Here is a 115,343-nt window from a genome sequence, read left to right on the forward strand (position 1 = left end):
TTGGACAAGTAAAGGGGGTGAATATTCCGTTCCGATTGACACCGAGGTCCGCCACCGCAGCGTTGAACGAGGCATGCGCGTGCTCAGCGCGAGCAATATCGCCTGCCACGGTGAATATCTCCGTACCCTTGCCGGACAATTCTTCTTTGGCGGCATCCAGGCTTTCCTGATTTATATCGATGATGGCGATCTTGGCCGCACCATCCCGGATCATCAATTTGACTGTTTCCAGACCGAAGCCGCTGGCGCCGCCAACAACGGCGATGTTCATGCCCTTCATTTAGATCCCCTTATTTTTTCTGTTAACGAGAGAGTTTGGATATCTGTGCGCCCCCAACTGCCTGTCCTGTTGGCATGACTTCCAGACGGGTTACGTCGATGTAATCGGGTAAATCCAATGCCGCCCGGAGCAATCGGGCCATGTGTTCCGGCTGGATCGCCTCAAAGTCGTCGTAGAGCTTCTTTTGCGCTGCTTCGTCGCCAAGAGCGGTCCGATAGAGATTGGTCTGGACACGGCCCGGCACCAGTTCTGTCACCCGGATGGGTAAACCAAGAAGATCGCAGCGCAGTGCTGATGAAAACAGGCTAACGGCTGCTTTCGTGGCGCCATAGACGGACGAATTGGGGTGCGGCGCAAGACCACCGCTGGAGCCAGTAAAAAATATATGTCCCCGACGGCGCTCAACCATCGACTTGAGAACATGTCGGGTCAGTTTGAAGACCGAGCGCACATTGATATCAATCATTGCATCAATATCATCCTCAGAGAGGTCGACCAGACTCGCGGACGTAGTCAAAAGCCCCGCATTGTTCACAAGGACGTCAATAGTTTCACCTTCGATCTTCCGGTAAACATCCGAGATGTCGGCGAGATCACTGACAACAGGTACGATACCTGGTGCCGCAGAACAAAGGCTTTCAAGAGCTATTTGGTCCCGACCCAGAGCCAGGACCTTCAGGCCGGCTGAAGCAAGCTCCAAAGCAATCGCCCTGCCGATGCCGCTGGATGCACCGGTAACGAGGGCAGTTTCATATTGACCCATCGACCAAACCTCCGCATTCATTTGTTCAGCGAGGCGACCATTCTGGCAAGACGGTCGCAGGCGCTTTGAAGTTCGTCATCCGAGGCTGCGATAGACAGGCGGATAAAGGCTGGCGAGCCGAAAGCGATACCCGGTACGCTCGAAAGGCCGAACTCATTAAGGAGATAGGCTGCAACAGCCGTGTCATCCGCAAGAACGGTCTCGTCCGGCGTCTTTCGACCGATGAGATTACCGACACCGATGAACGCGTAGAATGCGCCGGGAGGTGGCGTGAACTCCAGTTCGGGGATCTTCGCAAGCTCTCTGGTCATCAGTGCCGACCGGCGAGCAAAGGTTTTCGCGCCTTCGCTCACGAAGGCCTGGTCGCCGGTCAGTGCGGCAAGTGCAGCGGCCTGTGCAACGCTGCAGACCGACGTGACGCTTTGTGATTGCATCTTGTTCAGACTGGTAATCAGCTCCTTCGGACCGGCGGCATAGCCGACACGCCAACCCGTCATCGCATAAGCCTTCGAAACACCGTTAACGAGGAGGGTGCGATGGCGTAATTGCGGGCAGACGGTCCCAAAAGAAACAAATGGCTGCGATCCGAGCAGAATATGCTCATAGATTTCATCAGAAATGATCAGAATGCGTGGATTTGCAGTCAGAACGTCTTCAAGCATTCGATATTCGTCTGCTGTATAGATTGCTCCCGTCGGGTTTGACGGCGAGTTCAGCATCAGCCAACGCGTTCGTGGCGTTATGGCCTTCTCCAGCATCTCAGCGGTGATTTTGAAGCCGGTTTGGGGTCCGCAATCGACATAGACGGGCGTGCCGCCGTGCAGCGAGACTATATCGCCGTAGGACACCCAGCAGGGCGTCGGGATGATCACTTCATCACCACTTTCGAGAGTAGCAAGGAAAGCATCGAAGAGAAGCTGTTTGGCACCGTTACCGATGGTGATTTCGTCCAGCGTGAAGTCGAGATCGTTGTCGCGCTTGAATTTTGCAATTATCGCCTTGCGAAGCGGCTCATTGCCAGATGCAGCGCCGTAACGGATACCGCCAGCGCGTACAGCGTCGCATGCTGCTTCGCCGACATGTGCAGGCGGCTCAAAATCAGGTTCACCCAATGAAAGATCGACAATGTCCCGGCCTTCCGCACGCAATTTCTTTGCCGCCATGGCAATCGCCATGCTGGGTGACGCCTTAATGCTGGCGGCGTGCTGATTTTCGTATGTCATAAATATCTCCCTCCATGAGCCTCACAAGCAATCTCGAACGCAGTTCCTCCACGAACGGTCAGGTAAGACCTGCGCTGGCAAAGATTGGGCCGGTGCAGCCTTGTCCGCACCGGTCGCATTAATTGGTCAGGTCTTCTGTCCGACGTAATTGAATTCAATGTCCTGCTTCGCCAATTCCGGCGAACGTTTGGAGGGCTCCCCATATCCGCCGCCACCCGGCAACTCCAGGATCAAACGGCGACCGGCCGGAACGTGCTGACGCCCCTTGGCGGCAAGAATGGTCCCATCATCGAGCCTGACCGAGCCGGGCGCACCATCTTCGCCGCCTTCGCGGCCCCGTGGAGCATTCTCCACACGGTCGAACATGGCGTTGAAATAGATCTCGTGACCATTCGTTGGCGAAATCTCCACCACCTGCCCAAGACCGCCGCGAAACTGCCCCGCCCCACCCGAGCCATCGCGCAGCTCTTTGCGCCAGAAGACGACAGGGCCAACATGCTCTGTTGCCTCTATCGACATAGACTGGACACCACTCGGGAAAGCGGTCGCACTCGGACCGTCGAGCTCCGGGCGCGCACCCATGCCGCCGCTGTTGAAAAGCAGCACTTCCGCGCGCTGGCCGCCATCGGTCGGGCCATGATCACCCTGAAGCGGCCGGGCGCTGATGTGGAGATTCCAGAGAGCGCCCGATCCTTCTGCAGGGATGCGGCCGGGCAACATCTTATGAATAGCACCAAGAACCGCGTCGGGAACCAGATGGCCCAGAACATGGCGAACGGAAACCGGTGCCGGACGCTGGGCATTCAGGATGCAGTTCTTCGGTGCAACAATTGTGAACGGCTTCAGCGAGGCGTAGTTATTTGGAATATCAGGTGCGACCGCACACTTGATTGCATAACACGCATAGGCAGCCGAATAGATCAGTGGACAGTTGATGCCCTTAGGACTCGGTGGCGACGTGCCCTCGAAATCGGCGACAATCTGATCTTTCCCAACCTCAAGCCGAACCGCAATATCGATCGGCGCATCATAGCCATCAACGCGCATCGTGTTCGTATAGGAGCCGCCCGGAAGCTCGGCCAGGCGTTCGATCGTTGCATCGTAGCTGCGCTTGAAGATAAATTCGGCAAGCTCTTCCAGATCCTCCATGCGGAACTCGTCCATCATGTCCATGAGGCGCCGCTGGCCAATCTCGTTGCAAGCCGCAAGCGAATAGATGTCGCCGACGACCTGATCGCTTTCGCGGACATTATTGCGAATGATATTGATCAGGTCGCGATTGACCTCACCACGGGTCGCGAACTTCATGATCGGAATGAAGATGCCTTCCTCATAAACTTCGTTGGCATCGGGACCAAAACCGCGACCGCCAACATCCACGACGTGCGCGGTGCAGGCGAAATACCCGATGAGCTTGCCACAGCGGAAACTTGGCGAAACGACAGTGAAGTCGTGAAGGTGGCCGGTCCCTTTCCAAGGGTCGTTCGTGATATAGACATCGCCTTCGAAAATATTGTTGCTACCAATATCACGGATGAAGTGCCCCACGGCCTCTGCCATCGCGTTCACATGACCAGGCGTGCCGGTAACCGCCTGCGCGATCATTTCGCCTGCCTGATTAAATACACCCGCTGACAGATCGCCGGATTCACGGACACTTGTGCTGAACGCTGTTCGGATCAGCGTCAGAGCCTGTTCCTCAACTACGGAGATCAGGCGGTTCCACATGATCTGCATGTGCACATCGGAAAGAAGGTTCGTTGTCATTGTCTCTCTCCATCAGCCCCCGTGGCGCGCAACAGCAAGCAGCCATCAGCCTGCATGATCACCTCGCGACTGGCGGTAACGATCGTGGACGTTTCTCGTTCGGTAATAATGGCAGGGCCAGAAACCCAATCACCGGGCTTCATATCGGCGCGCGCGACGATAACAGCCTGTTGGAACTTGCCCTCCTGTGCATCGAACATCTGGCGCACGCCGCTCACCTTTGCGGGTGCAGTTTTAGGCGTGCCATCAACCGATTCCGGAGGCACTACTCTTGAGGACGCACGCAACGACCAACTGACGATTTCGACGTCCAGACCATCAATGATGCGCCCGAAGAAGCGTTGGTAGCTCTCATCGAAAGCCCGTCGAAAATGTCCTTCGTCAGCGTTGGAATAAGAACGCACCTCAATTGTTACAGGAACTTCCCACCCCTGCCCCACATATCGCATATAGGCTGTGCACTCGAGATCCGGGACGGCTTCCGGAGCACCGGAACGGACGAAGGAAGTGGCCTCATCGGCAAGTTCCCCGATCACCTCGTTAATTCTTCTGGCATCAAAACGGCTGAGGCGGCTGTAAGCACTTCGGACGCTTTCAAATCCAAAGGGTGCCCGCAGAAAGCCGATGGCGGAGCCAACACCTGCGCCGGGAGGGATAATCAGCTGATCGATGCCGAGCTTCTCACAAAGGCGGGCCGCATGCAGCGGGGCTGCGCCACCAAATGCGATCATTGTGAAATCAGCAAGTTCCTTACCGTTCTCCACCGCATGCATTCGGGCCGCGTTGCTCATATTCTCATCAACAACTTCGCTGATTCCGTAGGCTGCGGTGACGTCATCGATATTAAGCTTTGACGTGATTTCCTGTGCCATTGCTCCCTCAGAAGCATCGCGTGACAGCTTGATCGCACCACCAGCGAAAGAATCGGGATCGAGACGACCGAGCAACACGTCGGCATCCGTGACGGTTGGCTTCTCGCCACCCCGACCATAACAAGCCGGTCCCGGCTCGGAACCAGCACTGTGAGGCCCTATGCGGATCTGGCGCATCGAATCGACACTGGCGATTGATCCACCACCGGCACCAATCTCCACCATCTCGATAACAGGAATCGAGATCGGCATGCCGCTGCCCTTCTTGAAACGATAAGTCCGCGCCACCTCGAACGACTTCGAAGTCTTCGGCACCTGTCCTTCGATCAGACAGATTTTCGCCGTCGTGCCACCCATATCATAAGAAACAACCCGATCGAGACCATAGCGAGTGGCGACATGCGCCGCAAAGATCGCGCCTCCGGCGGGACCGGATTCGAGAAGGCGTACAGGGAACTTGATCGCGCTGTCGATACTGATGATGCCGCCGCCGGAGTGGATCATAAAGACCGGGCAATTGGTACCTTCCGACCTCAGCCGGCCGACAAGGCGATTGAGGTAGGACGCCATAAGCGGCTTGACGAAAGCGTTTGCGCAGACCGTGTTAAACCGTTGAAACTCGCGCATCTGCGGAGAGACTTCCGAAGAAATCGAAACCGAGAGCTCAGGCTTTTTAGCGAGAAGGCAATCGCGCACATGCTTTTCGTGTGCGCCGTTTAGATAGGAATGGATGAAACCGATAGCGACGCTCTCATAGCCGGCTGAAATGATCTGATCACAAAGTAGATCCACTTCGGCAAAATCAAGCGGCTTCAGAATCTTGCCGTCGGCACCAATGCGCTCATCCAGAACGAAGCGTTCGTTTCGGGGCACCAGCGGCGCGGGAAGCGTGATATTAAGGTCATATTGCTCGAAACGGCTTTCCGTACGCATCTCAATAACGTCCCGGAACCCCTTGGTCGTGATGAATGCAGTCTTTGCGCCTTTACGCTCAATGAGTGCATTGGTAGCCAGCGTCGTACCGTGGATAATGGTATCGATATTGCCAAGCTGGATGCCAGCCGTATCGCAGACCTGCTTGACTCCCTTGACGATCGCCGCCTCAGGGAACGAATAGTCCGTCAACACCTTGATGGAATAAAGGGCTTCCTCCCCCACTTCCAATGCTACGTCGGTGAACGTGCCGCCAATATCGACCCCGACCCTAATGAGTTTCCCGTCTTCCGTCATTGTCAAACCTGCCTCGAAGGATAACTTTCCTGGCACAGAGTTCGCGGTTCACCCGTTACCGTCCCAGTGATTGAGATAATATCACTAAAACACCACATACTGTCAATAGCACCTAGAGATATTACTCCATAATATCAAAATGGACTTTAATCACATTATTTCAATACGTTATATGATATTATCACTAGGATTCTTAGGATCGCCACATGAGAATATGAAGCTTCTCTACCTACACAAGAATGTTTCTTGCCGGGCATCGCTTCAAAAATTACTCATCCTCATCAGATCATTGCAATCTATGCGATCCTCGGCGAACATGACTTGCCAAGACGCCCCCGACATACTATTTCTAAGGGTGTGATATTATCTTGGTTCACTTTCATTCCTCAAAGGGTCAGGTCAGTGAAAAAGCCATCAGGAGTAGTTTGAATTTGAACACCATAATGGCGCGAGCAATAGAGCAGATCAAAGACAAGATCGCTCGCGAATCGCTTAAACCGGGCGACAAACTGCCAACACTTAACCAGTTGGCTATCGAAATTGGTGTAAGCCGCACTGTCATCCGCGAAGCTGTGATCTCCTTGAGTTCTGACGGCCTTCTAGAATCTCGTCACGGCGTGGGAGTTTTTGTACGCGATAGGAGTGCTTCGCCACCACTGCCTAATTTTTCAGATGCTGTTCTCGAGCCACTTTCGAAATTCAAGGCGTCATTCATGGACCTGCTCGAACTTCGATTAGCGTTCGAGGTCCATGCAGCGGGGTTGGCGGCATCGCGACATTCTTGGGGACAAGAGTCGAGCATATGGGACGCAGCCAATAGATTTGAGAAGGCTCTGGACAATGACGAGGAGCTCGACGAATGGGACGTGGCTTTCCATCGGGCAATTGCTGAGGCCACGAACAATTCTGCCTTTATTGAGTTCTTTAATTTGATGAGCACGCATATGATGCCGCGCCCGGCATTCTCGCGCGCTCTCAACCCCACTTTGATTACGCCTGAATATATCCAGCAAACAGTTCATGAGCACCGCGCAATTTGCGAGGCAATCAGCGCAGGAGACGCCTCTCAAGCACAAGAGGCTATGCGGGCTCACCTCCAGCGTAGTCATCAACGCTATCGCAGTGTTCAGGAAAACAAGAACCCCTACAATACGGCTCCAGTTCGCGACTGAGCGAGCAATATATGGATACTTCGGTTTAGGCTGAAAGTTTGAGAAGTCCGCAGACCATTCCTACAAGATTTAAAGCGCGTCGCGTGATCCTGCTTCGCCAGGACGGAAAGCCTTCTGGCGATAATCGTATTTATCGGCTCTATCGCGAGGAAGGTCTCTTTCCGTGCGCAAGCGGAAAGACCAGCGGCGAAGCTTCGCGTTTCCGCCGGATTACTCCTACCGCGCCAAATGACATATCAATAACCCCCGAAACTCTCGTCGCTGCTGGATGAAAGTTCAATGGCAGATCATGATCAATCAACGAAGTGGCCCCGAAGATTTCGAGGCCACTTTCTTCAATTAATCACGCTGAGCTTCCCAACCTTGGTATTCCTCAACATTATCGCGGGTAACCAACTTTGAATCCAACAGAACGACGGGGTTCTCAGGCTTCTCGCCGTTCAGTGCTTTGTATCCAAGTTCAACAGCTGTTCGAGCCATCATATACGGGTCTTGGCTAGCTGTTGCCTGAATTGATGGACTTTTTGGATTCTTTAACTCAGATTCAATATCTGGTGCGCCATCAACTGAAGCGATTACAATCCCTTCACGATTTAGCTGTTTCATTGCCAAGCTGCTACCAATGGCTTGCGGATCTGCAACAGCGAAAACCGCATCAATTTTTGGGAAGCGGGTAAGCTGAGACTGCATTATCTCAAGCCCGCCGTCCCGCGAACTCTTACCATTCTGATCATCCGAGAGAATTTTGATACCAGGATTCGCCTCAAATACCGATTTACAGCCTTCTACTCTATCAATAATAGCAGAATTTTGTGGGCCATTCTGGATGATTACGTCACCTTCACCGTTCAGCTTATCGACAATGTACTGACAAGAAATCTCTCCTGCTTGACGGTTATTTGTCGTTACAGTTAGATCTGCACCTTTAGCCGCTGTATCTACTGATACAACAACTATACCAGCATCCTTCGCTTTCTGTATTGCTGGGGCAAGTGCGTTAGGATCTCCTGGATTGAGCATTATCATCTGCACACCCGCAGCAATAAAATTATCAATCTGATCAACTTGCTTATTGAGATCCTGCTCGAAGCCCACGGTAATTACTTTTACGCTGGGATTAATTTTTTTCGCCTCAGCTTCAGCTCCGCTTGCCAAGGCAACAAAAAAAGGGTTTCCCAGGGATGCCAGAGAAATTCCTATGGATTTCAATTCTGCTGCTGAGGACATCGACGTGCACAAAAGCAAAATTGATGCTGCTGTCGACAGTATTCTTTTCATTTTATGTTCCCTTCCAGATCGGCACGATGATTGGTTCAAAGCGGTTGCCGACGTCCGCTTAAACTTGCTCTCTTAGGTCCGAGCGGAACCTTTGAGGCGATATCGGTCAAGCGCAACAGCTCCGACGATGACGCCACCCTTGATAATAAATTGCCAAACGTCCGAGACCCCTGTGAGAATAAGTCCGTTAGACAAGACGGCGATAATCAACGCTCCAATGAGAGTGCCCCATATCGTACCCACACCACCGACGAAGCTGGTTCCACCAAGGATTACAGCCGCAATGGCATCCAGCTCGTAGGCTTGCCCCAGCTGTAGTCCATTTGCTGCAAGTAGACGGGTTGATGACATCACGCCGCCAAGTCCAGCCAGGAAGCCTGAAACCACGTAAACGAAAAGGAGCACGCTCCAGACTTTGATGCCGGAAAGGCGTGCGGCGATTTCGTTACCACCAACCGCATAAATTCGCACACCCAGCGCGGTGAATCTTAGAATAAACCAGGAGACAAGGATGACAGCGAGAGCTATTAACGTGAGCCATGAGATCCCAAAAAACGCGGTGCCATTTATAAATGCGAATGGTAGATCGGGATTGAAAACAGTCTTATCATCTCCAAGAAGGCGAGCCAGTCCCCGAACCGCAGTTAACGTTCCCAACGTAACGATAAAAGGAGGAAGTTTTCCGAACGCAATCAAGGAGCCATTGACCAAGCCGAGCAATGTGCCCAGAAGAATCCCGGCCGGAATTCCCAGATAGCCATAGCCGTCTGGTAATAGTGAAGCAATTACCGCCACCATCGCAGAAGCAGCCAGAATTGAGCCAACCGATAGATCAATGCCACCGGTTAAGATAACAAAGGTCATACCAGCAGCCAGAACTGTATTAATTGAGGCCTGCTGAGCAACAATTGATAGATTTTGAGCAGTCAGAAACCGTCCTGTCGACCATGCTTCTGCAAAATTGCCCACTTCGGCATAGCCGCTTAAAAACTGGAACATAATGCCGATCAGGATCAACACAGGTAGCATGCCCAGAGCATAAAATGACGCTTTTAGATTGCGCTTGTGACGTGTCACCGAGTCCTGGCCCTTTGCAGTCATAGTCATAAGACTGTTCCCCTTTAGTGTGTTATCTGCTGCCTTGAGGCACCGGTAGCTTTTGCAATAATAATCTCTGGATCAATGGCAACACCGGTAGCCCCACCGACCTCTCCTGCAATCATGCCTTCACGCATAACGAGAACCCGGTCGCAAATACCCACAAGTTCAGGCAACTCACTTGAAATCACTATGACCCCAGTACCCGAAGCGGCTAAGGTTTCGATGATCCGATAAATTTCTGATTTTGCACCAATATCCACGCCTCGTGTGGGCTCGTCCAAGATTAGAATCTTGGGATTGGTTTGTAGTAGACGCGCAAGAAGGACTTTCTGTTGGTTTCCGCCTGATAAAGACCCAACATTGACTAGCGCGTTGGATACAGCAATTTTCATATCGTCAATTGCTGAAGCCGTTCTGGCTTTCCCTTTGCGAGAATCGAGAACGCCGAGCGGATAACTATCAATATCCATACTTGCAATATTGATATTCTGATCGACACTCATATCGAGAAACAGCCCTTCCTGCTTCCGATCTTCCGTCAAGTACACAATCCCTGCCGCTATCGCATCTTGGGGGCTAGCAACTTCGACAAGCTCTCTGCATAGCTTCAGAGATCCAGTGGATTTGCGATCAGCTCCGTAGATCAATCGCGCTAATTCGGTTCTTCCCGCACCAACAATACCTGCTACACCTAATATTTCGCCTTCAAACAAATCGAACGACACGCCTTTGACTTTTCTGCCATCAGATACATTTGAAACAGTCAAAAGTTTTTGACCGGGTTCATATGGTGCACTGCGATCTTTTTGATAGAAACTGGAGACATCCCGACCCACCATCATCTGGACTAGACGCTCTTCAGACAGCTCATCGCGTAAAATGCAGCCGATATAGCGCCCGTCACGTAAAACAGTAACTCGGTCGCTTAGCTCATATATTTCGCTCATCCGATGGCTGATGTAGATGATTGCCAAACCTTGCTTGCGTAATCTCTTTATTAGATGAAACAAGCTTTCACACTCTTTCGAAGAAAGGGACGTGGTCGGCTCATCCATCACAAGAATTCGACAGTCTGCAAGAAGCGCCCGGGCTATTTCCACCTGCTGCTGCTGGGCAAGAGACAAGCCACTAACTTTATCATCAGCTTGAAAATCTACATTAAGCTCTTGCAAGATTCGGCTACAAGCAACCCGCATCGCTTTCCGGTCGAGAACCCCGGCGCGAGTTAATTCGCGGCCAAGAAGCATATTCTCCGCAACACTCAAATTTGGAGCCAGAGAAAGCTCTTGATATATAATGGAAACTCCAAGTGACTTAGCGTCTTTTGGGCCATTAATTCTCTTGTTTGCTCCGTCGACCATAATGGAGCCTGAAGTGGCTTTATGTGCTCCGGAGAGCACTTTCATAAGCGTAGACTTGCCTGCCCCATTCTCACCCATGAGGGCATGAATCTCGCCAGAGTAGATGTCTAAGTCGACACCATCCAACGCTTTAATATATCCGAACCGCTTTGTAATATCTCTCATTTGTAAAAGCGGCTGCTTCTGGATGAGACGACTTATTGTTACCGCTTCTGCCATGACAAACCTCTACACATTAACGAGTTATTGCTGGCGGCCTGCGACCAAGCCCGATTGCTCCTGGGATAGGAACATCCGATTCCAGGTTGGGCTAATCAGTATTTCATTAAGACAAACTCTGTCAGGCAGATTGCAGATCATTGATATAATTTCAGCAAGGTCCTGGGGTTGCAGCATCCGGTCACGCTCTTCTTGCGGCACCGGAACAGGTCGGTTATCCAAAACTGGCGTAGCGACTTCGCCAGGGCAAATAACACAAGAACGTATATTGTTCGAAAACTCTTCCATGTTGACGGCATGGCTCATGGCGACTACCGCATGCTTTGCTGCGCTATAGGCTGCCCCTGCAAGTTTGTGATTGTAGCGTCCCAGCCATGACGCAGTGTGTATCATCAACCCACCGCCTTGCCTCCGAAAAATGGGAAGCGTGCTAGTTACACAGTAAAATGCTGCGGATAAATTAGTAGAAACTAGAGTATCAACCCCTTCAGGTGTTAACTTAGCCGTGCTTCTGTCACGAATATTTATACCGGCATTATTGATCAGAATATCAAGCTTCCCAAAACGAGAAGTTATTTCATCAACAGTAGCTTGAACCTTAGGAGCATCAGTCAAATCGGCAGGAGCTACGACTGCATCTCCACCCGCTGCATGGATTTTATCTGCTACTGTTTTGAGAAGCTCTAAACGTCGACCGGTCAGCACTACGGTGGCCCCGGAAGCTGCCAATTCAATGGATGTGGCCTCTCCAATCCCACTACCAGCGCCCGTAACCCATATAATTTTATTATCCAATTTTCCCATTTAGGTATCTTCCAAATCATGACAGCATGGCTAATTGTTGACGACAGTTTCATATAAGAAACTTAGTGTCAATATAGGAACGTCGGAAATTTGATTTGACCTGCCCCAATGCGCTGCTTAAATACTGTAAAGGTAGGCTTTTCGCTGTCGCAAACTATTTGGAATATTAAGAATGGCATTTGACAAGAACGCACCATCAATTGGAGAAGCTTTGCGCGAGCGGCGCAGCTATCACGGCTGGACGCTGGCTGATGTTGCAGCAAAAACGGGTATTTCCAAATCTACTTTATCAAAAATTGAAAACGATCTGATCTCACCTTCTTATCAATCAATATTGCAACTGTGTGCCGGACTCGGCATTGAAATTGGTGATCTCATTTCAAACTCCACTGAAAAAAATGGAGGTTTGCGCCCTCTTACGGGCCGCCGAAGTGTTTCTCATGGGACCTCGGGCCTCACCATGAGTGATGAGCATTATACATATACTTACTTATGCACTGACATTGCTCACAAGCGCATCATTCCGATGATTATTGAAGTTCGCGCGCATTCACTTAACGAGATTAATGGGCTCTGGACGCATGTTGGCGAAGAATACCTCTACGTATTAGAAGGCAGTATAGAGCTTCGAACAGAGCTCTATGAACCTACAATTCTGGAGGCGGGAGACTCCGCTTATTTTGACAGCACAATGGGTCATGCCTACCTCGCTACCGGCGATAAACCAGCAAAATTACTTGTCATGTGCTCAAGCGCAACACCCAACCTTGCGCAGATACTCAGAGAAGTTTTAAGTGAGCGCCTCAACAAAAGAGGTAGCGCCAAGAACGTGCAGTGAGTTTCTTTCATAATACTTTTTTTCTGATCATAAACCATTGACAACTTCAGCGCCTAGATATCCTAATGGGCAATCAACCACTCATATAAGGTGCACTCTATGCCTGATGCTGAAACCCTTTTAGCCTTAATCAAAGGCGCAAAGCTCGTGGATTTATCGGTTCTTACCGGTGAAAACCAACCCTCATCGCCGCCTGAAGGTCAGCGTTTTGGGCAATTCATGATGAACCATTACACTTGGCCACGCGGCCAATTTCTTGAATATGTACAAATACATGACGACCATACGGGGACCCATTGCGATGCCCCTTGTCATATGATTCCGTCAATCGAAAGCGGATTGCCTCACGCCACCGAGTTTGGAACTGTTACGATCGATCAACTCGACTTGAATGATATGATCGGTGCAGCTGTCGTGGTAGACGTACGACCTCTTATTGATACAGTTCCGAAAGGGAAAACAACCCACCTCGAACGGAGTCCTGTAATCGATCGGGTGTTTTTAGAAAATTGGGAAAAGGAAAACGGAAAGTTTTCCCCAGGTGAAATAGTGCTTTTCCGTACGGATTGGTCGGATAATTATTTCCGGCCTTACCCGGAAGGTTTCAAATACGACCGCTCACATCCGGCGCCAGGTGCCGATGCTATCGAATTGTTACATGAACGCGGCATCAAGCATATTGGAATTGATGGCAGAGGTATCGGGCTTATGCAGGACGACTACACTCCTCACTGGGCAGCGCTCGGTAGAGGAATGATAGCAACAGAAAACCTAACAAACCTGGGTAAGCTGCCCACTCGGGGCGCAATTTTCATCTTTCTTCCGCACAAATTTGAAGGTGCCACTGGTGGACTGGGCCGTGCTATTGGCCTAATCGCTTCCTGATATCAATTGAACAGACCCGGCTTTTGTGTAAATGCATGGGACCCTAATTACATTTAGTGTGCCATGCATTATTCAAAGCTTATTTTTGGGCCTGCCCTTGCCTCCATCCCAAGGGCATCGTTTTCCAGCTGAGATCATTGCCACCCACAAGACGGTACGTGAGTAGGCTGAAGAGTTTGGCAGGGAATACGCTAATTCAATTCGCCGTCGCACACCACGACTTGGCGATAAAGGGCATTTAGATGAATGCGTGATATCGATCGAAGGCGAGCACCATATCCTCTGGTAAACGGTTGATCGGGACGGCTTTGTTTATGAATATCCTCGTCCAAAAGGCTGTTCAGCCAGTCGGGACCGGTCTCGGAAACCAAGGACAGCAGCCACTCGGTATAGGCTGCGTAGAGCGGCTCCAGGGCCTGCGATTTCAGCCCCTCCTCCACGACGATCTGCCCCATGTGCATGACGACACCTGATCCAGCGCGAGATCACCTCGTCACAAATGATCAGCTTGGGTCCATCCGCCAGCGCGCGCATCATGAAAGGTGACTCCCCGGCAAAGGTTGAACTTCCAGTGGAGCACGTCGTCGCTTTCCCAGCTCTCGGCAAGTGCCGCCCCAACAGAGCCGTCGTGCAGCATATCGGTCAGGGTCAAGAAGAATGGAAGGCAACATACCACTGCATCGCATTGGTCAGAAGGGCGGGTTCTGTCGCGTCGGTCGTCGAACCATACCCGACTGGCCAGGATCATGCGGCATTCAAAACCGGTCGTGATCTCTCCGCCTGGATTGGTATTACCACCTCAGTATCCCGACGAGGTTGTCCCATTTTTTCGCTACGCCCTGCGGGGTAGGTTCTTACAATAAAATGACAGTATGACTAACGCCAATCCTACCCACAGAAATACCTGTGATACACCTTGAAACATTAGAACAATCGTGAAGATCGCTGCCGGAATGATTTGGGATATCTCGCGATATGTATTGTAGATTGGCACCATGCGCAGGCGGTCACGCTTTCTGACGGAACGCAGGAAAGGCGCGTTACCGGCGCTATCAATTCCGCTTGCTGCAAGCGCAGCAAACATGAGAGCGATGATTGCCCATGTAAATGACCATTCAGCAGTAAGTCCGATAATAGCAGTCGCAATGCCACATGCCGCATATGTGGCAGTTAAATAGCGGCGCAATCCGATGTACCGCATGAACATCCCCCAAATTGGGCTGAGTAGCAGCAGTCCAGATGCGATCCCCGCGATGGCTCCCGTGTATGACGTGTCGTATCCTGCTGCAACTACAAGTATTGGTGTATAAACGAAGAATACTTGCCACCATGCTGCACGTCCAATCGCCAGGACCCAGGCGATGCGTAAGCGCGGTTGGCGCAGGAATTGTTTGATCGCAAATTCTTGCTTTGTCGAAGCAACGGGCAGGATCATAGGGCTTCGGACATCATCGACCAAGAAAACCAGCACAAGTGGGGCCAGAAGCGCGCAAGCGGCGCTTATTGCAAAAGGTGACCACTCCGGACCATGCCGCAGTAGGAGCGTGCCAATCATTGGCCCTATGCCATAAGCGACACCTGCCAGCATTATGCGACGTGGTTCAAAACGGGCCAAAGAACGTCGCGGTATCATGTTTAGGGCGTATATATTTGAGACGGTTTCAAAAAGCTGCACCATCAGAAAATAGCTCGCTAGCCCGAGGGTAAGAGGAACACTACCAGGCACTGTAAACAGTATTCCAGACAAGGCACCCATTAAGCTGGCCCCAATCGTTAACCACCAAGGACCTATTGCCTTCAAAACCGCCGGAAGTACCGTGCTGGCAAGTAATCCGCCTATGCTGGCGATGAAATAGATCGCGCTGACCAGACTCGCATTCTCGAGATGACGAAAGGCTAAAGTAGGGATAACCACAATGACAGATGTACGCGCCAACACCGCCACTGCATAGAAAATCGGAATTCCCCATGCTGCGGAGGCGTTGGCGGGCAATGGCCTATCAACAGGCGGTAACGTCATTGGGATGAGGTACCCGGTCAAGAGACACACAAAGTTCCGCAGCGACTAGATCTCCGAGCGAACACCCAAACGATTTGATCAGGGCGGACCAGTCAAGGCACGCTGTAACATCCGCATCAGTAAAGCTGCGAATGCCTTTATGCATTGATTTGTTCCTGAAGGCGGAAAGTTGGAAGTGGATAGCGGGCCGCCTGATCGCGCGGCAGGGTTTCAATGGCAAGGCCGCTGGCTACTTTCGCCGCATCGTCGCAAATGATGCGCGCGAGCATGGTCGCGCCTTCCTCCAATTCAACTTCGGCCATGATGATCGGTACTTCATCGTTGAAGGCGGGGTGGTTCGGGCGCAGCACCAGCGAATAAGACACGATGCGTCCCTTGCCGCTGGAGGTAAGAGAAACCAGATCCGCAGAACCCGTATAAGGACAGATCGGTCGCGGATAGAAAAACGGCTTGCCACCAACAGCCGCTTTCTGCAATAGGATTTCACCTTTTTCGCGCCATGCAGCTAGAAATGCGCGATTGTCTTCGTCTTCGTATGGAATAGGATAATCGTATGTCTGGCTCATCGCGTAGCCTCCAGAATGATACTGCTTGCTGAAAGACCATGGCCGTAACCGACCATACCGTAACCAGCGACAAGCCCGCGAGTGGCATTTGCGACCTGACGGCCACCACCTTCCCCACGCAACTGCCGAACCGCTTCCGTCACGCTCAGCAAACCACCGGCAATGCCTGCCTGTCCGCAAGAAAGCTGTCCTCCGCCGGTATTCAGTGGCATGGAGCCTTCCCAATCGAACGTGTTGTCAGCGAGGAATTTACTGACTTCTCCCTTGGCGCAGAATCCGAGGTCTTCAAACTGGATAGCTGCCATGATCGGATAATCGTCATAAAGCTGCACGAAATCCATATCCTCCGGGCCATATCCGGCGTCGGCATAAAGCTTACTGGCAAAGGTTTCCCAACCGCCTTTAAGAGGCGCGATTTCCATCTGCGGATAATTATGGCGTTCATAGCCCGTCACCACACGAACGCCCTTTCCGGCAGGAGCTCGATCGAGCGTAGTCACGATAACAGCTTCAGCACCTGCACAAGGCAACACGCAATCATAAAGGCGGATAGGATCGGCGATCATGCGCGAGTTGATGTAGTCTTCAATCGTCATGGGACCGCGTAGCAGAGCAGCTTCATTCTGCTGTGCGCTCTTGCGCTGCCCGACCGAGATACGGCCCAGATCTTCAATGCGAGTACCATATGTTTCCATATGTTTGCGCTGGATGATTGCAAATAGGCCGTTTGCACCGCCAAAACCGAGCGGCGTACCGTAATTGCGTAAGCCGCGGCTGAAATTATCCATCAGCTTGAAATGACCACCGACGTCATAATTGTCGCCAGCAATGCAAAGAACGGTCGTTGCTTGTCCGCTTTCGATAGCATGGATGGCATTAATGATGCTGGCCACCGGGCCAGCACTTCCGGCAGTTCCCAGATACGCCCAGGAAATGGACATGCCGAATTGTTCGGCAGTGGTGACGGTGTTATCTGGCGGAAGCTCGAACGAGCTGATTGCGAGACCGTCGACGTCCGCAAAGGCCAGACCTGCACAGTCGAGAGCCTTACGGCCCGCTTCGGATAAGAAGGAGAACAGCGAACGGCTGGTCTTCTTCTCATATGCGGTGGCACCATAGCCTATGATGCCGATTTGGCTGTCACGCTTCATATGTTCCTCAAATGATTTTCTGTGCGCGAAGTGCGTCGATTTCGTCACTGCTCATGCCAAGCAATTTGCCGAAAATTTCTTCGTTTGCATCGCCGGGCATCTGGCCGGCCCAGCGAATATTTCCTGGTGTGTCCGATAATCTAGGTGTCGGGGCTGGCATACGGATAGGACCAAGCTGGCTGTCAACGATGGTTTCGATAGCTTTGCGCGCGGCTATATGCGGTTCAGCAAAAACATCCTCGATTGTATTGACCTTGCCAGCAACCACGCGGAATTCGTGCAGTTTTTGCAGAGCACCCTGCGTAGTTTGTGCTTTCATCCAAGCCGCCACTTCCGCATCAACGACATCGCGGTGTTCGACCCGCAACGCCATGGTCAGGAAACACGGGTCGCTGATAAGATCAGGGCGCTCCATTGCATTGGCGAGACCTTCATAGATGCTTTGCGACCCACAACTGATGGCAATCGCGCCGCCATCTGCCGTAGCATAAACGTTGCGTGGAACGTCTTCTTCCATCTGATTGCCGAGAAGTGGTTTGCCGCGACCAGTCTGATCGTAACGCACGACAAGTGACTCGATGATGCGCAGGATCGGTTCATAAAGCGCAACGTCGATAATCTGACCCTGACCGGACTTTGTGCGGTTATGCAGTGCTGCCAGAGCACCAAAAGCGCCAAAAACACCTGCCAGATAATCGCCCATCGGAAAGGCTGAAACCATCGGGCCCTTATCCGGGTAACCGGTGAATGACGAGAGGCCAGAGAAAGCTTCAGCGATGGTGGCATAGCCGCCTTCTTGAGATTTGGGGCCGGTCTGGCCCCAGCCGCTGACGCGCACCCAGATGATATGTGGAAACTGTTCACGCAGTTCATGTGGGGAAAGCCCCCAGCGTTCCATCGTGCCCGGACGGAAGTTTTCGATCACGATATCGCTTCCGCTGATCAGCTTCAGCGCAACATCGCGTGCTTGCGGACGAGAAATATCCAGCGTCACAGCATGCTTGTTGCGGGCCATGGATTTCCACCACAGCGGCACTTCGTCCTTGTGCGGTGGCCATTCACGCAGGGCGTCCGGCTTGCCGGGCTTTTCAACCTTGATTACCTGAGCGCCAAAGTCGCCCAGAAGAGAGCCGACAAAGGGTCCGGCCAACATGGAGCCGAGCTCAAGCACACGGATGTCGCCCAGCGCTGACGCACCTTCAGCGTTTTCCGAAACGGATAACATTTTTTGAGTTTCCCTTTATTTCATTACTTCTGTGACGCCGCCACTCGGTCAATGCCGACAAAAACATCGAGGACAATGACCGCGATGATCGCGACATAGATCGTTGTGGCAGAGACAGCGGCCAGCATTGGATCGACCGCATATTGGACGTAGTTGAAGAGTTTAACCGGGATCGGCATCAAGTCTGCGGTCGCGTTGAAGATTGACAGCTCGACGTTGATCCACGAGATGATGAAGGCAAAAAGCGCGCCTGCAACAAGACCGGGCTTGATGATTGGAAGGGTGATCAGAAAGAAGGTCGAAACTGCTGTTCCGCCGAGATCCTGGCTGGCTTCTTCAAGCGATTGGTCAAAGCGCTCGAGTGAAGCGAGCACCGTGCGCAATACATAAGGTACAACGATAACCGTGTGTCCGACGACGAGCGCAAAGAAACTGCGCGCAAATCCCAGGGCATTGGCATATTGCAGGAGTGCCGCACCAATGACGATTGTGGGGAGGATGAGCGGCGCGATGAAGACCGTGCTGACGATCCGTTTTCCCTTCATGTCACTGCGTGAGACAACCAAAGCCGCCAGAATGCCGATGATGATTGCGAGAACGGTGGCGACTGCAGCAATGGCGACGCTCGTCCAGATCGATTCCAGATAGGACGTATCCTTGAGGAATTCGCCATACCATTTGAAGGTAAAACCAACAGGCGGGAAGGCAAGAAACTGGGTCTCTGTGAACGAAGTTGCAACGATTATCACGAGAGGAAGAGTCAGGAAAACAAGACCCGCCCAAGCCAGAAGGATGACGCCCAATCGTGCGATACGATCAATTATGCTCATGGCCGCCTCGCAGTTTTTGCGCCACCGCGTTCAATAAACAGCAGATACAACGTGATGAGGATAAGGGTTACAATGAGGAGCGATACGGCCAGCGCGGCGCCAAAGTTGAAGTTGAACAGCGTGGAATAGTTGTCGAATATCGGCATCGCAGCCACAGTGACGCGTCCGCCACTCATGATCGCAGGAACAACATAGGCACTGACGGCAAGTGTGAAGACAATCAGCGAACCTGCGATCACACCCGGCAGGCTCAACGGCAAGGTGATGTTGAAGAATGTCGCGAGGCGGCTGCTGCCGAGATCAAGTGATGCTTCCACCAGTGAACGGTCAATGGTTTGCAGAACAGCCGCAATTGTCAGCACCATGAACGGCACCAGAATATAGGCCAGACCAATGATGATCGCAGTTTCTGTAAACAAGATTGCGATTGGCCTGTCCGCCAAACCCAAGGCGATCAAGGCCTGATTCACAAGTCCTTGTCGTCCAAGAAGGATCAGCCAACCGAAAGATCGAACGATGTTACTCGTGAACAGCGGCATAATGACGAGAACATAGCAGAACCGGCGTAAATTACGTGATTTCACCATGTTCACGACGTAATAGGCGATTGGGTAGGCAATGAAAAAGGATACAACAGTGGCGATCAAGGATAGTTTGAACGTCGTATAGAAAATTCCGGGATAATAGCCATCCGCGACTATTTTCTGGTAGTTGCTCAGCGTCCATTCGCCTTCGGGGGTCTGAAGGCTGGCCACGACGCTGAACAGAAACGGCACTAGAAAAAATGCCGCCATAAAAGCCAGTGGCATAGCTATGAGGATTACGGCCCAGAGGTTCTTTATTCTCATTGAGATAACACCTGTCCGTTGTCACGGTGCCAGCTGATATAAACCGGCTGGCCGCTATTCAGGCTGGTTGTCTGTAGAGAGGATGGGAACTGGCATGTAAAAATTTGCCTCTTCACTTCCGCATAGACGCGTGTCGCATTTCCAACGAATACAATGTCCTTGATCACAGCCTGCAAACTTACCCTGTCCGCTGACGATATTGACGCTTCAGTGCTGACCGTAATCGCTTCTGGACGAACCAGATAAGTAACGGTAACGTCATTCTTGGCATCGTGGCTTATAGGGAATGCAATGTTTCCATCGACGGTTTCCAAAATACCGTCTGTATTTACGCGGCAATCAATAAGGTTGGCATCGCCAATGAAACCGGCGACATAACGCGTCGCTGGCTTGTGGTAGATTCCTTCGCCGGAACCGATTTGAACAATGCGGCCGGCCTCCATGACTGCGATACGGTCGGCCATGACCAATGCTTCTTCCTGATCGTGGGTAACGAAGATGAACGTCATGCCGAGCTGATTTTGCAGCGCCTTCAGTTCGATCTGCATCTGCTTGCGTAGTTTCAGATCGAGCGCACCGAGTGGCTCGTCAAGCAGCAAGACTTTTGGACGGTTCGCGATTGCCCGCGCAAGCGCCACACGCTGCTGCTGTCCCCCGGAAAGCTGCGTAGGGTAGCGCTTCTTGAAGTCCAGCATGCCAACGGTCGCCAGGCTTTCTTCGGCAAGAGCCGCTGCGGCACTGCGGCTTGCACCATTGCGGCGCGGACCATATGCAACATTGTCGGCAACCGTCATATGCGGGAAGAGCGCATAGTTCTGGAACACGGTGTTTACCGGCCGTCGATTAGGAGGCAGATTACGCATCGATTTGCCGTCAATGGAAATTTCCCCCGACACGTTCTCGACGAAACCGGCAATCGATCGCAAGAGCGTGGTCTTCCCGCAGCCACTTGGTCCAAGAAGCGCCAGAAACTCGCCCTCTGCGATTCCGATGGACACGTCGTTCAATGCGACATAGTCGGCGTAGCGCTTGGTAAGATTTCTGACGTCTATATAATTAGCCATTGTCACACTTGATGTTGGTTACTGGTACCGGAATGTTCATCAGAGGGACGTGATGTTGGCAACCATACATGTCGCCATCACCGGCAGCGCCCTGCGCAATTGGGCGTTTAATCGTCATCTTCATCGCCATAGCCTGATCGATCTTGAAGAAAGACGATATTTGCGAAATATCCAGGCCATAGGCGGCAGCAACAGCTTCAGGCGTGATTGCCCCGCTATCGCGGACGGCTTCGTAACGCTTTTTATCCGTAAAAATAATATCAAATGTAATGCGATAAGGCCCAGCATTCTTGCTGCGGACAATATCGGCGACTTCGTAAAGAGGGCGATTCATCATCTCAGAGATCCTCGAAATGAACGGGGAAGAGTTCGGTCGGCGACGCCACCTTCATCAGGTGATATGCACTGAACTCATAATGCGGGCCGGTGTCGAGATCGGACGGAGAATAAGGGAAGGCCAGATTGCCGGACGGATTGACCACTTCTGGATAGTGGTAATGCAGCAGACCGCCGCTGATATAGTGGCAGACAGCATGTGCCATTTCCTGATTATCTGCAACAACATCAATCAGAAGGCCCAACTCGTGACCCGAAGGGGCAGATTGTTCCAGGTGCTTCATAACTGCATTGCGGCCATAAAGATGGAAGGTGATATTCAGCGTTTCAGGAGCAAAATAATCGAGCGCCTTTACGCGCATTTCTTCCAGAAGGCGCTCAATGGAACCTGCCAGTGTCGGGCAGCGCAGACCTGCGATGCAGATCGAGCGATAACCAGCCAGACGGGCGCCTTCGAGCTTGATATAATAATCCTCAGTATCAGAAACTTTCGCGCCAGTAACTTTGACCTGACGCTCATTGATCTGCTCAAACGCGCAGTCGGAAAGATCCATAATATGGCCGGGGCCACCTTGGGAGAATGGATTCTCGCGTTCATAAAGAGAGTGGGCGGCGACCGACTTCACGGACGCACGGCGATTAATACTACCGGGCTCAAGAACAAAGTGTTCGTCATGGATTGTACCCAGCATGACATCCATGGCAAATGGCTCAGCCGAGAAAGCACCGCATTCAAGGATCTTGCCCATATGAATGGCGAGCGCCGGATCAGCCCCACGCCAGATCGGATATGAAGCGATGACTGAGTCATCACAGGCACGGCCGGCGATAATTACATTTGCACCAGCTTCAAGTGCTTGGCAGATAGGCTCATGCCCCATCTGTGCAACCAGATTGCAGGTTTCATCGAGCATTTCTTCTGTCAAAGGTGAGCCGACTTCGAAGTCGACTACTTCGCCAGCGCGAATAGCAGCTTTCGCCCGCTCGATCGGAATATCGGAATAGATCCATGCCAATTTGATGTGGATCCCAAGCTCGGCAACAATGTCGCGTACGAGGGCCACCGTGCGATCAACTTGTGCACCGGTTCCCGCGCCACCGGCGCTACCGACGATAACCGGAATGCCAGCTTTGTGACCTGCGGAAATCAACTGCTTCAGTTCACGGCGGATTCCGAAGTCTGACACCAGAGGTTCGTTTGAACCGAGATAAGAAGGGCCCGGATCAGTCGAGCCCGCATCAACAGCGATGACCTGAGGCCCCAGCTCCATTCCCCGTGAAAGTGCTTCAGTACCAAACCCATAGCCCAACGTACCCGTTGGGGTTAGAACTGTAATAGTTCCATTCATTCCCATGACATACTTCCATTCAATCAAACTATTATTGGAAGTACTTCCACACAGCATAAGAAGTATTTCCAAGTTCGATGAAGGATGCGCAGCGCAGCAAAGGAAATCAAATTTCTAATATAAAGTCACGCATAACTTTTCGTTATGTCTGGTCTAGCTAAGGCTCAGAAACAGGCGTCATGGCCTCCATAAGCTCGGTTATTTTGGCTGGAAGCGCTGTTCTGACATGCTTTATGAGCGCCTGGGTTCCCAGCGACACCTCGCGAAAACTCGGTGTTATTACCCAAATATCCTGTTTGATAGCAGGGAGGAACGGTTTGACTACGAGTTCAACTCGGGTGAAGCCGACAGCGCTGATAGGGTCGACAATCGCAACACCAAGGCCTGCTGAAACGAACGAACAGATACTTTCTGAGAGCTGTGATTTGAGCACGATATTACGTGTTACACCGTATTCACCGAAGGTGCGGTCAATCGCGACCTGTACGCCGTCTTCTTCGACCAGGGATATGAATTTTTCATTCTCCAGATCGCGTACGAAGATCATGTCTTTTTCCGCTAGATGATGCCATGGAGGCAGAATACACACCGCTTGCATCGAACAAAGATGGGAAAACTGTACGCCGGGACGCTCGGTTCTGGCCATGCCGAAACCAACATCAATACCTTGCGTGGCGACACGATCCACTAATAGCCATGAATTACGGCTCGACATATTGAGCTTGATCTGTTTCTTTTCGAGAAAACTGGCAAGGATCGGCGGCAGTACACGGGTGCCCAGCGACGGAAATACGACAAGGTCGATTTCGCCGAAATCGAAATGCTTGATCGCTCGTGCCCGGGCAGAGATTGATTCCAATCCCAAAAAGACGCGCTCAACCTCGGAATAAAGCATCTCCCCTTCGGCTGTGGGAATCACACCGTTCTTCTGACGGTGGAATAATTGAAACCCGCATTTGTGCTCGAGAAGCATGATCAGTTTACTGACCGCTGGCTGGGTGAGGTGAAGCTTCTCGGCCGCACGCGTGAAACTTCCAAGCTCCATTATGGCCTTGAAGGCCTCAAGCTGTCTGACATTCATAACTCGAGGTTATCCCAGATAAATCAATTGTAATTTGCTGTTCCCGTTTTCACGATACCTAATATTCCAACCGAATGATACAACATCAAAAGGGGAGTTTCGGAATGACGCAATGCAAATTCGCAACAATTGTTATGGCCACGATTGCAACTGGCTGTCTGAGCGCGCCAGCAATGGCACAGTCTTCCATTACCGTTGCCACTTATGGCGGCGAATGGGGTGCTGCCCTGCAGGAATGCATTATTGACCCGTTCACCAAAGCTACAGACATTAAGGTAACACCTGAACCGGGTGTCTCGGGCGTTACATTGAGCAAATTGCTGCAACAGAAGGATGCCCCTGTTCTGGATGCGGTGTGGCTGGATGGCGGTGTTTCTGAGCAGGCCGCCGCACAGGGCGTACTTGACAACATCGAAGTAGAAAAAATCCCCGGCGTAGACGGATTGGTCGAGGAAGGCATCTATAAGGATGCTGATGGCAAAATTTTCGCTCTCAGCACTGGCTTCTATTCGCTTGGTCTAGCCTACAACAAGGATCAGGTTAAGACGCCTCCTAAATCCTGGAAAGATCTGTGGAACGCGGAATATGAAGGTGCTGTGACCTTCCCAAGTCCGACCAATGCCATGGGCGTACCTTTCTTGGCGGAACTCGCCANGTGGAACGCGGAATATGAAGGTGCTGTGACCTTCCCAAGTCCGACCAATGCCATGGGCGTACCTTTCTTGGCGGAACTCGCCAAGCACAAAGGCACTCCACTTAGCGAAATCGACCCAGTTCTGGAAGATATTAAGAAACTACGCGTAGCTGCTTATTTTGACACGGCCGGTGCCGGGACCAACTTGTTCCAGAGCGGGGAAGTCATTGCTGGCGCACATTATGCAAGCTCTGTATTTGCGATGCGCGACCAAAACCTGCCGATCGAATTCGTCGTGCCTCAAGAGGGCGCAATTGGCGGCGACATCCGCTTGCATCTTGTTGCCAACACGCCACGCAAAGAAGCAGCAGAGAAATTCATCGATTTTGCTGTGGGCAAGGAAGCCGCAAAATGCATGTCTGAACGCATTTTTGTCGGCCCCGCTACTAAGGGCATCGAGTTGTCCGACAATGCGAAGCAAAAAATGCCGTGGGGTGCAGATGGTAGTGTAAAGAGCCTTTCTTTGCCAAACTGGAACGAAATCAACACCAATCGTTCCAAGGTGATTGAAGGGTTTAATCGCGCCATAGCGGCAAAAGACTGATCCTGTAACGGGCTAAATTAACTGGATCCGCAACGATGATCTAATCATCATGCGGATTCGGTTTAAGGCGCGCTCCGCCCAACCCAAATTCTTGCAACAGATCCGTAAATTCTGCTGCTGCCTCCCCTCAAAAACGGGGGAGATGACCCCAGCATATGAGTTGTTCGTCCGATTCGACTCTCAGCCATAGGCCGCTCGGCTGCAAGCGGAGGACGGCAAACGCAGGGCCGAAATCAAGTAGATAGCTTAGATCCTCACGGCGGAACCGCCATGCAATGTTCTGCGAGGCTACCCTGTCAAGTTACAACGCCCATCAATCATCTCAAATGAATACGAAAAAACCGTCAAAAGAGGAGCCCCAAAGCTAATCTGTCCAATCAGTAATTTATCGACGCTTCCTAAGGCTCTTTTATAAGCTAAGATTGCGCTGTCCTTTTTCAGCAACTATCCGATCCCATAAAAGCGCATTCCGTTCGTTTGCATAATCGCCTGTATTTCCTCGGGACCATAGAGTTCGCTGAGGAGGTTGCGGGCGAGATCGATGACCTGTGCATGGCTGGCAACCAGCGTGCAGACAGGCCAGTCGGAGCCAAAGACCAGCCGTTCGGGGCCGAAGGCACGGGCAACATGCGCAATGAAGGGGCGGATTTGGTCGGCCGACCAATCCGCGCCCGCCTCGGTCACCAGCCCGGAGATCTTGCAATGCAGACCGGGAACGGCGGCGAGCCCCGAAATCCCCTCGGCCCAGCCGCTATCAATCGGCTGCGTCATGTCTGGCTTGGAAATGTGGTCTAGGATGGCGTGCAGACCGGGCGTGGCATGCAGGGCATCGATCATGGCAGGCAGATGCCGGGGAAAGGTCAGGATATCGAAGGGGATGCCGCGCCGCGCCACTTCCGCCAGCGCTGCCCGGAAGCGCGGATCGGCGATCAACGCTGGATCGTGCTCCTGTAGCACCGGCCGAAGCCCGAGCCATTTCGGCTGCGCCGCATAATAATCGATCCGCTCGGGAAAATTATCGGCAAGCATATCGAGCCAGCCAACCACACCGGCGACGAAATCCGTCCGCGCCGCGATCTCAAGCAGATAATCGGTCTCCGCCTCCGTTTCGGCGGCCTGCACCAAAACGGTCTGGGTGATACCGGCCTGCTGCATCAGCGGCCATAGGTTTTCTGGACCGAAATCACGCAGCAACGGCTTCAGGTCTTGCGTCATCCAGCCGTAATCGCCACGGGCGACGGTCCAGAAATGGTGATGTGCGTCGAGCATGCAGTCTCCTCCGCTCCCGCGTTATGCGCGCAGAACGCCCTTCTTGAGAATAATGTTGGCATAAAGCCGCCGCTCGCCGGTGGCGATGACGGCGTAAGCCTCCTTCGTGCGGTCGTAGAAGGCGAAACGATCAACGGGATCGAGCGCGATGACGCGCCCTTCCGCCTTTTCCAGAAGCGCTTCGAATTCGGGGTAAATCTGCGGGCGCTCGCCCGGCGCATCCATGGCGGCTGCGGGAAAGTCGACGAAATCGTCGACCGGCAGCACGGACAGCACCGCTTCCAGCGCATCGGTGACGCTGATACCCGGCAGGCGCACGAGGCGCTCGGCGATTGCATCCGCCGGGAAATTGGCGTCGACGATCACGACTTCATCGCCATGGCCCATGTCACACAGGATGGCCAGAAGCTCACCTGTCAGCAGCGGATTGATGAATTTCAGCATGGTATCCTCTTCATCTTCTGTGGTCAGCCGGCTTTTTCCAGCGCGGTATCGAGATCGTCCCAGATCGCTTCTGGCAGGTCGGTGTCGAACCATTCGACATTCTGCCGGAGATGCGTCGCCGTCTTGGCGCCGATCACGATACAGGTCGCGGCAGGATGGCGCACCGGAAAACGGATGGCAGCGGCGGCAAGCGGCACGCCGTAGTCCTCGCACACGCCGCGCAACGCCTCAACACGGGCAACGATCTTCGGATCGGCGTCGGCATAGTTGAACTTCTTGTGTCCGCTCTTCGGGGCTGCGAGAATGCCGGAATTGTAGACGCCCGCCAGCACCAGTGACACGTCGCGCCTTTCAGCAAGCGACAGGAAAGTTTCGCCAGCATCGCGGTCAAGCAGCGAATAGCGCCCGGCCAGCATGCAGACATCGAGATCCGTCTCTTCCAGCGCATCGCGAATGGCCTCCCATTCGTTGACGCCGAGGCCGAAGCCCTTGATGTCCCCTGCCTCCTTCAGTTCCTGTAGTGCCCGGAAGCCACCCCCTTTGGTCAGCGCGCTCCAGTGATATTCATGCAGGTCAGCATGGGTGACACGGCCGACATCGTGGACATAGAGAATATCCAGACGGGTCATGCCGAGCCGCTGCTGGCTATCGTCGAAGCTGCGCATCACGCCGTCATAGCTGTAATCGAAGACTTCGCGGAACGGCAGACCGTTCCACCAGCCGGGGTCGAGCGGATTTTTCGGAGGCTCGGGCGGCAGCTTGCGCCCTGCCCGCTCAGTGGTCATCAGCCGCCCGACCTTGGTGGACAACACATGGCTCCCGTCACGCTCGCGCAGCACCTGCCCGACCAGATGCTCCGAACGTGTCAGGCCATACATCGGCGCGGTGTCGAAATAGCGGATGCCGAGATCCCAGGCTGCGTCCAACATCTCCAAAGCCTGCGCGCTTGGTACATCTGCATAGAGGCCGCCGAGCGGGGCGGAGCCTATGCCCAGTGCAGTGACTTCAAGACCAGTTGAAGCGATCTTGCGGCGAGTAGTTGCGGTCAACGCCATAGCCGCCCCTTTTCTGTTGTTTTGTCACGTTGTTTGACGTTGAGAGAGGTGTCCTGGTGAACCGACTGATACTACAGTACTCTAGCAGACCATATCAACACGGAGGCACTGAGAACCAATCCATGACACTGCCCTATAGACGCAACGATTTAGCTTGGAATGCCGAAACTTGATGAATTGGCCCGCCGATCCCATAGTTCATCAATTACTTGTTAGACTGGTCCGGTTGCCCCTAGGGGCCAAATGCTCTGAAGCTTCTCACCAGACAGTATACGTTGTCGGCATTGGTTCTCCGCATTGGCATTGGCATCAGCATCATCCGCAATGATGGCCACTAATTCTTCGGGGATAACCACAACACCGGAAATATCAGCGAAAATCACATCGCCTGGACGCACACGAACATCATTGATGTTCAGATCAATCTGCGACTTAGCGGGTTCCATTCGTCCCGAAACACCAACAGGGCTTACACCCCGGCCAAACAACGGGTAATCGAGCTTTTTGACTTCAGCTATATCGCGCACAGTGCCATTTACGATGGTAGCTGCCGCACCAGCGGTCTTTGCACCCGTCGACATCAGCTCGCCGGTGCCTGATCCCTCGGCACAGGATGAATCTACAAGTAGGATTCCGCCCTTGACGACGCTGTCGATCGTGCCGTGATAAACATCCTGCGGCTGGCCGGTTCTTGTGCTCTTTTCATAAAGAACAGTGTGAACGGGACCGCAAATAACCTGACCCGGCTTTAACGCGCTTTGCAGGCTTATGCCCTGCAGAAAACCATAGAAGCCGTGCTTATCCATTACGTCCTGGATGTCACCGGAATACCAGCGTGAAAGGCGTTCGATGGCAGCCCAGTTCACACGCGCATAATCATAGTTAGTCATCGTTTAGTTCTTCTTCTCGTTTTTGGACCGGCTTTTGGATTGCTTGATCGCCTGCTCAAGATAAGCAGTGCTGTTGGTGATGTGTTCGCGCATGGCTGCGCGAGCATCCTCAGCCTTGCCTGCTGCGATCAGGCCGTGAATATTCTCATGTTCGGCAAGCCCCGCGCTCAGCTTCTTGCGCGGGACGCGGCTTGAAACCTTGATCACTTCTGAAATCAGCGAGTGCAGGTTTGCATGTAGGGACGACAGAATCTCGTTGCCAAGAGACTGAACCAATGCCCGGTGAAAGGCTGCATCGCCTTCCGCAAAACGCGTGAAGTTGCTGTCTTTCGCTGACTGACGCATGACATCAAGTGCGGCAGCGACCGGCGTTCCCAGCTCCCCCTCACCCGATGCGAGGCGCCCCGCCACATCCACTTCGATCAAGCGACGTACATCCATTGCCTGAACGAGATAGGACGCATCACGAGCAAAGAGTGACCCGACAGATGAGACGAGGGAATCCATAAATTCGCCTACGTCATCCCGTACCACCTCGGCTCGCTCACCATGTTTGCGGCGCACAAGGCCCTTGGTCTCAAGAACCTGCATGGCTTCGCGAACGGATCGTGTGCTGACACCGAAATTCCTGCCGATTTCCGCTTCGGACGGAAGGCGTTCACCGACCTGAAGTTCCCCTGACAGAATGCGCGCCTCAATCTCCGCAACAATATGCATATGCAGCTTGCCGCGATCGATATGTGAGGAGACTGAACCTATCACCATTTTACAGCTCCGAAGCCCGAAAGAAGGCACTTCTTTTTAAATTAGAGTTATGACATATGTCATATGTAAAATCGCAGCATATGTCAAGTTTTAGACATATTCGCAAGCACATCCAGCCCCCACTCAATCAGGGAAAACCTCAGCAATTACCACGCGGTAAAGCCGCCATCCACCACAACGTTCGAGCCTGTCATGTAAGACGAGGCATCCGAGGCGAGGAAACGGATGATGCCGTTATATTCATCAATCTCGGCCTGACGGCGCATTGGTACGCGGTCGAGGAATGCTTCGATAAATTCCTTATCGAAGCTTGCCGTTTTCACACCGCCAAATGAAATCAAGTTTACGCGAACGTTCTTTTCACCCCAATAGGTGCCAAGATAGCGCGTAAGATTGATCAGTCCCGACTTGGAAGCGGCATAGGAAATCGCCTTGATAAACGGCTTGCCATCACGCACTTCCCGATAGGAATAAAGCGCCTGATTGGGCGAAACCAGACCGTAGATCGAACCGACATTGATGATCGAACCACGACCTTCAGAAGCCATGTGCCTGCCAATAACCTGGCTGGTCAGCATAACGCCCGTAAGGTTGGTATCTATGATTTCATCCCAGAATTTCTGCGGATAGTCCTCGAACGGTGCGTTCTGTTCAGCCGACCCATCAGGCTTTGAATCGATGCCTGCGTTGTTGACGAGCACATGCGGTACGCCCCAATCGGCGATCAACTGCTTGGTCGCAGCTTCCAGTGCCGCCTTGTCGGTGACGCTGGCTTCATAGACACGGATGCGATCTTCAAGTCCAGGAAACTTTTCGGCAATCTGCTCACGAGTGAACGGGCGGCGGCTGAAGATCGCTACCTTTGCCCCTGCTTCGGCCAGCGATTTGGAAAACTGTGTTCCCAACTGCCCAAGCCCGCCTGTCACAACCGCTACACGGTCTTTAACGCTAAAAATATCAGACATTGTAGTGCTCTCCTCGCAGATTTATGCCTTGGCGGACGTATCGATGGCTTCACGGGCGCGACGGTTTCCTTCATTGAGGAACATCACATCATTGCCCATGATGATCATATCCACGCCCTTCTTCTTGAGCGCGGTCACGCTTTCAGCAACCGGCGGAATGCATGGCGCCATCACCTTGATGTCACGCGCATGGCACTTCTCGATCAACTCGCTCAGCTTCTCGTCTACTTCCGGATGCGACATGGAATAGTCGATGGAAATGCGGCGCGAGATAGAATAATCGGCCGGTCCGAAGTTGATGACATCAATGCCTTCGACGTCGAGAATTTCATCGATATTGTCGAAGAATTCAAAGCTCTCAGCCATTGGAATTACGAGCTTATTGGCGTTCTCGCGTTCCATATAGGACGACCACTGAAAGCCCGGTCCGGCAAATCCTGCGGCACGGCAGGACGCATCACCACCACGACGACCATAAGGCGGGAATTTTGCGGCGCGCACAATAGCGCGGGCCTGTTCGGCCGTATTAACCTGCGGAACGATAATACCGGTCGCGCCGATTTCGAGCGATTTGCGGATATCCCATTCATTGGTGCCGCGAACACGGATCAGCGGCGCAATCCCCGACAGAAGCGCTGACATCACCAGCTTTTCCATATGGGTATCGACATTGACCGGCGTGTGTTCAGCATCGATGAATGCGAAATCCAGCCCCCAATTGCCAGCAACCTCGATTGCTGTCGTCGAACCAGTATAGAATGTCGTACCGAATGTCGCTTCGCCATTGCGCAGCTTTTCGGCCAGTTTCAGATTTTCAACTACAGGCACTGCTCTCTCCTTGAGTCAGTTGTTACGGGGGAATTGAGATTTGCCGGATCACTTCACATCGGAGGCAATAAAAGCCTGCAACTCCGGCGTTTGAGGATTTGAAAATAGTTCTTCAGAAAGCCCGGCTTCCCAGACCTTGCCCTGATGCATGAAAACGGTGTGGGTCGCGACACGGCGGGCAAAACCCATCTCATGCGTGACCAAAAGCATGGTCATGCCGGTTTTGGCGAGTTCGGCGATGGTCTTCAGAACCTCACCGGTCAGTTCCGGATCAAGCGCCGAGGTCACTTCATCAAACAGCATAACTTTGGGTTTCATCGCCAAAGATCTGGCAATCGCAGCTCGCTGTTGTTGCCCACCTGACAGTGCGTCCGGATAGGCGTTTTTCTTTTCAAGAAGGCCTACCTTGGATAACACCTCGTTGACGAGTGCATCCTGCTCCGCCATGGGCACATCTTTGACGATGCGTGGAGCCAGCTTGATATTTTCAGCGACCGTCAGGTGCGGAAACAGATTATAGCTCTGGAACACCATTCCAACTTCCTTGCGTAAATCACGCAAGCGTTTGTTGGTGCCATCAAGCTTGTGTCCAACCACCTCAATCGACCCGGCGTTAAATAGCTCAAGCCCATTAATGCAACGGAGCATGGTGCTCTTGCCCGAACCCGACCGCCCGATCACCGCGACTGTTTCGCCAGCCTCGACTGAAAGGCTCACCCCTTTGAGAACGTGAATTGATCCGAAAGACTTCTGCAGGTTATCAATGCGCAGCGCTGGCATTTTTCTGCTCCTTTAATTTCTCGCTCCACCACGACAACGGATAGCAAAGGGCGAAATACATTACCGCAACCGTCAGGAAAACGTGGAAAGGCTGAAAGGTCATATTGTTGAGAAGCTGCCCGGCACGAGTGAGTTCGACAAAACCGATCAAGGCCGTCACCGAGGTATTCTTGACCACCTGCACCATGAAACCGACAGTTGGCCCGAGCGCGATCCGGAAAGCTTGTGGCAAGATCACATAACGCAGTTTTTGTAGTCCGCTCAGCGCGAGTGAATCCGAGGCTTCCCACTGGGCACGCGGTATGGATTCAATACAACCACGCCAGATATCCGCAAGAAAGGCCGTCGTATAAATCGTCAGCGAGATCGCTGCCGCAGTCAATGGCGGGAAGTAGAGCCCAAGGAAGCTCAAGCCGTAGAACGACAGGAACAACAGGATCAGAAGCGGCGTTGCCTGCACAAGCTGGATATAGCCCATGATGATCCAACGCAGCCAGCTTGGCCCCAGCGAGCGACCCAGCGCAAAGAGCAATCCGAGAAAACCGCCACAGACAAAGGTGATAAGCGAAAGACCTACCGTCCACCAAAGGCCTTGGATCAGGAACTGAATGCTTGTCCATCCGAATGACTGGATCATGGCTTTTGCTCCTGTACATCAAGCATCAGTGCCGCTGTTTCATTGCTGACATCCACGCGACGACGGAACAACCACAGACCGAACAGCATGTAGATGAAGCGAAAGAAGAAAGTGATGCAGATGTAGATAACAGCCACAGTCAGAAACGTTTCCAGGCTTCGGAATGTCTGGGACTCGATTGTCCCTGCCGCCATGGTCAGCTCATTTGCCGAAATGGCAGACACTATTGAAGTGCCAAGTAAAGTAAGAGTGAGCTGCCCGGTCAGCGCAGGGTAAACCACCTGCAAGGCAGGGACCAAAACGACATAGCGCATAACCTGTAACTGAGACATACCCAGCGCCAGCCCAGCCTGAATCTGGGTCTTTGGAATGGCAACCAAACCAGCACGGAATATCTCCGCTGAGTACGCACCCAAATTGAGAGATACGGCAAAAATAGCGGCCTGATTGGCATCCATTTTTATCCCAGTATAGGGCAAACCGAAATAAATCAGGAAAAGCTGAACCAGAAGCGGTGTATTGCGGAATGCTTCAACATAGACCGCGCCGATTTTCCTGCCCCAGCGTGGGCCATCGAAGCGTAGCAGAGCCACAGCAAGACCGATCGTAAGACCGATTGCGATTGCCTGCGCAGACAGAATTATCGTGTTGATTGTTCCGGTTACAAGCTCGGGAGACCGGGCTAAGACCGGAGCAAAGTCCATCTCATAGGCCATTGTGTTGATCTTTCAGAGTTAGCAGCGGCGCAGGATCGAGATTGCGAGATGCCGTAACGCTTTAACTTTTATGCTATTCTTTCGTCAGGCAGAGCCTTGCACAAAGAACACAGCATGAAGGAACAGGCAGTCGCATACATCGTGGCATGCGACGCCGTTCAAAGAGAAAAGACTTAGAAAGTCGGCAGTTTTCCACCCGGAATAGGTCCGCCAATCCACTTCTCGTGGAGTTCATTCAGACGACCCGTCACTTCCTGATAATAGATGAAGTTGTTCAACCACTGATGAAGCTCGGTAGAGCCCTTGCGGGTTGCCATCGACCAATAGAGCGTGAAGATCGGCAGGTCTATTTTGATCTCCAGATTGGTGAGGTTGCGTTTTTTGATGATATCTTCAGCAACGGTTGCAACCGCTGCAGTCGCATCGACCTGTCCTGAAATGAGAGCCTGCATCGCAAGGGCATCGTCATCAAAGCGTACAACTTCTAGCCCTTCAATACCGTAGCCGCTAACCGCTACATCCTGAGTGCTTCCCTTCGGCACTGAGATGCGCTTTCCAGCCAAATCCGGCAGAGTTTCAATTTTCATATCCTTGGCAGCAATGAAACGCATTTCATAAGCGCCATAAGGATTGGTCATCAGGAATGTCTTTGCGCGTTCAGGCGTCGCCGTCATCTGCGCAATCAGAAGATCTACGCGACCCGACTCCAGCGCTGCCGAGCGGGAGGCATTATTGACAGGCACAACTTCAAGATTAACGCCAAGCGCCTTTGCTGCATCGCGTGCCACATCGACGAGAAAGCCATCGGTCTTACCGCTAACATCGACGGTATCGTAGGGCGGAATACCCGTGAGAACACCGATCGTGACGGTACCTTTTGCAGTAATATCCGACAGAGATTGCGCAATCGCCGATGACGCACCCATGCAAATGGCAGACGCGAAAGATGCCGCGAGTGCAAACCGCCTGAACAGTTTCGTAATCATGATTTCCTCCAGCTTTATTTGTCCAAGCACGTTCCCTATGGCGCTTCGACTTTCCTTCTGCAGCGTCCTTCAAGTGCGCTGAACCGCATTAAGTAAACACAGCATCTGTCATATGACTTATGTCATAAGTTTAGTCAAGCCAAATTTCTAATTTTAGCTTCCCAATACAGGGGCGATAATAAGAACCACACGGCATGAGCTGGTGCCGGAATCTTGGCTTTGGAGGGTATCGCCAGATCTGGATGGTGCCCCTTTGGCAAGTGGCTAAAGAGAGATGAATACAGAGCGGTCGAGTGCAGTCATATCTCCGGCCTTTTGTGCGGCCTTTTACGATGCCGCTGGCCCTGATGTTATCCGCCTGATCAGATATCTATCAAGCTGGCACGCTTTCATGCGCAAGACAGCACCACGGATTCTTCTGATTATGCGGTCCGTTCAGCTATGTCTTTTCATCAAGTCATAGTCACACACCAAAGAGTACTTCGGTGCAGAGGTTTGTAAAATATTTCAGGTTATGCGGTTAGCTGATAAAGCGGTGATCTTGTTCAAGGATATTATTGAGATACTTGATCTGAAGGATTTCAGGATCGTATTGGCGACCTGTAGGCCAGCAAGATTTGCTCTACTTTTGTCAATGACTACTTTTTGCGGAACGCCGTTAGTTGCCATAGCCTTTTTAAAAAGCCGGCGCGCTGCAGCCAGCTACAAACACAAGTCACAGCTCATCATATACATCGCCTGCCTGCACTTTCGTGCTCCTGGCGCCTCTGTCCCGCATGGTCGCACCATACGCCACAATCAGAAAAATCACAGCCAAACGGCGGCACCAAGGATCTTATACCAGTTACAATTACAATTAAAATTCAGCGACCTTGCCCCATGCACTATGGTTTAACCGTTCAGGCTGATAAGGAATTGGATCAACAATTGGCTCACGTCCTAAAATTACATCGGCAATCATGTGCCCCGCACCGGGACCAATCCCAAATCCGTGCCCGCTAAAACCTGCCGCCAGAATGAACCCAGGAACGGTTTCGATCTCGCCAATTGCCGGCACGCCATCCGGCGTACTGTCGATGTAACCCGCCCAACGATTTGCAATCGGTGTTTTTGACAGTTCGGGCAATAGATCACGCGCTCTCTGATAAGTAAGCCTGATCTGTCCCTCATCAGGCCTAGGATCAAGAATGCGATTTCTTTCCATAGGCGTAATCTTATCCAAGGACCATTTGCTCAACGTTTCGTGCCCAGAACACCAGCCTTGAATGCCGCCGGGGGCAAGACTACGCCAGCGACGCGTGAACATCGGTATGAATTCACGGCTGAAACGCAATTGTTGTGGTGTAATATCCACACGCGCCCGTCCGCTGATTGCAAGCGTATATCCGCCGTCAAAACGTCGGGTGAGTGACACTTGTGATGTGTGCAAAGCATCTGGCAAACCAACTGCACCAGGTGCAACCGAAAGGATCGATGCGCGAACGGCGGCTTGTGGAAAACGGATACCAAGCTGATGGCAAAAGGAAGACGCCCATGCACCACCCGCCATCACCACAGTTTTCGTGCGAATAGTGCCTGCCTCGGTTACAACGCCACTCACACGACCACCACTCAGTTCAAGACCCCGCGCTGCGCAATTCTGATGCACCGTTCCGCCAGCGGCCATGATGCCACGAGCCACAACCGGAACAGCACGCGACGGATCCGCAATACCATCCGTCGGCGAGAAAACGCCGCCTTTCCAGGTGCGTCCTGCCGCTTTGCCACGTTGGGTAGCCTCGGAAGCGCTTAGCATATGGGTCGTAACACCCACAGACTTTGCAAAATCACGCCACCGTGCCCAGCCTGCAATTTCGCCTCCATCCTGAGAGAGATAAAGAAGACCGCAACGACGAAATCCGGCATCTTCGCCTGTTTCCTCTGCGATTTTGTCCCAAAGTTCCAGACTTTTGGTCGCTATAGGGAGTTCACGTGCATCGCGGTTCTGCTGCCGGCACCAGCCCCAGTTACGGCTCGACTGTTCCGCTGCAATCCGCCCCTTTTCGAGCAGAGCGACTTTCACACCACTCCGCGCAAGGTAATAGGCTGTAAACACGCCCACAACGCCACCACCAATGACAACTACATCAGCCTCTTCGGGCAAAGTCGGGTTTGTTTCGATGTGCAATAGGGGTGCGGACATGTGCAGGGCTCCAGTGTTTGGAATATCCTAATGCCCCAAGCGCCAAGGCGTGTGTCGGAGTTTGCATTTACACAGAATTTCATATGGTTTGCTGCGGTTCCAACAGGCGATTATTGCGTTAAAACTCTGTCTGGTTCCATGCTGCACTGAATATGGAGGACCGCAAATGCTACGATTGCAGCTTGCGGCGAAAATGATAATAATCCTAATTCAGAGTACCGAATGAGTGGTTTTACTATGAAACTAGACAAGATCGACATCAAGATTCTATCTGAAATGCAGAAGAATGGGCGGATAACCAATGTCGAACTTGCCGAACTCGTCAATCTGTCACCTAGCCCATGTCTGATGAGGGTGAAAAAACTTCAGTCTGAAGGCTATATCACCGGATATTCGGCACAGATTAACGTCTCAAAACTGGGCCAGACGCTGACTGTATTCACCGAAGTCACGCTCAAAAACCACCGGCAGATCGATTTCGCACGTTTCTTGGCAACGGTGGAGAAGATCGATTCCGTTATCGAATGCCATCTCGTCTCAGGCGGTTACGATTATCTTGTGAAATTCGTCACCGCGGGAATCGTCGAATATCAGACGATCATGGAACGCCTGATCGATATGGATGTAGGCATTGATAAGTATTTCAGCTTCGTCGTGCTCAAATCACCGATTGTAAAAGCACATCTCCCGCTCGACGTGATGTTCACCGAATAGAGCTAAAAACTCAGCTTCTGGTGAACTCACGTACCAACTCGGGGTCTTGCTCAAGACCATCGAGCCATGCCGTATCAAGCTTTGGCACTGACGAGAACAACAGCCGTGAATAAGGATGGCTGGCTGTGCTGCCCATCATATCAGGGCTCAGCTGCTCAACCTTTTTACCTGCGTACATCACAACAACTTTATCACAGATCGCACGGACCGTGGAAAGATCATGGCTGATGAAGAGATACGACAACGACAATTCGCGTTGCAGTTCTTTCAGCAGATCGATAATGGCCGCAGCAACAACCGTATCGAGCGCCGATGTGATTTCATCGCAGATGATCATCTTGGGATCAGCTGCCAGCGCTCTTGCGAGATTAATGCGTTGTTTTTGTCCGCCGGAAAGCTCGCCGGGCCTGCGGTAGCGCATATTGCGAGGCAAACGCACCATATCGAGCAACTGATCGATTCTGGCTTCCCGACTTTTGCTGTCCATCCCGTGATAGAAAGTCAGTGGACGCGCCAAAATATCGGCAATCGATTTGGCTGGATTGAGTGCGGTATCGGCAAACTGGAAAACAATCTGCAATTCACGCAACTGCTCGCGGCTGCGATGGCGCAAGTCGCTCTGCATTTCCTTGCCTTCAAACAGTATCTTTCCACGCGTAGCGGGTAAGATACCAGCAATGACACGGGCGAGTGTGGACTTACCACAACCCGACTCACCAATAATGCCGAGGTTCTGTCCGCGCGACAATTCGAGGCTGACATTATTGACAGCAATCATGGCTGGTTCGCCAGACGTTCCGACCATGCCATAACCGGCGAGCACGTTATCAACCACCAGTAACGGTAATGGCGCTTGCGTCTCTGCAACCTCGGGCCGTGCATAGACGACAGGCTCAAATGCTGCGAGGAGTTCCTTGGTATATGGGTGCTGCGGGCTGTGCAGTATCTCTTGCGTGGAACCCACTTCCTGTATCTCCCCGCCTTTCAGCACAACGATGCGGTCTGCGATTTGAGCCACCACTGCCAGATCGTGCGAAACATACACGCCCGCGATATGCTTCTCTTTCATCACTGATTTGAAAGCACGCAGGACTTCGATCTGAGTCGTCACATCAAGCGCCGTCGTTGGCTCATCGAAGATCACCAGCTTGGGATCGCCAATAAGCGCCATTGCCGCTGAAAGCCGCTGCAACTGCCCGCCCGACACCTGATGCGGATAGCGGTCGCCAATTGTTTCTGGATTTGGCAAGGCAAGCGCCTTGAACAGTTCAATCGCCTTCTTGCGCGCCTTTTCCTTTGACATCAGCTTATGAATCTTCGTCACCTCGATGACCTGATCCAGAATACGATGCGCGGGATTAAAAGAAGCTGCCGCACTCTGCGGCACATAGGAAATTTCCGTTCCACGTTTGCGCGCTCGTTTGCGCTCGGAAAGAGTGACAATATCCTGTCCGCCAACAGAGATATTGCCACTTACGATACCGCAACCCGGACGGGTGTACCCCATCAACGTCAACGCAATCGTAGTCTTTCCCGAACCGCTCTCACCGATAAGAGCGACGATTTCACCTTCAGCAATTTCAAAACTGACATCACGAATGATCTCAACTTTGCGCCCTGAATCAGTTTTGGCGTCGACACGAAGGTTTTTGATCTCAACAAGATTGCTCATTCATTCGCTCCTGTCGCGGATCTTCTGCGGAAGATTGTCGATCAGCAAATTGACGCTGATTGTGAGGCTCGCAATGGCAATGGACGGAAACACAACTGCAGGTGCTGCAAAAGACAGCCCGCCGATGTTTTCTTTAACCAGTGCCCCCCAATCGGCAAATGGCGGCTGCACACCCAGACCAAGAAAGGACATGCTCGACAAAAGCAGAACGATAAAGACAAAACGTAAACCAAAATCGGCAAGAACCGGCCCGATAATGCCCGGCAGTATCTCGGAACGAATGAGGTAGCCGATCTTTTCTCCTCGCGCACGAGCCACGGTCACATAATCCATGGTGTTGATGTTGATCGCAAGCGCGCGTGCAAAGCGATAACTGCCGGGCGTGTAGATCGCTGCCATCGTGATAATCAGGATGGGGATCGACGAGCCTACGCCAGCAACGATAACGAGCGCCAAAATTTTGCTTGGGATGGATGTCAGCGCATCAAGAAAACGACTTAAAGCTGAATCAAACCACCCGCCAATAACAGCCGCTGTCATGCCCAGCGTCACACCAAAGAAACAGGCGAGGAAAACGGCGGCGAGTGAAATTCCGACAGTAAAGCGTGCGCCGTAGATAATGCGCGAAAGCATATCACGGCCCAGATAATCCGTACCAAGTGGAAACTGAGCACTTATGGGGCCGAAGAAATCGAAATCAACGATTTCGCCAATCGGATGCGGTGCGATCCAGGGCGCAAAAATAGCGACCAGTGCCCAGCACAGAATAACCAGAAAGGAGAAAGCACCGACCAGATTGATTTTGTAACCGAAGCGCGGGGACTTTGCCTTTCCCTGATTTGAAACGGAAGCAGTCATAGTTATCGCAACCTCGGGTTTGAAACGATGGCAATGAGGTCCGCTATCGTGATGAGCAGAAGATAGCCAAAGCAGAAGATCATCGCGCAGGTTTGGATTAGCGGCAGATCACGCGTCGCGACAGCATCAAGCATCAGCTTGGCTATGCCGGGATAATTAAAGATGGTTTCAACGATAATTACGCCGCCAAGCAGGTAGGATAACGACAGCGCAACCGCATTGACAATTGGTCCAAGCGCATTGGGGAGCGCATGAACCATCACTATCCGGCTGCGTGATGCTCCCTTGAGAAGCGCCATTTCAACATAGGGGGTGTTGAGTGTCTCAAGCACGGCTGCGCGCGTCATACGGATCATCTGCGCAGAAATCACAAAACTAAGCGTGATAACCGGCATGGCAAAGACTTTCAGAAGACCTATAAAAGATGTAACCTCATTGGCCATCGACAGCGCGGGCAGCCAGCCAAGATAAACGGCAAACACAATCACGGCGATGGTCGCGACCATAAATTCGGGAACCGAAATTACCGAGATTGTGATGATGGAAACCACGCGATCATAAACGGTGCCGCGCATGATGGCCGCAGTGATACCGAGAAACAGCGCAACCGGCACCGAAATCGCAGCAGTGACGCCTGCAAGTTTGAGCGAATTCATAAGTCTGTTGCCGATCAGATCGGCAATCGGCATATTATTGGCATAGGATACGCCAAGATCGCCTGTGAGCAGATTTCCCAGCCAATAGATGAAGCGCAGGAAGGCTGGCTGGTCGAGATTCATGGCGTGACGAAGCCCGGCAACAGCCTCTGGCGTTGCCGCCTGCCCGAGAAGAATTTCAGCCACATCACCCGGCAGCATCGCCGTCGCAAAGAAAATCGTAAAGGCAACGATAAGAAGCGTGACGAATGCAACGACGAGGCGTTTGGCGATGAGATTCAGCAATGGCGACTTAATGGTCATGCGCGGCCCCATTCTCGGGTAAGATAGTCAGTTCAGGCAAAATCAATGTTTTGCCTGAACTGAATAAGCGAAATAACCTGACGAACGATCAGGCTTCCAGCCAGGCATGTTCGGCAAAGGCATAGCCCATCATGCCGCCAAGCGGATTTGGCTCAAGGCCATTCAGCTTCGGCGAAATCGCATCGACGTTCGACATGAAGACCGGAATAACCGTTCCAGCTTCATTGGAAATCATAGCCTGCATCTCGCCATAGATTTCCTTACGCTTGTCTTCATGAAGAAGACCGCGTGCTTCGAGCAGCATGGCGTCGAATTTTTCCGATTTGTACTGGCTTTCGTTCCAAGGCGCATCCGACTTATAGAGCATCGAGAACAGGATATCTGGCGTAGGGCGCGCATTGATATTGCCGTAATGGACAGGATCCTTCAACCAATGGTTCGACCAGTAGCCGTCTGAAGGCACGCGGTCGATAGTAATTTTCTGTCCAATAGTCGAAGCAGCCTGTTGCAGGACCATCGCATAGTCAAGTGACGACGAAGCGGCTTCTGCGGCGGTGATATGGATTTCCTGACCGAGCACGCCAGCCTTCTCAAGCAATGACTTTGCGCGCTCAGGATCAAACTCGCGCTGCTTGAGCGCAGCATTGTAGTATTTGCTGGTATCCGGCACCGGATGATCGTTTGCAATTTCTGCCAGTCCACGCAGAACGGACTTCTGAATGACTTCGCGATTGGTGAGATACTTTAAGGCTTCCGCCACGCCAGCCTTGTCACCCGGCGCCATATCAAGGCGAACATTCAAATTGGTATAGGTGCCTAGCTTCGAGATGAAGAGCTTCGCGGCGGGGTTATTTTCAAGCACACGCAGCGAACGTGGATTGAGGTTTGCACCAAGATGAATATCGCCGGACAAAACCGCATTTATGCGAGCACTTTCATCAGATATTGCAAAGAATTCAAACGAGTCGAGATGCGGTGCGTTGTTCTTCCAGTAGTTCTCGTTGCGCGCGGCGATCGACCGCACGCCGGGCTGGAACTCTTTACAGACGAAAGGACCTGTACCATTGCCTTTGGAGAAGTCCGACGTGCCATCGGCCACAATCATGAAATGATGCATTGCCAGAATCGTGGGTAGATCGGCATTCGCACTTTCCAGTGTGATTTCCGCGGTTGTGTCATCGACTTTTTTGACGCCGGTGATCTGCTTGGCCAGCGCGTTAACCTTCGATCCGACAGCTGGATCAAGGTGACGCTGAAGCGAGAATACGACATCATCCGCCGTAAAGGACTTGCCATCGTGGAACGTGACACCTTTACGCAGTTTGACAGTCCAAACCTTCGCATCGGGACTTTCGATGCTTTCAGCAAGTTCCATCTGCGTTTCACCATGACCATCTAGGACGGTCAGGCGATTATAGAAAGCACAGCAGCGCACATAATCGGTTGCATTGGACGCCTTGGCCGGATCAAGCGTGTCTGCGGTGGAGGCACTGAAGCCCGCAGCTTTGATAAAGCCACCCTTTACCGGGGTCGCAGCCACTGCCGAGGTCGCCCGGCCCAGGATGGCCGTGCCAGCGACGGCAGCTACACCACCCATCAACATCATTTGCAACAATTCCCGCCGGGTTGCCCCGCCACGAATAGCATTCTCAATTATCCGGTCGTCGGAAGAAGTCCAATTGGTAATCTTCTCGCTCATAGCAGTTCCCCTTGTTAATGATTGCATCTGGTGCTCCGGTTTATTTTCACCGATTTCACCGCGTTGTTAAAAAATTCAGTCGTTTCAAACACTTCATGCAGTGTCGATCCAAGCAGCTTGTGAGGCACGAGGAACTGCCCTGCGCGTGTCGGGCATTTATTCAACATCCCAACTCAATCCAGTAGATTCGCCTTCGTCTTCTCCTCCGGCAACTCTGACAGTGTCTTACGGAGATGCGCATTGATTGCACTGAATTGGTGAAAGGTGGCAGCATAAAATTGCGAATCTCGTGTATTTACGAAATTCCAGCCCACCCGCTCAGGCTGCCACCCGCCACACTTATGCCTTCAGAGCAGCCCGAACATCTTCGTCCGCAAGCGTCTGATCCAGTGTCTTGCGGGTGCGCTCGATGATCGCATCAATATCTTCATCTGTGCAGCAAAGCGGTGGCGCATAGCCCAGAACACCATTGGCGAAGGCACGGATGACAAGACCGTTATCCCATGCGCGGTCAAAAATACGGCGCGCGGGATCAGCAGCTGCTGGAAGCGGTGTTTTGCGTTCCTTATCCACCACAAGTTCGATTGCTGCCAGCATACCGCGGCCACGTACATCGCCAACAAGCGGATGATCAGCCAAGGACTGCAAACCCGCCATCAAGCGCTTGCCAGCCTTGCGGCCATTTTCAAGCAAGCCGTTTTCATAAAGACGCAGGCATTCAAGACCAACAGCAGCGCTGACCGGATGCGCGGAATAAGTATAGCCATGGCCTACTGCAGCCTTACCCGCACCGTCGGCAATCGTGTTGTAAACATGTTCGGACATGAAGACCGCACCCATCGGCACATAGCCGGAGGTCAATCCCTTGGCAGTTGTGATGAAATCCGGCACCACATCATCTTCAGAGCACGCAAAAAGTGGTCCTGTACGTCCAAAGCCGGTAATAACCTCATCTGCAATGAACAGAACATCATACTCCTTACAGAGCGCGTGCATGGCTTTGAGCCAGCCGGTCGGCGGCACAAGCACACCCCCAGAACCCTGAATAGGTTCAACATAAAATGCCGCTACGCGTTCAGCGCCTAGTTCTTCGATCTTCGCGCGGAGCGCTGCAACCGAAGCATCGATGATCGCTTGCGGATCGGAACCGACGGGGTTGCGATAGGCATAATGTGACGGAATTTTATGCTGCCAATCATACGGCACGCCAAAGCCTGCATGAAATGTCGGAAGAGCTGTCAAGCCGGAACCGGCTGTTGATGAACCGTGATAGCCATACTCGACAGAAATGAACTGCTCTTTCTGTGGTGTGCCCTTGGCATGATAGTAATAGCGCACGAAACGAATCGTGCTGTCGATGGCATCCGATCCACCAAGCGTGAAATAGACGTGATTGAGATCACCAGGAGCGCGGTCGGCCAGTTCAGCAGCCAAACGGATCGCAGGTTCGGAACCAAGTCCGAAATAGCCGGTTGCGTAAGGCAATTCGCGCAACTGCCTTGTGGCAGCTTCGACAATGCTATCCTGCCCATAGCCGACATTCACGCACCAAAGACCTGCAAAACCATCAAGCAAAGTATGGCCGGATGCGTCGGTAACTGTTGCACCCTTACCGGACTTCAGAACGCGCACTCCAGCGGCTTCGTGGCTGCGATAGGATGAAACCGGATGCACCAGATGGGCGCGATCAAGTTCGATCAACGAATTGCTCAGCATGATATTCTCCAAATCAACCTAATGCCTGATTTACAAGCGCATAAGTGCGGTATTCAGCGCCGCTGTTTTCCTTCAAAGGCCGTACGACTCGGCACATCGGTATTCCGCCGCCAACGTGGACCAATCCACGCTCGACCAGCCAGCCACCCAGATTGGTTGCGATATTGGTGTCCACACGGACAAACTCGCCCACATACTGCGATAGCAGAAATTCGATCAGCGCCCGCGCGTCGGCATCCGATTTAGCGACAACAGGACCGATCACCTGCCCACGGCCAAAGGCACGGATTGCGGCGAAGGCTTCAACCTGTTCCCCATCGCGAATAACTGCGAATTTTGCCTTATCTTTCAAAAGCTGCATAAGCGTTGCGCGGTCATGACCAAATGCCAAATGATCCAAAGCTGCAAAATGTGGAAACTCACCCAGGCTGGCCCAGGATACATTGCTCGGAGCATCCACCTTCAGAGCTGCACCCTGATGCTGAACAATCTCACCATTCGCAACAAATCCAAGTTTTTCGTAGAGCGGAAGGCCGTCTTGTGTTGCCACCAGAAAGCAGTTGCGCCCTTCAGCAGCATCAAGCGCCGCCTGCATCAACTTCCGACCAAGCCCACGTCCACGCATGGCTTCATCGACAATAACCATATTGATGGTCGCAACATCATCGCCCAGAGGTGTTGCCATCGCAGTCCCGACGACCTGCCCGTCTTCAAGGGCGACCACGCCATTGCTGAGAGCTAGAACCAGCGCCCAATCCTCGCGACTATGCGGCCAGCCTGCCTGGCTGGACAGGACAACGGCGCCATCAAGATGATCCGGCGTCATCGACTCAAAGGTGATTTGCGATGCAGTCATGTTTACTTCCGGCCAGTGTTCTTTCCAGAGTTTTTGATGGACTCAAATTAGAACGCAGCTTGCAGCAGTTCCTCCCGACCAACATCCAAAGGCCACGCATTTTCACTGTCCTTTGATGCCCCCGCCGCATCTTATGCCGTCGCTTAGGCCGAACCACCCGTCAGACTTGATCTTACCTCACATCAAATGATCGATCCGGCGCAACACTCTGCCAAAGCGTGCGTCACATACGAAACAATCTGCTTTGCATGGATGTAAATGCAGTGATTAGTCCATGCACCGCCCATTATGATGTATGTGAAAACGGCACAGCAGTGCCTGCAATGCTTGGAAGGATCAAATCATGGCCCAGTTTAAACCAAAATACATTACCTTCGATTGCTACGGCACACTGACCAATTTCCAGATGGCGGAATCTGCTCGCGAACTTTATGGCGAACAGCTTAACGAAGAACAGATGCAACAGTTCATCAAGAACTTCGCCGCTTATCGCCTTGACGAAATCCTCGGCGCCTGGAAGCCTTATAATGAAGTCGTTCACAACGCTGTTGAACGCACCTGCAAGAAGAACAATGTGACCTTCAAGGCTGAAGACGCCCGCAAGGTCTACGAGAAGGTCCCGACCTGGGGTCCGCATCCCGATGTACCGGCCGGTCTTGCCAAGGTCGCCAAGGAAATTCCGCTCGTTATTCTTTCAAACGCCATGAACGAGCAGATCCATCACAATGTCGAAAAGCTCGGCGCGCCATTCCACGCCGTTTACACAGCGCAGCAAGCACAGGCTTACAAGCCACGTTTCAAGGCGTTTGAATATATGCTCGACCAGCTCAATGCCAATCCAGAAGACATTCTGCATGTCTCATCTTCGTTCCGCTACGACCTGATGTCGGCGCATGATCTAGGCATCAAGAATAAGGTCTGGGTCAATCGCGGTCACGAGCCTGCAAATCCTTATTACGGTTATACCGAAATCAAGGATATTTCTGGTCTCGCAGGCGTCGTCGGGCTGTAAACAGGTAAAGCAAAATGCAATTCAAGCCCTATTGGCACGACACGACACCGCCTTTCACACATGCGGAAAAGAACCCGCCTGAAGGGCATTATGATGTTGCCATCATCGGTGGCGGCTTCACAGGGCTTTCGGCTGCATTGCATCTTGCCAAAGCAGGCAGCCGCGTTGCTGTCTTCGAAGCAGGGCTTGTTGGCTCCGGTGCGTCGGGACGCAATGGCGGCCACCTCAATAATGGTCTTGCGCACAGCTTTATAGCTGCAAAACAACACCTTGGCGCAGAACGCGCCAAGGCTCTCTATAAAGCTTTCGACGATTCCGTTGACACCATCGAACGGATCGTTGCCGAAGAAAACATCGATTGTTCATTCAGACGTGCAGGCAAGCTGAAACTGGCTTCAAAGCCAGCGCATTTCGATAGTCTTGCACGTAATTTCGAAGCCATTTACGCGGAAGTCGATCCCGACACTGCTTTGCTGCGCCGCAATGAGCTTTCTGAAGAAGTTGGCTCGAATGATTTCCACGGCGCCATGCTTTCAAAAAAGAGCGCCATGATGCATATGGGACGCTATGTGACGGGCCTCGCTGCCGCCGCAGTGCGTCACGGCGCGATCATTTTCGAAAACACTCCGGTCAGTGAACGTAAAAAACTCAACAATAAGCACGAGATTGTTACATCGCGCGGTGCTGTAACTGCTGACGATGTCATTCTGGCAACTGGCGCCTATACGGCTGCCACCTTCTCCTATTTCCGGAAGCGCATCATTCCAGTTGGCAGTTTTATCATTGCCACGCGACCGCTAACAAAGCACGAGATTACGGCAACAATGCCCGGCAACCGTACCTACGTCACTTCGATGAACATCGGCAACTATTTCCGGCTTGCCCCCGATAATCGCATGATTTTTGGAGGGCGGGCGCGCTTTTCGATGACATCCAACCAACGCTCCGACAGTAAGAGCGGCGCGATTCTGCGTGCAAGCCTCGTCAAGATTTTCCCGCATCTTGCCAATGTCGAAATCGACTACTGCTGGGGCGGCCTTGTCGATATGACCCAGGACCGATATCCGCGCGCGGGTTTCGCCGATGGCGTGTGGTACGCGATGGGCTATTCGGGTCACGGCGCACAGATGTCCACCCAGATGGGGATTTATCTGGCAGATATGATCCTTGGGCGTGGCGACAACAATCCAATTTCTGGTCTCGAATGGCCAACCATTCCAGGCTATTCCGGCAAACCGTGGTTTTTGCCGATGGTGGGCTTTTATTACAAGATGCTCGACAAGTTTCAGTAAGTTGGACAGCATGAAAAAAGGGCGGTTAAACCGCCCTTTTTTTGATTTCACAGCCCGCCGACATGCAGCGTTTTAACTTCCAGATATTCTTCGATACCCAGTTTTGAACCTTCACGACCAAGCCCGGATTGCTTGACACCGCCAAAAGGCGCCACTTCGGTTGAAATCAGGCCCGTATTCAAGCCGACCATGCCAAACTCTAGCGCTTCAGCCACACGCCATGACCGCTTGAGGTTCTCGGTAAAGAAATATGCTGCCAGACCAAATGGCGTGCCGTTAGCAATTTCAATCGCTTCTTCTTCCGTCTCAAAACGAAAAAGCGGTGCGACAGGTCCAAAGGTTTCTTCCGATGCAAGCAGCATATCGGTTGTAGCGTCACCTAGTACAATCGGGCGCGCATATTGACGGCCCTCTGGCATTTTCTCGCTTTGTGCGAGAATTTTCGCCCCCTGACCCAGAGCGTCACTGACATGGCGTTCGATCTTTTCAATCGCTGCATGATTGATCATTGGCCCGATAGCAACACCCTCTTCGGTGCCCGCGCCCACTTTCATTTTCGCAACACGACTTGAAAGCTTGGCCGCAAAAGCTTCGTAAATGCCAGCCTGCACCAAAATGCGGTTGGAGCAAACGCAAGTCTGGCCACCATTGCGGAACTTTGAGGCAATCGCCCCTTCCACTGCCTGATCGAGATCAGCGTCGTCAAACACGATAAATGGCGCATTACCGCCAAGTTCCAGGCTCAAGCGCTTAATGCTATCGGCAGCGCCCTTCATCAGTAAAGAACCAACACGAGTCGAGCCGGTGAAGGAAATCTTGCGTACGGTTTCATTCGCCATCAGTTCATTGCCGATTTCTGTCGGCATACCGGTGACAATATTGATCACGCCTGCCGGAATGCCTGCCCGTTCGGCAAGTACACCCAGCGCAAGCGCCGAGAACGGCGTGAATTCCGATGGCTTGATCACGACCGTGCAGCCTGCTGCAAGTGCCGGTGCTACTTTGCGGGTAATCATCGCATTGGGGAAGTTCCAAGGGGTAATGATTGCGCAGACCCCAACCGCCTCCTTGAGCACCAGAATACGGCGATCTGCCGTTGGAGAAGGAATACTACCACCATCGATGCGGCGCGCTTCTTCGGCGAACCATTTTACAAAAGATGCGCCATAACGAATTTCGCCAAGCGCTTCGTTAAGCGGCTTGCCTTGTTCCAGCGTCAAGAGCAGTGCTAGGTCCTGCTCATGCTCGACCATCAACCCAAACCAGCGCTCAAGAAGTGCTGCACGTTCCACATGGGTTTTCTTTTTCCATAACTTGAAAGCGGCCTCCGCAGCATCGATTGCGGCACGGGTTTCCTTTCCACCCATGTCAGGGATCGTGCCCAATGTGCTCAGGCTGGCCGGATTGGTGACATCAACGATCGCGCCCGATGCGGCATCCTGCCAGACGCCGCCAATAAGGCCTTGCTGCCTGAAAAGCGTCTGATCTTTTAAAGTGTGCATGATTACCTCTTTATGCCAGAGCTGAAAGCACGGCTTGCGTGATCGCATCCGTCTTGTCTTTACCTGCAACAGTTCCGATACCCTGTGCGGTTACCGTTTCAATGGCCGTCATCACATCTTTTGCAGCCTGATGTTCACCAAGATGGTCAAGCATCATCGCCCCCGACCAGATCGCTGCAATCGGATTGGCAGTGCCAAGATGGGCAATGTCAGGAGCGGAGCCATGAACCGGCTCGAACATGGAAGGTGCTGTGCGATCCGGGTTGATATTGGCGGACGCAGCATATCCGAGCCCACCCTGAATGGCCGCACCAAGATCGGTCAGAATGTCGCCGAAGAGATTTGATGCCACAACCACATCGAGGCTTTCCGGCGCCATAACAATGCGTGCCGCCATGGCATCGATATGGTAATGCGAAACCTCGACATCAGGATATTCCTTGGCGACGTCTTTCGTCACCTCGTCCCAGAATACCATCGAGTATTTCTGAGCATTGGATTTTGTCACCGAGGCCAGCTTCTTGCGGCGCGCACGCGCCCGCTCAAAACCGAAGCGGATAATGCGCTCAACACCCGCGCGAGTGAAAATTGCAGTTTCGACAGCAACCTCATCCTTGGTGCCCGAATGCACGCGTCCGCCAGCGCCCGAATATTCGCCTTCCGTATTTTCACGGATGCACAGAATATCGAAGCCTTCTGAACGCAGCGGGCTTGTAACGCCCGGCAGAAGTCTGTGTGGGCGGATGTTGGCATATTGTACAAATGCCTTGCGGATCGGTAGCAACAGACCATGTAGCGATACCGAATCCGGCACTTCCGCAGGCCAGCCAACCGCACCCAGATAAATCGCATCGAACTTGCGCAATGTTTCGATGCCATCTGCAGGCATCATGGTGCCGGTTTCATGATAATAGGCGCAAGACCATGGGAAGTTCGTGCCATCCAGTGCAAAACCGTTGCGTTTTGCTACTTGCTGCAACACTTGCCACGTTGCATCGGTTACGTTCTTGCCGATGCCGTCACCCGGGATCAGCGCAATTGAGTAGGTCGTCATCAACAGTTCCCCTTAAAGATCGATAAGCACGCTTTTGGATTTGCGATTTGCGAGATAAGCATCGCGTCCAAGATCCTTGCCAATGCCCGAGCTTTTATAACCGCCGGTCGGCAGGATATGGTCACGCGAACGGCCATAGCGATTGACCCAGATGGTGCCTGCCTGCAAAGCCTTGGTGACACGTATTGCACGCGACAAGTCCCGCGTGAAAAGACCTGCTGCCAGCCCATATGTCGGATGGTCGGCAAGTGCGAGCGCCTCATCTTCCTGGCTGAATGTCTGGATTGTCAGAACGGGACCAAAGATTTCCTCAGTAACAGCCGGAGAGTTTTCATTGACATTTCGCAATAGCGTCGGCTGATAGAAGTAGCCGTCAATGTCCATACGTTTGCCACCCACCACGCATTCTGCGCCAATGCTCGTGGCTTTTTGAACGATTTCATCAATGCGGCAAAGCTGCCGTTCGGAAATAATAGGAGAATATTGCGTATTCTCATCCCATGTGACACCAGGCCTGATATTAGCCATATGACAGGCAATCGCATCGCTCAGAGCATCCGCAATTTCTTCCGCCACAATCAGACGGGAACCAGCAACACAAGCCTGCCCGGCATTGGAGATGATACCCCGCGTGATAGCAGAAGCAGCTAGTTCCAGATCGGCATCGGCAAACACCACCTGCGGGCTTTTACCGCCAAGCTCCAGCGTCATTGGCTTTATGCCTGTACGGGCGATATTCTGCATAATCGCAGCACCCGCAGCGGTTGATCCCGTGAAACTGACTTTGGAAATATCCGCATGTCCGGTAATCGCATTGCCGGTTGTCGGCCCATCGCCCAGTACAATGTTGATAAGGCCAGCCGGTATTCCGGCTTTAACCGCGAGTTCCGCCATGTAAAGCGTAGTGAAAGGCGTGATTTCCGATGGCTTGAGCACAACCGCATTACCTGCTGCCAGTGCCGGTCCCAACTTCCAGCCAGCCATGGAGATCGGGAAATTCCATGGCGTAATGGCACCGATAATGCCATAAGGCTCACTCAGCGTCATGCCAAATGTATTGGCGCTCGTCGGAACGACATCACTGCCCTCCTTATCCGCAAACTCTGCAAAAAAGCGGATCTGCTCGACCGTAACCGCTATATCGCCTTCGATAAGTTGTGCAATTGGCCGTGTTGAAGAAACCGCTTCTAAACGTGCCAGCGTCAGCGCTTCCTGCTCAATCAAATCAGCCCAGCGGTGCATGGCGTTAAGACGTTCACGCGGACGACATTCAGCCCATCCACTAGACTTCAACGCAGTTTTTGCCGTCTCTACGGCACGATCAACCAGCGCACTATCTGCTATGGGACAGTCCCCATAGGCTTTGCCGTCGGAAGGTCTGCGCATTTCCAGCCCGCCCGTGGCATCGACACGTTCTTCGCCAATATAATGATAAAACGGAAGCTCAAGCGTTTCAGGGTCGAAGCTTAATGTCATGGCGCACCTCGCACTTTCTCTATTGAAACGATAGTGCCGAACGCACCGCATTTTTGATTGAGAATAACCCGCCTGACGGTTTTGAATCGCATCAGGCGGGTTTGATGCAGCGGATTATTCTGGATCGGAGATGCTTATTCGTAAACGCAGAGGTAAATCTTGCGTACCGTTTCAATCGTGCGCCATATGCCGACAAAGCCCGGCTTCATGACAAAGCTGTCGCCTGCACGATAGGTTTTAGTCTCGCCGCCTGTTTCTTCTATTTCAACAAGGCCGGACAGGATATGACAAAACTCCAGCGTTGTACCCTTGATGGAGTGGGTTTCACCTGGTGTTGCTTCCCAAACACCCGTCAGAACCTTATCGTCTTTGGATGCATCCTGCGCCCATGTCTTGAATGATGGATTGCCGGAAATCAGACGATCCGCAGTTGGCAGAGCCTCTTTTGGTGCGAAATCCGGATTTGGATCAATGGTAATCAGAAGTGACATGTGATTTCCTTGAAGTTAATAGCCAAGTGTTTGATCGATCAGGCCGATCAGGTCTTTTCCAGCCTGGTGACGCTGGATATTTTCAATCACAAATTTTGCTGCCGTATGTGGTTGGGTTACGGAAGCGATGTGCGGCGTGATGAAGACTTTCGGGTGTGACCAAAGCGGATGCCTTGCCGGAAGCGGCTCAGGATCGGTGACGTCAAGCATGGCCGCCGCCAATTGCTGACTATTCAAAGCTTCAAGTAGTGCTTGCTGATCGAGTTGAGGTCCGCGACCGGCATGCAGCAGTCTTGCGCCCTTTGGCAGAAGTGCGAACAGGTCGGCATTGAGAATGCCGCGTGTTTCATTCGTCAGCGGCAAAAGGCAAATCAGAATATCGGTTTGACGCAGAAAACCTGCAAACTGGTCTTCACCATAAAAGCACTCGACGCCATCAATCTGCTTTGGGCTACGGCTCCAACCAGCAAGCGGAAATTGAAATGGCCTGAGGCGATCAATTGCCGCCTGTGCCAGCATGCCAAGCCCGAGAAATCCAACCCGGCGTTCTTGTGCCTGTGGAACTGCGCGTGCACGCCACTGCTCGCTTTTCTGCTGTTCGCGATATGCAATTGCGTCGCGATGTAAAGTCAACACTCCAAACGTTACATATTCCTGCATCATACGAATGATGCCGTCCTCGACCATGCGTACAAGCTTCACATGATCGGGCACGCTACCGGGCTTGAACTGATCGACCCCCGCACCAATAGAAAACAGAATTTCAAGATTGCGATATTTGGTAATGTCATCGGGTGCGACCCAACTGATCAGATAGCGTATCTTTTCAGGGTCAACGTTCTCTCCTGCCTGATAGAACTCGAGATCAGGAAGTGCAACTTGAACGGCCTCGCGAAAGACCGCGCCACGAACAACATCTGAATTAAAGAGAAACGCCATGATTGTTCCCGCCGTTTCCAGTTAAGAAGCGAGGCGTGCACCGAGATTTTCGATCATCATTTGGCACGCGTTCAGTTCTTCGATTTCGATATATTCGTTGGGGCGATGCGCGCGACTAATATCACCTGGACCACAAATGATCGCATCAATCCCTGCCTGCTGATAAAGCCCGGCTTCTGTGCCGTAGCTGACGGCGGCGACGGTTTGTTGCCCAGTCAACTCTTCGAGCAGCACATTGAGAGCAGCTTCACTGGAAAGTGACAAAGCGGGATATGCGCTGAGTGCATGCCACAACACGTCAAACCCCAGACCGCGCAGTGCATTAAGCTCCTGCTTTACCGGCTCCAGCAATGCCGTTGGCGAAGCGCCTGAAATAGCGCGCACCTCAATTTCTGCCGAGCATCGATCGGGGATGATGTTTACAGCCTGCCCGCCTGAAACAGTACCAAACTGCAAAGAGGAGTAAGGCGGCTCAAAATTCTGGTCGAAAGGTCCCTTGGCGAGCGTCTGTCCGTAAGCTATAGATTTTGCAATCAACTCAGACATTGCGTGAACAGAATTCAAACCCAGATCAGGCCGCGAAGAATGTCCGGAACGGCCGATCACCTCAATACGGGCAGCTGCCTTCCCCTTATGCGCACGCACAGCCCGCATACCGCTCGGCTCTCCGATTATCGCGCCAAGAGGTTTGGCACAAAGTTCTGGAAGCACTGCAAGTAGATGTGGCACACCACGGCATCCTGCTTCTTCATCGTAAGAAAAGGCTAGATGAACAGGCCGTTTCAGCGGGCTTGACGCAAGCTCAGGCAAAGCAGCCAAAGCAGAGGCCAGAAAGCCTTTCATGTCTGTCGTGCCTCGTCCATAAAGTCTGCCGCCATCTTTATGAAGTGTGAACGGATCAGTAGCCCATTCGACCTCTCCAGCTGGCACAACATCCGTATGGCCCGACAAAATATAACCGGGCGCATCACGCGGACCGATCGTAATGAAAAGATTAGCCCGATCGCCTTCCGGCCCGGGCAATACTGAAACATCGGCACCGACTGCCTTCGCATAGGAACTGATCCATCCGGCAATCGCATCATTGGGCGTACCAACAACCGATGGAAAGCCAATCAAAGTTGCGAGAATTTCTTCGGCGTTCATAAATACCACATTCGATGACAGGCTTTTGGACTGCTATTAGCATACGTATCTGAGGCAGTGTTCCGTGCTGAATACCTCCCTGCTTCGAACAAAAATTGCGAAAATAGACATCCAAGAAGCAAATCCTGCGGAAGCGTTTATGAAATAATGTGGCAAAATACTCCTGCCAAACGGGTTGCATTTTGTGGCAGGATCAAAACACTAATGCTTGAGGGCTTATCATCCACAAGTTGAGCTTGGCAGCGGGTAGGAAGCGGATTGGCTGATATGCAAAAATCAGTACGGCTGAAATCTTTTGAATTGATCGCGCGTGACATAAAAGACGTGGATGTCAGCCTGCTTCACGGCCTCTCGATGGGTGTTCGCTGGCCGCATCGCCCTAACGACTGGGAGCTACTGCTACAAACAGGTCACGGTCTTGTCGCTGTGGATGGGATCGGTCGCGTGTTCGGCAGCGCCATGTGGTTTCCATATGGAGACGATTTCGCGACAATCGGCATGGTTATCACATCGCCGCGTACGCAGGCACAAGGCAATGGGCGCTGGCTGATGGAGCAGGTATTGGAGCGCTGTGAGGGTCGAAACCTCAGCCTCAATGCAACTCAGGCTGCATATAATCTGTACCTCTCACTTGGTTTTTTAGATGAAGCAACGGTTTATCAGCACCAAGGAGAAGTTGGCTTCGCGCTTCCGGCAATATCGAAACCCGATGGAGAACTTGTCGCTCTCTCAGCGGATGACCTGGAAACAATCACAGACCTGGATTGCAAGGCTTTCGGCGCAAATCGTGCACATTTGCTTCAACTCATCTCCGACAAGGCTGTGATCTATGGTTTGAAAAGGAACGACCAGATCGTCGGCTATTCATTTTGCCGCGAATTTGGGCGCGGGAAAGTTATTGGCCCCATCGCCGCAAGCAACGATGACGACGCTATTCAGCTGACAGCAATCCATCTCCAAAACCTGAAAGGCGAGTTTGCTCGCGTCGACACGCGTGAAAAAGAAGGCGCTTTCGCCGACTTTATAGAGCAATGCCGTCTCAGCATATTCGGCACGGTAACAACCATGTCGCAAGGGAAGCCATTTTTGAACAGAAAGGCTAACGAGCTGTGGATATATGGTCTATCGGCCCATGGTTGGGGATAGTTTGACCCGTCAGATATTCTGAGGAGGCTGCAACGCTTCTTCAAGGCTTAGCGATGGATACATTGCTGTAATAGCACGAATGTCGTCCATAAGTTCAGCAATCAGCCAATCTCTAACTTGCGTCACGATTGGTCGAACGGGCTTGTCGCGCAAGCGCACCAGATGACATTTGCGATGCGTGGGCAAGAACCGGTTATGGGCCGGTATCAGTGCTTGCGTCCGTAACCAGTGCGCAACGACATTCAGCCATCCAATTGCTACGCCCTGCCCCAGCAATGCCGCTTGAACGACTATCGCATAGTCAGAGAACAACATTTCATCATGCGCGCCGCCCCTCCCATGTGCCGACAGGAAAAAGTCAGGCCAATTGGGCTGAGCCTCACTCAGATTGATCAGCGTGGTCACAGGTTGATCAAGAACTGAATTCTCTTCGTTATGCTCCCTTTGGTAAGTCGGGCTGCAAATCGGCACAAGAACCTCGCGCATGACAAAAGTGGCTTCGTGATTGTCATCGCCGCCTTCGACAAAGCGCATTCCAAGGTCAACATCGTTTACTGGCCCCGCCAAAGGCCCCATGATCAGCTCAAAACGCAGATCGACTCCAGGAAAGGTCTTTTTGAAAGCGGCCATGCGCGGCATCACCCAATGCGTTGTAAAGCCAGTAGAAAGTGATAGCGTTACCGTCTGTACGCCCTGCTTACGGTCGTTAATCTCTCTGAGAGCCTGTTCGATACCGGCAAAGCCACGCTCAATCGCATCATGCAGAATTTTGCCATATTCGGTCAACGTGACGCCGCTCGTCTTGCGAATGAAAAGTTGCACATCCAGATGCTCTTCCAGTCGTCCGATCATACGGCTGATGGCAGCTGGCGTAACATTGAGTTCCTGAGCGGCCTTGGAAAAATTCCCATGCCGCGCCGCCGCCTCAAGCGTGAAGAGACCATTCATAGAAGGAAGTGTACGCCGCAATACAGTCATTACATTTTGTAACATTGTGTCAAGCTTTTTTCAATTGCACCCGCCGCACTTATTTGTTCTCCTGCTAAACAAGAAAGAGGATAATCCTTCGTCATCATCAGGGGAACAAAACATTTGGCTGTGGTAAGCGCCAAAGCGGCTACACGCATGACCAATGTTGAGCTCTTCCATTGAATGCAGCAAATCAAACTTATGTAGTTCCCTGCAAGTCGATAAATTAATCAGTGGAATCAAATGACTGAAGCAATAAAGTCGGCAAGTGTAGGCGTTTCCATCCGTTCAGCGACGAAGACCTATGGGGCTTTCTGCGCTCTTGATTCAGTCAGCCTTGATGTAGAACCCGGCGAATTCGTTTCTATTCTAGGCCCATCGGGGTCAGGCAAGACAACCTTTCTCGGTATTCTCGGCGGCTTTGTTCAACCGACATCCGGTTCAATCTGGCTGGGCGATCGCGATATTACATTGGAGCCACCACATAAGCGAGATATTGGCATTGTCTTTCAGAACTATGCCCTGTTCCCGCATATGAATGTCGCTGAAAATATTACATTCCCATTGCGTGCTCGCCGGATGCCGAAAGCGGACTGGCCCCAAAAGCTGCGCGATGCACTCGCCATGGTTGAGCTGACGGGACTGGAAGATCGTAAAGTACACGAGCTTTCCGGCGGACAAAGACAGCGGGTCGCTTTGGCCCGTGCAATGATCTTTGAACCTCGCCTCATTCTGATGGACGAGCCATTATCCGCGCTCGATAAGCAATTGCGTGAAAACATGCAAATCGAGCTCAAGCAGATCCACCGCAAACTAGAAGCGACAATTGTTTATGTCACACACGACCAGCGTGAAGCGCTCACCATGAGCGACCGCGTTGCCATCATGAACAAAGGAAAGATAGTTCAGATTGATACGCCAGAAATGTTGCACGACCGGCCGATTAACTCCTTCGTTGCAAGCTTCATCGGTGAAGCCACGCTTCTGCCTGTTGTACGAGACGGAGACAACTGCGTCAGCCTTGCGGGCACAACGCTCCGGTCTGCCTACCCGATACCGCAGGGAGAAAAGCTCTATCTCGCACTCCATTCTGAAAAACTGGTCGTCAGCAATCAGGATACCGGTAATTACAATTTAAACCGGCTGCGCGGCAAGGTTATCGAAGCACTTTATCAAGGCGAAAGCATCCGCGTTTTCATGCAGCTCCCTTCTGGCGAAACACTGAGTTTCCGCCTGCCCACCAATCACGCAGGACGTGCGAAATTGCGCGCGCCCGGTGAAGACATCGAAATTGCACTTCACCCGGAAGACACGGTGATTGTGCCTGAACCCAACTAACCGTCATCCATAGCACTATGAGGAAAACAGCAATGAAGATCACTGATTTTAAAGTGATGACCTTCGACGTAGTAGGCACTTTGATCGATTTCGAAACAGGTGTTTTGAATGCAACGCGCAAGGTGGGTGGCGAAAAGGCGGCCAAGCTGACCGATGACGAAATCTTCGGGCCATATATCCGCGGACGTGATCAGTTCTACGGACGTTCGTCATCTGCCATGAAGGATGTTTACCTTCACATGGCCAAAGAACTTGGGATTAATGACGATCAAGCCTCGGCGGATTTGTTTCAGCTGGCAATCCTGCGTCATCCGGCCTTTGAGGATTCCGTTGCAGCGCTCAAGCGTCTACGCAAGAATTTCCGCCTTGTCGCCATGACCAATGCTGACCGCACAACTTTCTCAGCCTATTCGGAAACGTTGGACAATCCATTCCACGACAGCGTGACCTGCGATGAAACCGGCTATGCGAAGCCAAATCCAAATTTCTTCGCTTACAACAAGGGTCGCCAGTCGGCATTTGGTTATAAGCCATCAGAGATCCTGCATGTTGCGCAGAGCCAGTACCATGACATCGGCATTGCCAAGGAGCTTGGTTATACAACGTGCTGGATTGAACGCCGTCAAGGCCAGAACGGCTTTGGCGGTACGCCTACACCGAAAGGCGTGATCAAGCCTGACTTACATTTCTCGACATTAATGCAGCTCGCAGACGCGGTAGACGCTGAACTCCTTTCAGCTTCTGTCGCCAACGCAGCGTAAGATCGGAACGGCATTCCTCCATGACCACACGCCCTCCCTTTGACGACATCAAATCCCTGTGGCAGGCAACTGCCGTATCGCGCCCACAATTTTCAGCGCTGGAAGGTGACGGCCAATATGATGTCGCAATCATCGGAGGTGGCTATACGGGTCTATCGACCGCACGATATCTGGCACGCAAAGGCCTGTCAGCAGTCGTGTTGGAAGCAAGCCGTATCGGCTGGGGCGCAAGTGGACGCAATGGCGGGGTTGTTTCAGCAAAATTTCGGTTGGCATATCGCGATATTGCCAGCCGTTTCGGCATAGATGTCGCGCGTCGAATGCATGATATCAGCATCGAAGCTGCAGAACATGTCGGCGAATTAGTCAGCGATTATACAATTGAAGATACCGACTATCATGCAACCGGCTCTTTGCGCTGCGCGCATAATCAAATTTCACTCGATGCATTAAAGGCAGAGTGCGCTTGGCTTAACAAAGCATTGGGTGACAGCGCCTGTTCCATACAATCGGCAGAAGAAGTTACACACGAGACCGGATCAAATGACTTCGTCGGCGGCATGTTGAACACCCATGGTGGCATCATTCATCCGCTCAATTTTGTATTAGGTTTAGCGCGCGGCGTGCAGGCCGATGGTGTCACAATTTGTGAAAACACCCCTGCATTCGGCATCAAAAGAGAGGCAAATGGCGTAATTGTTGAGACCGATAGCGCAACAATTCACGCAAAAACGGTGGTTATCGCCACCAACTCTTATCCTGATCTTACCAAAGCAACGGCACCGGTCAAAAAATCGATCATTCCCTTCCGCTCGGCTATGATTGCAACGCAGCCGCTCACCGGTACTGCAGGCGAACACCTCTTGGTAAACGGGCGGAGCTATACCGAAACCCGGCGCATGATGCGCTGGTTCCGCAAATCCGGCGATCGGCTCATCTATGGCGGACGCGGCGCATTCGGAAGAACAGATTCCGAAGCAGCTTTTGCAGCATTGCATAAAGCGATGGTTAAACAGTTTCCCGAACTTGGCTCCGTGCAGGTCACACATCGCTGGTCAGGTCTCGTCGCCATGACACTTGACAGCCTCCCACATGTCGGCCGTCTGGATGACAAGATTGTTTACGCGCTTGGCTACAACGGAACCGGCGTTGCTATGTCATCCTATATCGGCAAGCATGTGGCTGAAATTGCCGCTGGCAAGCACGTTGATCTAGGTTTGCTTACACAGCTCCCGCTCAAACAAATACCATTTTACGGCCTGCGCGCACCAGCAGTGCGTGTGGTTGCAGGTTGGTATCAGTTTCTCGACGCGATTGGACGTTGAGAGAGATCGAAAGCTGCGCGCCGGGGCAGTTGCCAATCCGATCCGGCAGACAAGAATGGACCCGAAAGGTCCACACAGAGGAGAACGAACATGCGCATACTATTTTCAGCATCACTCATGTCCTCCGCAGCCCTTGCTGTCGGGATCAGCCAAGCGTCTGCGGAGCAGATCACCTTCGTTTCACAGGGCGGTGCCTATCAGGAAGCCCAGACCAAGGCCATCCTTGATCCAGTCGCGGAAAAACTTGGCATTACCATCAATCAGGATAGCTCACCCGACGCCTGGCCCGTCATCAAAACACAGACCGAAACCGGAAAGCCTGTCTGGGACGTCATCGACACGCCTGCCAAAGATTGCATTCGTGGCGGCGAACAAGGCATGATCGAAAAGCTTGATTTCTCCAAGCTCCCTAATGTTAAAGACATGCCAGCTGAATATAAATCGCCCTATTCAGTTGCATATGAATTTTATTCCAGTGTGCTCGCATACAACAAAGACAAGTTCGGTGACAATCCTCCTAAAACATGGGTGGATTTCTGGGACGTCAAGAAGTTTCCCGGCACGCGTGCTCTGCGTAATCACCCGCTCGCAACACTCGAAGCAGCGCTAATTGCCGATGGCGTACCAATGGACAAGCTCTATCCACTTGACGTCGACCGGGCCTTCATGAAGCTTGAAGAGGTCAAACCATTCATTACAGTCTGGTGGACTTCGGGCGCTCAATCAGCGCAGCTTCTTGCCGATGGCGAAGTGGATATGACGATGGCATGGAACGGGCGTGTTTCTGCTGTAGTGAAAGAAGGGCTACCCATCGGCTACACCTTCAATCAGGGCTTTCTGCAATATACCTCGCTCTGCATTCTGAAAGGCGCACCTAATCTAGAAACCGGTGTGAAGTTCATTAACGCAGCACTGGATCCTGAAATTCAGGCCAATTTCCCTACCTACATCGATTATGGCCCGGCAAATCCCGCCGCTTATGAGACAGGAAAAATCTCGCCTGAACGTGCAACTGAAATGCCAAGTTCACCCGACAACGCAGCTAAACAGGTTCTCGTTTCTGATGAATGGTGGAGCTCTCCGGCGGGCGAGGATGCCCAGAAGCGTTGGGCCGAATTTATCCAACGATGAGATAAGTTGAGCGCGCACGTTATCCACCGTGCGCGCCACACGCAGCGTCAATGCCCGCACTGTCTCCCACGACATTGTCTGAATGTCACAGCCTTTCAGGGTGATATCGATGAGCAGACTGATCTTGAATCCAAGCGAACTTTATCGGCGCAAAGAAATGCGCCTGATGCTATTGCTTTTGGCTCCCGCACTAGCAGTGGTCACTGTCTTGCTGATTGTGCCGTTGGTCTGGCTCGCATGGCAGTCCGTCTGGCAGGATGGTGGTTTTACAGCCGTTCACTATCAGCGTTTTCTCACCGACAATGTCTATTGGATGACGTTTTTGCAAACTTTCAAGATTGCATTCATCGTCACCATCGCAACACTTCTGCTCGGCTATCCGATTGCCTATCTGGCAACCACCGTCTCTCAGAAATGGAGCATCATTATTCTGGCGATGGTTATTCTGCCTTTCTGGACCAGTGTGCTCGTGCGGGCCTATGCGTGGCTGATCCTGTTGCAGAGAACCGGACTGATCAACTCGGTGCTGAAATCGATCGGTTTGATCGATACACCGTTGCTGTTGGTCAATAACGAGTTCGGAACCGTTGTAGCTACGATCCACATTCTACTGCCGTTCATGGTGCTGCCGCTTTACGCGACCATGCAGAAAATACCGCGTGAGCTTTCAATGGCTGGAGCAAGTCTTGGTGGCACACCATTCTATGTTTTCACACGCATTTTCCTGCCTCTATCCCTGCCTGGAATAATCGCGGGCATGGTACTGGTCTTCGTTCTTACCCTGGGTTTCTACATCACACCCGAACTGCTTGGCGGAGGCCGAACCTATATGGTTTCCATGCTCGTTTCGCGGAATATCGAAGTTTATCATGAGTGGGGTGCTGCCTCGTCAATTAGCGTGGTGCTGCTGATCTGCGTCTTCCTGATCTTCCGTTTAACGAGCCTGCTGATCCCGTTTGAACGCATCATGGGAACAAAGTAACGCCAATGTCAGTATCTCGCGCAATCCTCATCGCCGGCGTATCGCTCATCCTGATCTGGCTGATCATTCCAATCCTGATCATTGTGCCAATGTCATTTTCTGGCGCACGCTTCCTGACTTTCCCGCCGCCAAGCTGGTCATTACGCTGGTATGAGGCGTATTTGGCAAGCAGCACATGGATGCAGGCGACAAAGGTTAGTCTCATTGTTGCAGTGGCTAGCGCCATTCTCTCTACCATCATCGGAACTGCGGCCGCCTACGCGCTAAACCTAACATCTTCCCGGCTTGTGCGCAGTATGCAGGTGGTTTTGTTGCTGCCTCTTGTTGTGCCTATAGTCATCACCGCAGTTGGTGTCTTCTTTGTCTACGCAAAGGTCGGATTACTGGCGACGCTTTCAGGCCTCATCCTCGCTAACGTCATGCTAGGCCTTCCCTATGTCGTAACATCGGTGCTGGTCGGCTTGCGTAAATTCGACTCTACACAGGAAATGGTGGCGCGCAGTCTCGGAATGAACCGCTTTCGTGCTTTCTTTGCTGTGACGCTCCCCCAGATCAAACCCAGCGTCGTCTCTGGTCTGTTGTTTGCGTTTATCTCGGCAATCGATGAAACAGTGGTTTCGTTATTCATCTCCGGCGGCCAGTATCAAACGCTCACAAAGCGCATGTTTACAGCCTTGCGTGATGAGATTGATCCGACAATCGCATCGATTAGCTCGCTGCTCACAGCCATCTCATTTATCGTCGTCATGCTCGCAGCACTCAGCGCAGGCAGAGAACACAAGGAAAAGGCCGTAGCATGATTGCCGATTATCTCATTCTTGGCGGCGGTTCTGCAGGCTGCGTTCTGGCTGCTCGGCTTTCTGAAGATCCCAAAAAATATGTGATTTTGGTTGAAGCAGGCCGCGATATCAGCGCAACCAACATGCCCGATGCTGTTCGCAGCCGCTATCCTGGCCGCGCTTATCTCGACACGCGCAACATCTGGGAGAAACTTCAGGCGCGTATGGGGAACTTTTCAAACCGCAACGAGCACGGAGCGTTCCGTCGCTATGAGCAAGCAAAGATTCTTGGTGGTGGTTCTGCGATCAATGCCTTGATGGCCAATCGCGGTGCGCCCGCCGATTATGATGAATGGCAGGGACTCGGCGCAGAAGGTTGGAACTGGGAGAACTGCCTCCCCTATTTTCGGAAGCTCGAATCAGATCGTGATTTCTCCGGACCGCTGCACGGCCATGATGGGCCGGTATCGATCCGCCGTATCAATGACAAACGAATTTCCCCTTTCGTTGATCGCGTGATGCAAACCATCGACAAAAATGGCTGGCCAATCGGCAAGGACCAGAACGGCGAATGGTGCGATGGAACCTATCGCGGCGCCATCGCAGTCAGCGATCGCGGCGAGCGATTGCCGACTTCTGTCGCCTATCTTACCGATGAGGTACGCAAGCGCCCCAATTTGCAGATCATGACCGGATTTACAGCCGTTAAGATCACATTTGACGGCAGAAAGGTTATCGGCGCTCTTATCCAAGCCACTGGTCAAAATACTGGTAATACGCCACTTACAGCAAATGAGGTCATAGTTGCAGCGGGTGCAATTCATTCGCCTGCCTTGCTCATGCGTTCAGGTATCGGCCCCGCAGATCATCTGAAAAGCCTTGGAATACCCATTATTCATGCACTGTCTGGCGTTGGCCAAAACCTCATGGAACACCCCTCAATCGCCGTTGCCGCTTATTTGCCACCATCAGCACGCAACAAAGACGCGAGTGAACACCATGAGCAGGCGATCTGGCGTTACTCATCCAACCTGCCCGATACGCCTTCTGGCGATATGCACGCTGCAATTCTTGCGCGTTCTGGCTGGCACTCCGTGGGCAATCGCATTGGCAGTCTGTTTTTCTGGGTCAACAAATCCTATTCTCGTGGGTCACTTACGCTTTCATCGGCAGATGCTACAGCAGAACCCAGTGTCGATTTTCGTATGTTGAGCGATGAGCGTGACCTCAAGCGATTGAAAGATGCTGTACGCAAAGGTGCCGCAATTCTTTTAGACGACAACATGCATCATCTTAGGGGCACAGTTTTTCCGTCAAGCTACACACCACATGTTGCGCGCGTCGCAAACCCCGGCTTATGGAACGCGTCGCAACGGGGCACTCTAGCCATCATGCTCGACATGGCAGGCCCTTTAAGAAGTGCACTTATACAATCAGTCATTACGTCGGGCGTCAGCATTCGATCATTGCTGGAAGAAGATGCAGCACTGTCCGAATTTGTACGCAAACATGTCGGTGGGACGTGGCATCCCGCCGGTACATGCCGCATGGGATCTGCATCAGATTCCAATGCGGTCACAGATGGCAGTGGCAATGTTTATGGAACACAAGGATTGCGAGTGTGTGATGCTTCGATCATGCCCTCCATCCCATGCGCAAATACCAACATCCCAACCATTATGATCGCTGAACGCGTCTCAGATATTATACGGTCAAGAATACCGTCATAACCGCTCTCATCTGATTGTCGTGGAGCTCCCCTTCAATCATGTGTGCTTCAAGATCTCGCCCACGAAATGTGGACGTGATCGTCTCCAGAATCTGCATTTCCTTTCACCTTTCAAAGGCAAAAGAAATCCACCCGCCAAAACGACGCCAATGACTCTTCACACTGCGTGGAAAGGCAAAACGTTGTAGCGAAGAGTGTCTCTTGACCTGCACTAGATGCGTTGTTATATGATATCACAAGATCGATTATAGGAATTGCGCGGTTCTATAAAGCCGTCATGATCGACGAGTGAGATGCGAGCAGGATTTATTTTAACAGCCGCGAGACTGCGCATCTTGGATTTCGCCATCGTTGGCCAAATCGTGGATGCGTGGCAGCATAGCCTCGGCAGCAATAGAGATGTCGGCGACCAGATGACGCCGAACAGTTTGGGCGTCACGCTCAGCAAGGCCCTTGAGCATCGCACGATGTTCTTCATTTGCCACTGGGCTGTATCCGCCATAAGCGAAAAGCTCGTTCATATAGGCGCCGACCTCACCCCAAAGGTTCTCAATAATGCGCAGCAGGCGTGGCGATCCGGCATTACTATAAATGGTAAAGTGGAACTTTTGATTCAACGCCACGTAATCCTTGTGACGCCCCTCCGTCAGCGCGCAATCAATTTCATCAGTCAGTGCGTGCAGTGCGGACAGTACGGCCTCGGTGATCCTCGGGGTAGCCAGTTCGGCCGCCAGCCCTTCAAGCTCGCAACGAATGCGAAACAACTCGGAAAATTTTTCTACGTCCCAGTTTGGTACCGCGATCGAGCGGTTGGGCAGCATTTCCAGAAGCCCTTCTCCGACCAGCCGTTGCAATGCCTCGCGCACGGGTGTGGTCGAAATGCCGTAGACCTCCGCAAGATTGCGCAGGATCAGTACCTGTTTCGGCGCAAAGCGGCCAGAGATAAGGCCCTGCTTAATTGCCGCGTAAGCCTGGTCGTTGAGCGTTTTGTGTTGGAGGTGTTCCGTCATTTCATTCCATATAAGGCTAATTCTGCACAGCAATGCGATACCGGCATTTCTAACCCTAACATGCCGATAGCGGTGAACGATGGCAAGCTTTCTAAGCATGATCGACTTTGCAGAAAGGTGATATCGGCATGAGTATTGTTCTGCCTGTCGAGTCCGAAACACTTACTTCGCTGCCACCCAAAGTGTCGTCAGAGTTTGCTGAAAAGCTGGCGCAGGAACATTTTGAGTTAAACTGCACGGAGGTTGAGTTGCTGACCGCCGAGCGCGACCAAAACCTGTGGCTACGGGACCGGGACGGCCTGGAGTGGGTATTAAAAATCGCCAATCCCAGCGAGGCACGCAACACTACAGATTTTCAAACATCGGCGCTGTGTCATCTCGAAGCCGCTGCCGCCGACCTGCCGGTGCCTCGCGTGCGGCGTACACCGTCTGGCGCAACCGGGATCGAGGCCACCTTGCCCGACGGAAGGCGGTCTTGGGTACGAATACTGACCTGGGTCAAGGGGCAGCCACTGATTCATGCACCCAAATCCTCGCAGCAGCGGCGCAATCTCGCGGCCTGTCTGGCCCAGCTTGACCGAGGCCTGTCGGATTTTTCGCATCCGGCGCAAGATAGCTATCTGCAGTGGGATATCAGTCATATAAATCGGGTTTCTCCGCTTTTGCCCGCAATCGATGATGGGCAGATTCGCGATCATGTTGCCTGCGTTCTTAATGATTTCGAGACGAAACTACGGCCGGTCGCGGCACAGCTGCGTCGGCAGGTGATCTACAATGATTTGAATTTCCACAATGTGCTGGTCGATGCCGACAATCCCGACCGTATTGCGGGCATCATCGATTTTGGCGATATCGTGGCTGCGCCTTTGATCAACGATCTGGCAGTAGCAGCATCCTATCAGTTCGGCACTGATGGTAACCGCGATCATGCTGGCGAATTCATCAGAACCTATCACGCTGAACTGCCGCTTCTTGATGAGGAAATCCGCCTGCTGCCTCTGCTGATCGAAATGCGGCTGGCACTGACGCTGTTGATCACCAGCTATCGCGCGAAACGCCACCCGGAAAATGCCGATTATATCTTGCGCAACAATGCGCCGGCGCGCGCAACAATCGGCGAATTGCGTGGCCGCAGCCCACAGGAAAACCTTGACTGGATTACAACCGTATTGGAGGTCCAAAAATGAAACCCACCGATACTGTCCCCACAGATACTGCAATGGCCAATGCCTTCGTACCGGGGAGAATCCGCCTCGACCCTGCTTCGCAGCATCTGGTCGAGGCGCGTGCGCGCCTGCTCGGGCCAGCGTATCGGCTAATGTACGAAGAGCCGCTGCATTTTGTGAAGGGCGAAGGCATCTGGTTGATTGACGCGGCCGGGCGGCGCTATCTCGACGCCTATAACAATGTGACTTCTCTTGGTCATTGTCACCCGGCGGTCGTTGAGGCGATCAGGCGGCAGGTTGGGGTATTGGCTACCAACACCCGCTACATTCAGGAGGGCATCCTCGCGCTGGCGGAAAAGCTGCTTGCTACCATGCCGGATGAACTAGGGCATATCATGCTGACCTGCACCGGTAGCGAGGCGAACGATCTTGCCTGGCGTATTGCGCGCAGCTTTACTGGCGGCACAGGGATCATCGTAACCAAAACGGCCTATCACGGGATTACCGATGCGGTGGCACAATTCTCGCCATCGCTTGGCGCCTCCGTCGACCTCGGCCAGCATGTGGCGACTGTGCCCGCGCCTGGAGATCGCGGTGCAGAGGGGCCTGATGGATTTGCCGAAGCCGTTGAGCGCGCGATCTCAGAACTCAGGCGTCATGGTATTCGCCCGGCCATGCTGATTGTCGACACTATGTTTACCAGTGACGGTGTGCGATCCGACCCGGAAGGCTTTCTGGTACCGGCTGTTGAGGCGATCCGGCGCGCAGGCGGCATTTTTGTAGCCGATGAAGTGCAGCCCGGTTTCGCCCGCACTGGTGAGCATTTTTGGGGATTTCAGCGCCATGGCGTGGTCCCGGATATCGTCACTATGGGCAAGCCGATGGGCAATGGCCATCCAGTTGCTGGCATCGCCGTCCGGCCGGAAGTCGTGGCCGAGTTCGGCCGCACCTCGCGTTATTTCAATACGTTTGGCGGCAACACGGTTTCCTGCGCCGCCGCACTGGCCGTGCTCGACGTGATCGAGACCGAGGGGTTGCAGAAGAATGCCATCTTGATGGGGCAACGGATGATGGCCCGACTTTCCGCGCTCTCGAAGCGCTATCCTGTCTTGAGCGAAATCCGGGGTGCTGGCTTGATGATCGGTGCTGAAATTCGCGATGGCGCACGCCCCGACAGCCAGAGCGCCGCTCGAATCGTCAACGACATGCGCACGGCGGGGATACTTATCAGTTCCTGCGGCGAGCATCACAACGTGCTCAAGATACGCCCACCTTTGGTGATCAAAGCCGAGGAGGTCGACCTGTTTGTCGACACGCTTGGGCAGGTGCTTGAAAACTTGAACGGAGCTGCCGCATGACCGAGACTTGGCGTGAAAAGAGTCCAGCGGCTTTTGCCGTCGAAAAACATCCGGTGCAGGCGCGAGACGGGATGGTGGTCTCCAATCATCCTCTGGCGAGTGCGGCAGGGGTCGAAATGCTTGCCGCTGGCGGCAATGCAGTCGATGCAGCGATTGCCACGCTGTTTGCGCTGACCGTGGTCGAACCGATGATGGTCGGAATTTTTGGCGGCGGGATGGCGCATATTCGCATGGCGGATGGTCGCCATGTGGTGTTGGATGGTCAAAGTTGCGCTCCAGTGCGCGCTACTCCTGACATTTTTCGTCCGACAGGCACCGGTTATGAGGTCGAGGGACGCGCCAATACGCATGGCGCTGCTGCTGTGGCGACGCCTGGCACCCTACGCGGCTGGTGCGATGCTCTGGACCAATTCGGCACCATGGTGCTCATCGATGTGATGGAGCCCGCGATCCGCTTTGCGCGCAATGGTTTTATCGTCACGCCCTATCTGGCAGCATGTGCTGGCGAGGCCTTTGGCGACCTGTCACAGGACCCGGAAGCACGGCGCATCCTGACCAACGGCACCGGACCTCTCGTCGCTGGTCAAAAGCTGGTGATGTCCGACTATGCCGAGACGCTATCGCGTATTGCTGCCAATGGGCCGGACATACTCTATTCAGGTGCTTTGGGTGCCCAGATCATCGAGGCCTTGCAGAAGGCGGGTTCCGTGATGACTTGCGCCGATCTCGAAGCCGTCAAGACGATCACGCGCGAACCGGTCCGGGGCAATTTCCGTGGGCATGAAATCGTCGGTCCGCCGCCACCGTCAGCCGGCGGCGTGCATGTGATCCAGATGCTGAAAATCCTCGAAGGGTTTGATCTGGCGAAAAAAGGGTTTGGCAGCGCGGATGCCGCCCATCTGACCGCCGAAGCTATGCGGATTGCCTTTGCCGACCGTGCGGCATCGACCGCCGATCCAGCCTTTGTCGATGTCCCGGTCGCTCGCCTGATCTCGGACGACTATGCTGCCGACCGCCGTGAGCGAATCCTGATAGACAAAACGCAAGTCTGGCAGGCAGGCGTGGCTTCCGCGCAGGAGGCACACACTACGCACGTCACGGTGGCCGATCGGCATGGAAATGTCGTCTCGACCACCCAGACGATCAATGCGCTGTTTGGCGCACGAATGGTGATTCCGGGCACCGGCATTATACCAAACAATTACATGGCGCTTTTCGACCCGGTTCCCGGACGCGCCAATTCCATTGCTGCTGGTAAGCGCGTCACCACCTCGATGGCACCAACCATTGTGCTGAAGGACGGCCAGCTGCGCTATGCTATCGGTTGTCCTGGCGGCTTGCGGATATTCAGCAGCGTTATGCAGGCACTGCTGAACCTGCTGGAGTACGGCATGTCGGTACAGGAGGCGGTAGAAGCGCCGCGCCTTTGGACTCAGGGTGCCGAATTGGAACTGGAGGAGGGTTTCCCCGCCGAGGTCGAGGAGGCTCTGTCTGCCCGTGGATGGGATACATTGAGGTTGCCGCATGTGGCTGGCGGCATGTGTGCGATTGCCTTTGATGCAAGCGGGATGGAAGGCGCATGTTGCTGGCGCGCGGACGGCGTGGTCATTGGCCTTGGTGGTGGTCTGGCGCGCGAAGGCACAAGATTTTGGCCTGACACGCCGGCGGGTCGCTAGTAATGGGAGCTCATTGCTTTTCCGCCTATGGATTGTGGATCGTCCCCCAACCGGACGCCGATCGCGGCCGCAGTATCGCGCACAACAGAGAGGACGCGTTCAAGAATCCGGGGATCGTCGAAATCGTTCGATCGACTGGTGACGGAAACCGACCCGATAAAGGCACCTTGGCGGTCAAAGACCGGAACACCCAAGCCTGCGAGGCCGACGACGAGATCATTGGCAACTATTTCATAGCCTTGGGCGTGAATGCGTTGGGATGTCTCCAACAGCGCTGCGGTGTCCGTCAGCGAATATTGCGTGAAAGCCTGTTGCGGGCGCGACAGCCATTCCATCCGCGCCGCATCGTCCAGATGGCTGAGAATAACTCGCGGTCCTGCGGCGATATTAAGGGGCAAGGTCCGGCCCGATACAGACCACGGCACTTCGAGAAACATGTTACTTGCTCGAACCCTTTCGATGCAGATGGCCCCTTCCGCGTCAGGCAGCCAAAAAAACGACGTCATGGCGGTCTTTTCAGTCAGGCCTTGGAGATAGGGCGCGGCAGTTTCCCGCAATTCTCGTGGAGCCACAACAGCCGGCTGAAGTTTCAGTACCTGCATTCCCAAGCCGTAGGTGCCATCAGCTTCGTTACGGTGGACCAGCCCGGTCTGCAACAAAGCAATCAACAGCCGACGGGTGGTATTTTTGTCCAAGGCTACCGCTTGTGCGACCTCGGTCAGGGTCAGCAACGGTCGTGCCATGGTGAAACACGACAAAATAGCAGCAACACGCTCGACCGAGCGCATGTTCGGTGCGCTCGGTCCGGGAACGTTCTTTGGAAAAGGCATTTAATCCGCTCTCACAGAAACCGTATCATTAATTGATACCAATGGATCGCGTATTGACTTGTGTGTGTCAATACGCTTTCTTTTTATAAAAATGAATTGAGGAGAACAGTTTTGAACCCTGAATTGCGCGCCGCCATCCTGAGTGCCGTCGACGAAAATTTCGATGAACAAATCGCCTATACGCAAAAGCTGGTTTCCTTTGCTTCGCAAAGGGCCGAAGAATTCGCTATTCAGGATTTCCTCTACAACGACTATGCCGCACGCGGCTTCAAGATGGACCGCTTCGAAATGGATGAAGCGGCGCTGACCGCGCATGAAGGCGGCTCACCGTTTTCCGCGGAGCATTCTCGTGCGCCAATTGTCGTGGGTATCCATCACCCGCGCGAGGAAACGGGGCACTCGCTGATTCTTCAGCATCATGTCGACGTTGTTCCGGTTGGCCCATTGGATATGTGGGAACACGATCCTTATGGGGGCGAAATCGTCGGGGACCGGATGTATGGCCGAGGATCTGGAGACATGAAGGCGGGAGCCGCAGCCAACGTGTTTGCGCTGGAAGCTTTGAAGCGAATTGGCCTGCAGCCAGCGGCAACTGTTTACCTACAATCGGTCGTGGAGGAAGAATCAACCGGAAACGGGGCAATGCAAACTTTCCTGCGCGGCTATACCGCCGATGCGGCGCTGATCCCCGAACCTGAAGATAACATGCTTGTTCGCGCCAATGCCGGCGTTCTGTGGTTTGAGGTCGAGGTCCGTGGCATTCCCGTGCACGTCCGCGAAATGGGTGAAGGCGCCAACGCGATAGATGCTGCATATCGCGTGATCAGCAGCTTGCGCGAACTCGAGAAGAAATGGAATTCCGAAAAAGCCTCACATCGTGGTTTCGAGGATATCGATCACCCAATCAACATGAATATTGGGATCATCGAAGGCGGCGATTGGGGATCTTCCGTTCCAGCATGGTGCAAGTTTCAGGTCCGCATTTCCATCTATGCCGGTGACAAGGCGCAGCCTAAACTCCGTGAGATCACTGATCACATATCAAGGTTTGCGCGAGGGGATCGCTTCCTGGCACAAAACCCGCCAAGAGTGACGCAGAATGGTTTCAATGCGGAAGGTTATTATTTAGAGCCGGGTTCAGAGGCCGAGGAAACGCTTGCCCGGGCCCATGTGGGTGCCTTTGGCGAGCCGCTGAAGACCTTCACTACGCCAGCTTACCTAGATGCTCGCGTCTTTGCACTCTACAACGGGATTCCAACGCTCTGCTACGGTCCGATCTCGCGCAATATCCATGGCTTTGACGAATATGTCAGCCTCGATTCCGTGCGTAGCGTCACCAAAGCCATGGCGCTGTTTATCGCTGAATGGTGCGGCACAGAACCGCTCAAGCCTTAGCCAAAATGTAGCGGCATCACTATCGCCCACCGGGCTTTGTGCCGTGGTGGATAAAGGAGGAGGAGAAGTCATGAAATCGAAAACGACTATAGGTGTTGCTCTGATCGGGGGAGCGTTGCTGTCGAGTAGCGCGCTGGCCGCAGAGATGACAATTGGAGTTGTCGGCCCTTTGACAGGTCCAGCGGCAACGTCTGGCATTGCCATGCGCGATTCCTATCAATTCGTTGCAGATCAGGTAAATGCAGCCGGCGGTATCGATCTGAACGGTGAAAAAACCACGCTGAAACTGATCTTCGAAGATAGCGCTTCGCGTCCAGAAATGGGCGTTTCGGCAGCGCAGAAGCTACTCACGCGTGACAATGTCGATCTGCTGATCGGCGACACTTTTGCTTCATCGGTGACTATCGCAATGATGGACATCGCAGCCTCTTTCGGCAAATTTGTCATGAGCGGCCAGCCCGTATCCTCGGAAATTGCCCGCAAGGTAGAGAGCGATCCTGAACGCTTTGCAAACTTCTGGAAGTCAAGCTGGAACTCCGACGCTTATGCTAAAGCGGTTTTTGAAGCAGTCGAAGGTTTGACAGAGGCTGGTAAGTTCTCAACGGGCGATAAGAAGATCGCCTTCGTGTTCGAGGATACCGATTACGGCAAATCGAATGTCGAATACGCTTCCCCGCTGTTCAAGGAAGCTGGCTGGACTGAGTCTGCTCATGAAGCTGTGCCGCTTGGTCATTCAGATTTCTACCCGCAACTGTCGAAATTGCGCGGGGACAAGCCCGACGTGGTGGTCTCGATCTTCACCTCGGTGAATTCGGGCATTGCTTTTACCAAGCAAATTAAAGAAACCGGCCTCGATTCACTTCACGTCGCGATTTACTACCCAATGCGCCCAGAATTCCACGAAGGTATTGGTAGTGATTCCGAAAAGATGCTGTGGACACCCATGCTTTACGATCCCGTCAACAACGAAAAGCACAAGGCACTGTTCGATCTGATGGCCGCAAAGGGCATCCAAGCCACAGGTGACCATGCGCAGGGCTATTGCCAGTTCGCAATGCTGGCTGAGAACCTCAAGCGTGCGGGCACTTTCGACCCGGCCAAGCTTTCGGAAGCTTTCGCTACCACCGATTTCCCCTGCTACACGGGCCGATTCGTTTATGACACCACAAATCACACCCCGAAGATTGGCGCTGATTTCTTGCCGGTTGCGGTGGCGCAAGTCCAGAGCGGCGTGAGTAAGGCAGTGTGGCCGCCCTCGGCCGCGACGGCCGAGTTTGAATGATCAGCTTCGTTTTCTGAACCATCTAACGAGGCCGGAAGGCGATCCCTTCCGGCCAGACAATGACATTGGAGTCCGACGCATGGCGAATGTGGCGAGCACGCCGCTCCTTAGGATTGAAGCAGTCACGAAGGCTTTTGGCGGCATTGTGGCCATTGATGATCTTTCTCTTGACGTGAAACAAGGTCAAATTCTTGCCTTAATGGGACCCAACGGAGCGGGTAAGACAACGACGTTCCATGTCATTGCCGGAGTTTACAAACCAACCTCGGGGCGCATCCTATTCCAAGACGAGGATATTACCTCAATGCGCCCGGACGGACGTTGCCGCGCCGGGGTTGCCCGAACCTTCCAAATCACTCAGCCGTTCGAAGATTTGTCTGTTACCGAAAACATCATGGTGGGCGCGCGCTCCTATCATTCTTCGATGTCAGAACTACGAATGGCGTCTGAAGCTTATGCCGATAAGGTTGGCCTCAGCGACAAGCTGGATGCACCAGCGAAGAGCCTATCAACCGGCCAGCGCAAGCGGCTGGAGCTGGCGCGTGCCATGGCGACCCGCCCGAAGCTTTTGCTGATGGATGAGGTAACTGGCGGTGTCGACATGAAATCCATTCCGGGTCTGATTGAACTGGTCAAGACATTGCGTTCAGATGGCCTGACAATCGTGCTCATTGAACACAACATGAAGGTCATCAGCGAACTTGCCGACGAAGCCGTTTTCATGAACCGAGGCGCCCGCATGGTTTCAGGCACTCCGCGTGAGGTCGCCAACGATCCGGCGGTGGTCGAACTCTATCTTGGAGAAGGTGCAGATCATGGCTGATGATACCGCACAACCGATGCTGGACGTGCAGAACGTCGATGTCATCTACGGCAACTACCAGGTGCTTTGGGATGTCTCCATGCAGGCACATGCCGGACAGGTCATGGCCGTGCTCGGTCCGAACGGCTCCGGCAAATCCACGATCCTGAAGGCAATTATGGGCCTGACGCCAGTGCGTTCGGGCAAGGTGATCCTAAACGGCGAAGACATTACCAATCGCCCGACACATGAAATGGTCGAGCGCGGAATGTCTATGGTTCTCGAACGCCGCCGCCTGTTTACCGACATGACCGTCTATGAAAACGTCATGCTGGGTGCCTATCACCCAAGCGTGCACAAATATGCGCGCGACCGGCTTGAATGGGTCGAAAGTCTGTTTCCGATCATCGCCGAGCGCCGCGAACAGATCGCTGGCAAGATGTCGGGCGGTGAACAGCAAATGGTCGCCATCGCGCGGGCCTTGATGTCAAAGCCGAAGCTTCTGCTGATGGACGAGCCTTATCTGGGCTTGACCCCACGCATTGTACAGCAGATCGCCGATATCATACGCAAAGTGAATGCAGAAGGCATTGCGGTAGTCTTTAACGAGCAGAACGTGAAGCTGTCGTTTGGTATCTCGAGCTATGGCTACCTCCTTGAAAGTGGGCGTGTGATGCTTGCCGGCACTGGGGACGAGATGATGAATTCCGACGTGATCCGACGCGTCTACCTTGGCGAATAGTAGGAGACGCAGAACATGAACCTCGCAATCTTTCTGGAGCAAATAATCAACGGTCTGATCACAGGCTCGATGTATGCTCTTATCGGCTCAGGCATTGCCCTGGTTTACGGCACGATGAGGGTGCTCAACCTTGCTCATGGCGAATTCTACATGGTGGGCGGGTATTTCACCTATTACTTCGCGGTGCAGATTGGTCTTCCCTTTTGGATTGCCATTCCGTTTGCAGTGCTCCTAGCTTTCTTTTTGGGCGTAATCATCCAGAAACTGACCATCGAATATCTGATCGTCAGGGAAAATTCAGCATTCACCACGATCGCTGCCACGCTTGGTCTGTCCATTGTGCTGCAAAATACGGCCCTGCTGCTCTTCGGTGAGCGTTTCAACTCAGTGCCCTATTACATCAGCGGGGTGATGGTTTTAGGCGACATCCGTTTACCATGGCAACGGGTGATGATCTTGGTCGTGGCGGTCGTGACCATCGCTGTGATGACGTGGCTATTGAAGTATACCCGCCTCGGCTGGTCGATCCGGGCAACGTCGCAAGATCGTGATGCAGCGCAGGTTGTCGGTATCCCGGTGCGCCGTGTCTATATGATCTGTTTCGGCCTAGCTGCAGCCCTTGGCGCTCTCGCAGCCGCCATGTTGGCGCCAATCAACGCGATCAGCCCTTGGTCGGGGATTCCTGTCCTTCTTAAAGGCTTCGTCGTCGTGGTGCTTGGGGGGCTTGGGTCGTTCCCCGGTGCCATCATGGGGGGCCTGCTTCTGGGCGTGGTCGAGGCTGTAGGTGTGCAGCTAACCTCCTCGGAATGGCGCGATGTCATTTCCTTCACGCTGATGATTGCCGTGATCTGGTGGCGTCCCTGGGGCCTGTTCGGAAAGAAATGACCATGAGTAACATACCGTCGTTTCGCCTTGAACCGTCACGCAAAAGGAGCTGCTGATGTTTAAGCCCTTTACTCTTCAGGCCTACTTTGGCATTGCTGCTGTCCTCGCCGTGATGTTGGCTTTGCCGGTCCTCAGTTCCGATCCTTATTTGATGCACGTTATGGTGTTGGCGATGATCTTCGGGATTTTCGCCTCTGCCTGGAACCTCGTTGCAGGTTTTGCGGGTCTGAAGACTTTTGGGCATCACGCCTTCTTCGGGCTTGGTGCCTATGGCTCAGCGCTTTTATCGATCCATATGGGTCTTAGCCCATGGATCACGCTCTGGCTGGGTGGGTTGATTGCCGCTGCTGCTGGGCTGTTGATTGGAACTCCGATTCTGCGCATCCGCTCAATGCCACATGTTGCTATCGTAACGCTTGGCTTCGCTGAAATCGTGCGTATTTGTATCGCTAACTTCTCAGACTTGACGCGTGGCGAAATGGGGCTTTGGGGGATCCCGCAGTTCAACGGCTTCTCGCTTCCGCTCGTGGGCAATGTGGCGTTCGGCCCAGCAGATAAGGTGAGTTTTTATTACTTGGCGCTTGCGCTGTCTGTTCTGATGCTGATCATCATCACGCATATGATGCGGTCGAAAACCGGACTTGCCATGCTCGCAATGCGCGATAGCGAGGACGCGGCTGAAAGCCTGGGCGTGAACCTGACGCAGATGAAACTGATGGTATTTGGCCTTTCTGCATTCATCGTTGGCGTCGCAGGTGCGTTCTATGCGCATTATCTTTCAATTCTGACCCCTAATTCTGTGGTCGGTATCGATCTGATGATCTCCATTATCGCCATGGTTCTGGTAGGCGGTCTGGGCACCGTCAGCGGCCCGCTGGTGGGCGCGCTCGTTCTGACTGTGTTGATCGAGGCAATGCGGGATATCGAGAGCTATCGTATGCTGGGCTACGGCTTACTGATCGTCGTGATCGTGATGTATCTCCCCAGAGGCCTTGTGACCATACGCGAGCGCCTGTTCCCCCGACCTCAGGAGTAAGATCATGACGCTAGATACAACCACCCGCCAGCGCATTATCGATGCGGTGAACGCCGGGTTTGAGGCACAGCTTGCCTTTACGGCCGACATGGTGCGCTTCGACTCGACCCGTGGCAATGAAGCTGCGATGCAGGACTTCATGGCCAGATCCTTGCGTGAGCGTGGCTATGAGGTCGATCACTGGAAGATTGAAGTTGACGATATCAAGGATTTGCCCGGATTTTCGCCCGTGGAGTTTGTCAGCTACGAACAGGCCTATAACGTGGTCGGCACGCGACATCCGAAAGAAAACAAAGGACGTTCGTTGATCATTAATGGGCATATCGATGTGGTTCCACCTTGTGATGCCGATCGTTGGACCACGCCACCCTTTGAGCCGCGCATCGCAAATGGTCGCATGTATGGTCGTGGCGCTGGTGATATGAAATCAGGGCTTGCTGCTGGAATATTCGCTATCGAGGCGCTGAAGGCTGCGGGGCTAGCACCTGCCGCCCCAGTCTACATCCAGAGCGTGGTCGAGGAAGAATGCACCGGTAACGGCACGCTGGCCTGCGTTCAGCGCGGTTACAAGGCCGACGGCGCGTTGGTGCCGGAGCCGTTCGGTGCCGAGATCATGCGGGCCCAGATCGGCTTGATGTGGCTCTGTATCGATATCGAAGGCGATCCGCAGCATGCATCGGCAGCGTTCCAGCATGTCGGTGCGAATGCGCTGGAAAAGGCCATTCACATATGGCCTTACATTAAGCGTCTTGAGGCCGAGTGGAATGCGCGCAAGGAAAATCATCGGGTCTATAAGGATCACCCACATCCGATCCGCGTAAACCTCGGAAAATTTTCGGGTGGCGATTGGGTATCGTCGGTGCCAGCCAAGGCGCGGATGGAAGTGCGCCTCAGCATTCTTGAAGGCGAGGACCTAGCTACGATCCGTGGTGAAATCCTGGCGCGCGTGGCCGAGGCTGTTGCAGCTGACCCCTACCTTGTCAGTCATCCGCCAAAAGTTACCTTTCACGGCTTTCAAGCCGAAGGTTATGTGCTTGAGCCGGGTTCTGATATCGAAGCGGTCATGGGCCAAGCTCATGAGGCGGTGTTCGGCGAGCCGGTCCAGACATCGATCAGCTCAGCGTTAACCGATGCGCGCTTTTTCGGGCTTTACCAGAATACGCCGTCGATCGTGTATGGCCCGACCTGCGGCCTTCCGCATGGGATCGACGAGTATGTCGACCTTGAAAGCCTCAAGCAAGTGACCCGTGCCTACGCTCTGTTTATCGCCGATTGGTGTGGGGTGGAGCCGGTTTGAGATGATAACACCGCGCATTAACGCAGACCGCCTGTGGCAGTCACTTGTCGATATGGCAAAGATCGGTCCCGGAGTTGCCGGTGGTAACAACCGATTGGCCTTTTCACACGAGGACGACTCTGCACGCGCGTTGCTCAAGGATTGGTGCTTAGCCAAAGGCTTAAACGTCAAAGCTGACCAATTTGGCAATATGTTCGCCACGCGGGCGGGAACTGAAAATCTGCCCCCTGTCATGTTTGGTAGTCATCTCGATACTCAGCCGACTGGTGGCCGTTTCGACGGAGTACTCGGCGTGTTGGCCGGGCTTGAAATATTACGGACCATGAGTGAGGCGAAAATCGAAACCCGTCATCCATTAACGCTCGTTAATTGGACTAACGAAGAAGGCGCGATTTTTCGGCCCATGATGGGCTCGGATGTTTTCACTGGAGCTTTGCCACTTAACGAGGCTCGTCAGATGGTTGATCACGAAGGTAGGCAACTTGGAAGCTTGCTTGATGGTTTAACCCAAGGTGTCGGTGATATGAAACCTGGCTTTCCAGCGAAGGCCTATATAGAACTCCATATTGAACAAGGGCCGCTTCTGGAAGCTGCTGGCAAGACCATCGGTGTCGTTATGGCAGGGATCGGATTTCGACGTTGGCTCCTAACCTTTACCGGTCAGGATGCGCATGCTGGCCCTACGCCCATGGAAGGCCGCAAGGATGCCATGGTTGCTGCCGCCCATGCCATTTTAATTGCAGACGGCGCTGCCCGCGAAGTCCCCGGGGGCCGCGCCACATGCGGTCGCATTGCCAGCCCCAACGGTTCTCAGGTCACGGTGGCATCCAAGGTCGAACTGACGCTGGACCTGCGACATGAAGCTTTAGCGCAGCTTGATGCTTTGCAAGACCGAGTACTGCAAGAGATTTCAGCTGTCGCAGCTAGGCTTAATGTCGGCTTTGAGGTTACAAAAACCACAGATTCGCCACCGCAGCCGTTCGATGCACGGATCATCTCTGCCATAGAAACCGCCGCGCGCAACGATGGATTTTCTTACCGTAGCATCGTCAGCGGTGCAGGACATGATGCCTGCAACATGGCCTGCTATGTCCCTTCTGGAATGATATTTGTTCCCTCCGTCGGGGGGATTAGCCACAATGAAGCCGAGTATACCTCTCCGTCTGATTGTGCTGCCGGAGCCCAGGTTCTTCTTGGTACTGTACTCGCAGTTGCCGAATCATCGGGTACTGCTCTTACCACACAAAGATGAATTTTTATGGGGGACGTTTCATCAATACGATAGACCACAAACAAGCGTTCGTAAGGACGTAAGACGATCTGGTGAACATGTGACTATCGGGATAGTCACATAATGGTTTCGGGCGGATAGCATCCGCGAATCCTGCTTTGGTAGGTTTTGGGAGGAGAATTAGATGCCGGCAATACCACGACGCTGGCTGGATCAGTTGGCCATCATCGCATTGGCGTTCTTCTGGGGGCTGAACTGGCCGGCAGTGCGGATCGCGCTCTTCGAGTTTCCGCCATGGACGTTCCGAGCACTTGGCATGACGGCTGGCGCACTGTTTCTATTTTGTGTTGCCAAGCTCTGCGGACATCGATTACGGCTGTCGAGGTCGGAGCTATTTCCGGTTTTTGTTGCGGGATTCCTCACGATAACTGCATTCAACCTCCTGCTGGCATTCGCCCAGCTGAATGCTCCAACATCTCGTGCGGTCATCGTCACGTTTACACTGCCAATATGGACAGTGATACTCGCTAGAATTTTGCTGGGTGAGCGTTTGAACAAGCGACGCTGGCTCGGATTGGGCTTCGGTATAGCCGGTCTTTTATCCCTAGGCTGGCCGCTTATCATGGCGGGAACATTCTCCTTTGGTTTGTTCTTGGCGCTTCTTGCTGGAATAAGCTGGGCGCTCGGCACCATCGTCATCAAGTGGCTTCCCGTCACCGCACCACCGATGAGCATTGCTGGCTGGCAGCTCGCCGGAGGGGCTTTCGTCTCGACAATCGGAATGCTGGTGTACGAGCCTTGGATATTGACGGAAGGTCTTCGATGGAGCGAGTTCAAAGCCGAGATATGGGTGGCCCTGACCCATCACATCGTCTTTTCGCAAGCGCTCGCATATCTGATTTGGTATCAGCTTCTGGCACGGCTACCAGCTGGAACCGTTAGTCTCTCGACCCTGATGGTTCCGGCGATCGGCGTCGTTAGTTCTGTTATTTTTTTGGGAGAAACACCGTCACTTCCGGATTTTATCGGCCTCGGGTTGATGACTGCCGCGGCAGGAGCGGTAATGCTTCCTTCACGCCGGTCCATGGCTAGTCCCAACGCTCCTGCAACTTAGATTTAGCCCGCAACGTGCCAATCAGTACATAAACGAGGACCTGACTTAATGATCTTAGCATATACTTTGGCATGAGTTCGACGTCAGCGCTTCACGCGGCAAGTCAGCGCCCTGTTTGAAGATATCTGGCTAATCCTAACACGTCGATGTTGGCGATGCGCGGGACCGAGATAAGAGGCATGTGGGGTGACTAATAACTCTAGGAAATTGTATCAATGAAACAAGGAAAAATTTAAATGAGTTTGATGGCAATATCGCAAGTACAGCTTGACGACCAGCGCTTGCGTGTAACGCTCTGGAGCTTCCCAGCAGGGGCGGAGACCGGATGGCATCGGCATGAGCACGACTATGTCGTTGTACCGGTCAAAGGTGGCATTTTGACGGTGGAAGACAGCAGCGGTCGCCGTTCGTACCCGATTGAAACGGGCAAGAGTTACACGCGAAAAATCGGGGTTGAGCACAACATACTCAACGAAACGTTAGAGGAAATCGCGTTTGTGGAGATCGAATTGAAGGAAGGCTGCTGAAATAAGTTCCGTTGCAAGTTTTGACTAGATCAGAAAGGGACCTATCGTTGAGCTCAATTATTCTGTGAGAGCCTCAAACTGCGCTTTGTGGGAAAGGACCTTCACGGGTGCAAAGATACTCTGCTGCTTGCGCATCATGTGAATAGGTGCTGTCATGTCTCCGGCCTATCGATGCGGCACGATATGACCGCTGGCCCTGATGTTGTCCGCCTGAACCGATCCCTATCACATTATCGCGCTGTTGATGCGCAAGACAACACCCCGGATTCTTCAGTTCGTGCGGTCCATTCCGCTTTGCTGTCACATCATACCATCGTCACTCCGCCAACTGTGGTGCTCCGAAAGGCAAAGTTTGTTCGCTTCTGTATACCTACACTGAAGCCGATGCCCGGTGATCAGGCAGGGAGAGAAAGCTTCTCGAAGAACGGCCCATCTGCCCGCGACGCAGCGACTTTCGCAGGACGATCTACCCGTCCGCATCAATTCCATGAAGCTGGAAAACATTCTTTGCGATATAAAGTCCAATTGTCGTAATCTTATTCATGGTGGATGGCTCCTCTCAAGGTTCAGCAAACCTATTTTGGCACATTCGATGTCGTCGGAGGGCGCCCCATCCACTACATCACGTTAAGCGGGTCACGGTTGCTGCGTGAAGTTGAGGAAACGCTGCTCGAGCGTGGGATGGACGCTTCCTATGAGACTGTCCGTCGCCGAATCTTAAAGTTTGAACCTCAGATCACTCGCAATCTGCGGTGGCGACAGGCGCGCCCTCGGTGATGTATAATATCTAGATGATGTCGTAGTGAAATGCGCTAGAACCAAGTTCTGGCTTTGGCGCGCAGTCGATCCGGACAGGCTCGTTTTCAACGTACTCGTGCAAAGCCGCTGCAATACCAAGGCCGTCAAACGCCTCATGCAAAAGCTTATGCAAGGACAGGCGCACTCGCCACGCGTCATGATCACCGACAAACTGCGATTCTATGATGCGGCAAGACGAGATATCATGCCTTCAAGCCGCATAAGCGAGAACCGCGCACAGTATTCTCGGCGATGGTCTGATGGCACCCCTTCCTCGACAAGATCCTTCATGACACCGCCAGCCATGGCCAGATAGACCGGAATAACTCTCCAGATCTGACCCACCTTGGTCTGAACCGTCACCGTCTCTGATTGGAGTAAACAACTGTACCGCTCCGCCTACGCTCGAATGCCCGCAACCGTTTGTTAACCCGCGCGTTCAAATCATAAAGCTCGTCTTCACTCAACCCATCAATATCGACCCCGGTCATCGCTCGTCCTTCCTTTGCGGCGACCGCGATGACACCATCATCCATAAACTGATTTTCTTACAAATGGCGCGCTACCTACAAATCTGTCGCCCATGCAGATTCCGGTATACTCGACTGGAAAGCGAGTAACTTATATACGATTGAAAATAAATCGAATATTGCTCTCAACGAAAGAAACGTGGCGGTTCCGTTTTGCTAGAGAGACTATCACCGCAAAGCTTTTAATAGCTTTATAAACCCTTTTATATCGATAAGCAGACTGGCCCTCCGTCCCTGATACTATAGGATGATTTGGTTAAAAAAGTCCACCCCCGTCTTAACCGCATAGCCTATCAAAAGACTGACCAATCATAATTGCTAAAGGCACCCAGCCTCTCGCTTGGCTCATCAAGGCACCTGCATCTGCCCCGCGCCAGTCAGTCCGAAAAACGCCCACACATTACAATCACATCTGCCCTCCCCTATATGCGGCCGCCAGAGCCGATTCTACCTCATCCCGCAAAAGAAAGGACCCCTGGCTTTATTTGGCGAACGCTGCAAAAAATCGATACATCAGAAGCAATATCCAATAGACTGCCGTCTATTAGTTAGAAAAGCCTTTAAAGTCAGACAGATAGAAAACTATCAATTTGCAAGAAAGATGGCTTTGAACAAACCGTCGCCCGCGCTAACGGTTTGTTAAGAGGCAGACCTTGCGGTAAAATGAGAATCGGACATAATGACGGTATTCAGGCGGTATTAGTTTCAATGCCGTCACCAGGGGTCCTAAACCAATGAATACGGTAAGCCAGCCAGCTCCATTGTCGTTTGACGACATGATATTGACGCAAGGACGGGAAATTTCCCGTAAGCTCAATCTGCTGCGCCATGAAAATTTTCCTCCTGACGCCCGCAAATCCTTGCGGCAGTTCTCCATGGCTGAAGCGGCTTATTTTCTAGGGGTCTCTCCGAGTAATCTCAAGAAGCTGCACTTGGAAGGCAAGGGAGTAGAGCCCATTATTCTTTCCGGTGGGCGCAGGGCCTATACGATAGAGCAGATACAGGAACTGCGGCACTGGCTCGACCAGAATGGCCGCGCGGAAGTAAAACGATATGTTCCACATCGGCGCGGCAATGAAAAATTGCAGGTCATCGGTGTCGTGAATTTCAAGGGCGGCTCAGGGAAAACTACGACCGCTGCTCATCTCGCGCAGCATCTCGCCCTTACCGGCCATAGGGTTCTGGCGATCGACCTCGATCCGCAGGCGTCGTTTTCCGCCTTACATGGCATCCAGCCGGAACTCGATGAATTCCCGTCACTTTATGAAGCCATTCGTTACGATTCCGAGCGAAAGCCCATCCGCGACGTCATCCGGCGCACCAATTTTCCGGGGCTGGATATTATTCCAGCTATGCTGGAGCTGCAGGAATATGAGTATGATACGCCGCTTGCGATGCAGAATGGCGGCGAGGGCCGCAGTTTCTGGAACCGCATCGCGCGCGTGCTGGCCGATGTGGATCAGGATTACGATATAGTCGTGATCGACTGTCCGCCGCAGCTTGGTTATCTAACGCTCACCGCTTTATCGGCTGCGACATCGGTTCTGATCACCGTACATCCACAGATGCTCGATTTGATGTCGATGTCGCAATTCCTGCTTATGCTTGGCGATATTCTCAAAACCGTGCGCCAGGCGGGCGGCGCCGTTCATCTTGACTGGTTCCGCTATCTCGTCACCCGCTACGAGCCTACCGATATCCCGCAGGCGCAAATGGTCGGCTTCATGCAAAGTATGCTGGCCTCACATATGCTCAAGCATCCGATGCTCAAATCAACCGCCATTTCAGACGCCGGACTGACCAAGCAATCACTTTACGAGATCGAGCGTTCTTCGATGAACCGTGGAACCTATGATCGCGCCATGGACGCCATGGAAGCGGTCAATTCGGAAATAAGAGGGCTGATCCATGAAGCCTGGGGGCGGTAGACCGCCGTCTAATATGGGAAATATGAAATAAAATCAGCGTTATGGCTGGTTCGAGGACGAAAGAATGGCACGAAAGAATATCTTTAGAAGCGTGATGCAAACGGAAGCGACGGAACCAGAATCCGACGCACCGACTGAAGCCGTATCGCGCCGGTTCGGAGCCGCCAAATCCCTTTCCGCCTCAATCGATGAACTGGCCAGGCAGGCGTCGCAGCAGCTTGATGGCGAGGCAATCATCGAGCTTGACCCCGCTGATCTGGATGCGTCCTTCGTGGCCGACCGTCTGCCGGAAACCGACGACCAGGAATATAGCGAGCTTCTCGAAGCCATTCGCGAACGCGGGCAGGATAGCCCTGTGCTCGTCCGCCCGCATCCGCAGACCAGCGGGCGATATATGATCGTTTTCGGCCATCGCCGGGTGCGAGTAGCGCAGGAACTGGGAATAAAGGTCAGGGCGGTCGTCAAACCCCTCGCGGATCTGGAACATATTCTCAGCCAGGGTCAGGAAAATTCCGCGCGGGCAAATCTGAGCTTTATCGAACGTGTGTTGTTCGCCGCCCGTCTTGAAGAGCGGCAATTTAGCCGCGAAGCCATACAAGCAGCATTATCGGTCGACTATCAGACCCTTTCGAAGATGCTGACTATACCGCGCACTATTCCGGATGACATGCTGCTGGCTATCGGTCCGGCAAAGGGCATCGGTCGCGATCGCTGGCTCGAATTGCGTAAACTGATCGAAATGCCCGGTAAAGCGGATGCAGCACGCGAACTTATTGCCACCAACTCTTTCAAGGCAGCGCAATCCAGCGCCCGGTTCGAGCAGCTTTACGGCTATCTGAAAGGAGAGCGGCAAAAGAAACCCGTCACTAAAGCGGATTCGCGTACCGGCGCAATATGGGTTGCCGCCGATAGAAGCGTCAATGTCGTCATCAAGCAAAACAGCAAAGCTGCAACCCTGGCTTTGAGCGCCGCCAATGGGCACCGTTTTGCGCAATGGATTTCTCGCAATCTGGACACGCTCTATGCGTCGTTCAGAGACGAGGAGAAGTGAGTAAGTGTAAGGACGTGGAAACTTATCCCCGCCCGACCAGCGTAAGATAAAAAGGCAAAGGAAGCAGGTGATGGTCACTTGCAGAATTTGAGGAAGAGGAAACAGAGCAAAAGAAAAAGGCCCCCAAACGTCGCCGCGTGGAAGCCCTTCTCATTGGTTTAGCAGCTAGAGAATCGCAAATCCACGAATCACTGTCAAGTGCAATTAGCGTCTTTTCGGCGGGTGGATTTCTTTTGCCTCGCGTAAGGTGAAAGAAAATGGAGTCTCAATTCGGCTTGACGCCTTTTGGCAGTCAAAGGATGACGCACGCCTTGTTGGCAGCGCATAGGAAAACGAAAGAAGTTCCGCAAGGTGCTGCTATCGACAAGTGGCAGCTCTATCGCTGGCTTTGTGAAAGCAAAAACATAATCGGCCTCAATGACCGTACGCTTGCGGTTCTGTCCGCCTTGCTGTCCTTCCATCCCGAAACCATTCTCAATGAGGGCAGCGCGCTGGTGGTCTTTCCATCAAACAAGCAGCTTTCTCTGCGCGCCCATGGCATGGCAGATGCAACATTGCGTCGGCATCTGGCCGCGCTGGTCGAAGCAGGCCTGATCAACCGGCAAGATAGCCCGAACGGCAAGCGCTATGCCCGGCGGACAAAATCCGGTGAACTCAAAATCGCTTTCGGCTTTTCCCTTGCACCCCTTCTTGCCCGCTCGGTGGAGTTTGAAGCGGCAGCGGAACAGGTCAGAGCGGAGAAAGCAGCATTGCGGGAAATCCGCGAGCAACTGACCTTGCTGCGACGCGATATCTCAAAAATGCTCGACTATGCGATGGAAGAGCGCTTGCCAGGTGCCTGGGACGAGCTGAAAACCCGTTTCAGAACCATTGTCGATACTATTCCCCGTCGTGCCGCATATGAAGAACTGGCTGTGCTCGTCGAAATGCTGCGCGATATTTACGTTTCAATCAATAAGCTGTTGAATAATCAGGAAAAAGCCGAAGATTTGAGCGACAATGAATCTCAAAATGAGCGGCAGCTTAATGAATCAAAACCAGATTCTCATTTTGATAGAAACCTTGCAGAAGTGGATAACAGCCCAGACTCGATAAAATCACACCGGTCTGAGGACAGCGGAGTTTCCCTTGACCAGGTTCTTCGTACCTGCCCGGAAATTCACAGCTATGCACCAGTTCCGATACAGCACTGGCCTGATCTGATCGAAACGGCAGAGAAGGTACGGCACTTCCTCGATATAGACACGAAACTTTATCATATGGCTTTGAAAACGCTAGGAAAAGTGAATACAGCCATCGCTATTGCCTATCTTCTTCAGCGTTATGACGAGATCAACTCGACCAGCGGCTATCTACGTATATTGGTAGAAAAAGCAGCCGAGGGAGCGTTTTCGATCAAAGCTCTGATGATCAGCGCCGCACATATCCAACGGAGATTGCAATGAATGCTCGGCCAGCAATCACATGAGTGAAAGCGAAACAGCGGATTGTAACTAGATGAGATCGCAATATCGCTGGTAATCCAGCGCTTCTGGAAACGGAGAATGCCCTGGCAGCAGAAACATTACTCTTGTAATTTTAATTATACATCTGTATTTCATCCTTGAGTTCGCTCACGGGGATAAGGCAGAGGAGCCTCCCCGCTAATCGTTCGAGCAGGCAGGCGGAGAATGCCCCGCCTCGTTTTCCAAGGGAGGAATTGATGAAAAAGCTTGCTATGCTGGCGGCGCTTGCCGCTTTCTCGCTGCCATTTTCCGCTGTTGCACAGGATGCGCCCGGCACGGTGAAAAAGGACAGCTATCGTTTTGTAATCGTACCTAAAGTAGTTCATCCCTGGTTTGACAAGGTGAATGAAGGTGCACAACAGGCGGCTGCGGCGCTCAAGGCACAGACCGGCGCCAATGTCGAAATCGTTTATTCGGCTCCGCAAAGCGCGGATGTAGTGCAGCAGAATCAGATCATCGACAGTGCTCTCTCGACGCGTCCTGACGGTCTGGCTATCGATCTGCTCGATCCGTCCGGCAATCGTGCTTCGCTGGAAGAAGCGCAGGGGCAGGAAATCCCGCTGGTGCTGTTCGATTCAGTTCCTCCCGAAGGTATGACGATCACCCATATCGGATCGGATTTCTGCGAACAGGCCAAGATTGCAGCCCGCCGTCTGGTTGAAGTTCTGGGCGGTGAGGGCGAGGTCGCCATCATGATGGGCGTCCCGACCGCACCAAACCATTCGATCCGCGCCGAATGTCATCGTCAGGTCTTCGCCGAGCATCCAGGCATCAAGGTCGTAGCTGAAGGCATCGACAATGACAGCATCGAGATTGCCCAGCAGCAGGCAGCTGCTATCATGCAGGCCAACCCGAACCTGAAGGGCTGGGTCGCATCCGACGCAGCTGGTCCAATCGGCATCGGCCAGGCTATCGTGGAAGCAGGCAAGGAAGGCAAGGTGACGCTGGTCGGCCTCGACAACCTGCCTGAAATGCTCGACATGATCCGCAATGGCGTCGCCGATAGCTCGTCCGCCTCGCAGCCCGAATTGCAGGGCTACTGGTCGGTCATGGTTCTGTGGGCACAGGCAACCGGTGCGCCTGTACCGGGCTATATCGATACCGGCAACGCCTTCCTGACCAAGGAAAACGTAGGCGACTGATCCTTTCCGATCATGTTGCTGGAGCACGGGTTGTTCCCGTGCTCCCTTTTGCAAATATATTGTCCAGGATGTCCATCTATGGCTTATCTTGAAACACGCGGATTAGGCCGGGACTTTCCCGGCGTTACCGCACTGGACGACGTCGATCTAGAGATCGAACTGGGTCGCACGCATATTCTCGCAGGCGAAAACGGCGCGGGTAAATCGACGCTGGTGAAGATATTGACGGGAACCGATAGCGCTTCGCGCGGTCAGGTATTCATCGATGGCCGCGACCCGGTTTCCGAACCCGCCCTTTACAAGAATGTCGCCTATGTTCCGCAGGAATTGACCTTATTTCCGCAAATGAGCGTTGCCGAAAATCTATTCATGCCGTTCAACCGGACGGGACATGGCGGTTTTCTGGTCAATCGCAGCTCTTTAATGGAAGAAGCCAAAACCTATCTCGACCGGTTCGGGATCGAAGCACGTCCGCAGGATCTGGTAGCGAACATATCGGTCTCCGACCAGCAGCTTTTGCAGATCGCCCGCGCCTGCACCAATTCCGAAATGAAGGTGCTTATCCTTGACGAGCCTACTTCGTCGCTAACGCGGGTCGAAGTGGAGCGCGTCTTCAAAGTTATACGCGGCCTGCTGGATCGTGATCATGCCATCGTCTTCATCAGCCACAAAATGGATGAAGTCTTTCAAATCGGCGACGATTATACGGTCCTGCGCAATGGCCTGAAGATCGAAAGCGGCAAAATCAACGATGTAACCGAAGCCGATCTGATCCGTGCCATGTCCGGTCGCGATCTGGCATTGGACGAGCACCTACGGCCCGCTGCCCCCACCGATGAAACCATCATGGAAGTGCGCGGCCTTTCCGGTCCTCGTTTCGAGAATATCAGCTTCGATCTGCGCAAGGGCGAAATCCTTGGTTTCGCAGGACTGGTCGGGGCAGGGCGCTCCGAAGTCATGCAGACGATCTTCGGTTATTTGAAGGCAACGGCTGGAAAGGTGAAGATTGAGGGCAAGGACTGGGCGCTCAACGACACGTCGCGTTCGGTTGCGGGTGGCATGTTGTACCTGTCGGAGGAACGCAAGCATCACGGCATTTTCCCGCTTTTGTCACTGCGCGAGAATATCGGCCTGTCTGTGCTTTCGCTCACCACTGGAAAACTCGGTATCAGCGATCGCCGCGAGCGCAATGTCGTTCAGAAAATTATCGATGATTACGGCATTCGCACTGCGGGCATGGGCAAGCGTATCTCGGAGCTTTCCGGCGGCAACCAGCAAAAGGCAATCATTGGCCGTGCCATGGCAACCCGCCCGCGCGTGCTGATTTTCGATGAACCTACCAAGGGCATCGATATCCGCACCAAAGCCGAGATTTACCGCATCATGAAAAATCTTGCCGAGGAAGGAGTGGGCGTCATCCTCGTTTCTTCGGAACTTAACGAATTGCAAAAATGTGCCAGCCGGATCCTGACGATGCATAACGGCCAGATTACCGGCGAATTCGATACCGCCGCAACCAGCAATGAAACGCTTGTGGGCGCGATTTTTGGAACAGAGGTATAAACAATGCAGACCAAACCCTTTTCCAACCTGATCCGTACGCCGCTGGCAGGCGTCTTCGTGGCGCTGCTGGTCATTTTCGTGCTTTCGGCAGTCATTTCGCCTTATTTCCTCACTCCCTATAACCTGTCGGTCGTGGCGCGCGGACTTGCCTTCGTCGGACTGATTACCATCGCACAGTCGATGCTCATGGTGCTTGGCGAGCTAGACCTTTCGCTCGGCGTTATGGGTGGGCTGTGTGGCGTGGTTTCCGGCATATTGATGATGCGCGTCGGCTTTGAGCCTTATACCGCCATGTTTCTGGCGATCTGCCTGGGTCTTTGCCTGGGTCTTCTCAATGGCCTGCTTGTAACGATGCTGCGCCTGCATTCTCTGGTCCTGACCATCGGTACGGCTGGCGTTTTCGGTGGCGCGAATCTGGTGCTGACGCGCGGCGTCGCCATTACCGGAATCCCGCGTGAGGTGCATTATCTTGGTCGCGGCGATGTGTTCGGCGTTCCTGTGCCTTTCATCATCATGTTCGTCGTGCTGTTGGTTGCGACCTTCATGATGCTCAAAACGCCGTTCGGTCGCTATATGTACGCCATTGGCAATAATCGCGACGGCGCACGTATGCTCGGTATTCGCGTTGATCGCGTGCGCCTTCTGGTGTTCGGCGCGGCAGGCGCTATTGCGGGCCTTGCCGGCGTGCTGATGGTTGCTCGTCTGGGCACGGCGCAGCCTTCGATTGGTGATAGTTGGGTACTGGCGCCGATTGCAGCTTCCGTCATTGGCGGCGTCGCCACTACGGGCGGCATAGGCAGCCCGATTGGCGCCATTTTTGGCGCTGGCATCATCGCCATCATCGAAAATATCATTGTCCTGTTTGGCGTCTCGCCCTATTGGCAGGGAATTGTTTCGGGCGCCATCGTCGTGCTCGCCATCTCCTTCGATTCCATATCGCGCCGCTATCTGCGCCGGGAAGCCAATTAGAGCGTTGTGATCTGATCAAGCGGACAGCTTTATGAGGGACAAGAGAATGAATGAACAAGTCAAAACCAAAAAACTGATTAATGCGCCCGAAGACATCATCGCTGAAATGATCGAGGGTATGATTGGGGCGCATCCTGATATGCTGCGGGTGGAAGGCGAAACGGGCCGCGCCGTAGTCGCGGTTGACGGCCCGCGCGATGGCAAGGTCGGGATCGTCGTTGGCGGCGGGTCTGGACACGAACCGGCATTTGCAGGCTATGTCGGCAGAGGCCTCGCGGATGCCGCAGCGGTCGGCAACATCTTTGCTTCGCCTTCGCCATCCCATATCGCTGAAGCCGCCCGCGCGGCGGATGGCGGCGTGGGCGTGCTGATGCTCTATGGCAACTATATGGGCGACGTTCTCAACTTCACGATGGCAGCGGAAGAACTAGCGCAGAGCGGCATGGAAGTGCGCCATGTTGCTGTTGCAGACGATGTGGCTTCCGCTCCCTTTGAGCGTCGCTCCGAACGGCGCGGCATTGCAGGCGATTTCTTCGTCTTCAAGATTGCGGGTGCCGCGGCAGATCTCGGCGAACCGCTGGCTCGTGTCGAAGCGCTGGCACAGGCAGCTAATGACGCGACCCGCTCGATGGGTGTGGCGCTCAGCCCGTGCTCGCTGCCGCAGACCGGAAAGCCGAATTTCACCATTGGTGATGATGAGATGGAAATTGGCATGGGCCTTCATGGCGAGCCAGGTATTCGCCGCCAGAAGCTTGCCCCCGCTGACGAAGTGACCAATGAACTCATGGCGGCAATTCTTGGTGAACTGGCGCTTGAGGCGGGAGATCGCGTCGCCGTGCTGGTCAACGGGCTTGGCGCGACTTCGCAGATCGAGCTTTACGTTCTGTTTCGCCGCGCCAAGCAGTTGCTGGATGCGAAAGGCGTCCATATTCATGCGTCCTGGGTTGGCGAATATGCCACCTCGCTGGAAATGGCGGGCGCGTCGATCACACTGATGAAGCTGGACGATACGCTGCAAACCCTGCTCGACCATCCCTGCCATACGCCTGCGCTGACCGTGGGTGCGGTGCAGCAGGGCGAACATGCGCCCGCCCGCAGCCGTAGGGTCGAACGGGCCGTCGAACACAAGGAAGCAGCACAGGAAGCCCCGCGCGTTCTCATTACGGAGGGCGATATTACGCCTGCTATATTCAAGGCGATGATGGTCAATGTCGGCAACCAGATCATTGCCGAGAAAAATTGGCTATCCGAACTTGATGGCATTATCGGTGATGGGGATCATGGCGTCACCATGGAGATCGGTTGGAAGGCCGTCCAGCATGCTCTTCAGGACGAGCAGGACGACGAGACCATCGAAGGCATCTGCAAGCGCATGGCCAAGGCTTTTCTCGATGCGGTTGGCGCCTCGTCGGGCCCGCTTTATGCGACGGCGTTTTTACGCGCAGGCACCGCAGTCAGCAACCGCCTCAATCTCGATGGGACTGGCATGGCCGAATGGCTCGCTGCTGCCTGTCAGGGCATTCGGGACCGCGGGCGCGCCAATTCCGGTGACAAGACAATGATCGATGCCTGGGTTCCGGCGGTGGAAGCCGCCATGCAGGCCGCACAGAAAGGCCAATCCACGCAGGATGTGCTGATTGCGGCGCGTGATGGCGCGGAAGCGGGCATGAAGGCGACCGCTGCAATGGAATCGCGCCGAGGACGTTCGGCAAAGCTTGGCGAGCGTTCCATCGGTCATATCGACCCCGGCGCGGCATCGACCTTCGTCACGCTGCGCGCCATGGCGGAAGCGTTGCAGGACCAGAGCGATAAATAGCGCCGTCTTTGGCTTTCGAAATGAGGTTTAGCGCGGCCCTTGCAACAGGGCTCGCGCAACACCTTCATTGGTGACAAGCCGGTTGACATATCCGCCGCGCAATATCGCCCTTATGATCGGGATCTTGTTCAGCCCGCCGGAAACCAGTACGGAAGCGGGTTTGAGCTTTAGCTTGTCGGGCGGCAGGGCAATGATCGAATCATTGAGGAAATGATTGATCGGTCGCCCTTGCGCGTCGAGAAAATAACCCATGAACTCGCCGACCGCGCCCAGTTTCAGCACACTGTCGAGATTATCCTTCACGATGCGGATATGTGTGAGAGAAGTATCGGAGTTCAGCGGCCCGCAGGACACAAGGCCGATATCGGCGATCTCCGTTCTGGCCAGGACGTCGGTCAGTTCGTCGTTGAGCAGGATCGCATTGCGGCTTTCGGGATTGGCACAATAGATTGGCGCAGTGAGATAGTGACACTCCACGCCAAGTGCGCGGGCGAACGCTGTTGCCACCTCGAAACTGTTGGTTGACGATCCGCTGGTCACGCCCCCTGTCAGTCCAACGACCCAGCTTTCGGGCTTGAGCCGCACGCGCAGGCTGCGTACCGCGAAACTTAAAGTACGCCCCGAGCCGATGCCTACGCCCATATCGCGTCCACCGATCAACTCGCTGGCCATCTCGCCGGCAGCCTCGCCGATCACCCGCTTCTGATCCAGATAATCATGGAGGTCGGGAACGACGACCGTTTCCATAAGTCCATAGCGCGCGGAGACCTTCTCGGCCAGTTCGATGCAATCCACCAGCGGCAGACTTAAATGGATCTGTATCTGTCCAGACTGGCGAACCTGGCGGATGATCTTGTTGACCTTGAGCCGGGTGATATTCATCCGCTGCGCTATTTCTTGCTGGGTCTGCCCCCCGATGAAATAAAGCCAGGCGACGCGGGCGCGTTCCTGCTCATCGTCAACAAACACGAAATGCTCTTTCATCAAACCGCCTTCAACGCCTTCCTGTCATTCCAAACTCATTTCATAAATAAGCCCAGAGCCGCAATGTCTTTTGCAGCCAATGCCTGTTATTTATATTGATACAGCATGATAAAACCCATACGCGAGGAACGTAAATCCTATACGGAGAGGCATTCAACAATTTTGCTTTACGTACCTCAAAACGAACGCTAAGATTTTCGATGTGGTGCTTTGGGAGGAGTTCACATGCAATCAACAAGCTCGGTGAAAAATGCTGAAAGCAAGCCGCAAATACAATATTGCAGGCAGGGCCGCGAGTGGGCCGCACCCACGGATAAACGAGGATGACTGCGACCCGGCAAGGCGAGGGCGGCGCATTTCTTGAGGCAGTTTCGCTATCGAAATCCTTTGGTCCCGTTCAGGTTCTAAAGAACATCAATCTGAGCGTGCATGGAGGCGAGGTTCATGCAGTCATTGGCGAAAACGGTGCTGGCAAGTCGACGCTGATGAAGCTGCTGGCGGGTAATGAGCGCCCTACCAGCGGCGAGATTCATATCGACGGCAAGCCCATCACGTTTTCCGGGCCGGTGGAAGCTGAAGCGCAGGGTATTGTTCTGGTGCATCAGGAAATCCTGCTCGCGCCTGACCTTACGGTGGCACAGAACATCTATCTGGGTCGCGAGCTTTCCAACGGACTCGTGGTTGATGACAAGACGATGCGTGAAGGCGCGCGCAAGGCCCTTCACGATCTTGGCGCACAGATCGACCCCGATGCGGTTGTCGGCGGCCTGTCGATTGCCCAGCGTCAGCTTGTGCAGATCGCCCGCGTATTATTGGTGCCGCATCGTGTCGTCATTTTCGATGAGCCGACCGCCTCGCTGACGCCGCATGAAACCGAAGCGCTGCTCAAGCTGATCCGTGATATTCGCGCCAAAGGCGTGGCGGTGCTTTATATTTCGCATCGCTTGCCGGAAGTAAAGGAAATCGCCGACCGGGTGACGGTGCTGCGCGATGGCAATCTGGTGGCCTCGCATTCTGCATCCGAGCTTCAGCCAGCGGATATGGCGCGGCTGATGGTTGGTCGTGATGTTGCCAAGCTTTATCCCGATCGCGTGGCGAAACAGGGCCGGGACATCGTGCTCGAAGTGAGCGATTTCAATGTGCCCGGCTATGTCAGGGGCGCAAGTTTCAGCCTTGCAAAAGGCGAGATTCTCGGTTTTGCCGGGCTTGTCGGGGCCGGGCGCACGGAATTGATGGAAAGCGTTGTCGGGTTGAGGCCGGGCAGAGGGACGGTTCGTCATCACGGCCAGCCCGTTAATTTCCGCAATGCGCATGACAGTCTTTCCGCCGGTATCGCCTATCTGAGCGAGGACCGCAAAGGCAAGGGCCTGCTGCTTTCCAAGGATCTTGGGGTCAATCTCACGCTGGCCTCCATTACGAAATTCATCAGCGGCTTTCAGATCGACCGGCACAAGGAGCGCGCTGCGCTTGATGAGGCGATCCGCGAATTCGATATCCGCACCGGCCGCAAGGATATTCTGGCCGGGCAGCTTTCGGGCGGCAACCAGCAAAAACTGCTGCTTGCCAAAATGATGATGCTCGATCCGTCCATCGTTATCATTGATGAGCCGACGCGCGGCATCGATGTCGGCACCAAGGAACAGATTTATCAATTTATCGCCAATCTGGCCGATGAAGGCCGGTCGATCATCGTCGTTTCCTCCGAAATGCCGGAACTGATCGGCATCTGCGACCGCATCATCGTCATGCGGGAGGGCCGCATCGCTGGCGAAGTGAGCGGCGAGCGGATGACAGAAAACGATATCGTCGTATTGGCGACCGGCGTAGGCACCGAGGCAGCGGCGTGAATAAACAAGAGGAATCGATGACACAAAGCGCGACCGACAGCAAAGAGGTGAAGACCTCCAGAGATTGGGACTTGCGGGCAGTCGCTCCCTTCGTTGCGCTGTTTCTGCTGCTCATTCTCGGAGCGTTCGCCAATCCGAACTTCATCAGCGTAGACAATCTGCTCAATGTCGCGACTCGCAGCGTCTTCATTGCGATCATCGCGCTGGGCGCAACCTATGTGATTTCATCCGCCGGGCTTGATCTTTCGGTCGGCTCCATGGCGGCTTTCGTCGGCAGCATCATGATATTGTTCATGAATAGCGGCGTGATTGCCGATCCGCTCATGATGCTGATCGCAGCCGTATTGCTGGCGGTGGTGGTGGGTGCCGCCTGCGGACTTGCCAATGGCCTTATTGTCACGCTGGGCGGGATCGAGCCTTTTATCGCGACGCTCGGCACGATGGGCATCTATCGCGGGCTGACCACATGGCTCTCGCAGGGCGGTGCGATCACCCTGCGCAATCCCGAAATCCAGACATTGTACCGCCCTGCCTATTTTGGCTCGGTGCTGGGCGTGCCGGTGCCGGTGATCGTGATTTTTGTGACGGCGGCGATAGCGGCATTCGTTCTCTACCGCACGCGCTACGGACGCCATGTGATCGCGGTCGGCTCCAGCGAGGATGTCGCGCGCTATTCGGGCATTTCGGTCAAGCGGGTGCGCACTATCGCCTATGTCGTGCAGGGCCTGTGCGTTGCTGTTGCGGTTCTGCTTTATGTGCCGCGTCTGGGGTCCACTTCGGCTACGACGGGGATGTTATGGGAGTTGCAGGCTATTACTGCCGTGGTGGTCGGCGGCACGGCGTTGCGCGGCGGGGTCGGGCGTGTGTGGGGTACGATCTGCGGCGCATTCATTCTGGAGATCGTCGGCAATATCATGCTGCTGTCGAACTTCATCAGTGAATATCTGATTGGAGCGATTCAGGGCGCGATCATCATCATCGCCATGCTGGTGCAGAGGTCACTGTCGCGGCGATAAAGCATTTCCAGCAAAAGTGTGTAACGGTTTTGCGTTCGGATAATGCGGGAAGGAAACAGCAAGGCTACTGAGTGGTTTTGCATTTGAAACTGGCGGGATTGAAGGGGCGGTTCCGGCCAAAGGAATGAAAGCCCCGGCTTTTGGGAGGAAACCATGCGAAGGAAAATTTTGAGCGTTGCTTTCGCTGCATTGACCGTGGGCGCCATGGCGTTTACGGGCGTGGCGAGTGCGCAGGACAAGAAAGTCACCATCGGCGTATCGATACCGGCGGCTGATCATGGCTGGACGGCGGGCGTCGTCTATCATGCCGAGCGGGTGGCCAAGCTGCTGATGGAAGAGCATCCGGGCCTCAATGTCATCGTCAAGACATCGCCCGATGCTGCCAATCAGGCCAACGCCTTGCAGGATCTTGCCGTGCAGGGGCTTGACGGGCTGGTGGTGCTGCCGAGTGATCCCGATCCGCTGGTCAATGCGATCAGGGAGATCAAGGACAAGGGAACCTTTGTAGCGCTGGTCGATCGCGCACCGAGCGTCAATGACAATTCGATCCGCGATCTCTATGTGGCGGGTAACAATCCGGCGCTCGGTCGGGTGGCGGGCGAATATATCAAGGCTACTACGCCGGATGCGGAAGTCGTGATCATTCGTGGACTGCCGATTCCCATTGACCAGCAGCGTCAGGACGGTTTCGACAAGGGCATTGAAGGGGCCAACGTCAAGGTTCTCGACCGCCAATATGGCAACTGGAACCGCGATGACGCCTTCCGCGTGATGCAGGATTTCCTGACCAAATATCAGAAGATCGATGTGGTCTGGTGTCAGGATGACGACATGGCTGTCGGCGTGCTTGAAGCCATCAAGCAGGCTGGCCGTGAAGATATTCAATATGTCATTGCGGGCGCGGGCTCGAAGGACATGATCAAGCGGGTCATGGATGGCGACAAGCTGGTGCCGGTCGATGTGCTCTATCCGCCAGCGATGGTTGCGACTGCCATGCAGCTGACGGCCGCCCATTTCTACGATCAGGTTCCGGTCAATGGCGAATATATTCTCGATGCGACGTTGATCACCAAGGATAATGCGGAGCAGTTCTACTTCCCCGACTCTCCTTTCTGATCACGGCTCTGCCCCATTGCGCGCCTGCTTTTGCGGGCGCGCTTTTATCGAATGCAGGAGGATTTGATGAAGACGATCAAGGGCCCGGGAATTTTCCTCGGGCAGTTTGCGGGCGATGAAGCGCCGTTCAACACATGGGACGGCATCACCAGATGGGCCGCGGAAAAAGGCTATATCGGCGTGCAGGTTCCCACATGGGCGAGCCAGCTGATCGATCTGAAAAAAGCTTCCGAATCGAAGGATTATTGCGACGAGTTTGCAGGCCTGGCGCGCGAGAACGGCGTCGAAGTCACGGAGCTTTCGACCCATCTGCAAGGCCAGCTTGTTGCGGTTCACCCGGCCTATGATGAAGCATTTGACGGTTTTGCGGTGCCGGAAGTGCGCGGCAATCCGAAAGCCCGTCAGGCCTGGGCTGTCGAGCAGGTCATGATGGCGATCAGGGCTTCACGCAATCTTGGCATCGGCGCTCATGCGACCTTTTCCGGCGCGCTGGCATGGCCTTTCATCTATCCGTGGCCGCAGCGCCCTGCCGGTCTGGTGGAGACGGCATTTGATGAACTGGCGCGGCGCTGGTCACCCATCCTCGATCATGCGGAAGAGCATGGCGTGGATATATGTTATGAGATTCATCCCGGCGAAGATTTGCATGACGGCGTGACTTTCGAGATGTTTCTTGAGCGGGTGAAGAACCATCCGCGCGCCAATATGCTCTACGATCCGTCGCATTATGTGCTGCAATGCCTGGATTATCTCGACAATATCGACATTTACAAAGACCGGATCAGGATGTTCCACGTCAAGGATGCCGAGTTCAACCCGACCGGGCGGCAAGGCGTCTATGGCGGCTATCAGGGCTGGGTCGAGCGGGCCGGGCGCTTCCGCTCGCTCGGCGACGGACAGGTGGATTTTGGCGCAGTCTTCTCCAAAATGGCCGCAAATGATTTTGACGGCTGGGCCGTGGTCGAATGGGAATGCGCGCTCAAACATCCTGAGGACGGCGCGCGCGAAGGGGCTGAATTCGTTAAGCACCATATTATCCGCGTGACCGACAAGGCTTTTGATGATTTCGCCGCTGGTGGCACCGACGAAGCCGCCAATCGGCGCATGTTGGGTTTGTGAGGGTGCCATGGTGATTGAAGCCAAAACGAAGGAAACCACCGCGCCGCGCATCCGGCTCGGCATGGTCGGCGGCGGGGCAGGGGCATTTATCGGCGGCGTGCACCGTATGGCCTCGCGCCTTGATAATCGCTTTGAACTGGTTGCTGGTGCGCTTTCATCCTCGCCGGAAAAGGCGCGGGATTCCGGGCGCGAGCTTGGCCTTGCGCCGGACCGCACTTATTCCAGCTACAGGGAAATGGCGATCCGCGAAGCGCGGCTCAAGGATGGCATTGAAGCGGTTTCGATCGTGACGCCCAACCATGTGCATTATGATGCGGCGAAGGAGTTTCTCAGGCGCGGCATTCATGTCATCTGCGACAAGCCGCTGACCTCGACGCTAGCAGATGCGAAGAAGCTGAAAAAAATCGCGGATGAAAGCGGCGCTTTGTTCGTCCTCACCCATAATTATACCGGCTATCCTATGGTGCGGCAGGCGCGCGAGATGATTGCCAATGGCGAGCTTGGCGATCTGCGCGTGGTACAAGTGGAGTATGTGCAGGATTGGCTGACCGAGGCGGTGGAAAAAACCGGCGCGAAGGGGGCTGTGTGGCGCACCGATCCGGCGCAATCGGGCCTTGGCGGAGCGACGGGCGATATTGGCACCCATGCCTATAATCTGGCTTGCTTCGTGACCGGCCTGACGCTGGAAAGTCTCGCCGCCGATCTCGACAGTTTCGTCGAAGGACGCCAGCTTGATGACAATGCCCATGTGATGCTGCGTTTTGCGGGCGGGACAAAGGGTATGCTCTGGTGCAGTCAGGTGGCTCCTGGCAATGAAAATACGTTGCGTCTGCGTGTCTATGGCACCAAAGGCGGGCTGGAATGGGCGCAGGAAGACCCGAACCGGCTCTGGCATACGCCCTTTGGCGAGCAGAAGCGGCTGATAACGCGCGGCGGTGCGGGAACGGGAGAGGCCGCAGCGCGCGTGACCCGCATTCCCGCTGGCCACCCGGAAGGCTATCTGGAGGCTTTCGCGACGATCTATTCCGAGGCGGCCCATGCCATTGAAGCGCATCGGCGAGAAGCAAAGCCCGACAGCGCGGTCGTCTATCCGACCGTGGATGACGGTTTGCAAGGCGTGGCATTTATCGATGCCTGTGTACGTTCCTCACGCAAGAATGGCGGCTGGGTCAGCCTTTAGAGCTATTTTTCGAGAGAGGGGAAGGGCGCCTTCATCGGGCGCCCTATCTTTTTGTTGGTAGCATTATCCGGACGCAAAATCGTTACACACTTTGCTGGAAATGCTCTGGTTCAGACGTAACGATTGACCACGTTTTCCAGATATTCCTGACGGCCTGATTTCGGCTGTGGGTTAATACCCTCCGCCTCGACTTCCGCTGCGATCTGGTCGAGGGAAAAATCGCTTAAAAGCTGTTTGCCGAATTCACCGTTCCAGCCTGCATAGCGTTCTTCGAGCGGTTTCGACAAAGCGCCGTCTTCGAGCATTCGTGCCGCTGCCTTCAGCCCGCGCGCGCAACAATCCATGCCGCCAATATGGCCGATCAGCAGGTCCTGCGGGTCGAGCGACTGGCGGCGCAGCTTGGCGTCGAAATTGGTGCCGCCATTGGTGAAACCACCGTCAAGCAGGACCTGATAATAGGCCAGCGCCATTTCCGGCACATTATTGGGGAACTGGTCGGTGTCCCAGCCGGACTGGTAATCATTGCGGTTCATGTCGATGGAGCCGAGAATGCCTAGGCTGCGCGCTAGCGCCAGTTCGTGCTCAAATGAGTGGCCGGCCAGAATGGCATGTCCCTGTTCGATATTGAGTTTTACTTCCTTTTCAAGGCCATAGCGCTTGAGAAAGCCATAGACGGTTGCGACATCATAATCATATTGATGTTTTGTCGGCTCCTGCGGCTTCGGCTCCAGCAGGATCGTGCCCTTGAAGCCGATCTTGTGCTTGTATTCGACCACGAGATTGAGGAAGCGGCCCATCTGGTCGAGTTCGCGCGAAAGATCGGTGTTGAGCAGGGTTTCATAGCCTTCACGCCCGCCCCAGAGCACATAATTCTGCCCGCCAAGACGCTTGGTTGCGTCGATGCAGGTTTTCACGGTCGCCGCTGCAAAGGCGAAGACGTCCGGATCGGGATTGGTCGCCGCGCCCGCCATGTAGCGACGATTGGAAAACAGATTGGCCGTGCCCCATAGAAGTTTGACGCCGGTTTGCGCCTGTTTCTTCTCGAAAATATCGACGATTTCATTCAGATAGCGGGTGTTTTCGGCGAAGTTTTTGCCTTCAGGGCGTATATCAGCATCATGAAAGCAGTAAAAAGGCGCGCCAAGCAGCGAGAAAAACTCAAATGCCACATCGGCTTTCAGCTTCGCCGCATCGAGTTCGTTTGAAAACCACGGTCGCTCGAAGGTACGTCCGCCGAACGGATCGCCACCCTCCCAGGCGAATGTATGCCAGTAAGCAACCGCGAAGCGCAGATGATCCTCCATGCGCTTGCCCAGCACTATTTCATCACGGTTATAGTGGCGGAATGCCAGCGGATTGTCGCTGTCCGGCCCTTCAAAGCGTATTTTCTCGATATCGCCGAAAAATCCGCTGCTCATTTTCATCCCTCCCACAACTGTTCGAATTGCTCAGGCAAGCGCATGCAATGCCGGATAAAGCGCGTGATAGCGCTGATAGGCTTCGTCATAGGCCGCGCGCAGCGCCCGTTCGGGTTCGATTGCGCGTGCGGTGGCGGGCTGCGTGCAGATCACAAACGGATCGGCTCCGGTCGCGGCGATCAGGCCAAGACGCGCCGCGCCAAAGGCTGCGCCGAAATCGCCTTCTTCCGGCAGCAGGATCGGAACATCCAGTGCCGTGGCGATTGCCTTGAGCCAATATTCCGAGCGCGACCCGCCGCCCACGGCAATCAGGGAAGTAATTTCCGTACCCGCTGATTGCAGGGCCGCGAGATTGTCGCGAATGGCGAAGGCCACGCCCTCCAGCACCGCCTGCGTCATCGCGTTGCGATCAGTTTCATGCTCCAGTCCCGTGAAGACCCCGCGGATTTTTGCGTCGTTGTGAGGCGTGCGCTCGCCCGACAGATAGGGCAGGAAAGTAACGCCGCCGGGTCGCTGCAACTGCTTGCCCAGCGCCGCGTCGAGTGCTTGCGGGGTTGTGCCAACGATATGCGAATACCAATCGAGCGCGCTTGCGGCCGACAGGATGACGCCCATCTGATGCCAAGTGTTTGGCAGCGCATGGCAGAATGCATGAACGGCGCTTTCGGGCTTTGGCTGATAGGAACCGTTGGCGGCAAAAAGCACGCCGGATGTGCCGAGCGAGACGAAAGCGTGGCCCGGCCTGACTGTGCCCATGCCGCAGGCGGAAGCGGCATTGTCGCCTGCGCCGCCCGCAATGACCGGATGATTGGCCAGCCCCCATTTTGCGGCAAGTTCCGCCCGTAACTGTCCCGCCGGGTCGCTGCCCTCCACAAGCTTGGGCATATGGCTTTCATCAAGGCCGGTTTTCGCAAGCAGTTCGGGCGACCAGCGCCGCGCTCCCATATCGAGCCAGCTGGTACCGGAAGAATCCGACATGTCGGAGAAATATTCGCCGCTCAGCCACAGGCGCAGATAATCTTTCGGCAACAGGATTTTACGCGTGCGCGCGAAAATATCGGCCTCGTTGCGCGCTACCCAAACGAGCTTAGGCGCGGTGAAGCCCGGAAAGACGATATTGCCGGTAATGGCGCGAAAGGCGGGGTCGGCGTCGAGTTCGGCTGCTTCCTCGTAGCTGCGCGTATCGTTCCATAAAATGCAGGGGCGCAGAACCTGACCGCTTTCATCAAGCAGCGTCGCGCCATGCATCTGGCCGGAAAGGCCGATGCCGGAGATGGAAGAAAATTCTTTTGGGTAGGCGGAGCGCAAGCCATCAATGGCGCTCTCGCATGCCTTGATCCATTGTGCCGGGTCCTGCTCGCTCCAGCCGGGATGCGGACGCGATAAATCCAGATCGCCATGCGCCGAACCGATAGGGTTTTGGTCATCATCGATCAGCAGCGCCTTGACGCCCGATGTCCCAAGATCAAGCCCCAGATACATTTTTACTCCGTTTCCGCCAAATTGCGGCAGTCCGATTGCGGCAGATTATCTTTGAGAAATATCTCGATGCGGATGTGTTCCTGCCCCGGCACGATTGCAAGACGATCCGCCGAGGCTTTCAGCACGCGAATGGCGCTGCGGATTTCATGGCCTGCATCCTGCGCCAGAATCGCATGGATGAGACCCTGCCGCAATGCCTGCGCGGTGATGCCATCGCGTTCATGGGCAACGACCAGCGGGCGATCAGCATGGGCCGGAGCGGCGGCAAGCGCCTCGACGAGCCCTCTATTGCCAGCGCCAAGGCTGTAAATGCCGGCTATGTCCTGCCGGTGGGCAAGCAGGTCCCGCACCAGTTTCTCAACCCGTTTTCCCTCATCCAGACCTTCAAGCACCGGCAGAATCTCCCGGCCGGGAAAATCCACCTGCATGGCGGTGCGAAACCCGTCATAGCGCTCCTGATGGTCACGCACTTGCAGGGAACCGGCCAGTACCGCTATCGCGCCTTTGGTTCCATTGGCAAAAAGTCCGAGCAGCCGCGCCGCCGTGCGTCCGGCAGCGCCATTGTCGATGCCGACATAATGAGCGCGTGACGAATGGCCAAGATCGGAAACCAGCGTAACCGCGTGAACGCCGCTTTGTGTCAGCCGTTGGCAGGCCGCGCGTACCGGATCGGTATCGAGGGCAATAAAGGCGACCCCGTCTGGCTGGTGTGCGGTGCAGGCGTCAAGCGCTGCAACAAGGGCGGCTTCATCGAATGCCGGTACGAGCACCAGATTGATCTGGACCCGCTCGGCCATGGCGTGTTTGATGGCGGTTTCAAGCTCCGTGCGCAGGCTGAGCATGAAAGTATTCTCATTATCGGGCAAAATAAAATCGAAACGGTAGCGCCTGCCGCGCGCGAGATTGGCAGCACCCACATCGCGTACATAGCCAAGCGCATTCATCGCATTCATCACCCGTTCGCGGGTTTTGGCCCGCACGCCGGGGCGGTCGTTGAGGACGCGGTCCACCGTGGCGAGACTGACGCCCGCAGTTCTGGCTATATCATGCACGGTGGATTTCATTTTCGCTCCTCATGCGCAAACATAGGATCAAAAATGAGGTACGTAAATCAGAAAAATGCCGCCACAGCTTTTTGTTCATCTATCGATGATATTCAGTATGGAAAAGGTGTTTTTGACGCGAAGCCATACAAAAGTTTTAGTAGGCCATGCAAAAGTTTTAGTAGATTGTAATTCCTTGTATTATTTGTGCTTGTGGCCGTTAGTGGCCGAAGCCTGACGGAAGAAGCCATTCTTGACTGACGATATTGCCCATACCGAACTTATTGCCGTCCTTGTCGCGGTCACGCGCGAGCAGCCGCGTGTCATGACTGTGCGGCAGGGGCAGGCGCTGCCGTCTGGCCCATTCGAGACGGAGCATCGTTCGCTGCAAGCGGGTTTGCGCGCCTGGGTTCAGGCAAGGACTGCGCATCCTGTGGGTTATCTCGAACAGCTTTATACATTCGCCGACCGCGACCGCCATCCTGATGGCGAGCGTATCATCTCCATCAGCTATCTGGGGCTGGTGCGCGAGGATGATGCGGCGGTGGATCAGGCGGGATGGCGCGGCTGGTACGACTATCTGCCATGGGAAGACCATCGGCAGGGCGTGCCGGAAATCGTGGACCGCCTGAGCAACGGGTTGCGCGTCTGGGCACATCAGGCAGCGTCCTCCGAACTGACGACCCAGCGCCTGCGCCGCATCGCTTTCGCTTTCGGGCTGAATGGAGAGCGCTGGAACGAGGATCTGGCGCTTCAGCGCTATGAACTGCTTTATGAAGCCGGGCTGGTGATGGAGGCGGGCAGAGGCGACGAGGAAAATGGACGGCATATGTTTGCCGACCATCGCCGTATTCTTGCAACCGCCATTGCGCGGCTGCGCGCCAAAATCAAATATCGGCCCGTTGTCTTTGAGCTGATGCCGGAAAGCTTTACACTTTTGCAGCTTCAGCGAGCGGTCGAGGCGCTGGCGGGCCTGCGTCTGCACAAGCAGAATTTCCGTCGGCTGGTCGAGCAGCAGGATCTGGTCGAGGACACCGGCGAGAGCGACAGCGAAACCGGCGGGCGCCCGGCCAAGCTGTTTCGGTTCCGCTATTCGATCGTCGAAGAGCGCGCCCTTTCCGAGCGCCATCTGGCCGGAACAAAATTACCTGTCTCCCGCGATTGACAATATGCTCCCATTGAGTATATCTATATCCCATTAAAATGCTCATTATGAGTATAAAGAGATGGCTTTGCTTACGGCAAGCCATACACTGCTGGGAGGCTGTCGTGAACGAATTTGTTTCCGTCTCGAAACTTTATGACCGGGTGGCCAGTGTGCTTCCGAAGGTTGAATGGCTGGGCTTCGAGGATGATGTGGCGGCAATCCTCGAACTCAAGCGCAAGCGTAATGCTGTCATCCTTGCCCATAATTACCAGACGCCGGAAATCTTCCACTGCGTGGCCGATATTGTCGGCGACAGTCTGGCGCTGGCGCGCAAGGCGGTGGAGGTCGATGCCGATGTGATCGTGCTGGCGGGCGTGCATTTCATGGCCGAGACGGCCAAGCTGCTCAACCCGAAGAAGACGGTGCTCATTCCTGATATGGAGGCGGGCTGTTCGCTGGCTGATTCCATCACGCCTGAAGACGTGGCGCTTCTGCGTCAGGCGCATCCGGGTGTGCCGATTATCACCTATGTCAATACGTCTGCTGCTGTAAAAGCCGCGTCCGATATTTGCTGCACTTCCGGCAATGCAAAAAAGGTCGTCGAGTCGCTGGGCGTTCCGCGTGTTCTGATGATCCCGGATGAATATCTCGCCCAGAATATCGCACGCGAAACCCATGTCGAAATCCTCGCCTGGCATGGCCATTGCGAAGTACATGAGCGCTTCACGCCCGACGATATTCGCGAGCTTCGCGAGAGCCATCCCGGCATCATGGTGCTGGCGCATCCCGAATGTCCGCCGGAGGTGGTGGAAGCGGCGGATTTCGCCGGTTCGACTGCCGTCATGTCGGACTATGTGAGCGAGAGAAAGCCGCAACGCGTCGTGCTTTTGACCGAATGCTCGATGAGCGACAATGTCGCTGTCAACCACCCGGATGTCGAATTTATCCGGCCCTGCAATCTATGCCCGCATATGAAGCGCATCACGCTTGCCAATATTCGCGAAGCGCTGGAACATAATCGTCATGAGGTCAGCGTTGATCCCGCCATTGCCGGACCAGCGCGCCGGGCGGTCGAACGGATGCTGGCCGTATGAGCGCCGTCCCCGTCCTTGTGGTGGGCAGCGGCCTTGCGGGGCTTATGACGGCACTGTTGCTTGCTCCCCGGCCTGTTTTGCTGGCGACGGCTGGAAAGCTGGGATTTTCCGGTTCCAGCGCGCTTGCGCAGGGCGGGATTGCGGCAAGCCTTGGCGCGGATGACAGCCCCGCCCTGCATCTGGCGGATACGCTGGCTGCTGGCGATGGGCTGTGCGATGCAGATGTGGCCGCTGGCACTGTCGGCTCAGGCGGCGAAGTCATTGCCGCGCTTGAGAGAAACGGGGTCTGTTTCGACCGCAAATCAGACGGCTCTTATGCGCTTGGTCTGGAGGCAGCACATAGCCGCCACCGCATCGTTCATGTCGGCGGCGATGCAACAGGCGCCGGTATCGTTCGCGCGCTGGTCGCGAAAGTGCGGACTACACCGTCGATTGCGGTTATGGAAGATACGCGCGTCTTGCGGCTGTTGAAGCAGGATAATTGCATTGTCGGGGCATATCTTGAAGGTGTCGGCCCGGTTGCGGCGTGCGCCGTGGTGCTGGCTACTGGCGGCGCGGGCGGGCTTTATGAGGAAACCACGACACCCAACGGAAATCTGGGGCAGGGGGCTGCGCTGGCGGCTCGCGCAGGCGCGCGGCTTGCCGATATGGAGTTCATGCAGTTTCATCCGACTGCTCTGGCTGTCTCTGCAATACGCCTGCCGCTGGTCAGCGAAGCGGTGCGCGGTGAGGGTGCAATTCTCGTCAATGATCACGGCGAGCGTTTCATGCTTGACCAGCCGGGGCAGGAACTTGCGCCGCGCGATGTGGTCGCACGCGCCATTGCGAGGCAGCAAGCGCTCGGTCACAAAACCTTTCTTGATGCGCGTTACGCGCCGGGAAAAGATTTCGCACCCCGTTTTCCGGGTATAGATGTCTTGTGCAGGCAATATGGGATCGACCCCTCGCGGGACCTCATTCCGGTAGGTCCTGCCGCCCATTATCATATGGGCGGGATAGAGACTGATGGTGCGGGCCGCACCAGCCTGTCCGGGCTGTGGGCGGTGGGCGAGGCAGCCAGCACCGGCCTGCATGGCGCCAACCGGCTTGCCAGCAACTCGCTGCTCGAAGCGACCATCATGGGGCTTCGTGCTGCACGCGCCATTGCCGATGCGCCTGATCATGCGCCTGCGCGTCTTGCACCTTTGAGCCTGCCGCCATCATCGCCCGATCCCGCTCCGGTCCGAGGGATCGTCTCACGCCATCTTGGCCTGCTGCGCGACGAGAACGGGTTGCGCACGGCGATAGGTGCACTCCTGCCGCTTGCCGATGAGGATGATGCGGCTGCGGTGGCGCTGGTGATGGCGGTTGCGGCCTTTGAGCGGCGCGAATCGCGCGGTAGCCACGCGCGCACCGATTATCCGGACAAAATAGCGGGCAGCACCCGCAGCTTTCATACGCTGGAAACGGCCTTTGCGCTGGCGCGCCAGATCGCCGTTCAACAACCTGTATCGAGGACCGCCTGATGAATTTTCCACGCCTTTCCCCTTTGCTGGTCGAGCCGTTGGTACGGGCCGCACTTCTTGAAGACCTTGGGCTGGCTGGCGATATTACCAGCAATGCGGTTGTCCCGGAGGATCATCGCTCGGCCATGGAGTTCAACCTGCGCCAGCCGGGCGTGGTTGCCGGGCTGGACGTGGCCGAAATGGCGTTCCGGCTGGTCGATCCGGTGCTGGTCTTCGAGCGCCGGGCTCGTGATGGCCAGTCTTTGCCACAGGGGACAACGATTGCTCGTGTATCGGGGCCGTCGCGGGGCATTCTCGCGGGCGAGCGCACGGCGCTTAATTTTCTAGGCCATCTTTCGGGCATTGCCACCGCTACAGCCGGGCTGGTCAAGGCCGTCGAAGGCACGAAAGCTGCGATTGTGTGCACGCGCAAGACAATGCCGGGCCTGCGTGCCTTGCAAAAATATGCCGTGCGGGCGGGCGGCGGCATGAATCACCGCTTCGCGCTCTATGATGCTGTGCTGATCAAGGACAATCATGTTGCGGTCGCGGGCGGCGTGCGCGAGGCTATCGCGCGTGCCCAAGCCGGTGCGGGTCATATGGTCAAGATCGAGGTGGAAGTCGATACGCTCGCACAGCTTCGGGAAGTCATGTCCATCGGTGTCGATGCGGTGCTGCTCGACAATATGTCGCCAGCGCAGTTACGCGAGGCGGTAGCGATCATCGATGGCCGCGCCATTGCCGAAGCATCGGGCGGAATCACGCCGCAAACGGTGGCGGAGGTCGCCGCAAGCGGCGTCGATCTGATTTCCATCGGCTGGATCACGCATAGCGCGCCCAATCTGGATATAGGGCTCGATTTCGAGGTGGTTTGAAATATTGTGCGCAAGAAAAACTGGAGTGAGCGACAAGGATTCGAATTCTTGACCTCCTAACCTTGGCAAGGTCGCGAACCACCTACGCCACGGTATCCAGAAAACCATAACTTGCTGCCATTACATAATAATTTATATTCCACCCTAGGGCATATCCCGGATATGCCCTAGGGTTTCTGTTCTGTTGCTTACAATGGCCGGGGTGATGGGCTACCCGGATTTATGTCCCAGACAGCGCCTTCAACCGGTCAAGTGCCGCAGCAAATCCCTTCAACGACACGGACAGAAGCATTTCCTTCTGATCCGTATCCTGAACCTTGATCTTCAGCAGCGTACCCGAACGCAGCGCATCGGCCATGTCGGGATCGAAATTCAGCCGCGCGACGCATCCCGCAGGCAGGCAGGTCAGGAACCTGACGGGCTCTTGCGGTTTTTCCTCGTCGACCTGAAGGACAACACCAGCATCGAGCAGAAGCCCGAAGGGAAGAACCAGATTACCCGACAGGCCGTCTTTGGCACCATGCTGCAATTCAATGGCCAATACCCGTTGGCCGTTGCGCTGCGCCTGTTGCTGTGAAATCGCACAGACCCTCTGCGGGGCGCTTTGGCAGGAAAGACTCCAGGTCTCGTAGTTCTCTTGCAGAGAGGACGCGCCGCCCGGCAGCTGTGAACCTGCTCCCTGAGCGCCCGCAAATGTCGTCAGCGCCGTGAAAACGATTGCCGCCGCCATTCCGGTCCTGGAGAAATCGAGTATTCGCAAGCTAGTCACCTTTCTTGTTGCAGTCCGCGGAAATCCGCTTGCCGCCGTTACCATTTCACCATGAAGCCGAGCTTGGCGCCTATGCTCTTGCTATCGCCGAAGTCCTTCAAGCTGGTTTTGGCAAGCGCTTCGCCATAAAGCGCATAGTGCCCGTCATCCCAGCTCAGCGTTCCACCCATTCCGATGCCGCCCCACAGCGCCTGATTGCGGCTTGAGAAGCCCACACCTGAAACATCGACATCCGAACCGTTCAGGAAATCGTAGTAGACGTTGGCAATGCCATAAACGTGGGATCTGCGAACCTGTCCAAGGCTATCGGTCCACTGGCGCTCATAGTTGCCGGACAGGCCAAGCCGGCCAAGCAGACGATCCCCGTCACCGGCCGATACCTCCGCGCTATACGGATCGGTAAACCGGCTGAAGCGAACGGACGAATAAGCCAGTTGAGCCTGTGGGGTCAGCGACCAGCCGTCCTGCAATGCGATCTTCTGGCCCGCTTCGATGCTAAGCGCATAACCGAAACCGTTATTGCCCTCGGCAAGTGTCTTGCCCAGCGTCGCGGACTTGATATCGCTGTCGTACCAGGTGAGCTGCGCCTGGGCGTCGGCATAGAAACCGTTCTCGCCATACCAGGTCATCGTACCGCCCAGACCGTAGCCGGTCGTATCGATGGAGCCAGTGCCGAAAACCGACATGATGCTGGACGAAACCGTTCCGAAATGAGCGGTCACGCCGCCGATAAGAATCCCGCTTTCGCCCTCATGCAGCATGCCGTCCAGACCCGCCTGCAACTTCCAGACAGTCGTATCGTAATCGGACACGGTAGTGGAACGTTCCGGCGTGATGCTGGAGTGAGCCGCTTCGATGCGGGCCCAGATCGCGCTGCGGTCGACCGGTCCCGCGCCGGGTACATCCGCTCCCTGCGGCGTCGCTTCAGCACCCCACGACCGGTTGCCGACCCGCTGCTGCAAGGTGCCGAGCTCATTGAAGCTCTGCAGCACATTGGCATAGGCCTCATAGAGCGGAACGCCTGGCGCATAGAGCGGCTGCGGCTCCGGATTATTGGGATTGAGATAGGTGGAACGCAGATACCAGTCGCCATCTGCCGGCGTGCTGATACCGTCCTTGTAGAGCCGGTATGCATAGGCCCCGCCCACGACGGCCTTCTCTCCCTGGAAGAGATAATCGCCAAGCAGGCTGAAGGTCCCTTCCGACTTGCCGCCGACATCGATGATCTTGATGCCGTTTTCAGTCTGCGCACCACCGCCGCCGAGATTGACCACCTTCACATTGCTGGTGCCGGAGGTATTGCCGGTCACGACCAGCCGGTCAGCCTTGGACGAATCGCCGCCAAGTTCCGCCTCGATCTCCAGCGTACCGTCACTTCCGCTATAATTGCCGTCAACCGTCAGCGTACCAATGGAAACGCCTGGCGCCACGGTGCCGCCCTCGAAGTTATTGGTGTCGCAGACCGTTCCGTTGCCCTCAAGCCTGCCGCCTGAGAGAACGTTGACATCGCCGCACAGACTGCCGCTGACTTCCAGCACACCTTCCTGCACGGACGTCGTACCCGCGAAAGCGGAGTTGTCGGACGCAATATCCAGCCTGCCGCCGCCCAACTTGTGCAAATTGCCCGCACCGGAAATGAACCCGTTCCAGGTCAGCACGGTCTCCGCATCGGTACGCACATTGACCTCACCGAGCGCATTGAGCTGGCGCGCGGTTTCGAAGCTCGCGGTGGTGTTGAGCGTGCCGCCATTGAGACTGACTTCCCCGCTCGCTTCGCCCAGATTGGCATCGGAGGAGACCGCAAGCGTGCCGCCGTTGACAGCCGTACCGCCGGTATAGCTGTTGGCTCCGGTCAGCACGAGTGTGCCGAGATCGGTTTTGACGAGCTGTGTCGATCCGGTCAGTTGCGACGAAATCGTCGCCGTGAAACCGGCACCGTCGGTTGTGCCGTCGCCTACACGGATTGTCGAGGTCGTTCCGCCGGTCAGGGCAAGATCATCACCCTCAATGACATAGCCGTCACTTGCGAACTGCATGCCGGAAGCCGTCACATTACCAAGGCTGTTATCGACCGTTACCATACCGGCTTTCCCCGCGAAGATCGCGAAGGAGGAATCGGAATATGGCGCGTTGATGGTGCCGGTGCTGTCGGTCCAGTTTTCATTACCGATGGAGCTCTGCCACAGGCCGTCGCCGCCATCCACAACACCATTGTTTTTGGGGCCGGCATTGCCATCCCAATAATTCAGGGACAGCCCGTCGGTGGTCACCAGATTGACCTGATTGGCAATCGAGGTCTGCACATAGGCGCCGGAGGAAGGTATGCTGCCGATGGACAATCCGTTGTCGGTCAGCGCGCCGTCATAGCTGAACACGCGATAGACGCCCGGTCCGAAAGAACCGCCCGGTGTGACCGAGACATTGATCGTGCCATCAAGAACCAGATTGCCGCCCACCGTCGTCAGGTCGTTCAGCGATCCGCCAACTTCATTGGCCGAACCAAAGCTGTAATTCAGGATCGAACCGCTGCTGAGGCTGAGATCGCCGAGAATGGAAAGCGTACCCGGCGTACCATCGGCATCGCCCGGATTGAGCGTTCCGCCATCTGAAATCGTCACGTTGCCGCCGATAATGCCCTTGCCGCCCAGCGACGCCCCGCTCAGAACCGAGGTCGCGCCGTTTGCTGCCGTCTGGTCGCCATTGACGAACAGCCCACCGGCAGAAACTGTAGTATCACCGCTGTAGCTGTTGGTGCCGGTGAGGATCAGCGCGCCATTGCCGCCCTTGGTCAGGGCACCCATTCCGCTGATCAGTCCGGACAACGTCAGTTCGGCATCGGTCTGGAACGAGCCGCCGCCTGCGAGCAGGCCTGCATCGCGTGTGGAAGACATTGCTGCTGTGTTGCGCAAGGTGCCGCTGTCGAAAGTCAGTTGCCCCGACAGAGCACCAAGATTGCTGTCATTCGAGATTTGAACCGTACCGCCATGGATCGCCGTACCGCCGCTATAGCTGTTGGCGCCGTCCAGCACCAATGTGCCCAGATCGGTCTTCACCAACTGGCTGTTGCCCGTCAGATCGGAAGCGATCGTCGCCACATAACCCGCACCGGGCATTGTGCCGTCGCCGACGCGGATCGTCGCCTGCGGGCCGTTCAGAGCGATGCTGTCGCCCTCGACCAGATAGCCGTCGGTAGCGAACTGCATTCCGGCAACCGTGATGGCGCCTGCACCGGCATCGACAGTGACATTACCCGCCTTGCCGCCGAAGACAGCAAAGCTGCCATTATCGAATGTGCCGTTCAGGTCGCCGGTCGAACCTGTCCAGTTCGCAGATCCACCCAGTTGCCAGACACCATCGCCGCCGTTCACCGCATCGTTATGATGAAGCGATGCGTCCGCACCGTCCCAGAAGTTCAGCAGCAGACCGCTCGTGCTGACGAGATTGACTTGATTGGCAATGGCCGTCTGCACCGCATGATCAGGCGATGCGCTGACAAGCCCGCCATCGGTCAGCGCGCCGTCATAGCTGATGACACGATAAATACCGGGTCCGAAATTACCGCCGGGTGCCTCGGTCACATCGATGATGCCGTCCAGGAGCAGATCGCCGTGAACAACCGTCAGGTCGTTATAGGCACCGCCGATGACGCCCGCCTGACCGAAATTGTAAGCCAGCGTTGCATTGGGCGCGATCGTGAGGTCGCCATTGATGGTCAGAGTGCCGGGCGTTACACTCAAATCACCGGGGTTGAGTGTTGCCAGCGCGCCAAGTGTGACATTGCCGCCGATAGTCCCCACGCCGCCAAGCGAAGCGCTGCTGGCCACGGTCACTTCTCCGGTCGCCAGCGACTGGTCGCCATTGATGTAAAGCGCCCCGCCGTTAACCGTCGTCTGACCGGCATAGGTGTTGTCCGCCGTCAGGATGACCGTGCCTGGTCCCTTCTGTTCAAGCGTTCCCGAACCCGAGATCAGTCCGTCAAAATTGACTGTATCAGACCGGTTGAAGGCCAGAGCGTCGTTATTGGTAACATCACCGATAATGAAGCCGCTCGTGCCGCCATTACCAAGCTGCAACGTGCCTGCCGAAATAGTCGTGCCGCCGGAATAGCTCGTATCAGCAGTGAGGACGAGTGCGCCCGCTCCCGTTTTGGTCAGACTGCCTGCGCCGGAAATCATGCCCTGCCACGACAGATCTCCATCCGTCTTGAATGTGCCGCCAGAGGCATTCAGTACGGCATCGCGGCTGGAGGCGAAGCCTGCCGTATTGTTCAACGTGCCGCCATTGAAGGTCACAGCGCCGTTGGCTTGGCCCAGATTCTGGTCTGCCGAGACCGCAACAGTCCCACCATTGATTGCTGTGCCGCCGGCATAGCTATTCACACCCGCAAGCGTCAGTGTTCCGCCACCCGTCTTGGTCAGACTGCCCGTACCGCTGACGATACCGTTCAGCGTCAGATCGGCAAGCGTATCGAATGTGCCGCCGCCCGCATCCAAAGCTGTAAGACGCCCCGAAACGATCGCTCCGGTGTTGCGTAATGTACCGCCATTAAGAGACAGGTTACCGCTCGCAAGCCCCAGATTGGAGTCGGCTGAGATCTGTATTGTGCCGCCATTGATTGCCGTGCCGCCGCTATAGCTGTTGATGCCGCCCAGAACCAGGGTTCCCTGGTCTGTTTTCTCAAGCACGGAAGTTCCGGTGAGATTGGAAGTGATGGTTGCAACATAGCTTGCGCCTGCTTGCGTCCCATCACCGACGCGGATGATCGCATCCGGACCAACCAGTTCTATGTCGCTGCCCTGCACAATGTAACCGCCGGTCGCAAACTGCATGCCGGTGGCCTGCACCTGTCCGGCACTGTTGTCGACAATGACTGTACCGGAAGTACCGGCAAAGATCGCAAAGCTGCCATTGTCGAAAGGTGCGTTGAATGTACCGGTTTCATCCGTCCAGTTCCGGCCACCGGCGGCAAACCATGTGCCGTTGCCGCCATTGACCACGCCATTGCCGTGCGGACCGGCGTCGCCGTCCCAGTAGCTCAGCGCCATTCCCGCCGAATTGACCAGATTGACCTGATTGTTGACGGAGGTCTGCAACGAGTAATCCGGCGAAGTCAGGTTCAGGCCGTTATCAGTCAGGCTACCGTCATAGCTGATGACACGATAGATACCGGGACCAAAATTACCGCCCGGCGTCTGCGTAACATTCAATGTACCGTCGAGGGTCAGATCGCCCCCGACAACCAGATGATCGTTGAGCGGCCCGCCGACAATGTCGGCTTCACCGAAGTTGAAGTTGAGGCTGGAGCCGGAGGAAAGCACCAGATCGCCATTGATGGTCAGTGTGCCCGGCGCGCTTCCCGCCTCGCCGGGATTGATCGCACCGCCATCGGCAACCATGACGTTGCCGCCGACAGTCCCCGTACCGCCAAGGGCAGCGCCGTTTGCAACCGATGTCTGCCCTGTGGCGGCAGACTGATTGCCGTTCACCAGCAGCGTGCCGCCCAGAATATTTGTCGCGCCCGCATAGCTGTTATTGCCGGTCAGGGCCGTTGTGCCGGTGCCAAGCTTGTTCACGCCGCCGCTGCCGGAAATCGTTCCGGAGAAGCCGTAATCATTGTCGAGATTGAACGCCAGCGTGCCGTTGTTGAGTACGTCCCCGCCGAGTGAACCGGCCATGGCACCGCTGCCGATCTGTAGCGTACCTGCATCGATCATGGTGCCTGCGCTGTAGCCGTGTGCGCCGGTCAGGGTCAGTGTTCCCGTGCCCAGCTTGTCGAGGCTCTCGAAATTAGTGACATTTGCTCCGTCAAGCGTGCGTCCTGCCGTGGTATCGACCTTCAGCGTATCTCCGCGACCGGTCTCTCCGCCCGTACCCGCATCGACACCGCCGCCATCGAAGACGGCGCTGTCATTGAGTACCAGCGTGTCGTTGCCCGCACCGAGCTGCAGATTGCCTGCGCCGGTGTCGAGTGTGCCGCTGACATTGATTGTGTCATCGCCTGCGCCGAGATATCCGTTGGCGCGCAGCGTTCCGCCAGCATTGACATTGATCGTGCTGGACCCGGCATCACCCGTGAAGACTGCCGTGCCGCCGGACGCTGTTTCGACCGTGCCGTTCACCGTGAGGGTGGAATTGCCATTCATGGCAATCGTCGGCGTGTCAAGGCTGCCATCCACCTGCAGCGTTCCGTTATCCACGCTGGTAGCGCCGATGCTGTTACCCGAGGCAGTCAGCACTGTGGTTCCGCTGCCGATCTGCGCCAGGCTGCCCGGACCGCTCAATGTGCCCGTGAAATCGAAAGTGTCGCTGCGGTTGATCGACAATGTTGAGGTCGGTGCAAAGACGATGATATTGCCTGCACCGGCATTGCCGGAGGTGCCGCCATTGCCGATCATCAGATTACCGTCATTGATGACGGTGTTGCCGGTATAGCTGTTATTGCCGGTCAATACCCATGTGCCGCTGTCATTTTTGGCCAGCGTGGTCTTGCCGGTTCCGTTGTCAGCGATGGTTCCGCCAAGAGTGTTGAAATCGGTGTTGGTTCCGCCAAGC

The 115,343-nt window shown here is 54.3% G+C and carries 97 protein-coding genes and 4 pseudogenes (1 of these 101 running past the window's edge); 47 read left to right on the forward strand and 54 right to left on the reverse strand.

Annotated features, from left to right (window positions below; genetic code table 11):
- The 5 genes from KUG47_RS15450 to KUG47_RS15470 form a co-directional block, all read right to left on the reverse strand.
- Positions 1–280: SDR family NAD(P)-dependent oxidoreductase (locus KUG47_RS15450; RefSeq protein ID WP_217678875.1), on the reverse strand; the 280-nt coding region annotated here is incomplete at its 3' end.
- Positions 281–302: 22 nt separating this feature from the next.
- The gene (locus KUG47_RS15455) at positions 303–1,043 is read right to left on the reverse strand and encodes an SDR family oxidoreductase (RefSeq protein WP_217678876.1); all 741 of its coding nucleotides are present in this window, start codon (positions 1,041–1,043) and stop codon (positions 303–305) included.
- 17 nt (positions 1,044–1,060) lie between these two features.
- Positions 1,061–2,266: a pyridoxal phosphate-dependent aminotransferase gene (locus tag KUG47_RS15460; RefSeq protein ID WP_217678877.1), complete on the reverse strand. Its 1,206-nt coding sequence runs from the start codon at positions 2,264–2,266 to the stop codon at positions 1,061–1,063.
- Between the two features lie 126 nt (positions 2,267–2,392).
- Positions 2,393–4,033, reverse strand: coding sequence for a hydantoinase B/oxoprolinase family protein (locus KUG47_RS15465; RefSeq protein ID WP_217678878.1), 1,641 nt, complete (start codon positions 4,031–4,033; stop codon positions 2,393–2,395).
- Positions 4,030–6,135 (reverse strand): hydantoinase/oxoprolinase family protein, encoded by a 2,106-nt coding sequence (locus KUG47_RS15470; RefSeq protein WP_217678879.1) that lies wholly within the window; start codon positions 6,133–6,135, stop codon positions 4,030–4,032. The genes KUG47_RS15465 and KUG47_RS15470 overlap by 4 nt, the downstream gene beginning before the upstream one ends.
- Positions 6,136–6,566: 431 nt before the next feature.
- On the opposite strand from KUG47_RS15470, the gene KUG47_RS15475 reads away from it, so the two are divergent.
- The gene (locus KUG47_RS15475) at positions 6,567–7,307 is read left to right on the forward strand and encodes a FadR/GntR family transcriptional regulator (RefSeq protein ID WP_217678880.1); all 741 of its coding nucleotides are present in this window, start codon (positions 6,567–6,569) and stop codon (positions 7,305–7,307) included.
- A 65-nt stretch (positions 7,308–7,372) separates the two neighbouring features.
- Positions 7,373–7,500, forward strand: a pseudogene (locus KUG47_RS15480) (IS3 family transposase); the annotation flags it as partial.
- Positions 7,501–7,646: 146 nt separating this feature from the next.
- Here KUG47_RS15480 and KUG47_RS15485 read toward each other — a convergent pair.
- From KUG47_RS15485 to KUG47_RS15500, 4 genes are all read right to left on the reverse strand, one after another.
- A complete protein-coding gene (locus tag KUG47_RS15485) occupies positions 7,647–8,585 on the reverse strand; it encodes an ABC transporter substrate-binding protein (RefSeq protein WP_217678881.1) in 939 nt (312 codons plus the stop codon).
- 72 nt (positions 8,586–8,657) lie between these two features.
- Positions 8,658–9,686 carry an ABC transporter permease subunit gene (locus KUG47_RS15490; protein ID WP_217679005.1) on the reverse strand — a complete coding sequence of 343 codons (1,029 nt, stop codon included), beginning with the start codon at positions 9,684–9,686 and terminating at the stop codon, positions 8,658–8,660.
- Between the two features lie 20 nt (positions 9,687–9,706).
- A complete protein-coding gene (locus tag KUG47_RS15495) occupies positions 9,707–11,266 on the reverse strand; it encodes a sugar ABC transporter ATP-binding protein (RefSeq protein ID WP_217678882.1) in 1,560 nt (519 codons plus the stop codon).
- 24 nt (positions 11,267–11,290) lie between these two features.
- The gene (locus KUG47_RS15500; protein ID WP_217678883.1) at positions 11,291–12,070 is read right to left on the reverse strand and encodes an SDR family oxidoreductase; all 780 of its coding nucleotides are present in this window, start codon (positions 12,068–12,070) and stop codon (positions 11,291–11,293) included.
- A gap of 172 nt (positions 12,071–12,242) precedes the next feature.
- On the opposite strand from KUG47_RS15500, the gene KUG47_RS15505 reads away from it, so the two are divergent.
- The 3 genes and pseudogenes from KUG47_RS15505 to KUG47_RS16880 all read left to right on the forward strand — a co-directional run.
- Positions 12,243–12,908 carry a helix-turn-helix domain-containing protein gene (locus tag KUG47_RS15505; protein WP_217678884.1) on the forward strand — a complete coding sequence of 222 codons (666 nt, stop codon included), beginning with the start codon at positions 12,243–12,245 and terminating at the stop codon, positions 12,906–12,908.
- Between the two features lie 99 nt (positions 12,909–13,007).
- Positions 13,008–13,793 (forward strand): cyclase family protein, encoded by a 786-nt coding sequence (locus KUG47_RS15510; protein ID WP_217678885.1) that lies wholly within the window; start codon positions 13,008–13,010, stop codon positions 13,791–13,793.
- Positions 13,794–13,878: 85 nt separating this feature from the next.
- Positions 13,879–14,079: pseudogene (locus KUG47_RS16880) on the forward strand (IS6 family transposase); the annotation flags it as partial.
- Here the strand turns inward: KUG47_RS16880 and KUG47_RS15515 are convergent.
- From KUG47_RS15515 to KUG47_RS15565, 11 genes are all read right to left on the reverse strand, one after another.
- On the reverse strand, positions 13,985–14,248 hold the full coding sequence (locus KUG47_RS15515; protein WP_217678886.1) for a hypothetical protein: 264 nt from the start codon (positions 14,246–14,248) through the stop codon (positions 13,985–13,987). The pseudogene KUG47_RS16880 and the gene KUG47_RS15515 overlap by 95 nt on opposite strands.
- A gap of 377 nt (positions 14,249–14,625) precedes the next feature.
- A complete protein-coding gene (locus tag KUG47_RS15520; protein ID WP_217678887.1) occupies positions 14,626–15,813 on the reverse strand; it encodes an MFS transporter in 1,188 nt (395 codons plus the stop codon).
- A 137-nt stretch (positions 15,814–15,950) separates the two neighbouring features.
- The gene (locus tag KUG47_RS15525; protein WP_217678888.1) at positions 15,951–16,379 is read right to left on the reverse strand and encodes a Zn-ribbon domain-containing OB-fold protein; all 429 of its coding nucleotides are present in this window, start codon (positions 16,377–16,379) and stop codon (positions 15,951–15,953) included.
- Positions 16,376–17,530 (reverse strand): thiolase family protein, encoded by a 1,155-nt coding sequence (locus tag KUG47_RS15530; protein WP_217678889.1) that lies wholly within the window; start codon positions 17,528–17,530, stop codon positions 16,376–16,378. The genes KUG47_RS15525 and KUG47_RS15530 overlap by 4 nt, the downstream gene beginning before the upstream one ends.
- A 7-nt stretch (positions 17,531–17,537) precedes the next feature.
- Entirely contained in the window at positions 17,538–18,755 is a 1,218-nt protein-coding gene (locus KUG47_RS15535) for a CaiB/BaiF CoA transferase family protein (protein WP_217678890.1), read from the reverse strand.
- Between the two features lie 23 nt (positions 18,756–18,778).
- Positions 18,779–19,585 carry an ABC transporter permease gene (locus tag KUG47_RS15540; RefSeq protein WP_217678891.1) on the reverse strand — a complete coding sequence of 269 codons (807 nt, stop codon included), beginning with the start codon at positions 19,583–19,585 and terminating at the stop codon, positions 18,779–18,781.
- Positions 19,582–20,379: an ABC transporter permease gene (locus KUG47_RS15545; RefSeq protein ID WP_254799594.1), complete on the reverse strand. Its 798-nt coding sequence runs from the start codon at positions 20,377–20,379 to the stop codon at positions 19,582–19,584. Before KUG47_RS15545 ends, KUG47_RS15540 begins: the two co-directional genes overlap by 4 nt.
- 50 nt (positions 20,380–20,429) lie before the next feature.
- Positions 20,430–21,497 carry an ABC transporter ATP-binding protein gene (locus KUG47_RS15550; protein WP_217678893.1) on the reverse strand — a complete coding sequence of 356 codons (1,068 nt, stop codon included), beginning with the start codon at positions 21,495–21,497 and terminating at the stop codon, positions 20,430–20,432.
- The gene (locus KUG47_RS15555; protein ID WP_217678894.1) at positions 21,490–21,834 is read right to left on the reverse strand and encodes a DUF4387 domain-containing protein; all 345 of its coding nucleotides are present in this window, start codon (positions 21,832–21,834) and stop codon (positions 21,490–21,492) included. Before KUG47_RS15555 ends, KUG47_RS15550 begins: the two co-directional genes overlap by 8 nt.
- Position 21,835: 1 nt before the next feature.
- Positions 21,836–23,254, reverse strand: coding sequence for an acyclic terpene utilization AtuA family protein (locus KUG47_RS15560; RefSeq protein ID WP_217678895.1), 1,419 nt, complete (start codon positions 23,252–23,254; stop codon positions 21,836–21,838).
- Positions 23,255–23,339: 85 nt separating this feature from the next.
- Positions 23,340–24,263, reverse strand: coding sequence for a LysR substrate-binding domain-containing protein (locus tag KUG47_RS15565; protein WP_217678896.1), 924 nt, complete (start codon positions 24,261–24,263; stop codon positions 23,340–23,342).
- Between the two features lie 173 nt (positions 24,264–24,436).
- On the opposite strand from KUG47_RS15565, the gene KUG47_RS15570 reads away from it, so the two are divergent.
- A complete protein-coding gene (locus KUG47_RS15570; RefSeq protein ID WP_422718100.1) occupies positions 24,437–25,501 on the forward strand; it encodes an ABC transporter substrate-binding protein in 1,065 nt (354 codons plus the stop codon).
- Between the two features lie 444 nt (positions 25,502–25,945).
- Here the strand turns inward: KUG47_RS15570 and KUG47_RS15575 are convergent, their stop codons facing one another.
- From KUG47_RS15575 to KUG47_RS15635, 13 genes and pseudogenes are all read right to left on the reverse strand, one after another.
- Complete coding sequence (locus KUG47_RS15575) at positions 25,946–26,770, reverse strand: amidohydrolase family protein (RefSeq protein ID WP_217678898.1); 825 nt, start codon at positions 26,768–26,770, stop codon at positions 25,946–25,948.
- Between the two features lie 21 nt (positions 26,771–26,791).
- Positions 26,792–27,214, reverse strand: coding sequence for an RbsD/FucU family protein (locus tag KUG47_RS15580; RefSeq protein ID WP_217678899.1), 423 nt, complete (start codon positions 27,212–27,214; stop codon positions 26,792–26,794).
- A gap of 23 nt (positions 27,215–27,237) precedes the next feature.
- Positions 27,238–28,269 (reverse strand): aldo/keto reductase, encoded by a 1,032-nt coding sequence (locus KUG47_RS15585; RefSeq protein WP_217678900.1) that lies wholly within the window; start codon positions 28,267–28,269, stop codon positions 27,238–27,240.
- Positions 28,270–28,481: 212 nt separating this feature from the next.
- Positions 28,482–29,159 carry an RraA family protein gene (locus KUG47_RS15590; RefSeq protein ID WP_217678901.1) on the reverse strand — a complete coding sequence of 226 codons (678 nt, stop codon included), beginning with the start codon at positions 29,157–29,159 and terminating at the stop codon, positions 28,482–28,484.
- Positions 29,160–29,162: 3 nt separating this feature from the next.
- On the reverse strand, positions 29,163–29,924 hold the full coding sequence (locus tag KUG47_RS15595) for a FadR/GntR family transcriptional regulator (RefSeq protein ID WP_217678902.1): 762 nt from the start codon (positions 29,922–29,924) through the stop codon (positions 29,163–29,165).
- Positions 29,925–30,070: 146 nt separating this feature from the next.
- A complete protein-coding gene (locus KUG47_RS15600; protein WP_217678903.1) occupies positions 30,071–30,889 on the reverse strand; it encodes an SDR family oxidoreductase in 819 nt (272 codons plus the stop codon).
- Positions 30,890–30,910: 21 nt separating this feature from the next.
- A complete protein-coding gene (locus KUG47_RS15605) occupies positions 30,911–31,717 on the reverse strand; it encodes an HpcH/HpaI aldolase family protein (protein ID WP_217678904.1) in 807 nt (268 codons plus the stop codon).
- A gap of 48 nt (positions 31,718–31,765) precedes the next feature.
- Positions 31,766–32,497, reverse strand: coding sequence for an amino acid ABC transporter ATP-binding protein (locus KUG47_RS15610; protein WP_217678905.1), 732 nt, complete (start codon positions 32,495–32,497; stop codon positions 31,766–31,768).
- Positions 32,478–33,134: an amino acid ABC transporter permease gene (locus KUG47_RS15615; RefSeq protein ID WP_217678906.1), complete on the reverse strand. Its 657-nt coding sequence runs from the start codon at positions 33,132–33,134 to the stop codon at positions 32,478–32,480. The genes KUG47_RS15610 and KUG47_RS15615 overlap by 20 nt, the downstream gene beginning before the upstream one ends.
- Positions 33,131–33,850, reverse strand: coding sequence for an amino acid ABC transporter permease (locus tag KUG47_RS15620; protein ID WP_217678907.1), 720 nt, complete (start codon positions 33,848–33,850; stop codon positions 33,131–33,133). Before KUG47_RS15620 ends, KUG47_RS15615 begins: the two co-directional genes overlap by 4 nt.
- Before the next feature lie 173 nt (positions 33,851–34,023).
- Entirely contained in the window at positions 34,024–34,836 is an 813-nt protein-coding gene (locus tag KUG47_RS15625; protein ID WP_217678908.1) for a transporter substrate-binding domain-containing protein, read from the reverse strand.
- 526 nt (positions 34,837–35,362) lie between these two features.
- Positions 35,363–35,532 (reverse strand): annotated as a pseudogene (locus KUG47_RS15630) (IS6 family transposase); the annotation flags it as partial.
- A 160-nt stretch (positions 35,533–35,692) separates the two neighbouring features.
- Positions 35,693–37,018 (reverse strand): NAD(P)/FAD-dependent oxidoreductase, encoded by a 1,326-nt coding sequence (locus KUG47_RS15635; RefSeq protein WP_217678909.1) that lies wholly within the window; start codon positions 37,016–37,018, stop codon positions 35,693–35,695.
- Positions 37,019–37,255: 237 nt separating this feature from the next.
- Here KUG47_RS15635 and KUG47_RS15640 point away from each other — a divergent pair, with 237 nt between their 5' ends.
- The gene (locus KUG47_RS15640) at positions 37,256–37,732 is read left to right on the forward strand and encodes an Lrp/AsnC family transcriptional regulator (protein WP_217679006.1); all 477 of its coding nucleotides are present in this window, start codon (positions 37,256–37,258) and stop codon (positions 37,730–37,732) included.
- 10 nt (positions 37,733–37,742) lie between these two features.
- Here KUG47_RS15640 and KUG47_RS15645 read toward each other — a convergent pair whose 3' ends face one another.
- From KUG47_RS15645 to KUG47_RS15670, 6 genes are all read right to left on the reverse strand, one after another.
- Entirely contained in the window at positions 37,743–39,404 is a 1,662-nt protein-coding gene (locus KUG47_RS15645) for an ABC transporter ATP-binding protein (protein ID WP_217678910.1), read from the reverse strand.
- Positions 39,405–40,268, reverse strand: coding sequence for an ABC transporter permease (locus KUG47_RS15650; protein WP_217679007.1), 864 nt, complete (start codon positions 40,266–40,268; stop codon positions 39,405–39,407). It abuts the gene before it with no gap.
- Positions 40,265–41,221 carry an ABC transporter permease gene (locus KUG47_RS15655; RefSeq protein ID WP_254799596.1) on the reverse strand — a complete coding sequence of 319 codons (957 nt, stop codon included), beginning with the start codon at positions 41,219–41,221 and terminating at the stop codon, positions 40,265–40,267. The genes KUG47_RS15650 and KUG47_RS15655 overlap by 4 nt, the downstream gene beginning before the upstream one ends.
- Before the next feature lie 88 nt (positions 41,222–41,309).
- The gene (locus KUG47_RS15660) at positions 41,310–42,920 is read right to left on the reverse strand and encodes an ABC transporter substrate-binding protein (RefSeq protein WP_217678911.1); all 1,611 of its coding nucleotides are present in this window, start codon (positions 42,918–42,920) and stop codon (positions 41,310–41,312) included.
- 339 nt (positions 42,921–43,259) lie between these two features.
- Positions 43,260–44,636, reverse strand: a complete 1,377-nt coding sequence (locus KUG47_RS15665; RefSeq protein WP_217678912.1) for an aspartate aminotransferase family protein — start codon at positions 44,634–44,636, stop codon at positions 43,260–43,262.
- Between the two features lie 13 nt (positions 44,637–44,649).
- Positions 44,650–45,492, reverse strand: a complete 843-nt coding sequence (locus KUG47_RS15670) for a GNAT family N-acetyltransferase (protein ID WP_217678913.1) — start codon at positions 45,490–45,492, stop codon at positions 44,650–44,652.
- 343 nt (positions 45,493–45,835) lie between these two features.
- Here KUG47_RS15670 and KUG47_RS15675 point away from each other — a divergent pair, with 343 nt between their 5' ends.
- Together KUG47_RS15675 and KUG47_RS15680 are read left to right on the forward strand one after the other, a co-directional pair.
- Entirely contained in the window at positions 45,836–46,504 is a 669-nt protein-coding gene (locus tag KUG47_RS15675) for a haloacid dehalogenase type II (protein WP_217678914.1), read from the forward strand.
- 14 nt (positions 46,505–46,518) lie between these two features.
- Positions 46,519–47,796: an NAD(P)/FAD-dependent oxidoreductase gene (locus KUG47_RS15680; RefSeq protein ID WP_217678915.1), complete on the forward strand. Its 1,278-nt coding sequence runs from the start codon at positions 46,519–46,521 to the stop codon at positions 47,794–47,796.
- A 47-nt stretch (positions 47,797–47,843) separates the two neighbouring features.
- Here the strand turns inward: KUG47_RS15680 and KUG47_RS15685 are convergent, their stop codons facing one another.
- The 6 genes from KUG47_RS15685 to argE form a co-directional block, all read right to left on the reverse strand.
- The gene (locus KUG47_RS15685; RefSeq protein ID WP_217678916.1) at positions 47,844–49,298 is read right to left on the reverse strand and encodes an NAD-dependent succinate-semialdehyde dehydrogenase; all 1,455 of its coding nucleotides are present in this window, start codon (positions 49,296–49,298) and stop codon (positions 47,844–47,846) included.
- Positions 49,299–49,308: 10 nt separating this feature from the next.
- On the reverse strand, positions 49,309–50,352 hold the full coding sequence (locus KUG47_RS15690; protein ID WP_217678917.1) for a tartrate dehydrogenase: 1,044 nt from the start codon (positions 50,350–50,352) through the stop codon (positions 49,309–49,311).
- A 12-nt stretch (positions 50,353–50,364) separates the two neighbouring features.
- On the reverse strand, positions 50,365–51,828 hold the full coding sequence (locus KUG47_RS15695) for an aldehyde dehydrogenase family protein (RefSeq protein WP_217678918.1): 1,464 nt from the start codon (positions 51,826–51,828) through the stop codon (positions 50,365–50,367).
- A 134-nt stretch (positions 51,829–51,962) separates the two neighbouring features.
- A complete protein-coding gene (locus KUG47_RS15700) occupies positions 51,963–52,319 on the reverse strand; it encodes a cupin domain-containing protein (protein WP_217678919.1) in 357 nt (118 codons plus the stop codon).
- A 15-nt stretch (positions 52,320–52,334) separates the two neighbouring features.
- On the reverse strand, positions 52,335–53,258 hold the full coding sequence (locus KUG47_RS15705) for a 2-hydroxyacid dehydrogenase (RefSeq protein WP_217678920.1): 924 nt from the start codon (positions 53,256–53,258) through the stop codon (positions 52,335–52,337).
- Between the two features lie 21 nt (positions 53,259–53,279).
- Positions 53,280–54,404 (reverse strand): acetylornithine deacetylase, encoded by a 1,125-nt coding sequence (gene argE / locus KUG47_RS15710; protein WP_217678921.1) that lies wholly within the window; start codon positions 54,402–54,404, stop codon positions 53,280–53,282.
- A gap of 267 nt (positions 54,405–54,671) precedes the next feature.
- Between argE and KUG47_RS15715 the strand changes: the two genes are divergently transcribed.
- On the forward strand, positions 54,672–55,550 hold the full coding sequence (locus KUG47_RS15715) for a GNAT family N-acetyltransferase (protein WP_217679009.1): 879 nt from the start codon (positions 54,672–54,674) through the stop codon (positions 55,548–55,550).
- A 9-nt stretch (positions 55,551–55,559) separates the two neighbouring features.
- Here KUG47_RS15715 and KUG47_RS15720 read toward each other — a convergent pair whose 3' ends face one another.
- Complete coding sequence (locus KUG47_RS15720; protein ID WP_217678922.1) at positions 55,560–56,528, reverse strand: LysR family transcriptional regulator; 969 nt, start codon at positions 56,526–56,528, stop codon at positions 55,560–55,562.
- 234 nt (positions 56,529–56,762) lie between these two features.
- Here KUG47_RS15720 and KUG47_RS15725 point away from each other — a divergent pair, with 234 nt between their 5' ends.
- The 7 genes from KUG47_RS15725 to KUG47_RS15755 all read left to right on the forward strand — a co-directional run bounded on the left by KUG47_RS15725 (position 56,763) and on the right by KUG47_RS15755 (position 64,565).
- Positions 56,763–57,857, forward strand: a complete 1,095-nt coding sequence (locus KUG47_RS15725) for an ABC transporter ATP-binding protein (protein ID WP_217678923.1) — start codon at positions 56,763–56,765, stop codon at positions 57,855–57,857.
- A 32-nt stretch (positions 57,858–57,889) separates the two neighbouring features.
- Positions 57,890–58,618: an HAD-IA family hydrolase gene (locus KUG47_RS15730; RefSeq protein ID WP_217678924.1), complete on the forward strand. Its 729-nt coding sequence runs from the start codon at positions 57,890–57,892 to the stop codon at positions 58,616–58,618.
- A gap of 20 nt (positions 58,619–58,638) precedes the next feature.
- A complete protein-coding gene (locus KUG47_RS15735; protein ID WP_217678925.1) occupies positions 58,639–59,943 on the forward strand; it encodes an NAD(P)/FAD-dependent oxidoreductase in 1,305 nt (434 codons plus the stop codon).
- Positions 59,944–60,060: 117 nt separating this feature from the next.
- Complete coding sequence (locus KUG47_RS15740) at positions 60,061–61,074, forward strand: ABC transporter substrate-binding protein (protein ID WP_422718101.1); 1,014 nt, start codon at positions 60,061–60,063, stop codon at positions 61,072–61,074.
- Positions 61,075–61,183: 109 nt separating this feature from the next.
- Complete coding sequence (locus tag KUG47_RS15745) at positions 61,184–62,056, forward strand: ABC transporter permease (protein WP_217678927.1); 873 nt, start codon at positions 61,184–61,186, stop codon at positions 62,054–62,056.
- Between the two features lie 5 nt (positions 62,057–62,061).
- Positions 62,062–62,856 (forward strand): ABC transporter permease, encoded by a 795-nt coding sequence (locus tag KUG47_RS15750; protein ID WP_217678928.1) that lies wholly within the window; start codon positions 62,062–62,064, stop codon positions 62,854–62,856.
- The gene (locus tag KUG47_RS15755) at positions 62,853–64,565 is read left to right on the forward strand and encodes a GMC family oxidoreductase (RefSeq protein ID WP_217678929.1); all 1,713 of its coding nucleotides are present in this window, start codon (positions 62,853–62,855) and stop codon (positions 64,563–64,565) included. Before KUG47_RS15750 ends, KUG47_RS15755 begins: the two co-directional genes overlap by 4 nt.
- 310 nt (positions 64,566–64,875) lie before the next feature.
- Here KUG47_RS15755 and KUG47_RS15760 read toward each other — a convergent pair whose 3' ends face one another.
- Complete coding sequence (locus KUG47_RS15760) at positions 64,876–65,574, reverse strand: GntR family transcriptional regulator (protein WP_217678930.1); 699 nt, start codon at positions 65,572–65,574, stop codon at positions 64,876–64,878.
- Positions 65,575–65,702: 128 nt separating this feature from the next.
- On the opposite strand from KUG47_RS15760, the gene KUG47_RS15765 reads away from it, so the two are divergent.
- From KUG47_RS15765 to ggt, 3 genes are read left to right on the forward strand one after another with little or no spacing between them, the layout of a single operon-like run.
- Entirely contained in the window at positions 65,703–66,761 is a 1,059-nt protein-coding gene (locus KUG47_RS15765) for a phosphotransferase (protein WP_217678931.1), read from the forward strand.
- Positions 66,758–68,098, forward strand: a complete 1,341-nt coding sequence (locus KUG47_RS15770; RefSeq protein ID WP_254799597.1) for an aspartate aminotransferase family protein — start codon at positions 66,758–66,760, stop codon at positions 68,096–68,098. The genes KUG47_RS15765 and KUG47_RS15770 overlap by 4 nt, the downstream gene beginning before the upstream one ends.
- Positions 68,095–69,774 (forward strand): gamma-glutamyltransferase, encoded by a 1,680-nt coding sequence (gene ggt / locus KUG47_RS15775; protein WP_217678932.1) that lies wholly within the window; start codon positions 68,095–68,097, stop codon positions 69,772–69,774. Before KUG47_RS15770 ends, ggt begins: the two co-directional genes overlap by 4 nt.
- Here ggt and KUG47_RS15780 read toward each other — a convergent pair.
- Positions 69,771–70,604, reverse strand: a complete 834-nt coding sequence (locus KUG47_RS15780; protein WP_217678933.1) for an IclR family transcriptional regulator — start codon at positions 70,602–70,604, stop codon at positions 69,771–69,773. The genes ggt and KUG47_RS15780 overlap by 4 nt on opposite strands.
- A gap of 111 nt (positions 70,605–70,715) precedes the next feature.
- On the opposite strand from KUG47_RS15780, the gene KUG47_RS15785 reads away from it, so the two are divergent.
- The 18 genes and pseudogenes from KUG47_RS15785 to dhaL all read left to right on the forward strand — a co-directional run bounded on the left by KUG47_RS15785 (position 70,716) and on the right by dhaL (position 92,217).
- The gene (locus KUG47_RS15785) at positions 70,716–71,999 is read left to right on the forward strand and encodes an ArgE/DapE family deacylase (RefSeq protein ID WP_217678934.1); all 1,284 of its coding nucleotides are present in this window, start codon (positions 70,716–70,718) and stop codon (positions 71,997–71,999) included.
- A gap of 46 nt (positions 72,000–72,045) precedes the next feature.
- A complete protein-coding gene (locus KUG47_RS15790; protein ID WP_217678935.1) occupies positions 72,046–73,281 on the forward strand; it encodes an ABC transporter substrate-binding protein in 1,236 nt (411 codons plus the stop codon).
- A 79-nt stretch (positions 73,282–73,360) separates the two neighbouring features.
- Entirely contained in the window at positions 73,361–74,104 is a 744-nt protein-coding gene (locus tag KUG47_RS15795; protein WP_217679011.1) for an ABC transporter ATP-binding protein, read from the forward strand.
- Positions 74,097–74,825 (forward strand): ABC transporter ATP-binding protein, encoded by a 729-nt coding sequence (locus tag KUG47_RS15800; RefSeq protein WP_217678936.1) that lies wholly within the window; start codon positions 74,097–74,099, stop codon positions 74,823–74,825. Before KUG47_RS15795 ends, KUG47_RS15800 begins: the two co-directional genes overlap by 8 nt.
- Positions 74,826–74,840: 15 nt before the next feature.
- Positions 74,841–75,710: a branched-chain amino acid ABC transporter permease gene (locus KUG47_RS15805; RefSeq protein WP_217678937.1), complete on the forward strand. Its 870-nt coding sequence runs from the start codon at positions 74,841–74,843 to the stop codon at positions 75,708–75,710.
- 55 nt (positions 75,711–75,765) lie between these two features.
- Entirely contained in the window at positions 75,766–76,746 is a 981-nt protein-coding gene (locus tag KUG47_RS15810) for a branched-chain amino acid ABC transporter permease (RefSeq protein ID WP_217678938.1), read from the forward strand.
- Between the two features lie 4 nt (positions 76,747–76,750).
- Positions 76,751–78,043 carry an ArgE/DapE family deacylase gene (locus KUG47_RS15815; RefSeq protein WP_217678939.1) on the forward strand — a complete coding sequence of 431 codons (1,293 nt, stop codon included), beginning with the start codon at positions 76,751–76,753 and terminating at the stop codon, positions 78,041–78,043.
- A gap of 1 nt (position 78,044) precedes the next feature.
- Positions 78,045–79,295, forward strand: coding sequence for a Zn-dependent hydrolase (locus KUG47_RS15820; protein WP_217678940.1), 1,251 nt, complete (start codon positions 78,045–78,047; stop codon positions 79,293–79,295).
- A 163-nt stretch (positions 79,296–79,458) separates the two neighbouring features.
- Entirely contained in the window at positions 79,459–80,388 is a 930-nt protein-coding gene (locus KUG47_RS15825; protein ID WP_217678941.1) for a DMT family transporter, read from the forward strand.
- A 236-nt stretch (positions 80,389–80,624) separates the two neighbouring features.
- Positions 80,625–80,915, forward strand: a complete 291-nt coding sequence (locus KUG47_RS15830; RefSeq protein WP_217678942.1) for a cupin domain-containing protein — start codon at positions 80,625–80,627, stop codon at positions 80,913–80,915.
- A gap of 799 nt (positions 80,916–81,714) precedes the next feature.
- A pseudogene (locus tag KUG47_RS15840) lies at positions 81,715–82,029 on the forward strand (DDE-type integrase/transposase/recombinase); the annotation flags it as partial.
- Positions 82,030–82,977: 948 nt separating this feature from the next.
- Positions 82,978–84,171, forward strand: coding sequence for a plasmid partitioning protein RepA (gene repA / locus KUG47_RS15845; protein ID WP_217678944.1), 1,194 nt, complete (start codon positions 82,978–82,980; stop codon positions 84,169–84,171).
- 64 nt (positions 84,172–84,235) lie between these two features.
- Positions 84,236–85,222 carry a plasmid partitioning protein RepB gene (gene repB, locus KUG47_RS15850; protein ID WP_217678945.1) on the forward strand — a complete coding sequence of 329 codons (987 nt, stop codon included), beginning with the start codon at positions 84,236–84,238 and terminating at the stop codon, positions 85,220–85,222.
- Positions 85,223–85,479: 257 nt separating this feature from the next.
- A complete protein-coding gene (gene repC, locus KUG47_RS15855; RefSeq protein WP_217678946.1) occupies positions 85,480–86,667 on the forward strand; it encodes a plasmid replication protein RepC in 1,188 nt (395 codons plus the stop codon).
- A 257-nt stretch (positions 86,668–86,924) separates the two neighbouring features.
- Positions 86,925–87,869 carry a substrate-binding domain-containing protein gene (locus tag KUG47_RS15860; RefSeq protein ID WP_217678947.1) on the forward strand — a complete coding sequence of 315 codons (945 nt, stop codon included), beginning with the start codon at positions 86,925–86,927 and terminating at the stop codon, positions 87,867–87,869.
- A 78-nt stretch (positions 87,870–87,947) separates the two neighbouring features.
- Positions 87,948–89,432, forward strand: coding sequence for a sugar ABC transporter ATP-binding protein (locus KUG47_RS15865; RefSeq protein ID WP_217678948.1), 1,485 nt, complete (start codon positions 87,948–87,950; stop codon positions 89,430–89,432).
- 3 nt (positions 89,433–89,435) lie between these two features.
- Positions 89,436–90,401, forward strand: a complete 966-nt coding sequence (locus tag KUG47_RS15870; protein WP_217678949.1) for an ABC transporter permease — start codon at positions 89,436–89,438, stop codon at positions 90,399–90,401.
- 46 nt (positions 90,402–90,447) lie between these two features.
- Positions 90,448–92,217, forward strand: coding sequence for a dihydroxyacetone kinase subunit DhaL (gene dhaL, locus KUG47_RS15875; RefSeq protein ID WP_217678950.1), 1,770 nt, complete (start codon positions 90,448–90,450; stop codon positions 92,215–92,217).
- Between the two features lie 27 nt (positions 92,218–92,244).
- Here dhaL and KUG47_RS15880 read toward each other — a convergent pair whose 3' ends face one another.
- Entirely contained in the window at positions 92,245–93,201 is a 957-nt protein-coding gene (locus KUG47_RS15880; RefSeq protein ID WP_217678951.1) for a sugar-binding transcriptional regulator, read from the reverse strand.
- Positions 93,202–93,524: 323 nt separating this feature from the next.
- Here KUG47_RS15880 and KUG47_RS15885 point away from each other — a divergent pair, with 323 nt between their 5' ends.
- The 5 genes from KUG47_RS15885 to KUG47_RS15905 all read left to right on the forward strand — a co-directional run bounded on the left by KUG47_RS15885 (position 93,525) and on the right by KUG47_RS15905 (position 99,479).
- The gene (locus tag KUG47_RS15885) at positions 93,525–95,048 is read left to right on the forward strand and encodes a sugar ABC transporter ATP-binding protein (protein WP_217678952.1); all 1,524 of its coding nucleotides are present in this window, start codon (positions 93,525–93,527) and stop codon (positions 95,046–95,048) included.
- A gap of 17 nt (positions 95,049–95,065) precedes the next feature.
- Positions 95,066–96,064: an ABC transporter permease gene (locus KUG47_RS15890; RefSeq protein WP_217678953.1), complete on the forward strand. Its 999-nt coding sequence runs from the start codon at positions 95,066–95,068 to the stop codon at positions 96,062–96,064.
- Between the two features lie 153 nt (positions 96,065–96,217).
- Complete coding sequence (locus tag KUG47_RS15895; RefSeq protein WP_217678954.1) at positions 96,218–97,180, forward strand: substrate-binding domain-containing protein; 963 nt, start codon at positions 96,218–96,220, stop codon at positions 97,178–97,180.
- 66 nt (positions 97,181–97,246) lie between these two features.
- Complete coding sequence (locus KUG47_RS15900; RefSeq protein WP_217678955.1) at positions 97,247–98,299, forward strand: sugar phosphate isomerase/epimerase family protein; 1,053 nt, start codon at positions 97,247–97,249, stop codon at positions 98,297–98,299.
- A 7-nt stretch (positions 98,300–98,306) separates the two neighbouring features.
- Positions 98,307–99,479, forward strand: a complete 1,173-nt coding sequence (locus KUG47_RS15905) for a Gfo/Idh/MocA family protein (protein WP_217678956.1) — start codon at positions 98,307–98,309, stop codon at positions 99,477–99,479.
- 110 nt (positions 99,480–99,589) lie between these two features.
- On the opposite strand, the gene xylA is transcribed toward KUG47_RS15905, so the two are convergent.
- From xylA to KUG47_RS15920, 3 genes are read right to left on the reverse strand one after another with little or no spacing between them, the layout of a single operon-like run.
- Positions 99,590–100,897, reverse strand: a complete 1,308-nt coding sequence (gene xylA / locus KUG47_RS15910) for a xylose isomerase (protein ID WP_217678957.1) — start codon at positions 100,895–100,897, stop codon at positions 99,590–99,592.
- Positions 100,898–100,927: 30 nt separating this feature from the next.
- Complete coding sequence (gene xylB / locus KUG47_RS15915) at positions 100,928–102,379, reverse strand: xylulokinase (RefSeq protein ID WP_217678958.1); 1,452 nt, start codon at positions 102,377–102,379, stop codon at positions 100,928–100,930.
- A 2-nt stretch (positions 102,380–102,381) separates the two neighbouring features.
- Positions 102,382–103,443 carry a LacI family DNA-binding transcriptional regulator gene (locus tag KUG47_RS15920; RefSeq protein ID WP_217678959.1) on the reverse strand — a complete coding sequence of 354 codons (1,062 nt, stop codon included), beginning with the start codon at positions 103,441–103,443 and terminating at the stop codon, positions 102,382–102,384.
- 232 nt (positions 103,444–103,675) lie between these two features.
- Here KUG47_RS15920 and KUG47_RS15925 point away from each other — a divergent pair, with 232 nt between their 5' ends.
- The 4 genes from KUG47_RS15925 (at position 103,676) to nadC (ending at position 108,022) form a co-directional block, all read left to right on the forward strand.
- The gene (locus KUG47_RS15925; protein WP_217678960.1) at positions 103,676–104,587 is read left to right on the forward strand and encodes an NUDIX hydrolase; all 912 of its coding nucleotides are present in this window, start codon (positions 103,676–103,678) and stop codon (positions 104,585–104,587) included.
- 104 nt (positions 104,588–104,691) lie between these two features.
- The gene (gene nadA / locus KUG47_RS15930) at positions 104,692–105,663 is read left to right on the forward strand and encodes a quinolinate synthase NadA (RefSeq protein ID WP_217678961.1); all 972 of its coding nucleotides are present in this window, start codon (positions 104,692–104,694) and stop codon (positions 105,661–105,663) included.
- Positions 105,660–107,168 carry an L-aspartate oxidase gene (locus KUG47_RS15935; RefSeq protein ID WP_217678962.1) on the forward strand — a complete coding sequence of 503 codons (1,509 nt, stop codon included), beginning with the start codon at positions 105,660–105,662 and terminating at the stop codon, positions 107,166–107,168. The genes nadA and KUG47_RS15935 overlap by 4 nt, the downstream gene beginning before the upstream one ends.
- Positions 107,168–108,022, forward strand: coding sequence for a carboxylating nicotinate-nucleotide diphosphorylase (nadC, locus tag KUG47_RS15940; RefSeq protein WP_217678963.1), 855 nt, complete (start codon positions 107,168–107,170; stop codon positions 108,020–108,022). The genes KUG47_RS15935 and nadC overlap by 1 nt, the downstream gene beginning before the upstream one ends.
- Positions 108,023–108,242: 220 nt before the next feature.
- Here the strand turns inward: nadC and KUG47_RS15945 are convergent, their stop codons facing one another.
- Both KUG47_RS15945 and KUG47_RS15950 read right to left on the reverse strand, forming a co-directional pair.
- Positions 108,243–108,752 carry an invasion associated locus B family protein gene (locus KUG47_RS15945; protein WP_217678964.1) on the reverse strand — a complete coding sequence of 170 codons (510 nt, stop codon included), beginning with the start codon at positions 108,750–108,752 and terminating at the stop codon, positions 108,243–108,245.
- Positions 108,753–108,829: 77 nt separating this feature from the next.
- Positions 108,830–115,343: the 3' portion of an autotransporter-associated beta strand repeat-containing protein gene (locus KUG47_RS15950; RefSeq protein ID WP_254799599.1), read on the reverse strand. Its footprint extends 4,790 nt past the window's final position; 6,514 of the gene's 11,304 nt are visible here — the last part of the coding sequence; its start codon lies off the right edge, out of view; its stop codon occupies positions 108,830–108,832.

The organism is Falsochrobactrum tianjinense (assembly GCF_019100495.1).
GTDB classification, from domain to species: Bacteria; Pseudomonadota; Alphaproteobacteria; order Rhizobiales; family Rhizobiaceae; genus Brucella; species Brucella tianjinense.

What these genes read in the sequence shown, in the direction of transcription:
- KUG47_RS15530 (WP_217678889.1), bottom strand. Translation starts at nt 17,530, where the DNA reads ATGAAGCGTGACAGCCAAATCGGCATCATAGGCTATGGTGCCACCGCA.
- KUG47_RS15870 (WP_217678949.1), top strand. Translation starts at nt 89,436, where the DNA reads ATGCAGACCAAACCCTTTTCCAACCTGATCCGTACGCCGCTGGCAGGC.
- KUG47_RS15515 (WP_217678886.1), bottom strand. Translation starts at nt 14,248, where the DNA reads ATGGGGCAGATCGTCGTGGAGGAGGGGCTGAAATCGCAGGCCCTGGAG.
- KUG47_RS15565 (WP_217678896.1), bottom strand. Translation starts at nt 24,263, where the DNA reads ATGAATGTCAGACAGCTTGAGGCCTTCAAGGCCATAATGGAGCTTGGA.
- KUG47_RS15815 (WP_217678939.1), top strand. Translation starts at nt 76,751, where the DNA reads ATGACGCTAGATACAACCACCCGCCAGCGCATTATCGATGCGGTGAAC.
- KUG47_RS15575 (WP_217678898.1), bottom strand. Translation starts at nt 26,770, where the DNA reads ATGCTCGACGCACATCACCATTTCTGGACCGTCGCCCGTGGCGATTAC.
- KUG47_RS15525 (WP_217678888.1), bottom strand. Translation starts at nt 16,379, where the DNA reads ATGAGCCAGACATACGATTATCCTATTCCATACGAAGACGAAGACAAT.
- KUG47_RS15795 (WP_217679011.1), top strand. Translation starts at nt 73,361, where the DNA reads ATGGCGAATGTGGCGAGCACGCCGCTCCTTAGGATTGAAGCAGTCACG.
- KUG47_RS15555 (WP_217678894.1), bottom strand. Translation starts at nt 21,834, where the DNA reads ATGATGAATCGCCCTCTTTACGAAGTCGCCGATATTGTCCGCAGCAAG.
- KUG47_RS15755 (WP_217678929.1), top strand. Translation starts at nt 62,853, where the DNA reads ATGATTGCCGATTATCTCATTCTTGGCGGCGGTTCTGCAGGCTGCGTT.
- KUG47_RS15665 (WP_217678912.1), bottom strand. Translation starts at nt 44,636, where the DNA reads ATGCTGAGCAATTCGTTGATCGAACTTGATCGCGCCCATCTGGTGCAT.
- KUG47_RS15535 (WP_217678890.1), bottom strand. Translation starts at nt 18,755, where the DNA reads ATGTTATCCGTTTCGGAAAACGCTGAAGGTGCGTCAGCGCTGGGCGAC.
- dhaL (WP_217678950.1), top strand. Translation starts at nt 90,448, where the DNA reads ATGAATGAACAAGTCAAAACCAAAAAACTGATTAATGCGCCCGAAGAC.
- KUG47_RS15750 (WP_217678928.1), top strand. Translation starts at nt 62,062, where the DNA reads ATGTCAGTATCTCGCGCAATCCTCATCGCCGGCGTATCGCTCATCCTG.
- KUG47_RS15735 (WP_217678925.1), top strand. Translation starts at nt 58,639, where the DNA reads ATGACCACACGCCCTCCCTTTGACGACATCAAATCCCTGTGGCAGGCA.
- KUG47_RS15725 (WP_217678923.1), top strand. Translation starts at nt 56,763, where the DNA reads ATGACTGAAGCAATAAAGTCGGCAAGTGTAGGCGTTTCCATCCGTTCA.
- KUG47_RS15500 (WP_217678883.1), bottom strand. Translation starts at nt 12,070, where the DNA reads ATGGGAAAATTGGATAATAAAATTATATGGGTTACGGGCGCTGGTAGT.
- KUG47_RS15610 (WP_217678905.1), bottom strand. Translation starts at nt 32,497, where the DNA reads ATGCCAGCGCTGCGCATTGATAACCTGCAGAAGTCTTTCGGATCAATT.
- KUG47_RS15935 (WP_217678962.1), top strand. Translation starts at nt 105,660, where the DNA reads ATGAGCGCCGTCCCCGTCCTTGTGGTGGGCAGCGGCCTTGCGGGGCTT.
- KUG47_RS15865 (WP_217678948.1), top strand. Translation starts at nt 87,948, where the DNA reads ATGGCTTATCTTGAAACACGCGGATTAGGCCGGGACTTTCCCGGCGTT.
- KUG47_RS15890 (WP_217678953.1), top strand. Translation starts at nt 95,066, where the DNA reads ATGACACAAAGCGCGACCGACAGCAAAGAGGTGAAGACCTCCAGAGAT.
- KUG47_RS15635 (WP_217678909.1), bottom strand. Translation starts at nt 37,018, where the DNA reads ATGTCCGCACCCCTATTGCACATCGAAACAAACCCGACTTTGCCCGAA.
- KUG47_RS15620 (WP_217678907.1), bottom strand. Translation starts at nt 33,850, where the DNA reads ATGGCCTATGAGATGGACTTTGCTCCGGTCTTAGCCCGGTCTCCCGAG.
- KUG47_RS15485 (WP_217678881.1), bottom strand. Translation starts at nt 8,585, where the DNA reads ATGAAAAGAATACTGTCGACAGCAGCATCAATTTTGCTTTTGTGCACG.
- KUG47_RS15585 (WP_217678900.1), bottom strand. Translation starts at nt 28,269, where the DNA reads ATGGCGTTGACCGCAACTACTCGCCGCAAGATCGCTTCAACTGGTCTT.
- repB (WP_217678945.1), top strand. Translation starts at nt 84,236, where the DNA reads ATGGCACGAAAGAATATCTTTAGAAGCGTGATGCAAACGGAAGCGACG.
- KUG47_RS15540 (WP_217678891.1), bottom strand. Translation starts at nt 19,585, where the DNA reads ATGAGCATAATTGATCGTATCGCACGATTGGGCGTCATCCTTCTGGCT.
- KUG47_RS15670 (WP_217678913.1), bottom strand. Translation starts at nt 45,492, where the DNA reads ATGACTGCATCGCAAATCACCTTTGAGTCGATGACGCCGGATCATCTT.
- KUG47_RS15600 (WP_217678903.1), bottom strand. Translation starts at nt 30,889, where the DNA reads ATGTCTGATATTTTTAGCGTTAAAGACCGTGTAGCGGTTGTGACAGGC.
- KUG47_RS15945 (WP_217678964.1), bottom strand. Translation starts at nt 108,752, where the DNA reads ATGGCGGCGGCAATCGTTTTCACGGCGCTGACGACATTTGCGGGCGCT.
- repA (WP_217678944.1), top strand. Translation starts at nt 82,978, where the DNA reads ATGAATACGGTAAGCCAGCCAGCTCCATTGTCGTTTGACGACATGATA.
- KUG47_RS15825 (WP_217678941.1), top strand. Translation starts at nt 79,459, where the DNA reads ATGCCGGCAATACCACGACGCTGGCTGGATCAGTTGGCCATCATCGCA.
- KUG47_RS15820 (WP_217678940.1), top strand. Translation starts at nt 78,045, where the DNA reads ATGATAACACCGCGCATTAACGCAGACCGCCTGTGGCAGTCACTTGTC.
- KUG47_RS15550 (WP_217678893.1), bottom strand. Translation starts at nt 21,497, where the DNA reads ATGGCTAATTATATAGACGTCAGAAATCTTACCAAGCGCTACGCCGAC.
- KUG47_RS15920 (WP_217678959.1), bottom strand. Translation starts at nt 103,443, where the DNA reads ATGAAATCCACCGTGCATGATATAGCCAGAACTGCGGGCGTCAGTCTC.
- KUG47_RS15895 (WP_217678954.1), top strand. Translation starts at nt 96,218, where the DNA reads ATGCGAAGGAAAATTTTGAGCGTTGCTTTCGCTGCATTGACCGTGGGC.
- KUG47_RS15860 (WP_217678947.1), top strand. Translation starts at nt 86,925, where the DNA reads ATGAAAAAGCTTGCTATGCTGGCGGCGCTTGCCGCTTTCTCGCTGCCA.
- KUG47_RS15745 (WP_217678927.1), top strand. Translation starts at nt 61,184, where the DNA reads ATGAGCAGACTGATCTTGAATCCAAGCGAACTTTATCGGCGCAAAGAA.
- KUG47_RS15470 (WP_217678879.1), bottom strand. Translation starts at nt 6,135, where the DNA reads ATGACGGAAGACGGGAAACTCATTAGGGTCGGGGTCGATATTGGCGGC.
- KUG47_RS15705 (WP_217678920.1), bottom strand. Translation starts at nt 53,258, where the DNA reads ATGGCGTTTCTCTTTAATTCAGATGTTGTTCGTGGCGCGGTCTTTCGC.
- KUG47_RS15880 (WP_217678951.1), bottom strand. Translation starts at nt 93,201, where the DNA reads ATGAAAGAGCATTTCGTGTTTGTTGACGATGAGCAGGAACGCGCCCGC.
- KUG47_RS15640 (WP_217679006.1), top strand. Translation starts at nt 37,256, where the DNA reads ATGAAACTAGACAAGATCGACATCAAGATTCTATCTGAAATGCAGAAG.
- KUG47_RS15720 (WP_217678922.1), bottom strand. Translation starts at nt 56,528, where the DNA reads ATGACTGTATTGCGGCGTACACTTCCTTCTATGAATGGTCTCTTCACG.
- KUG47_RS15520 (WP_217678887.1), bottom strand. Translation starts at nt 15,813, where the DNA reads ATGACGTTACCGCCTGTTGATAGGCCATTGCCCGCCAACGCCTCCGCA.
- xylB (WP_217678958.1), bottom strand. Translation starts at nt 102,379, where the DNA reads ATGTATCTGGGGCTTGATCTTGGGACATCGGGCGTCAAGGCGCTGCTG.
- repC (WP_217678946.1), top strand. Translation starts at nt 85,480, where the DNA reads ATGGAGTCTCAATTCGGCTTGACGCCTTTTGGCAGTCAAAGGATGACG.
- xylA (WP_217678957.1), bottom strand. Translation starts at nt 100,897, where the DNA reads ATGAGCAGCGGATTTTTCGGCGATATCGAGAAAATACGCTTTGAAGGG.
- KUG47_RS15900 (WP_217678955.1), top strand. Translation starts at nt 97,247, where the DNA reads ATGAAGACGATCAAGGGCCCGGGAATTTTCCTCGGGCAGTTTGCGGGC.
- KUG47_RS15740 (WP_422718101.1), top strand. Translation starts at nt 60,061, where the DNA reads ATGTCCTCCGCAGCCCTTGCTGTCGGGATCAGCCAAGCGTCTGCGGAG.
- KUG47_RS15545 (WP_254799594.1), bottom strand. Translation starts at nt 20,379, where the DNA reads ATGGCGGCATTTTTTCTAGTGCCGTTTCTGTTCAGCGTCGTGGCCAGC.
- KUG47_RS15625 (WP_217678908.1), bottom strand. Translation starts at nt 34,836, where the DNA reads ATGATTACGAAACTGTTCAGGCGGTTTGCACTCGCGGCATCTTTCGCG.
- KUG47_RS15455 (WP_217678876.1), bottom strand. Translation starts at nt 1,043, where the DNA reads ATGGGTCAATATGAAACTGCCCTCGTTACCGGTGCATCCAGCGGCATC.
- KUG47_RS15695 (WP_217678918.1), bottom strand. Translation starts at nt 51,828, where the DNA reads ATGACATTAAGCTTCGACCCTGAAACGCTTGAGCTTCCGTTTTATCAT.
- KUG47_RS15595 (WP_217678902.1), bottom strand. Translation starts at nt 29,924, where the DNA reads ATGGTGATAGGTTCAGTCTCCTCACATATCGATCGCGGCAAGCTGCAT.
- KUG47_RS15715 (WP_217679009.1), top strand. Translation starts at nt 54,672, where the DNA reads ATGCAAAAATCAGTACGGCTGAAATCTTTTGAATTGATCGCGCGTGAC.
- KUG47_RS15465 (WP_217678878.1), bottom strand. Translation starts at nt 4,033, where the DNA reads ATGACAACGAACCTTCTTTCCGATGTGCACATGCAGATCATGTGGAAC.
- KUG47_RS15800 (WP_217678936.1), top strand. Translation starts at nt 74,097, where the DNA reads ATGGCTGATGATACCGCACAACCGATGCTGGACGTGCAGAACGTCGAT.
- argE (WP_217678921.1), bottom strand. Translation starts at nt 54,404, where the DNA reads ATGAACGCCGAAGAAATTCTCGCAACTTTGATTGGCTTTCCATCGGTT.
- KUG47_RS15505 (WP_217678884.1), top strand. Translation starts at nt 12,243, where the DNA reads ATGGCATTTGACAAGAACGCACCATCAATTGGAGAAGCTTTGCGCGAG.
- KUG47_RS15660 (WP_217678911.1), bottom strand. Translation starts at nt 42,920, where the DNA reads ATGAGCGAGAAGATTACCAATTGGACTTCTTCCGACGACCGGATAATT.
- nadC (WP_217678963.1), top strand. Translation starts at nt 107,168, where the DNA reads ATGAATTTTCCACGCCTTTCCCCTTTGCTGGTCGAGCCGTTGGTACGG.
- KUG47_RS15805 (WP_217678937.1), top strand. Translation starts at nt 74,841, where the DNA reads ATGAACCTCGCAATCTTTCTGGAGCAAATAATCAACGGTCTGATCACA.
- KUG47_RS15590 (WP_217678901.1), bottom strand. Translation starts at nt 29,159, where the DNA reads ATGACTAACTATGATTATGCGCGTGTGAACTGGGCTGCCATCGAACGC.
- KUG47_RS15685 (WP_217678916.1), bottom strand. Translation starts at nt 49,298, where the DNA reads ATGCACACTTTAAAAGATCAGACGCTTTTCAGGCAGCAAGGCCTTATT.
- KUG47_RS15680 (WP_217678915.1), top strand. Translation starts at nt 46,519, where the DNA reads ATGCAATTCAAGCCCTATTGGCACGACACGACACCGCCTTTCACACAT.
- KUG47_RS15655 (WP_254799596.1), bottom strand. Translation starts at nt 41,221, where the DNA reads ATGACCATTAAGTCGCCATTGCTGAATCTCATCGCCAAACGCCTCGTC.
- KUG47_RS15770 (WP_254799597.1), top strand. Translation starts at nt 66,758, where the DNA reads ATGAAACCCACCGATACTGTCCCCACAGATACTGCAATGGCCAATGCC.
- KUG47_RS15885 (WP_217678952.1), top strand. Translation starts at nt 93,525, where the DNA reads ATGACTGCGACCCGGCAAGGCGAGGGCGGCGCATTTCTTGAGGCAGTT.
- KUG47_RS15810 (WP_217678938.1), top strand. Translation starts at nt 75,766, where the DNA reads ATGTTTAAGCCCTTTACTCTTCAGGCCTACTTTGGCATTGCTGCTGTC.
- KUG47_RS15730 (WP_217678924.1), top strand. Translation starts at nt 57,890, where the DNA reads ATGAAGATCACTGATTTTAAAGTGATGACCTTCGACGTAGTAGGCACT.
- KUG47_RS15700 (WP_217678919.1), bottom strand. Translation starts at nt 52,319, where the DNA reads ATGTCACTTCTGATTACCATTGATCCAAATCCGGATTTCGCACCAAAA.
- KUG47_RS15690 (WP_217678917.1), bottom strand. Translation starts at nt 50,352, where the DNA reads ATGACGACCTACTCAATTGCGCTGATCCCGGGTGACGGCATCGGCAAG.
- KUG47_RS15580 (WP_217678899.1), bottom strand. Translation starts at nt 27,214, where the DNA reads ATGCTGAAATTCATCAATCCGCTGCTGACAGGTGAGCTTCTGGCCATC.
- KUG47_RS15780 (WP_217678933.1), bottom strand. Translation starts at nt 70,604, where the DNA reads ATGCCTTTTCCAAAGAACGTTCCCGGACCGAGCGCACCGAACATGCGC.
- KUG47_RS15760 (WP_217678930.1), bottom strand. Translation starts at nt 65,574, where the DNA reads ATGACGGAACACCTCCAACACAAAACGCTCAACGACCAGGCTTACGCG.
- KUG47_RS15460 (WP_217678877.1), bottom strand. Translation starts at nt 2,266, where the DNA reads ATGACATACGAAAATCAGCACGCCGCCAGCATTAAGGCGTCACCCAGC.
- KUG47_RS15765 (WP_217678931.1), top strand. Translation starts at nt 65,703, where the DNA reads ATGAGTATTGTTCTGCCTGTCGAGTCCGAAACACTTACTTCGCTGCCA.
- KUG47_RS15495 (WP_217678882.1), bottom strand. Translation starts at nt 11,266, where the DNA reads ATGGCAGAAGCGGTAACAATAAGTCGTCTCATCCAGAAGCAGCCGCTT.
- KUG47_RS15830 (WP_217678942.1), top strand. Translation starts at nt 80,625, where the DNA reads ATGAGTTTGATGGCAATATCGCAAGTACAGCTTGACGACCAGCGCTTG.
- ggt (WP_217678932.1), top strand. Translation starts at nt 68,095, where the DNA reads ATGACCGAGACTTGGCGTGAAAAGAGTCCAGCGGCTTTTGCCGTCGAA.
- KUG47_RS15490 (WP_217679005.1), bottom strand. Translation starts at nt 9,686, where the DNA reads ATGACTGCAAAGGGCCAGGACTCGGTGACACGTCACAAGCGCAATCTA.
- KUG47_RS15645 (WP_217678910.1), bottom strand. Translation starts at nt 39,404, where the DNA reads ATGAGCAATCTTGTTGAGATCAAAAACCTTCGTGTCGACGCCAAAACT.
- KUG47_RS15510 (WP_217678885.1), top strand. Translation starts at nt 13,008, where the DNA reads ATGCCTGATGCTGAAACCCTTTTAGCCTTAATCAAAGGCGCAAAGCTC.
- KUG47_RS15905 (WP_217678956.1), top strand. Translation starts at nt 98,307, where the DNA reads ATGGTGATTGAAGCCAAAACGAAGGAAACCACCGCGCCGCGCATCCGG.
- KUG47_RS15615 (WP_217678906.1), bottom strand. Translation starts at nt 33,134, where the DNA reads ATGATCCAGTCATTCGGATGGACAAGCATTCAGTTCCTGATCCAAGGC.
- KUG47_RS15675 (WP_217678914.1), top strand. Translation starts at nt 45,836, where the DNA reads ATGGCCCAGTTTAAACCAAAATACATTACCTTCGATTGCTACGGCACA.